Annotated in this window: 82 protein-coding genes and 1 pseudogene (2 of these 83 cut by a window edge); 34 read left to right on the top strand and 49 right to left on the bottom strand. The window is 54.5% G+C overall.

The annotated features are described in order from the left end of the window. From FBR45_RS22100 to FBR45_RS22065, 8 genes are all read right to left on the bottom strand, one after another. Positions 1–1322, bottom strand: the 5' end (the start) of a protein-coding gene (locus FBR45_RS22100; protein ID WP_246082343.1) for a SusC/RagA family TonB-linked outer membrane protein. Its footprint begins 1744 nt before the window's first position; 1322 of the gene's 3066 nt are visible here — the first part of the coding sequence; it begins with the start codon at positions 1320–1322; its stop codon lies beyond the left edge, outside the window. 621 nt (positions 1323–1943) lie between these two features. Continuing rightward, positions 1944–4454, bottom strand: coding sequence for a carboxylesterase family protein (locus FBR45_RS22095; protein ID WP_138506385.1), 2511 nt, complete (start codon positions 4452–4454; stop codon positions 1944–1946). 212 nt (positions 4455–4666) lie between these two features. Beyond that, positions 4667–6397 carry a glycosyl hydrolase gene (locus tag FBR45_RS22090; RefSeq protein WP_138506383.1) on the bottom strand — a complete coding sequence of 577 codons (1731 nt, stop codon included), beginning with the start codon at positions 6395–6397 and terminating at the stop codon, positions 4667–4669. 110 nt (positions 6398–6507) lie between these two features. Continuing rightward, positions 6508–7602 carry an IPT/TIG domain-containing protein gene (locus FBR45_RS22085; RefSeq protein WP_138506381.1) on the bottom strand — a complete coding sequence of 365 codons (1095 nt, stop codon included), beginning with the start codon at positions 7600–7602 and terminating at the stop codon, positions 6508–6510. Positions 7603–7675: 73 nt separating this feature from the next. Then, complete coding sequence (locus FBR45_RS22080; protein WP_138506379.1) at positions 7676–9250, bottom strand: RagB/SusD family nutrient uptake outer membrane protein; 1575 nt, start codon at positions 9248–9250, stop codon at positions 7676–7678. Between the two features lie 78 nt (positions 9251–9328). Continuing rightward, positions 9329–12556 carry a SusC/RagA family TonB-linked outer membrane protein gene (locus FBR45_RS22075; protein WP_138506377.1) on the bottom strand — a complete coding sequence of 1076 codons (3228 nt, stop codon included), beginning with the start codon at positions 12554–12556 and terminating at the stop codon, positions 9329–9331. A 93-nt stretch (positions 12557–12649) separates the two neighbouring features. After that, positions 12650–14401 (bottom strand): sensor histidine kinase, encoded by a 1752-nt coding sequence (locus FBR45_RS22070; RefSeq protein ID WP_138506375.1) that lies wholly within the window; start codon positions 14399–14401, stop codon positions 12650–12652. Between the two features lie 72 nt (positions 14402–14473). Continuing rightward, positions 14474–15121, bottom strand: coding sequence for a response regulator transcription factor (locus FBR45_RS22065; protein ID WP_138506373.1), 648 nt, complete (start codon positions 15119–15121; stop codon positions 14474–14476). Positions 15122–15770: 649 nt separating this feature from the next. Here FBR45_RS22065 and FBR45_RS22060 point away from each other — a divergent pair. From FBR45_RS22060 to FBR45_RS22035, 6 genes are all read left to right on the top strand, one after another. Beyond that, the gene (locus FBR45_RS22060; protein WP_138506372.1) at positions 15771–16460 is read left to right on the top strand and encodes a response regulator transcription factor; all 690 of its coding nucleotides are present in this window, start codon (positions 15771–15773) and stop codon (positions 16458–16460) included. A gap of 6 nt (positions 16461–16466) precedes the next feature. After that, positions 16467–17849 carry a sensor histidine kinase gene (locus tag FBR45_RS22055; protein ID WP_138506370.1) on the top strand — a complete coding sequence of 461 codons (1383 nt, stop codon included), beginning with the start codon at positions 16467–16469 and terminating at the stop codon, positions 17847–17849. 84 nt (positions 17850–17933) lie between these two features. After that, positions 17934–18797: a hypothetical protein gene (locus tag FBR45_RS22050; RefSeq protein ID WP_138506367.1), complete on the top strand. Its 864-nt coding sequence runs from the start codon at positions 17934–17936 to the stop codon at positions 18795–18797. Next, positions 18751–19692 carry an HAEPLYID family protein gene (locus FBR45_RS22045; RefSeq protein ID WP_246082342.1) on the top strand — a complete coding sequence of 314 codons (942 nt, stop codon included), beginning with the start codon at positions 18751–18753 and terminating at the stop codon, positions 19690–19692. Before FBR45_RS22050 ends, FBR45_RS22045 begins: the two co-directional genes overlap by 47 nt. 828 nt (positions 19693–20520) lie before the next feature. Beyond that, complete coding sequence (locus tag FBR45_RS22040; RefSeq protein WP_246082341.1) at positions 20521–22359, top strand: sialate O-acetylesterase; 1839 nt, start codon at positions 20521–20523, stop codon at positions 22357–22359. A 22-nt stretch (positions 22360–22381) separates the two neighbouring features. Beyond that, positions 22382–23926, top strand: coding sequence for a glucuronyl esterase domain-containing protein (locus tag FBR45_RS22035; RefSeq protein WP_138506361.1), 1545 nt, complete (start codon positions 22382–22384; stop codon positions 23924–23926). Positions 23927–24127: 201 nt separating this feature from the next. Here the strand turns inward: FBR45_RS22035 and bla are convergent, their stop codons facing one another. Further along, entirely contained in the window at positions 24128–25177 is a 1050-nt protein-coding gene (bla, locus tag FBR45_RS22030) for a class A beta-lactamase (RefSeq protein ID WP_138506359.1), read from the bottom strand. 226 nt (positions 25178–25403) lie between these two features. Here bla and FBR45_RS22025 point away from each other — a divergent pair, with 226 nt between their 5' ends. Both FBR45_RS22025 and FBR45_RS22020 read left to right on the top strand, forming a co-directional pair. Then, positions 25404–28523: a SusC/RagA family TonB-linked outer membrane protein gene (locus FBR45_RS22025; protein ID WP_138506357.1), complete on the top strand. Its 3120-nt coding sequence runs from the start codon at positions 25404–25406 to the stop codon at positions 28521–28523. Positions 28524–28547: 24 nt separating this feature from the next. Then, positions 28548–29969, top strand: coding sequence for a SusD/RagB family nutrient-binding outer membrane lipoprotein (locus FBR45_RS22020; RefSeq protein WP_138506355.1), 1422 nt, complete (start codon positions 28548–28550; stop codon positions 29967–29969). A 51-nt stretch (positions 29970–30020) separates the two neighbouring features. Here the strand turns inward: FBR45_RS22020 and FBR45_RS22015 are convergent, their stop codons facing one another. The 3 genes from FBR45_RS22015 to FBR45_RS22005 all read right to left on the bottom strand — a co-directional run bounded on the left by FBR45_RS22015 (position 30021) and on the right by FBR45_RS22005 (position 31954). Continuing rightward, positions 30021–30512, bottom strand: a complete 492-nt coding sequence (locus tag FBR45_RS22015) for an RES family NAD+ phosphorylase (RefSeq protein ID WP_138506353.1) — start codon at positions 30510–30512, stop codon at positions 30021–30023. Further along, positions 30512–30940, bottom strand: a complete 429-nt coding sequence (gene parS, locus FBR45_RS22010; RefSeq protein WP_138506352.1) for a type II RES/Xre toxin-antitoxin system antitoxin — start codon at positions 30938–30940, stop codon at positions 30512–30514. Before parS ends, FBR45_RS22015 begins: the two co-directional genes overlap by 1 nt. Positions 30941–31072: 132 nt before the next feature. Beyond that, entirely contained in the window at positions 31073–31954 is an 882-nt protein-coding gene (locus tag FBR45_RS22005) for an alpha/beta hydrolase family esterase (RefSeq protein ID WP_138506350.1), read from the bottom strand. A 21-nt stretch (positions 31955–31975) separates the two neighbouring features. Here FBR45_RS22005 and FBR45_RS22000 point away from each other — a divergent pair, with 21 nt between their 5' ends. Beyond that, entirely contained in the window at positions 31976–32155 is a 180-nt protein-coding gene (locus FBR45_RS22000) for a hypothetical protein (RefSeq protein WP_138506348.1), read from the top strand. Between the two features lie 258 nt (positions 32156–32413). On the opposite strand, the gene FBR45_RS21995 is transcribed toward FBR45_RS22000, so the two are convergent. After that, positions 32414–33196, bottom strand: coding sequence for an NUDIX hydrolase (locus FBR45_RS21995; RefSeq protein WP_138506346.1), 783 nt, complete (start codon positions 33194–33196; stop codon positions 32414–32416). A 78-nt stretch (positions 33197–33274) separates the two neighbouring features. After that, positions 33275–34132: a sugar phosphate isomerase/epimerase family protein gene (locus tag FBR45_RS21990; RefSeq protein WP_138506344.1), complete on the bottom strand. Its 858-nt coding sequence runs from the start codon at positions 34130–34132 to the stop codon at positions 33275–33277. Between the two features lie 675 nt (positions 34133–34807). Between FBR45_RS21990 and FBR45_RS21985 the strand changes: the two genes are divergently transcribed. The 3 genes from FBR45_RS21985 to FBR45_RS21975 all read left to right on the top strand — a co-directional run bounded on the left by FBR45_RS21985 (position 34808) and on the right by FBR45_RS21975 (position 40819). Further along, the gene (locus tag FBR45_RS21985) at positions 34808–36451 is read left to right on the top strand and encodes a sensor histidine kinase (protein WP_171044937.1); all 1644 of its coding nucleotides are present in this window, start codon (positions 34808–34810) and stop codon (positions 36449–36451) included. 155 nt (positions 36452–36606) lie between these two features. Next, complete coding sequence (locus FBR45_RS21980; protein ID WP_138506340.1) at positions 36607–37950, top strand: Gfo/Idh/MocA family protein; 1344 nt, start codon at positions 36607–36609, stop codon at positions 37948–37950. Positions 37951–38050: 100 nt separating this feature from the next. Next, the gene (locus tag FBR45_RS21975) at positions 38051–40819 is read left to right on the top strand and encodes an alpha-L-rhamnosidase (RefSeq protein ID WP_246082340.1); all 2769 of its coding nucleotides are present in this window, start codon (positions 38051–38053) and stop codon (positions 40817–40819) included. Positions 40820–40829: 10 nt separating this feature from the next. Here FBR45_RS21975 and FBR45_RS21970 read toward each other — a convergent pair whose 3' ends face one another. Continuing rightward, a complete protein-coding gene (locus FBR45_RS21970; protein WP_138506338.1) occupies positions 40830–42542 on the bottom strand; it encodes a hypothetical protein in 1713 nt (570 codons plus the stop codon). Positions 42543–42586: 44 nt separating this feature from the next. Next, entirely contained in the window at positions 42587–43981 is a 1395-nt protein-coding gene (locus FBR45_RS21965; protein WP_246082339.1) for a proprotein convertase P-domain-containing protein, read from the bottom strand. 491 nt (positions 43982–44472) lie between these two features. On the opposite strand from FBR45_RS21965, the pseudogene FBR45_RS21960 reads away from it, so the two are divergent. Further along, positions 44473–45332: pseudogene (locus FBR45_RS21960) on the top strand (DUF5694 domain-containing protein). 673 nt (positions 45333–46005) lie between these two features. On the opposite strand, the gene FBR45_RS21955 reads toward FBR45_RS21960, so the two are convergent. From FBR45_RS21955 to FBR45_RS21940, 4 genes are all read right to left on the bottom strand, one after another. Further along, positions 46006–47508, bottom strand: a complete 1503-nt coding sequence (locus FBR45_RS21955) for a replication initiation protein (protein ID WP_138506334.1) — start codon at positions 47506–47508, stop codon at positions 46006–46008. A gap of 696 nt (positions 47509–48204) precedes the next feature. Continuing rightward, positions 48205–49194 carry a ParB N-terminal domain-containing protein gene (locus FBR45_RS21950; RefSeq protein ID WP_138506332.1) on the bottom strand — a complete coding sequence of 330 codons (990 nt, stop codon included), beginning with the start codon at positions 49192–49194 and terminating at the stop codon, positions 48205–48207. 12 nt (positions 49195–49206) lie between these two features. After that, the gene (locus tag FBR45_RS21945) at positions 49207–50166 is read right to left on the bottom strand and encodes a ParA family protein (RefSeq protein ID WP_138506330.1); all 960 of its coding nucleotides are present in this window, start codon (positions 50164–50166) and stop codon (positions 49207–49209) included. Between the two features lie 158 nt (positions 50167–50324). After that, a complete protein-coding gene (locus tag FBR45_RS21940) occupies positions 50325–50678 on the bottom strand; it encodes a helix-turn-helix domain-containing protein (protein ID WP_138506328.1) in 354 nt (117 codons plus the stop codon). A gap of 210 nt (positions 50679–50888) precedes the next feature. On the opposite strand from FBR45_RS21940, the gene FBR45_RS21935 reads away from it, so the two are divergent. The 3 genes from FBR45_RS21935 to FBR45_RS21925 all read left to right on the top strand — a co-directional run bounded on the left by FBR45_RS21935 (position 50889) and on the right by FBR45_RS21925 (position 53825). Then, positions 50889–51311: a hypothetical protein gene (locus FBR45_RS21935; RefSeq protein ID WP_138506326.1), complete on the top strand. Its 423-nt coding sequence runs from the start codon at positions 50889–50891 to the stop codon at positions 51309–51311. A 327-nt stretch (positions 51312–51638) separates the two neighbouring features. Then, positions 51639–52529 carry a YitT family protein gene (locus FBR45_RS21930; protein WP_138506324.1) on the top strand — a complete coding sequence of 297 codons (891 nt, stop codon included), beginning with the start codon at positions 51639–51641 and terminating at the stop codon, positions 52527–52529. A gap of 33 nt (positions 52530–52562) precedes the next feature. Continuing rightward, complete coding sequence (locus FBR45_RS21925) at positions 52563–53825, top strand: cation:proton antiporter (protein WP_138506322.1); 1263 nt, start codon at positions 52563–52565, stop codon at positions 53823–53825. A 7-nt stretch (positions 53826–53832) separates the two neighbouring features. On the opposite strand, the gene FBR45_RS21920 is transcribed toward FBR45_RS21925, so the two are convergent. The 5 genes from FBR45_RS21920 to FBR45_RS21900 all read right to left on the bottom strand — a co-directional run bounded on the left by FBR45_RS21920 (position 53833) and on the right by FBR45_RS21900 (position 59535). Beyond that, a complete protein-coding gene (locus FBR45_RS21920; protein ID WP_138506320.1) occupies positions 53833–54645 on the bottom strand; it encodes an alpha/beta fold hydrolase in 813 nt (270 codons plus the stop codon). A gap of 17 nt (positions 54646–54662) precedes the next feature. Continuing rightward, positions 54663–55490 (bottom strand): sugar phosphate isomerase/epimerase family protein, encoded by an 828-nt coding sequence (locus FBR45_RS21915; protein WP_138506318.1) that lies wholly within the window; start codon positions 55488–55490, stop codon positions 54663–54665. Next, entirely contained in the window at positions 55487–56566 is a 1080-nt protein-coding gene (locus FBR45_RS21910) for a Gfo/Idh/MocA family protein (RefSeq protein WP_138506316.1), read from the bottom strand. The genes FBR45_RS21915 and FBR45_RS21910 overlap by 4 nt, the downstream gene beginning before the upstream one ends. Before the next feature lie 284 nt (positions 56567–56850). Next, complete coding sequence (locus FBR45_RS21905; protein WP_394344393.1) at positions 56851–58509, bottom strand: M1 family metallopeptidase; 1659 nt, start codon at positions 58507–58509, stop codon at positions 56851–56853. 117 nt (positions 58510–58626) lie between these two features. After that, complete coding sequence (locus FBR45_RS21900; RefSeq protein WP_138506312.1) at positions 58627–59535, bottom strand: AraC family transcriptional regulator; 909 nt, start codon at positions 59533–59535, stop codon at positions 58627–58629. A gap of 137 nt (positions 59536–59672) precedes the next feature. Here FBR45_RS21900 and FBR45_RS21895 point away from each other — a divergent pair, with 137 nt between their 5' ends. Genes FBR45_RS21895 through FBR45_RS21885 form a run of 3 tightly spaced genes read left to right on the top strand, consistent with a single transcriptional unit; the run spans position 59673 to position 62863 of the window. Next, a complete protein-coding gene (locus tag FBR45_RS21895; RefSeq protein WP_138506310.1) occupies positions 59673–60587 on the top strand; it encodes a dihydrodipicolinate synthase family protein in 915 nt (304 codons plus the stop codon). A gap of 12 nt (positions 60588–60599) precedes the next feature. Continuing rightward, complete coding sequence (locus FBR45_RS21890) at positions 60600–61604, top strand: 4-hydroxyproline epimerase (protein ID WP_138506308.1); 1005 nt, start codon at positions 60600–60602, stop codon at positions 61602–61604. Further along, a complete protein-coding gene (locus FBR45_RS21885; protein WP_138506305.1) occupies positions 61601–62863 on the top strand; it encodes an NAD(P)/FAD-dependent oxidoreductase in 1263 nt (420 codons plus the stop codon). Before FBR45_RS21890 ends, FBR45_RS21885 begins: the two co-directional genes overlap by 4 nt. A 24-nt stretch (positions 62864–62887) precedes the next feature. Here the strand turns inward: FBR45_RS21885 and FBR45_RS21880 are convergent, their stop codons facing one another. Together FBR45_RS21880 and FBR45_RS21875 are read right to left on the bottom strand one after the other, a co-directional pair. Further along, on the bottom strand, positions 62888–64660 hold the full coding sequence (locus FBR45_RS21880) for an ABC transporter ATP-binding protein (protein WP_138506303.1): 1773 nt from the start codon (positions 64658–64660) through the stop codon (positions 62888–62890). A gap of 52 nt (positions 64661–64712) precedes the next feature. Further along, positions 64713–65744, bottom strand: coding sequence for an alkaline phosphatase D family protein (locus FBR45_RS21875; RefSeq protein WP_138506301.1), 1032 nt, complete (start codon positions 65742–65744; stop codon positions 64713–64715). A 191-nt stretch (positions 65745–65935) separates the two neighbouring features. Here FBR45_RS21875 and FBR45_RS21870 point away from each other — a divergent pair, with 191 nt between their 5' ends. After that, positions 65936–67135 (top strand): glycosyltransferase family 87 protein, encoded by a 1200-nt coding sequence (locus FBR45_RS21870; protein WP_138506299.1) that lies wholly within the window; start codon positions 65936–65938, stop codon positions 67133–67135. A 283-nt stretch (positions 67136–67418) separates the two neighbouring features. Beyond that, the gene (locus FBR45_RS21865) at positions 67419–68354 is read left to right on the top strand and encodes a sterol desaturase family protein (protein ID WP_138506298.1); all 936 of its coding nucleotides are present in this window, start codon (positions 67419–67421) and stop codon (positions 68352–68354) included. Between the two features lie 97 nt (positions 68355–68451). Here the strand turns inward: FBR45_RS21865 and FBR45_RS21860 are convergent, their stop codons facing one another. Together FBR45_RS21860 and FBR45_RS21855 are read right to left on the bottom strand one after the other, a co-directional pair. Then, positions 68452–68820 carry a DUF1304 domain-containing protein gene (locus FBR45_RS21860; protein ID WP_138506296.1) on the bottom strand — a complete coding sequence of 123 codons (369 nt, stop codon included), beginning with the start codon at positions 68818–68820 and terminating at the stop codon, positions 68452–68454. Between the two features lie 104 nt (positions 68821–68924). Further along, positions 68925–70100, bottom strand: a complete 1176-nt coding sequence (locus FBR45_RS21855; protein ID WP_138506294.1) for a sensor histidine kinase — start codon at positions 70098–70100, stop codon at positions 68925–68927. Positions 70101–70520: 420 nt separating this feature from the next. On the opposite strand from FBR45_RS21855, the gene FBR45_RS21850 reads away from it, so the two are divergent. The 3 genes from FBR45_RS21850 to FBR45_RS21840 all read left to right on the top strand — a co-directional run bounded on the left by FBR45_RS21850 (position 70521) and on the right by FBR45_RS21840 (position 77407). After that, positions 70521–72263 carry an alpha-amylase family glycosyl hydrolase gene (locus FBR45_RS21850; protein WP_171044936.1) on the top strand — a complete coding sequence of 581 codons (1743 nt, stop codon included), beginning with the start codon at positions 70521–70523 and terminating at the stop codon, positions 72261–72263. 109 nt (positions 72264–72372) lie between these two features. Then, positions 72373–75069 (top strand): TonB-dependent receptor domain-containing protein, encoded by a 2697-nt coding sequence (locus tag FBR45_RS21845; RefSeq protein WP_138506290.1) that lies wholly within the window; start codon positions 72373–72375, stop codon positions 75067–75069. A gap of 121 nt (positions 75070–75190) precedes the next feature. Further along, positions 75191–77407 (top strand): bifunctional alpha,alpha-trehalose-phosphate synthase (UDP-forming)/trehalose-phosphatase, encoded by a 2217-nt coding sequence (locus tag FBR45_RS21840; protein WP_138506289.1) that lies wholly within the window; start codon positions 75191–75193, stop codon positions 77405–77407. A 15-nt stretch (positions 77408–77422) separates the two neighbouring features. Here the strand turns inward: FBR45_RS21840 and FBR45_RS21835 are convergent, their stop codons facing one another. After that, the gene (locus tag FBR45_RS21835; protein WP_138506287.1) at positions 77423–78820 is read right to left on the bottom strand and encodes a DUF389 domain-containing protein; all 1398 of its coding nucleotides are present in this window, start codon (positions 78818–78820) and stop codon (positions 77423–77425) included. Between the two features lie 79 nt (positions 78821–78899). Between FBR45_RS21835 and FBR45_RS21830 the strand changes: the two genes are divergently transcribed. The 4 genes from FBR45_RS21830 (at position 78900) to FBR45_RS21815 (ending at position 84237) form a co-directional block, all read left to right on the top strand. Then, positions 78900–80147, top strand: a complete 1248-nt coding sequence (locus FBR45_RS21830) for a cation:proton antiporter (RefSeq protein ID WP_138506285.1) — start codon at positions 78900–78902, stop codon at positions 80145–80147. 174 nt (positions 80148–80321) lie between these two features. Beyond that, positions 80322–82775, top strand: a complete 2454-nt coding sequence (locus tag FBR45_RS21825; protein WP_138506283.1) for a TonB-dependent receptor — start codon at positions 80322–80324, stop codon at positions 82773–82775. A 63-nt stretch (positions 82776–82838) separates the two neighbouring features. Continuing rightward, positions 82839–84044 carry a PepSY-associated TM helix domain-containing protein gene (locus tag FBR45_RS21820; RefSeq protein WP_246082338.1) on the top strand — a complete coding sequence of 402 codons (1206 nt, stop codon included), beginning with the start codon at positions 82839–82841 and terminating at the stop codon, positions 84042–84044. Next, a complete protein-coding gene (locus FBR45_RS21815; protein WP_138506281.1) occupies positions 84034–84237 on the top strand; it encodes a hypothetical protein in 204 nt (67 codons plus the stop codon). Before FBR45_RS21820 ends, FBR45_RS21815 begins: the two co-directional genes overlap by 11 nt. A 9-nt stretch (positions 84238–84246) precedes the next feature. Here FBR45_RS21815 and FBR45_RS21810 read toward each other — a convergent pair whose 3' ends face one another. The 8 genes from FBR45_RS21810 to FBR45_RS21775 all read right to left on the bottom strand — a co-directional run bounded on the left by FBR45_RS21810 (position 84247) and on the right by FBR45_RS21775 (position 92588). Next, positions 84247–85185: a S1/P1 nuclease gene (locus FBR45_RS21810; protein ID WP_138506279.1), complete on the bottom strand. Its 939-nt coding sequence runs from the start codon at positions 85183–85185 to the stop codon at positions 84247–84249. A gap of 368 nt (positions 85186–85553) precedes the next feature. After that, positions 85554–86591: a hemin-degrading factor gene (locus tag FBR45_RS21805; RefSeq protein ID WP_138506277.1), complete on the bottom strand. Its 1038-nt coding sequence runs from the start codon at positions 86589–86591 to the stop codon at positions 85554–85556. A gap of 12 nt (positions 86592–86603) precedes the next feature. Further along, the gene (locus FBR45_RS21800) at positions 86604–87401 is read right to left on the bottom strand and encodes a heme ABC transporter ATP-binding protein (RefSeq protein WP_138506275.1); all 798 of its coding nucleotides are present in this window, start codon (positions 87399–87401) and stop codon (positions 86604–86606) included. Positions 87402–87403: 2 nt separating this feature from the next. Then, the gene (locus tag FBR45_RS21795) at positions 87404–88507 is read right to left on the bottom strand and encodes a FecCD family ABC transporter permease (protein WP_138506273.1); all 1104 of its coding nucleotides are present in this window, start codon (positions 88505–88507) and stop codon (positions 87404–87406) included. A 3-nt stretch (positions 88508–88510) separates the two neighbouring features. Beyond that, a complete protein-coding gene (locus FBR45_RS21790; RefSeq protein WP_171044935.1) occupies positions 88511–89377 on the bottom strand; it encodes a heme/hemin ABC transporter substrate-binding protein in 867 nt (288 codons plus the stop codon). 13 nt (positions 89378–89390) lie between these two features. Beyond that, a complete protein-coding gene (locus FBR45_RS21785; protein WP_138506271.1) occupies positions 89391–89729 on the bottom strand; it encodes a DUF6686 family protein in 339 nt (112 codons plus the stop codon). A gap of 111 nt (positions 89730–89840) precedes the next feature. After that, positions 89841–90476, bottom strand: a complete 636-nt coding sequence (locus tag FBR45_RS21780) for an HmuY family protein (protein ID WP_138506269.1) — start codon at positions 90474–90476, stop codon at positions 89841–89843. Positions 90477–90491: 15 nt separating this feature from the next. Then, complete coding sequence (locus FBR45_RS21775) at positions 90492–92588, bottom strand: TonB-dependent receptor plug domain-containing protein (RefSeq protein WP_138506267.1); 2097 nt, start codon at positions 92586–92588, stop codon at positions 90492–90494. A gap of 280 nt (positions 92589–92868) precedes the next feature. Between FBR45_RS21775 and FBR45_RS21770 the strand changes: the two genes are divergently transcribed. After that, positions 92869–96291: a HEAT repeat domain-containing protein gene (locus FBR45_RS21770; protein WP_138506265.1), complete on the top strand. Its 3423-nt coding sequence runs from the start codon at positions 92869–92871 to the stop codon at positions 96289–96291. A gap of 9 nt (positions 96292–96300) precedes the next feature. Here FBR45_RS21770 and FBR45_RS21765 read toward each other — a convergent pair whose 3' ends face one another. The 5 genes from FBR45_RS21765 to FBR45_RS21745 form a co-directional block, all read right to left on the bottom strand. Continuing rightward, positions 96301–96735 (bottom strand): response regulator, encoded by a 435-nt coding sequence (locus tag FBR45_RS21765; RefSeq protein WP_138506263.1) that lies wholly within the window; start codon positions 96733–96735, stop codon positions 96301–96303. Between the two features lie 292 nt (positions 96736–97027). Continuing rightward, on the bottom strand, positions 97028–97987 hold the full coding sequence (gene egtD / locus FBR45_RS21760) for an L-histidine N(alpha)-methyltransferase (RefSeq protein WP_138506261.1): 960 nt from the start codon (positions 97985–97987) through the stop codon (positions 97028–97030). Positions 97988–98001: 14 nt separating this feature from the next. After that, the gene (gene egtB, locus FBR45_RS21755) at positions 98002–99165 is read right to left on the bottom strand and encodes an ergothioneine biosynthesis protein EgtB (RefSeq protein WP_138506259.1); all 1164 of its coding nucleotides are present in this window, start codon (positions 99163–99165) and stop codon (positions 98002–98004) included. Between the two features lie 194 nt (positions 99166–99359). Beyond that, the gene (locus FBR45_RS21750; RefSeq protein WP_317128632.1) at positions 99360–99596 is read right to left on the bottom strand and encodes a helix-turn-helix transcriptional regulator; all 237 of its coding nucleotides are present in this window, start codon (positions 99594–99596) and stop codon (positions 99360–99362) included. 171 nt (positions 99597–99767) lie between these two features. After that, positions 99768–100802, bottom strand: coding sequence for a LacI family DNA-binding transcriptional regulator (locus FBR45_RS21745; RefSeq protein ID WP_138506255.1), 1035 nt, complete (start codon positions 100800–100802; stop codon positions 99768–99770). A gap of 371 nt (positions 100803–101173) precedes the next feature. Here FBR45_RS21745 and FBR45_RS21740 point away from each other — a divergent pair, with 371 nt between their 5' ends. From FBR45_RS21740 to FBR45_RS21730, 3 genes are all read left to right on the top strand, one after another. Beyond that, complete coding sequence (locus tag FBR45_RS21740) at positions 101174–101473, top strand: hypothetical protein (protein WP_138506254.1); 300 nt, start codon at positions 101174–101176, stop codon at positions 101471–101473. Positions 101474–101585: 112 nt separating this feature from the next. Further along, complete coding sequence (locus tag FBR45_RS21735) at positions 101586–101897, top strand: hypothetical protein (RefSeq protein ID WP_138506252.1); 312 nt, start codon at positions 101586–101588, stop codon at positions 101895–101897. 68 nt (positions 101898–101965) lie between these two features. Further along, entirely contained in the window at positions 101966–102712 is a 747-nt protein-coding gene (locus tag FBR45_RS21730) for a hypothetical protein (protein WP_138506250.1), read from the top strand. Between the two features lie 267 nt (positions 102713–102979). Here the strand turns inward: FBR45_RS21730 and FBR45_RS21725 are convergent, their stop codons facing one another. Beyond that, a complete protein-coding gene (locus FBR45_RS21725; protein WP_138506248.1) occupies positions 102980–103642 on the bottom strand; it encodes a hypothetical protein in 663 nt (220 codons plus the stop codon). Between the two features lie 284 nt (positions 103643–103926). Between FBR45_RS21725 and FBR45_RS21720 the strand changes: the two genes are divergently transcribed. Further along, positions 103927–105084 carry an ROK family transcriptional regulator gene (locus FBR45_RS21720; RefSeq protein WP_138506246.1) on the top strand — a complete coding sequence of 386 codons (1158 nt, stop codon included), beginning with the start codon at positions 103927–103929 and terminating at the stop codon, positions 105082–105084. Positions 105085–105139: 55 nt separating this feature from the next. On the opposite strand, the gene FBR45_RS21715 is transcribed toward FBR45_RS21720, so the two are convergent. The 5 genes from FBR45_RS21715 to FBR45_RS21695 all read right to left on the bottom strand — a co-directional run bounded on the left by FBR45_RS21715 (position 105140) and on the right by FBR45_RS21695 (position 112268). Beyond that, positions 105140–105439 (bottom strand): ImmA/IrrE family metallo-endopeptidase, encoded by a 300-nt coding sequence (locus FBR45_RS21715; protein ID WP_138506244.1) that lies wholly within the window; start codon positions 105437–105439, stop codon positions 105140–105142. Between the two features lie 12 nt (positions 105440–105451). After that, entirely contained in the window at positions 105452–107053 is a 1602-nt protein-coding gene (locus FBR45_RS21710; protein ID WP_138506242.1) for an FAD-dependent oxidoreductase, read from the bottom strand. Positions 107054–107072: 19 nt separating this feature from the next. Next, complete coding sequence (locus FBR45_RS21705) at positions 107073–109217, bottom strand: hydantoinase/oxoprolinase family protein (RefSeq protein ID WP_138506240.1); 2145 nt, start codon at positions 109215–109217, stop codon at positions 107073–107075. Positions 109218–109284: 67 nt separating this feature from the next. After that, positions 109285–110595: a citrate transporter gene (locus tag FBR45_RS21700; protein WP_138506238.1), complete on the bottom strand. Its 1311-nt coding sequence runs from the start codon at positions 110593–110595 to the stop codon at positions 109285–109287. Positions 110596–110693: 98 nt separating this feature from the next. Beyond that, on the bottom strand, positions 110694–112268 hold the full coding sequence (locus FBR45_RS21695; RefSeq protein ID WP_138506236.1) for a DUF4127 family protein: 1575 nt from the start codon (positions 112266–112268) through the stop codon (positions 110694–110696). A 162-nt stretch (positions 112269–112430) separates the two neighbouring features. On the opposite strand from FBR45_RS21695, the gene FBR45_RS21690 reads away from it, so the two are divergent. Continuing rightward, a protein-coding gene (locus FBR45_RS21690) for a SusC/RagA family TonB-linked outer membrane protein (protein WP_138506234.1) crosses the window boundary here: on the top strand, positions 112431–115343 show its 5' portion. It continues 120 nt past the right edge of the window; 2913 of the gene's 3033 nt are visible here — the first part of the coding sequence; it begins with the start codon at positions 112431–112433; the stop codon falls past the right edge of the window.

Here is a 115343-nt window from a genome sequence, read left to right as displayed (position 1 = left end):
GGGTTCTGCGCATACACATTGCTGTTCCAGAGCGCTTCGTATCCCCGGCTGTCATAACCCGGGTCCAGGCTACGGACGTCTACGTTCGTAGCGATCATCTGTACGGCGTAGTTCGGATTTTTAGGTGTGTCTGACAGATACGTCCGGTTATTGCCTTCTTCCACGTTGTACTGACCCACTCCTTCAAAGACTACTTTCTTGGACAGGTTGGCGTTTGCGCTCAGGTTGAACGACTTCCGGTTGAAGCCGGCATTGGGTACAACGCTTTTTGAATCCAGGTTAGACGCCGAGAAGCGGAAACTGGCCGTTTCGTTGCCACCGGCTACCGCTACCGTGTTGGTGAAGGTGCTACCGGCGTTGTAGAAGTTCTTCACATTGTCCCGCTGGGCCGAGTAAGGACGACTCACACCGTCGAACTGAACCACCGACGAGCCATCCAGTTTCGCGCCCCACGACTGAACACCATAGGCAATGGCTTGATCTTTGGTTGCCGGTTTAACTCCTCTGAAACCAGAACCGTATTCATACTGCCAGTCGGTCAGGTTGAACGGGCGATCCATCGTGTAGGTACCGTTGTATTCAACGCCGATGCCCTTCTGGCCTTTACCCGTCTTGGTCGTAATCAGAATGACGCCGTTCGATGCGCGCGAACCATAGAGAGCGGCCGCGGTACCCCCTTTCAGTACCGAAATGGTCTCGATATCGTCGGGGTTAATACTGTTCAGACCATCACCCGAGTCGTTACCACCCCACATACCGGCCGAGTTTACGTTGGTGTTATCGATAGGTACACCATTGATTACGTACAACGGCTGGTTATTACCACTGAGCGAACCGTTACCGCGGATAATAACCCGGCTCGATCCCGCTGGGCCCGTAGCCGTGCTGGTAGCATTCAGACCGGCTACCCGGCCAGCCAGTGCGTTACCCAGGTTAATTTCACGGGCCTGTGTCAGGTTTGAACCCTGCACCTCCGTAACCGCATACGAGAGTACTTTCTTGTCTTTGGCGATACCCAAAGCCGTGACCACCACCTCGTCAAGGGTTCTGTCGCTCACTGCCAGCGTAACGTTGAGGGTCGTCTGATCGTCTACCGTAATCTCCTGAGCCTGAAAACCCAGCGCCTGAATAACCAATACGTTTCCTTTAGCTGCGGTTATGGTGAACCGGCCTTCGGCGTCAGTTACTGTACCCTTGTTCGTTCCCTTGATCAGAACGTTAGCGCCAGGAATTACATCGTTGGCATTTTCGGACACTTTCCCCTGTATACTAACTTGCTGGGCCTGAGCCAGACAGCAACTGAGCAGGAAGAAGGTCAACAAATACGTAAACCTGTTTCTACATTCTCTCATGTGTTTTTAAGTTATGGTTATAGATTAACTGTACTGGGGTTGATTCAATCACGATGGTGTCCTGAAGGGGTTCGCTAACCGGCTCATCCGATTGCTGATTCGTGGCCAGCGGTTACCACTGACGAAAACGCAGATTATTACTCAAGCATGGCAGGCAAATGCCCAAAACTGCTTACCTCGCTGCGTATGAGATTGGTACAAACTGCATTAACCGAATATTAACTTTTATAAAATTTTGCAAAAAGGTGTTTATATGGCCCAAAATCAGGATATAACACTGCTGTACCACATAATCTTTGCACTGCCTTTACCAAAGACAAATATATCAGTGATTTTTAAAATATTTTTTTAAATAGAGAGATTGATGCTATTATTTTTCACAATATTAGCTAAATTACATAATTAATTAGAAAATTTAAATATTAACAGGTCGTATGTGTCTTATAAAATACTAGTGGCTACTACTTCTAATCTTGACCAACATCGACGCTTTACTGTCGATTAAGCCAAAATTAAGTAAAATTGAGTACATATACCCTACCAAAATAATATACTTACCTACACTAATGGTTAATACTACCAATAAATGTATTACGGTTTCAATTGCCACTCATTAGTAAAAAATCCGGCTGTTTTCAGCCCCGTTCCGCCCTTAAGCAGCATGTCCAGACCGAAAACCATGTAATCCGGGAATCCACTGGCCCCGGCAAAATACTGATTGGCCAATGCTGCTTTCATACCTTTCAGTCCGGTTCCACTAACCACCGCTACCGAGGTTGTGGCTGACCCCCTGATTGGCCAAACAAAGTAGGTGGCCAGATCATCGCCCTGCCACTGCTTATCGCCCACCTGAATCCGGTTTCGCTGCACCTGAATCGGGCTGTCGGCTAGTAACAACGGCCAGGCGGCATTACTGTTGGCATTACCGAACAGGACAACCCCCCGGTTTGCATGAGTAATCAGGGAGAAATCCGTGTCTGGAATAATATCCACGGAGCCGTTGCCTCGGTAATACCAGGTTTCAGCGTCATAGCGGGCTTTTTGCCAGCTCCAGTCGTTCTCCTCTTTTGTTCCGCGGGTGCTGTAGACAAACACCATGTTATGGTTGAAGCCGTCTTTGAAGGTGCCGTACCGGTGTGGGCCCTTGTGTGCCAGACTGGCGGGAGGTACGATGCGCCAGCCGTTGGCCTCTTTGCGGATATGCAGCGTATCGTGGCTGCTGCGGGTCTGGTAGTCGAGAGCAGGCAGACTATCCAGAGCGATTGTCAGGCGGGCGTTGGTACCAAAATCATTCAGCGCCAGTTTCAACAGGGATACATTGGCCGTTGTGCCGGTTATAGCCTGGGTGGTCCGGTTTAGCTGAATGCGACTATATAGCAGCGGCTGACTCTGTTGTTCAATCGACGCCCATCGGAAGGAAGCGGATATACCCGGATTAGCCGTGGTGAAATCAATAGTGCTGACCAGTGAATCAGCCAGACGCAGATGCCACCGGAAATAGTCGAATAGCGGTGGCCAGTCAACGCTATGATCACCAAACCAGTGACTTCCGCCCGGGTACTCGTAGTAGCTTATATCTGGCTGGGTGGTGCCCAGCAATTTGCGCATCTGTCGCGCATACGATACGGGAACGGTGCGGTCAGCATCGCCGTGAAAGATATACACCCCCAGGGGTTTATAATTGGTAGTCAGCTTTAGAACATCGCTCTGGTTGCCCGCCCGCAAGAGCGTTCGCTCGAGTGGGTTCTGGCTCGTGTCGGGAATAACTCCATCGGCAGAACCGTATTCTTTCAGGGTCGGGTAGCCCGCGCAGGGAGCAATGGCGGCCCACTTATCGGGATAGGTAGCGCCCAAAAACCAGGTGCCGTGGCCCCCCATCGAATGCCCGGTCAGGTAGATACGGGCGGGGTCCGGCTTAAACTGCCTCCGGGCCAGGTCCAGGACTTCAAGGGCATCGAGCCGACCCCAGTCCTCCCAGTTAAACCCCCTCGGTCGGCGATTGGTAGCTGCCACCAGCGTTCCCCACTCTTTGGATTTGTAGGCGCGTGCCTGTCCCGACGCTTCAACGCCGGCGCCATGAACCGACAAAAACAGAGCGGCAGCCCCGGTCCCGGAAGCGGGGGGCGTTACCGAATAATACTGAAGACTGCCATCGATCGCGCTGATAAAGGTTTTGCTGTACGTAGCCCCCGGCCCCACAGCCTCTACCGCTATCAAAGCCTGATCGAGCCGTTTTCCCGACTGGCGCAGCAGCAGCCCGCAGCTATGTGACCCGGCCGTTCTGATCGTGCTGCCATCAAAACCAAAGGCAACTTTCCGACTCGACAGGGCCGGAATGGCAGGCACCTCGACAGTTACCTCCCGGCCACCCAGCTGGCTGGTCAGTTGCAGGCCCCTCAGCTGGGTATTTGTTGTGTTGATCACGACCACAGCCCCCTGTAGTAAAACATTGGGTTCGCCCAGCCGGATGCTGGGCAGTGTTGGATCGTCCGTGCGGAGCAGTACTGCGTTGTCAGGAAAAAACAGAGAAGCACTTACGCCCACCCCGCGCACATACAGCTCGTTGAGGCCTTTTCTAAGTTTTACGGGTATGTGCAGGTAGCCCATGCTATAGGCATCGCCCATGTGTAGCTCTCCATTGACGTAGACATTGCTGTTCCCCTTGATGTTCAGGATAGCGACCTGCTCCTTTCTGGCTTCGTACGTGAGATAGGTGTACCCCCCACCACTGCCCAGCCCGCCCCGCAGACTGCCTTCCGTCACGCCCGGACCGGCTGGCGCTCCGCCGTTTACGCGAAACGCACTGGATGGACGAAGCCGGTTCAGACTATCGGCAGTTACGGTTTGCCAGCGGATGTCCTGACCCTGTTCGTTTTTCCCAAACAGGGAGCCTTCTTTGGGTTGCCGAAGAGTGCCGGTATAAAGCTGATAGGCGAGCGGGTCGGTGTAGACAGCTTCGCGGCCGTAGCGGCTCCCTGTCAGAGCTACCAGCCCGTTCTTGAACTGGTAGGTCTTTGCCGGGTCGGGCGCCGGACTAACTTGGGCCAGGGAACAGTTGATCAGAAGCAGAAAACCAAGGAAAGGAAAGTACAGGTTACGCATAAGCAGGGGATGTTTTTTTGGGAGCTAGCCAGCTGGGCCGGCACCCACCCCTCCCTCGATCAGGTGCCTGTATGGTGAGTTGCCCGCCCAAATCTATTCTGCAATTTGAACATCCTGCTAACGCTAACCCCTGCCAGATAGCGATTGACCCAAAAATTAGTAGTGCCTATAGAATAAATACAATATTTACGACACATTCCACCGCCCGGTTCCTAGTAGTTGACGATCCGGAACGTGCTGACGCCCCGCGGGCTGCTAACCTGCAGAAAATAAACACCCGCCCTCAGGGTGGTTGGCAGCTTTTGCCGGATCACCCGGGTGGTCGATTCTACAGTCCGCTCCAGCACGCGCGAACCGCTCAGGTCCGTCAACAGTAACGTCAGGGGCATCTGGTCGGGGTTAGTAAGTTCAAGCTGGATCTGGTCGCTCTGGATTGGGTTTCCGAGTAGGGTCAGCTGAAACGGAGACGACGGGTCTACGCTGGTCACCAACGCGGATGATGCCAGCCGCCAGTTGGGTAACTCATCGCGTGTGATGATATCGACATCGGTAAAGACCGCCTGTAGGGTCGAAATGGGTTGCCTCTTAATGTAATCTGTCCCCGTCCAGACCGAAAACCAGGACCACCACGTGCCGAACCCACGGATGGTGCTGGCGTTGGGCACATGGCCGGTTTCTGACAGCGCAATCAGCTTTTTGCCATTGAGCTGATCCAGGGCGCTCTTCCAGTTACCGCTCAGGTTGGCCGACGCATCGGCATATACGTCCAATCCGACCACGTCGACAAATGAATCGCCCGGGTACCAGTCCACCTCGAACGTATCGGTTGCGGTGTAAACCCAGATCAGGTTATGCAGATTATGGTAATTAGTCAGCCGGTCGTAGGTTAGCCGCCAGAGTTCCCGAAACGGACCCGCTCCTTTGGCGCCCCACCAGAACCAGCCACCCGACGCTTCGTGCAGCGGTCTCCAGAGCACCGGTATGTCGGCAGCCTGAAACTTTTTTAGCTGGTCGGCAATCGCATCGATGTCGTGTAGCAGGAGCTTGTAGCGATCACTGCTTTTATCAGCAAGAGCCGCCGACAAATCAAACGTGGTGGCTTCGGTATAAAAACCACGCCACCAAAGCTTGTCGGGAGCCTGATTGATCAGATCGGTTGGGGCGTTCCAGTGCCACATCAGGCTAATGATCCCTCTCCCCTCTTCCTTCCTGGCCCAATCGATTATAGCCTCGCTGGCGCGGAGGGGTCTGGCTCCGTTGGCAACCCGGCTGGGCGAGTAGTCGATCAGATCGAAAGCTCCGATGGCCGGTTCTTTGCCGGTTTTTTCGAGAATGTACTCCACATCATCCTGTTGACCCGAAATCACCCTGCGCCCGTATTGATCGACCAGGTACGAAAAAAGTCCGCGCGTTGACGCCGTCGCCTGGGCGTCGGTCAGTGTTTTAGGAGGTTGAACGGGTATAGGGGGAACGGTTGGCGTGACCAGCAGGTAATCGATATCGTAATACCCCCACCCGGTGGATAGGGTTAATCTGTTTGCACCCTCCCGGAGCATGAAACTGCCCAGACTGGCTGTGCTGAACGAAACCCGTTGCCTGAGTGTTGCCGATCCTTTTTCGGTATTAAGTTGAAAGTCAATCCCTTTATCCCCAAAGGGGGATGCATATCCAATTCGTAGCTCGTAGAGGCCCGCCTGGGCGTTGATCGTCAACACGAGATTGTCGGTAGGCTGGTCAAACCCGGTCACATATCCGGTACCGGAAAATCCCGCCGTGGTAGTGGCGATGGTAACGCCCGTCAGCACGCCGGTTTCGGCTTCGATCCGAACCGGGCCAGCCGCGCCCCAGGCCAGTCCAGACCACATAAAAACGGCCAAAAACGCCGGGAAAAGGACGTGTTTGGTAAGCAGTCCCCAAAAAGGGCTGATCGGCTCCGGATGCATGAAAAGAAAAGGTACAGGTTGAGGATTAGAAAAGGTAAGGGCAGGTATTGGGCATTGTTCGGTATAAATCGGGCGATCCGCCCTAGTGACGAACCGCCCGTTCTGTTTGTTTATTTCACCAGCATGATATCATCGAAATAGAAGGTCTCATCCTGCTTGTCGGGGCCTTTGATACGGAAACCTACCTGCTTCAGCGTTTTGCCGGGCAGCCAGAAATCCATGTCCGACAGTTTGAGCTTGAAGTAGTTCCAGACGCCGGCTTTCACATCAATCCGGTTGGCTTCGTTCGTATCGCCGAAGCCCCCTTTACTCGCATCGGTGGTTACGTAGAGTGAATAGTCGGCCGAAGCGCCTTTAATCCAACCCGTTATGTAGGTATAGTTTGCCGAATAATTGATGGCCGACGACGACCAGTTGGCGAAGGCGATCAAGTGCCAGTTCCCTTTCTGGTAGGTTTTAGACGCCGATGCGGTCCCCGACATAAACTCCTTGGTCGAGATTACCCCGGCATCGCCCCAGGAGCCATCCTGAAAGCCAGTCCCGTACGAATCCACGAAAATCTGGTACGCCTTATCGACATTTACGAACTCCTGTTTGGTCCGGATGCGCCCCGTTGCGTTGGTAATGCTCAGCGTACCCCGGGTCAGGCTCGACGCGGGCATCTGTACAACCAGTTTTTTCTTTTCTTTCGATACGATCGTGGCAGCATCCGAGATTCCTTTCACCGAATCAGCTACCGCCACCGCCGTTACATCGTCCAGGTTATTACCGTTGATTGTGATGACGGTGCCCTTGGTGAAGTTGTAGTTCGACACATCCGTAACCGACGGAAAGGCCAGCACTTTGAACGGAACCGATACGCTCTGACCCGCGCTGTTGGTGAACGTAATGTTCTGCATACCCCCCGAAGCCTCGGTAGGCACCCGGAAAATGAGCGACTCGGCCGTGTTCAGCGTGGTCTGGAAACCCGCCGGCACGTTTTGTTTCTCGAACACCACCGACCGGATGTCGCCGAGGCCGGTACCGATGAGCGTCACTACCGAACCGCTGGCGGCTGAGTCGGGCATGATCCTGGTAGCGACGGGGGTACCGGGGCTGATCTGCGGACGGCCGTCGGTATCTTTTTCGCAGGCAGTGAGCGAGGCCCCGGCCAACACGGTCAGGATCGACAGTCCGGCCAGGTAATTTATACGATATGCTTTCATTGATTTTCCTGTTTAGTTGAACCCGGCCATTCATTCAGTTTATACGAATGACCAGCCAGGTTCGTCAGATGACTCATTTATAATACGGTACGGGGTCTTTTCCCAGCTCGGGATCCTGCACGATTTCACCCGCGGGTATCGGCAGAAACATCTTGTCTGCGGTGAAATTACTGACGTAGGTCGGGTTGGTGGTTGTTCCCCGGTTTTGCTTCTCGATGATGGCCTTTGCCTTCGCAAAGCCCTGCCGCTGAATATCGTACCAGTAGTCGCCTTCGAAGGCAAACTCGACCCGGCGCTCATGCATGATGTCATCCAGGGTGATCGACGTGCGAGGAGCCAGACCAGCCCGGCTTCTTACCCGGTTGATAGCCTCCAGCGCTTTGGCATCCGAGGTCGACGCATTGCTGCCCAGAATCGCTTCAGCGTAGATCAGCAGAATATCGGCGTAGCGCAGCAGCACTACGTTGTTACCCGAGTTCTGACCCAGCACCGGCTCACCGCCAAAGCTCTTACCCGGCCCGGCAAAGTATTTGGTGATGTTAGACCGGGTTGGGCTCAGACTACCGCCATCTTCGGTGGGCTGGAGGGTGTCATATTTGAACCCGTTGGCCATGAAAGCGTTGTACTTGGGGGCATTGGCCCGCTGGGGTTTCCAGCTCGGGTTCGTCCAGCCGTGCTCCATGATGGACCAGCGCCGGCGGAGGTCGCCAAATTCATACTCCTTCAGGATATCCAGCGAAGGCACGTACATCTCCCAGGCATCAGCTTCGGAAGTGCGCAGAGCACCAGCGCCCCGGTCGGGGTTTTTGATATTCCCCGTTCCCCAGGGGTCCTGAGCGAACTGGTGCTGGATGGAGAAGAGCGATTCGCTGTTGTTGTTCATGCTCATCTTGGTGAACATGCCGGTGTAATCGCTCACCAGGGTGTACTTGCCGAAGTTGATCACTTCTTCCGCCTTTGCTTTCGCGTTGGCGTAGTCTTTATTGTAGAGGTACAGCTTCGCCATCATGCCTTTGGCCACGTACTTGGTCAACCGGCCCGGTACGTCTGACTCGGGCAAACCCGCTTCAGCCGCCTGTAACTCTTCGAGCGCGAACCGCAGTACATCCTTCTGCAGATAACGCGGAATGTTGAAGTTACCCGACAGGGCTGTGGCGCCCGGATCTGTAATGATGGGAGCCGCTCCCCAGGTTCTGGCAATGTAGAAATACAGGGTTCCCCGGATGAAGTGGCATTCGGCAATGGCCGGATCGAGGTAGCTAGCGTCGCCACCGGCCGCTTTTTTCTCTTCGAACGTTTTAATCATTACGTTCGAGTAACCAATGATCTTATAAAACGCCCCCCAGGCCGCACCGATCCGCTCCGATGCCGACGATACCGAAAAGTTTAAGTACTCGGTGTCGGTATAAGTGAACATATTGCCCGACATCACATCACCAATGGCATCCTGAGCCCGGCTTTCGTAATTGCGCCAGGGCAGGCCACTGTAGAGCGTACTCGTAGCCGCCCGTACCTCCTCGGCATTGTTATAATAGTTACCCGTTGTCGTTCCTGACAACGACGGGCGTTCGATGAAATCCTCTTTGCAGGCCGACAGCAACAGCGCCGGAACCAACAGGGTATATATGGATTTGCGATTGAGTTTCATGACTTTTCTATTGAGTGATTGAGTGCCTGAGCGATTGAGTGGTTCAGAACGAGACCCGATAGCCCATACGCTCAATAGTTAGAATTGCAGGTTGGCGCCGACGGTGAAGGTGCGGGGGTTCGGGTAATGGCCCGTGTCGACGTTCATCAGTTTGATGCTGTTGTTGAAGGCGCCAATCTCCGGATCGTAACCCGAGTAGTTGGTAAACGTCTTCAGGTTCTGGATCGACCCGTATACGCGCAGGTTCTGGATTTTAACCCGGTTCAGCAGCGTTTTCGGCAGGCGGTATCCCAGGGTAATATTCTGAATGCGGGCATACGAAGCATCTTCAACATACCGATCCGACATGGCCGTGTTGTTCTTGTTCGTTGTCGTAAACCGGGGCAGGGCACCATCCGTATTCGACTCCGTATAGCGGTCCACAACCGTGCGCATCTGGTTGGTATACGCATTGCTCAGCCCTTCCAGCTGCCAGCGCAGGAAGTTGAACGCTTTAGCGCCCTGACTTCCCTGCAGGAACAGCGAGAAGTCGAAATCACCGTAGTTCAGCGAATTAGTCAGACCCCAGCTGAACTTGGGCAGTGGGCTACCGATAAAGGTGTAATCCTGCGCGTCGATCTTCTTGTCGCCGTTGATGTCTTTGTATCGGATGTCACCAAGCCAGGTTTCGGTTTCGTTCACCTTATAGCCAAACTGGGGCAGGCTCTGATCCAGGTCGGCCTGGGTGCGGTACAAACCATCCGTTACTAGTCCCCAGAACGAACCCACCGGCCGACCGGGCGTGGTGTGGGTAATCAGGTAGTTGTTGTAATATACCTTACCATCGAGGGCCGAAGCCGCACTGGCTGCGCGGTCGTAGCTGTTGGTGAACTGCGTCAGTACCGCATTGGTCCGCCAGGTGAAGTTGCCCCGCTTGATATTGGTGGTCGTGATGCCGACGTCGATACCGGTGTTAGTCATCTGACCGGCGTTTCCCAGCGGTGCTTTCAGATCATCCCACTGGTCGCCCACGCCAATCAGGTTCGGGCCGGTGAGGAAGATGATCATGTCTGACGTTACTTTCTTATATACATCGATCGTAGCGTCGATCCGGCCGTTGAAGAAGCCCAGGTCAACCCCAGCGTTGGTCGTTCTGACCGACTCCCACTTCAGGTTCGGGTTTGGTATTCCGTTAATCATGTTCGATGAACCAAACCCAACCGGGCCCGAGAAGAACTGAACGGCACCCACGTAGGCCGGGTTAGGCGCACCACCCGGGAAGTTCTGGTTACCGACCATCCCGTAGCCCACGCGCAGCTTGGTATAGCTCAGCACGTTGGCAATGGCCCCTTTCATGAATTTCTCGTTCGAGACCGTCCAGCCGGCCGATACACCGGGGAAGTAGCCCCAGCGGTTGTTAGGACCAAAGTTCGACGATCCGTCGGCCCGGAAACTGGCTGCCAGCGAGTACTTGTCGTCGTAGGTGTAGTTAGCCCGCGCAAAGTACGACTCCATGGCCCACTGACCTTTACCGCCATTCAGACCCCAGGTCGTCTGGTCGGCGCTGCCGGTGCTCAGGTCAAAAATATTAGCCTGCAGGTCGACCTTCGTACCCGAGATGCTCTGGTAATACGAGTTTTGCGCCTGATGACCCAGCGTGGCCTGGATGCCGTGCTTCTTCACGTACTTATTGTACGACAGGTAGTTGGTCAGCGACCAGTAGTAACTGTCTGAACGCGAGTCGATCAGTTTACTACGGAACGAGGTGCTACCTACGTTACCCGCTTTCTGGAAAGCGACGTTGTTGTCCTGACCCAGCGAATACGACAGCTCATTACGGAACGATATATCCTTCAGCAGCTGAAATTCAGCGTACAGACTTCCGAAGATATTATTGGTCGTTTTGGTGTTGCCTCGGTATTGGCTGTTGCCGACCAGGTTAGAGCCGTAATACTGCACACCGCCCACCGTTTGCCCACCACCCCATGTTCCGTCGAGGTTTTTTACCGGCGTCAGCGGGCTGGTCGACGCGCCCCACCAGATGGTCCCTTCGGCCGCATCGGCCAGGGAAACGTTCTGGATACTGCGGGATACGTTGGCGCTCAGACCCACTTTAACCCAGGTTTTTAGCTGGCTGTCGAGGCTAAACCGGGAGGCATAGCGTTTGAAGTCCGAGCCCAGCAGAATACCCTTGTTGTCGAAGTAGTTCAGCGACAGGTAGTAGGTCGTTTTGTCGCGGCCACCCGAAAAGCTCAGCTGGTGGTTGTTAATGGTTCCGCGCTGGAACATCGCTTCCTGCCAGTCGGTACCGGGTCCGAGAATATCGGGGTTTTTGAACTCATCAGCCACCGGATTGCCGATGATGGGGAGTACCTCGTTCTGGTAGCGGGCAAAATCGCGCAGGTCCATCAGGTCGAGACGCCGGGCTACTTCAGACACGCCCGTATACATCTCATAATTGATCTTGCCTTCGCCCTGTTTCCCTTTTTTGGTGGTGACCAGAATTACCCCGTTAGCCGCCTGTGACCCGTAAATAGCCTGCGCCGATGCGTCTTTAAGGACATCGATGGATTCAATATCGTTGGGGTTCAGCATGGCCATGACGCTGTTACCCGTCTGGCCATCGCCCCCTCCCAAACCGGCATAGCCTGAGCTGGACGAGGTATTGCCGCCAATGAACGGAACCCCGTCGATGACGAATAGCGGGTCGTTGCTGTTAATGGAAGTTACCCCCCGAACTTTAACGGATACGCCCCCACCCGGCTGACCACCGTTGCTGGTTACCGTAACCCCGGCGGCTTTACCCTGCAGGAGCTGGTCGACCCCGGCCGCCGGAATATCTTTCAGCTCGGCCGCTTTCACCGTTGTGATCGAGGAGGTTACGTCCGACCGTTTGGCGGTACCGTAACCGATGACCACCACCTCGTCGAGGGACTGATCGCCGGTTTGCAGGGTGATATTGAGCGTGGTGCGGGTACCTACCTCTACCTCCTGAGTCTTCATGCCGATGAACGAAATCACCAGCACCTTGCTACCCGCAGGCATGTTGAGCGAAAAGGCCCCATTGATGTCCGTCGTGGTCCCGATCTGGGTGCCTTTTACGGAGACGGTGGCGCCTGGCAAACCGTTCCCTTTTTCGTCGGAGACGGTGCCTTTTATCAGCGCTTTAGCATCGGAAGGGACTCCGGTACTCGGTTTAGCAGCGCCTGATGTAGCCATCGCTACCCGATTGCTGCCGGGAGCCGGGCTTGCAACGGTTCGTTGCTGAGCACTGACCGGTAGCCAGCTACTCAACAGGACGAAGCCAGAAAGCACATGTTTAATCATAGGAGAAAGAATCAATTGTTACAGTAAGACAATAGAAGTAATAGAGAATTGAGGGTATAGTCGCTGGCTTAGCGGTTCATCAGGCTGGTTAGATCAGATGTCGACGGGTGTGCCTGGCCTGACCAGTTTATGCATGGGTAGTGAGATCATGACCGACGTACCCCGATCAGGTTCGCTCTGCCACATGACCTGCCCACCGAGGTAGTCTATGCGGGAGCGAATGTTGGCTATCCCGTTTCCTGTCGACGTGGCTTCCGGAAAATGGCCGCCCTGCCCGTCGTCATCGACGCTGATCAGCAGGGTTTCGTCGTTGGCCATAATTTGCACCGTAATCGACTGAGCCTGTGCGTGTTTGAGGGCGTTATTGAGCAACTCCTGAAGCACCCGGAAAAGCATCACCGAGGCCTCGTCGCCCAGGGGTGGTAAGTCGCCGTAATGCTCAATGAATAACTTTGTTTCGTTGACCAGATTCAGTTTCTGAATCAGATCTTCGACGGCGGGTACCAGCCCAAACGTCGACAGGGCATAAGGTCTCAAATCGTTGGATATCAGCCGGGTTTCGGTACAGGCTTCGTCCAGAAACTGGTTGAGCGGGTCTTTTACCGAGCAGGGCAGCTGTTCCTGATGGGCTTCGACAAACAGTTTGATCCGCGACAGCTGAATGCCGAGTCCATCGTGCAGGTCGCGGGCAATCCGGCTCCGCTCACTTTCCTGCCCTTCGATCATAGCCTGCAACGACTTTAGCTCAAGCTGACGGATTTGCTGCTGGGCAATAACCGCCTGTTGATGCGCAATCAGCTTTTGCTGCCGCCGAAGAAACACCAGCGCCACCACACCCAGTACGCTGATAATCAAGACGGCTATCAGCCCCGAGTTGAGCATCTGCTGGTGGCGGCTTTTTTCTTCAGCCAGCTGTTTCTCAACAGCCAGGGTTTTGATCTGGCTATCCAGCTCCTGCAGCCGAATGCTTTTAGTTTGTTCGGACTGGTAAAACTGGTCGGCAAAATCGAGCGACAGCAGGGTTTCGTCATAGGCCCGTTTATGATCGCCCATGCTGGCATAACTGTAGGCCGAGTGTTTGGCCAGTTCACGCAGCATGCCTACGTTGTTTTCGACCCTGGCCAGCGCCTGCGATTGGCGGTACTCGTCCAGGGCCGCCTGAGGGTGGTTCCGAAACTGCTCCACGATGCCCAGGTAAAAGTGGTTCAGCGCAATGAGCCAGTTTACCCGCACCTGCTTGGAGAGTGCCAGGCTTCGGCTGGCAAAAAAGTAAGCCGAGTCGGGCTGCTTGACGCGCGAATAGGTATTAGCCAGCAGGTTCTGCGCAAACGCCTGAAAATAAAGTTCTTTGTGCTCAGCACTGATGCGCTCTACGGCCCTTAGTTCAGTGAGCAGCGTGGTCGGCACGGGATTCCGTTTCTGATCGATATTGGCCAGATCAAGGCGACATTCAATGATTTTTGGCACATTTTTAACCCGCACAAAAAACTGCAACGCCTTTCTGAGGTACTGCTCGGCAGACTTTTGCATGAAGAAATCGTGGGTGTAATAATCGCCGATGACAATGTGCTCGTTGTAATAGCCGGCTGAATCGCCTGCCAGACTGTAGTACTTCATCCCATTGAAGTAGGCTTCCATGGTGTACTTGTTGTAGCCATACTGCTGGTGGTACAGCCAGCCCAGCTCCTGGTACGCTTTTGCCGCGCCCCGGTAGTTCTTCTCGACCAGCATCTGACGAATCGCTTTCCGGGAGCTGTCGATGGCCGGCACTTCGGCCCGCGCTTCGGCTCGTTGAAGCAGTCCGCCCAACCCCAGCAGGAAGAAAAGTAATGCGTACAGATTCATGGGTACAGGGGAACAACAGAAGCGTATCTGGCAGCGACGAACCAGGCTACAGCGATGCTGGCGATTAGTTGCCTAGTCGATGCAATGCATCTCCATGGCGGTTTTGATCAATAAGGCCGTATTCGGTACGCCGAACTTCATAAGTAAGCTACTGCGGTGGAATTCAACGGCTTTGGCACTGACAAAGAGCTGAGCTGCCATTTGTTGCGTGGTGAGTCCCTGCGCAATCAGAGCCAGCACCTCCGACTCGCGGGGGGTGAGGTTGGGTTTCAGTCCAGCCCCTGCCGACGATTTCCGGGATCTTGGCTCATCGTTCAGCAGAATCTGCATAATTGATTCGTTGAAATACTGCTTTTCATCGTGAACCGTACGAATTGCCTGCAACAGCTCGGTTTTAGTCGTATTCTTTAACAGGTATCCTTTTGCCCCTTTTTTGACCACCCGTTTAATCAGACTGGCGTCGTCGTGCATGGTCAGCGCAATTACTTTCGTTTGGGGGTGAATGCGGGTAATCTGCTCACAAAGGCCTAATCCATCGTCGATATGCGGGAACGAAATATCCAGCAGAATCACATCAATCGGCGAACTTCTCAATGACTCCACCACGGACGAGACATTGTAACAGCGCTGGGTTACTTCTATTTCGGATGAGCCTGATATCAGCGATTCGATCCCCTCTACAAAAACATTATGATCATCCGCGATCAGTACTCGTATCATTTATTCGTATTGTTTCCTGGCTGAGTAATAAACCAGATGTCTTTGCTGGTATAGCTTACCAATTTGTTGTATGTGTCTACGCTGAGTGTTTACATCCGGTACCGTAAGAGCTTTCTGGTACCGGTTAAATGCGGCTGTTACCGGCCCACATAAATAGAACTTTGTTTAGCAAAATTAGGATTAAAGTATCGGTCTATGTAATAGGGGAAACCCAATTTTGCAAAAATATAGGGAAAACCCTACCACTTAAGTATTATTCTGAATCAAGACAGTTTTGATGATAAGTAGTCGCTGTTCTCCAATAAGCTGGCTTCAGGCATTTGGTATAATTCAGCGAGTACACGGTTTAAGCGAGTATCCCGGCATAGGCATGGACTGGCCCGCGTGCGAAAAGTAGTCGAGAATCACTACGGCTATGCAGCCAGCCGGGCCAGGGTTTTACCCCACCATCTACCTGCCTGAATAAACCGTTGCTTGTGCCGATCGGTTGCTTTGGTTAGCCACGGCTCAGGCAAGGCCTGATCAAACAAATCTCCCACCTCTCCGTTTGCTGAGTAAGTACCTTTCTGCCAGACCTGTCTGTTTTAATCGTGTAAAAACACGATACCAATACTTTCTGGCGTATTTACTCAACGGAGAAGTCACCAATATGCCCTCACGAACGATACTGATCGTCGAAGACGATCGACGCATTGCCCAGAACGTCAGCCGCAGCCTGCGCGAAGAAGGCTATCTGACCGAAGTGGCCTATGAAGGATACGTGGGGCGGCAGCTGGCCATCGAAAACCCAATCGACCTGTTACTGCTGGATATTAACCTGCCCGGCCTCAACGGGTACGAAGTCTGCCGGTCGGTACGGGCGGTTAAACCCGAACTGCCCATTATTATGCTCACCGCTCTCGGCGAAATTGAGGATAAGGTAGAAGGGCTCGACCTGGGGGCTGATGATTACGTAGTAAAACCCTTCGACCTGCGCGAGCTGAGTGCGCGGGTAGGCGTCTGGATGCGTCGGACCAGCCAGCGGCATACCAGTCGTGAAGAAATTTTGCAGGTGGCCGACCTCGTCGTGAATTTATCGGCCAAGACCGTCTGCCGACAGAACACCCAGATCGACCTGACCGCCCGTGAGTTCATGCTCCTCGAATACCTGCTTCGTAACCAGGGACGGGTAGTCTCCAAAATGGATTTGAGCGAACAGGTCTGGGGACTTAACTTCGACCCCGGCACTAACGTCGTTGAGGTGTACATCAATTACTTACGCCGAAAAATCGACCGCGATTTCACGCCGAAGCTCATCCACACCCGGCCCGGACTTGGGTATGTCCTGCGCGAAGACTGACCGCTTATGACGATACGAAACCGGATTGCCTTCCAGTTTTCTTTCATTGTGGCGGGTATCCTGATCTGCTACTCCCTGATCATTTATGTTCGGTCTGACAACTACCGGCAAACGGAGTTTTTCGATCGGCTCGAGCAGCGGGCCCGGACGGTTGTTCGGTTCCTGACCCAGGTGGAGGAACTGGATCGTAATCTGTTGCGCATCATTGACCGCAAAACCCTGATTACACTGTATGACCAGAAAGTAATGGTCTTCGATTCAGGCAATCAGCTCCTTTACAGCAGCATTGATGTAGATTCTGTAACGATACCAGTATCTGTGCTGGAGCAGATCCGGCAGGAAAAGATCGTCCGTACCTGGATGGGCGAGCAGCAGCTTTTTGGCCTATACGCCCCGGAGGGTCCGCAGCCGCTGACCGTTGTTGCTACTGCCTACGATCGGTCGGGCCAGGCTGAGTTGCGAAATCTTCGTAGAACCATTGTCTGGAGTCTGCTGGGCGGCATCGGGCTGACCGTTGGCCTCGGGGTGCTGTTTGCGGGCCAGTCGCTCCGGCCTATCAGCCGCATCAACAAACAGGTTTCGACCATCAACGCCCGGAGTCTCCAGCAACGTCTCGACGAAGGAAACCGGCAGGATGAAGTTGCCCAGCTGGCTATCAACTTCAACCAGGTGCTGGGGCGGCTCCAGCAGGCCTTCGAGCAGCAACGCACGTTTATCTCCCACGCTTCCCATGAGTTGCGAACCCCCTTGGCGGCCCTGAAATCAGAGCTTCAGCTCAGTCTGCGCCACCCGCTTCCGGCCGATCAATACCAGCATATCCTTCGCAATCTGACCGACGATACCGATCGGATCATTGACCTGACCAACAGCCTGCTCGTGCTGGCCCGGACGCTCGAAACACCCAAATTACAGGTGCAGCATATCGTTCTGCTGGACGATGTGATCTTCATGGCGCGCGACGAACTGCTCAACGCCCACCCCCACTACCGTATCGATGTTCGGTTCTCGGACCTGGTGGCTTCCGGCGAACACCCAGAGGTTCGGGGCGATGAGTTGCTGCTGCGCCGTATGCTGCTCAATCTGTTCGATAACGCCTGCAAATACAGCGCTGATCAACGGGCGCTGGTCTACATCGCGCAGGATTCGAACACGTGCCGGGTCAGTGTAACGGACGAGGGTATCGGGATTGCCGCCGATCAGCTGCCGCAGATTTTTGATCCGTTCTACCGCGCCGATAATGCCCGTTCGCATGATGGATACGGGCTGGGACTTTCAATCTGCAAACGAATTGTGGAACTCCATAATGGCCACATTGACGTTACCAGCCAGCCCGAGAAAGGAAGCACGTTTATCGTCGTTTTACCAACCAGCCCGACGGCCACATTCTAATATTTTTATAAGCTTGCTGTAAGTCCCACCTAATAGTGCCAATCTACCTTTGGCCATTGACGACAACATACTCAATGTTTGAACATGGAAAAGGTACTCGGCTCGATGCATATCGAAATCGGAACCCTGTGCTGGCTGGCTGCCTTAGGAATCTGCACTATTCTTTACAGTTTCGCCGAAGAGCAAAGTAACCAGATACACCAGGCAGAACGGCAACATGAAGCCGACCAAACGGGTCAGTACGCCTGGATTCATCGATTATCCGTCCTGTCGAACGGGGTTGGCCTGCTTAGTTTAGTGGCTCTTGCTTACCTCCATCCGCTTCGGTTTCTGGTGGTGCTGCCGGTGCTGCTCATCCTGTACAAGTCCAGAATTACCCATCGGATTGGGGCCTTCTCGTTCAACGTGCTGCAACAGATCCGGCGGTGGTCGTTCCCCATACAGCGTAAGCCCATTCGACTCGGCTTACTGGGGGCGGGTAGTTTCGGTCTGGAGTATGCGCTGGAAGAAGAATACCTCGCCAACTACCTGGTCTTCAGCAACGAACCGACCAACTCTGTTATCTCGCTGATCGTTAGCCGAGCCGGGCAGGCCGGTTCCTGGGAGGTACTGAACGGGTTCGTTATGCTGGGTATTATGCTGACCGGCAGCGCATTCTGGCAGGCTCACGCCCGGATCAACTATGAAAATCAATCAGGGGCTTCATTAGCCGATTCATCCTACTCCTGGCGGACTGACTCCCTGCTGCTTAGCTATCTATTTCTGTTGGTATCCTTACTTGGGTTAACGGCGGTCATCTCCTTTTCGGCAATATCTAATTATACTTTCTGGCTTGGTTATCTTGGTGTCATACTGGCTCAGCGCACAAAAACCGGCCGGCGACTGGGGCAACGGATCGTCTATGCGGTGGAATCTTTTCTCGTCCCTGCCAATCGTGTCGTTGAGTAAGCTATCGCGACGCTGCCTCCCGATTCTGCTATTCTTCTCTTGTTCCGCCTTCTTCAGGTGTTACGGTCAAAGTCCGGACAGCACCCAGCAGGTCAATCGCCAGCTCGACAGTTTGTATATCCACGAAGTTGAGGATCAGCGAACGCCTGATAAAGTCTTACATGCCGAGCCTCTTTTTATCGATCTGATCCGGGACCTCGGTGCCCGAAAAGGGGAACGGGAATGGAACGTGGGGCTGGGCCTGACGGATAATTTTCGGTACGACACTTACACTGCCCTGGTCGAATACGAATGGGCACCGGTAAACCGGCTTGGGTTAGAAGTCGAACTCCCCTTTTCGTTCTATACCCGCAATGAACCCAACGGCGAAAAGCCCGCCAATCAGCTGGAAAGCCTCAAGACAGCCGTTCAGTGGTCATTTTACGTGTCGGAACGCCTACAGACTACCCTGGCCGTCGGCTATATCAACGAACTCCACCTGCGCGCATTTGGCCGGACCAACCGGGGGCCTGTCGTACGGAGTAACACCTCGAATCCTTTTTTCGTAGCCGCCAAACGCTGGGGCAACCGATTTCATACCCTTGTTTACGCGGGCCCGTTACTTGAGCGGTCGGTTGAGCAGTCACAGTGGGAAACGCACTGGCAAATCAACACCAACCTGCATTACATGATACCGGGCAGTCGCAACTTCATCGGGCTTGAATTGAACAAAGAGCTGGCCCACCATCGGTTCCAGCTGGTAGCCCGTCCACAGCTGCGGGTCAGTGTGACGGACAAGCTGCTGATCGGGATCGTAACCGGTATACCCATCGACAAACAAAGCCAGCGACTCAGCACCTTCATGCGACTTATCTACGAACCGAGCCATCGTAGCAAAGCAGCTATCAAAGGTTGATCAGGCAACCTGCCTAACCGAGCCATGGGGTCTGATGCTACCGTGTCGTTTTCAGCGCTAACTACCCTGCGAGCATCCTGGCAGTCCAGGCCGCTACCGGAGAAAAACGGTGTGGACAGATCCCTGGAGAGGGAGGTAAAACGTGCAGCCATTTGGGCCACTTGAAGCCTGAAAATGTTCCCTAACAACCTCTTCAGAAAGACTGTTTAGAACCTGTAACTCCCCTACAGGGTTGAGGATTTTGGGGTATACGCCACTACCCAAGACAACTATCATTTGTCTCATTAGTCGGACAAGCTATCTGGCAATCGGTTGCATAGTTTTTTGACTTTTGAATTATCCTTCTCCAATTGTTGACGGCGTAAACCGACTTTTTATCCCTTGAACAAAGCAGACAATTACTGTCTCGCCCGGACAGTTGGTTTTGCAAAATGGATTGGATCAGCTGATTTCCGATGTAAGTTTTATTTCTGGCCATGATTTACGAAAGCAGTTAGAACTGGATAACACAGTGCCTTTTAGCTGTAACCGATTGCAAACTATGGGAAGTTATTCAGTATTAGTATCCTTGCCAACGGGGTCCGTACACGATAATCCATCAATGCCATCTTTCCTGAGAAAACTCATTCAGGACGGAATTGCCTTGATAAACCTGAAGGTTGTGTTCATCTGATGTTGGTCGAAACGTATTCATTCATGAATTTGTACATCTGTCGCCGAAGTACTTTACCTTCCGTCGGCATCTTGATTGCTCTTCCATGCCTATTACTGGCTTTACATTCAGCGGCCCGCGCTCAGGTGCGACTACCTAAGCTGATTAGTAACGGAATGGTTTTGCAACGCGATGTGCCGCTGAGAATATGGGGCTGGGCGAAATCAGGGGAGCGAATCTCAGTTCGTTTCAGGAACAAAACCGTCAGAACCGTAACCGACGCTGCCGGTAAATGGCAGCTCAATCTGCCGCCAACGCCCGCGGGCGGACCGTTCGTGATGGAAATAGAAGGCAGTACAAAAATTTCCCTATCGGACATTCTGATTGGGGACGTATGGTTTTGCAGCGGGCAAAGCAATATGGTTCACCAGATGAACATCCATGACGTCACCTACGCCAGGGACATTCGGGAAGCCAACTATCCGCAGATTCGTCAGTTCTGGGTGCCTACTCTTACCAGTTTGCAGGCACCCCAGTCCGACCTGCCGGAAGGGCAATGGAAAGCGGCCGTGGGTGCAGATGTGCGGCCCTTTTCGGCAGTCGCTTACTTCTTCGCCAGAAAACTGTACAACAGGTATAAAATCCCGATTGGTATTATCAACGCCAGTGTAGGCGGTACCCCCATCGAAGCCTGGATCAGCGAAAGTGGACTGGCCGATTTTAGCGCGCTGCAAACCATTGTTCAGAAAAATAAAGACACGACCTACCTCAACAGCCTGACGCGCCGACAACCGGCCAGCACGACCCGACCAGCCCCTCCGGTTGATTTGGGAACGACGGGGTCGGCAAAGTGGTACGACCTGGCCTACTCTCCCAAAGGATGGCGACCCATCAACGTGCCGGGTTATTGGGAAGATCAGGGCATCAAGGATCTAAACGGCGTGGTCTGGTACCGCCGGGAGATCGACGTTCCCGCTTCTATGTCAGGCAAACCCGCCACTGTGTTTCTGGGCCGGATCGTTGATGCCGATGAACTCTACATAAACGGCAAACAGGTCGGACGAACTACCTATCAATACCCGCAACGCAGGTACAGCGTACCTGCTGATGTACTCAAGGCGGGCAAAAACGTTTTTGTAGTTCGGGTCACCAACACGGGTGGGAAGGGCGGATTTGTGCCCGACAAACCCTATTGCCTCTTTGCCGGGGCAGATACCGTTGATCTTAAAGGCACCTGGCACTATAAAGTTGGTACCGCCTATCGCCCCTATGCTGGAGGGGGGTTCGGCGGAGGCATCAACGCCCAAAATCAGCCGACGGCCCTCTTTAATGCCATGGTAGCGCCCGACATTCAATATGCCATAAAGGGATTCTGCTGGTATCAGGGCGAGAGCAATGCCGGCCGGCCCCAGGAGTATCAGAAACTGCTGCCAGCTTTGATCAGCGACTGGCGAAACCAGTGGAAACAGGGGCAGTTGCCGTTCCTGTACGTTCAGCTGCCAGGCTATATGGAGTACAATTACCTGCCGGCTGAAAGTGGCTGGGCCACCCTCCGGGAAACTCAGCTCAACGCCCTGTCGGTCCCAAACACCGCTATGGCAGTGGCTATCGACCTGGGCGAATGGAACGACATTCACCCCGATAACAAGAAAGACGTGGGTGAGCGACTGGCCCTGGCGGCTTTGAAAACGGCCTATAATGAGAACATCGTTGCCTCAGGGCCCTTATTTCAATCCGCATCGGTTGACGGAAGTAAGATTACCATCAGCTTCACCAGCACGGGCAGCGGCCTGATAACCAACGACGGGGAAGAGCTGGGTGAGTTTGCCGTGGCGGGCAGTGATCGGAAATTTGTTTGGGCCAGGGCAAAAATTGAGGGTGACAAAGTCGTTGTGTGGAGTGATGAGGTGACAGCGCCCCTTTACGTGCGCTACGCCTGGGCCGACAACCCAGTACAGCCCAACCTGTACAATAAAGAGGGATTACCGGCGTCGCCATTCCGGACGGATAAATAAAAATCCTATATCCATTACTCACATGCGAACCTACCTGACCCTTGGCCTGCTCGCCAGCCTCTCTTGCGGGGCCGCGGCTCAGCAAGCAGTGATTGACAGTAGTAAATACCCGCCCCTCAAAACCTGGACGGCCCAGCAGGATCAGGCCAACATGATGCAGCAGCTGGGCATAAAAAAATTAAGGCCCGGACCCAGCGCCAACGAGGCCGATCCGAATCACGCAAACTACGACGAAGCCAAAGCCGACCCCTGTCCGCAGCTTCCTGATCTGCTCACCACCAGAAATGGCAGGAAAGTAACCACCCCCGACCAGTGGTGGAAAACCCGCCGACCCGAACTCATAGACGATTTTGAACGGGAAGTATACGGTCGGGTGCCTGCTAACCCGCCCAAAGTAACCTGGATCACAAAAATTACCGACAACGAATTTGTTGGCCGTACGCCCGTAGTCGCTAAACAGCTAATCGGGCGGGTCGATAACCGCGACTACCCGCTGATCGACGTGAACATCAACATGGTACTGGTGCTGCCGGCCAATGTAAAGGGACCGGTTCCGGTGATGATGATGCTGGGGTTCCCGACTTTACCTGCTCCCGCTCAACCCTCACCGGCCGACCTCGAAAAGCTCAATACCGCTTTCAAGGAGATGATGATCAGAAGCAATCCGGAGATGAAAGCCATTTTTGACCGGTATCCGGCCTATAATCCCATTACCCGATTACCCGGACCCAACTTTTTTGCTCCACCGCCGAATGGCGATTCGCCCCCGACCGAGCAGTTGCTGGCCGCCGGCTGGGGCTACTGTACAATCGAACCGAATAGTATACAGGCCGACAACGGGTCGGGCCTGACCCGGGGCATCATAGGTCTCGTTAACAAAGGTCAACCCCGCAAACCCGACGACTGGGGCGCTTTACGAGCCTGGGCCTGGGGGGCCTCCCGAGCGCTCGACTACCTGGAAACAGAACCTATGGTCAACGCGAAACAGGTGGGAATTGAGGGCGTTTCGCGCTACGGGAAAGCGGCCCTGGTGGCCATGGCTTTTGATCAGCGGTTTGGTATGGGCCTTATCGGGTCTTCGGGCAAGGGCGGGGCCACACTGCACCGCCGGGTGTTTGGCGAAGCGGTTGAAAGCCTGACAAACAGTGGCAGCTATCACTGGATGGCGGGAAACTACCTGAAGTACGCAGCCGATGAATCTACGTTTGGCCGCAAAACGGGCTGCGACCTACCAGTCGATTCGCACCAGCTCCTGGCCTTGTGTGCACCTCGTCCCACGTTTGTCAGTTACGGGATACCCGAAAAAGGCGACGCCAAATGGCTCGATCAGACGGGGAGTTACAAAGCCACCGTAGCGGCTGGTTCCGTTTACCGACTGCTCGGAGCCCGGGATCTGGGCGTTAGTAATGACTACACTACTGAACAAATGCCGCCGGTACTGACCGGGCTCATGGATGGCGAACTGGCCTGGCGTCAGCACAACGGGGGCCATACCGATGCGCCTAATTTTCAACATGTCATACCCTGGGCCAGTAAACGGTTCAACTACACCCGTACCGCCAAATAGCAGGCTCCAGCCATCGGGAGGGTACTGACGTGGATCATAGATAACGCACGTTATTACTAGCCGGTCCAGTCTCTATAGTGCCCATTTAATGCGCCCCCACTCCGCTGCATTTCGTGCCGAGTGGGGGCGCATTGTTGTTAAAACCAGCAAAGACGTCCGGGATGTCGGCCCATGGCTAGCCGGTTCTATCTAAAGTCCGTGTCAGCGTGAGGTTTCTCTTGCAGACAGTGGCTGGAACAGGAAGTAATCGTAGACGGCCCGGGCCATATGGGCAATGGTCTGCTCCCGCTCGGCGGTGGGTTGGGTCGATGGCCCAATGAATACGGCGATGGCAATGTGGCCCGCATCGTCGGGCAGGGTTATGTAGCCTACATCGTCGGTGGCGGTGGCGCCGAGCGAGCCGGTCTTGTGCGCCAGCACGGTATTGGGCGGTAAAAAGCCCCGGAGCCGGGCCTCGCCACTCCGGCAGCGTTCCATAACACCCAGCAATACATCACGGCTTTCGGGCTTAAGGGCTTTTCCCTGGTAGATTTTTGCCAGCAGGTCGACCATGGCAGCGGGCGTTGAGGTGTCTCGCGGATCGGTACCGAACGCTTCGACGGCTTTCTTGCGCGCTTCCGGCGCCCTTGCTTTTTCCAGGTTTTCGTAGAATCCGGTCGTCCACTGGTCGGCAGGAGGCAGGGTAACACCCTGCAAATCGGCCAGTAACTCAATAATCGACCGGTCGACCGACATTCCCTGCACGTTCAGCGATTTCAGGCAGTTTCGTACCGCTTCCGGCCCACCCGCCAGGCGGAGCAGGATATCCGTCGCCGAATTGTCGCTGATGACCATCATCAACTCCAGCAGGTTCTGCACCGATAGTTGTACACCGGGTTTGTTGAAGAGCGCCGTCAGGGTGCCACTTCCCGGATGCAAGTCCGACGGTTTGAGATCGACCATCGTCATCAGCGACAGCTCGCCCCGCTCGATTCGCTGCAACAGCTGTACCGCAATAGCGACTTTAACCGTACTGGCCATCGGGAATTTTAGCTGTGGGTTATAGCTGATCTGCTGCCCCGACTCCAGATGGATTGCCTGAACGCCGACCTGTCCCCCACCGAGTCTGGCAATGCGTTCCAGTTCCCGCTCCATTCGCTGGACAATGACCGGCTGCCCTTTCGGGCTTGTTGTTGGTACCTGAGCCCAAGCCGTTGGGTTGGTGACCAGCAGGAGCCCAAGTAGCCAGGGGGCAACTAATTTTTTTTTCATAAGATTCAGGTTGTTCAAGAATTAATAGGAAAAACAGAGCATTCGTAAGCAGCTAATTGATAGACGTATAGATGCCCTTAAGGCTATTTCGGGCTAGTATGTGGCATCATTCGAAGAAAGCAGAATATTCTTTGCCGTTCTGCAATATTTGCAAAACTTTTATTAATCTCTAAATTTGCTAGACTTACTTCCTATACATTTTTCATATAATTAACTGATTCTCAACATGAAAGAACTATTACGATGCTGGCTTGGCCTGGTTCTGTTTCTCACCACATTGGCGACTCAGGCGCAGTCGGTAGACGTGAGCGGCCGTGTTACCGCCAATGCCGACAACTCACCCCTCCCCGGGGTAAACGTGTCGGTAAAAGGAACGACTACCGGTACTCAGACCGATGCCGACGGGCAATTCCGACTGCGTGTCACTGCGCCTGCGGCCACACTGGTTTTCAGCTATATCGGCTACATCAATCAGGAAATTTCCGTTGGGAACCGCACCAGTATCAATGTTAGCCTCAAACAGGACGACCGGCAGCTGAACGAGGTCGTTGTGACGGCCCTGGGTATCAGCCGCGCGAAAAAGGATCTTGGCTATGCCACTCAGGGTGTCGACGCCACCGAGATCGTTCAGAACCGACAAACCAACGTCGTGAACGCCCTGCAGGGCAAAGTAGCCGGCGTAACGATTTCCAGCACGGGTGGTGCGCCGGGTCAGGGAGCCCGCATCCTGATTCGGGGCATCAACTCGCTCGACGTTAGTCGCGACAACCAGCCTCTGTTTGTAGTGGACGGTATCCTGCTCGACAACAGCACATCGACCATTGGGTCCGGAGCCGAGCTTCGCGGCCTCTCGAACCGGGCTGCAGACATCAACCCCGACGACATTGAAACAATCAATATCCTGAAAGGTGGTGCTGCCACCGCCCTCTACGGTCTTCGGGGCGCAAACGGGGTGGTGGTCATTACCACTAAGTCAGGAAAAGCCGGCACCCTGCGGACCAACTTTACCAGCACGTTTGGCGTCGAAAACGTGAACAAATATCCCGAGGTGCAGGACAGATATACCATCGGGTATTCGGGCGTCTACAACCCGCAGGATTTTTTCCCGTCCTGGGGTCCAACGGTAGAAGACGCCATAAAAATTGACCCGACGCATCCACAGCGCCTGTACAATCCTTTCAAAGATGCCTACCAGACCGGCAGGCAGTATCAGAACAACCTGTCGTTTACGGGCGGTACCGATAAAATTACGTTTCTGTCGTCGGTCAACCATCTGCGCCACGAAGGGGTGATTCCCTTCACCAACTTCAACAAGCTGTCGGTTCGGCTGAACACCAACGTGAAACTGAGCGACAAATTCAGTGTCAACTCGACGCTCAACTTCATCAACTCGGGGGGCGACCGCTACAATGCTGACCGTTTCAACGAGAGCCTGAGCTACTGGTCGCCCCGCTACGATGTGCGGGATTTCCGGAAACCGGATGGCACCCAGAACACCTACGGTAACGGCAATCCGATTTACGGGGCATACTCCAATAAACTTCGCGATAACGTGAACCGGCTGGTAGGTGGGTTAAACTTCGTTTATAACCCGCTCAAGTGGCTATCGCTAAACTACCGGGCCGGGCTCGATACCTATTCGGACGGACGGGTCCGTACGGCACCGGGTCCAACTGGCCTGGCAGGCGAGCGGGTGTTTGAGGACAACGTGCTGGGGTTTGTTTACCAGTACAATACCAGCTTCCGGGCCATAACGTCGACGTTTACGGCCAGTACAAACACCAAAATCGGACAAAACCTGAACACCACGTTCCGGCTCGGCCATGACCTCTACGACCGGCGTATCCGGAGTTTTGGAGCAGAAGGCAATGAGCTGACGGTCTATGATTACTTCGACCTGCGCAACGCCAAAACGATCACGGCGGTACAAAGCGGAGAAGATTACCGGCTGATGGGCATTTTTGGAGAGCTTACCCTCGATTACAAGGATTTCCTGTTCCTGACCCTGACCGGCCGTAACGACATCACCTCTTCCCTGCAGGCACCCAATAACTCGTTTTTTTATCCGTCGGCCAGTCTGGCTTATATCTTCTCCCAGCAGTTTAAACTACCTGAAGTCATCAGTATGGGTAAGCTGCGGGCCTCGTACGCACAGATCGGGAAAGACGCAGCCCCCTACTCGACTATTACGGGTTATGCGTCCTACGCCCAACTCCCGTCGGGCTCGACCGGCTTTACCCGGGGTTCGTTGCTGGGCGATCCGAACCTGCGTCCCGAGTTTACCGATACATTCGAGGCCGGTCTGGAAATGGGTTTTCTCGACAACCGACTGGGTCTTGACCTGACTTACTACAACTCCCTCAGTCGCGATCAGATTATATCGGTCGACGTGTCGTCGGCAACGGGCTACGTCCGGGCGGCCATCAACTCCGGGTCTATGCGTAACCGGGGTATCGAGCTGATTCTGCGCGCCACCCCCGTCCGGACCAGTAAGCTGACCTGGGATGTAAATCTGAACTTCTCGGCCAACCGGAACAAAATTCTGAGTCTGCGCGATGGTCTGACGGAGATTAACTACGCCAGCCAGTTTGGCTACTCCAGCTCGACCGTAACGATGCGTCTCGTGCCGGGCTATGCCTATGGTAACCTCTACGGCCGGAGCTACCAGCGGTATTACCCCAACACCGGCGAAGCCAATGCATCACCCGAACTGGACCGCAGCCGCCCCATCGTTATCGGCGCCAATGGCTTTCCCGTTATCAATACAACTCAGAAAATACTGGGTAACTCACAACCAAAATGGATCGGTGGCCTGAATAACACCCTGCGCTACGGCAACTTCACCCTGACGGCCCTCGTCGACGCCCGCGTTGGGCAGGATCGGTACAATCAGCTGGGTAACTTCTTCTCCGCGTTCGGTATTGCCGAATATACCGAAGACCGCAACACCACCAAAGTCTTTGACGGTGTGCTGGCCAACGGCACCCCCAACACAAAAGCCGTCTATCTGGGCCAGGGCGTTGGACCGGACGGAGTTGACTACGGAAACGGCTTCTACCGGAACGTGCACCGGGGCGTTTCGGAGAACTTCATCGAAGACGCGTCCTGGGTTCGGCTCCGCTCGGCTGGGCTGACTTACGCCCTGCCTTCGTCGCTGTTCAGCCATTCGGTGATCAAGAACGTGTCGGTTAGCGTAACGGGCAATAACCTCGCCCTCTGGACCAAGTTCACCGGCTACGACCCCGAAACCAGCTCGACCAACAGCGGCAGTAATATCGATGGGTTCACTGGCTTCACCTATCCCGCCGTTCGGAGTTTTCTCTTCACGCTCAATGCAGGTTTTTAACCGACTTTTTTTCCCAAGCGCATCATGAAATTAGCTAATCGATATACCTTCCTGGCCCTGACTACGCTCCTCCTGGTCGGAGCAACCAGCTGTCAGGACTATTTTGAACAGAACACGAACCCGAACCTGATTGCTAATCCGCCCCTGAGTTCGCTGCTGTCGACAACAACCCAGAAAACGGCTTACAGCTCGCAGCGGGTAGCCAACACCACTTCTTATTTCGTCCAGTACCTGGCTGGTCCGGGCGCGGGTGGATCGACGGATACATATCAGATAACCGACTATACCGGTACCTGGGATTATGTGTACTTCGCGATGGCCGATCTGTACGATCTGAAACGACGGGCGCAGGAGCAGGCGGCATCGGAATACGTTGGGGTTGCCGATGTGATGCTGGCCTACCACCTCAACCTGATTGGTGACACATTCGGGGCCGCACCCTTCTCCGACGCGTTCGACGGGACAACCCTCACCCCTGCCTACGATTCGGAAGAGACCCTGTACACAACGGCCTTGTCGCTGCTGAACGAGAGCCTCACCGAGCTGGCCAAAACGGACTCACGGCTGAAGCTACAGGCGGCCAACGACCTGATTCACAAAGGCAGTACGGCCGCCTGGATCAAGACTGCCAACGCCCTGAAGGCACGTATGCTCAACAAAATCTCGAAAAAGGGTTCGTACAGCCCGGCTGCCGTGCTCGATGCGGTGTCGAAATCCTACGGGTCCAATGCCGATGATGCGCAGATGAGTGCGTTTTTGCTACGGAATCCCTGGGCACAGGTGGCCCGTAACAATGCCTCGCTGGTACTGGACGGCTGGCTGTCTACCCAGCTGATCAATCAACTGAACGGGACAACCTATGGCCTGGTCGATCCACGCATTGAGAAGATCACCGATCGAACCGTGAACAACACCTACGTTGGTACGCGCAACGGACAGGGAAACGTTGGCGGCAACAATACGGTGAAGGATGAAGTGTATATATCGCTGAATTCGCCCCTAACGGGTGATGCCTCTCCCCTGCTTATTGTTACCTATGCTGAAATGAAGTTTGTTGAGGCCGAAGCGGCTTTCCGGGCTAGTGACCGGGCGCGCGCCTATACGGCCTATCTGGCTGGTATCCGGGCCAATATGGATAAACTGGGCGTGGCCACGGCGGCTCGTGACACCTATCTGGCCAATCCGGCCGTTAGCGTTGGTGCCGATAAGCTGACCCTCGACCTGATTTTCAAGGAAAAGTACGTCGTGACCTATCTCAATCCCGAAGCCTGGAACGATGCCCGTCGGTATGATTATCAGTACAAAGGGTTTACGTTGCCGCTCAATGCCGCGCTGCCTACCTTTATCCGCCGGGTTGCCTACCCCAACGGGGAAACATCGAAAAACGGCGCGAACGTACCGGCCGAAGTGCCGCTTTCGACACCGCTTTGGTGGGACAAACCTTAACCTCTCTATACCAGACAGGCGGCTTCCGGAAGCCGCCTGTTTAGTTATCGACTAATCGACTGACGCGGTCGGCAGTCGGGGGTCGACGGGATAGGGTTGAATCGTCAGTACCGAACAGGACGGTCGTAGCGAATGCAGCGGATCGATCAGGACGTTTCGGGAGGGCGATAGCGGCACCACTGCCGATGGGATTGCCAGGCATAACGACCCATGGTGGCGGAACTGCGCATCCGCATAGCTGGCCAGCCCGGGCGGAGTCACAAACGGGTCATCCCAACCGACCGGCAGTTCACGGGCCGACAGGTACACAATGGACGCATCCGGTACCGAAATTTCGCACAGAATCAGCGGGGGCAGATCAGCCAGGGGTGTCCCGTCGAGATGCACCATATACTCCAGAAAGCAAAGCTCCGGTGTCGTAGCCGTGTAGACCATGGGGCGACCTTTGGCGTTCCAGCGACCTCCGTGCAGCTGGGCACCAATCCCGTCCAGAATCGTATCGCGGTGGCTGTCGGTCTGGATTCGATACAGGGTGATAGCCATTAGCTGAATACCCCGTACTTAATACGCCCCAGCAGATCCTCTACCAGCTGAACGCCGGTCGGACTATCCATCAGATCGAGTGGTGACCGGTCAGCCAGCGCCCGCAGCGGCCGGCGGAGCCAGCGGGTAAACTTGCCCTGGTCCTGAAAAACAGCCGTGCCGTGACCTGCCAGCCGACTGAGTAACAGCAATCGCTCAGAGGTGGCCGCATCGAGTCGACCCGCTTTGGCCTGCCGATGAAAGGTAGCGACCGACTGGTTCAGCAGCCGGGCCATTTCCTTATCAGCAACCCCCAGCAAGCCCGCAACACGCCCCGCTTCTGAACCAGCCAATCCCTGCCGGGAGCGGTCTATGAGCTGAAGGGCCGTTAGCGGAACTACGTTGTGGTCGGGTCGTGCAGAAGGCGTTATCGTTGCCTGGGTAGCCATAATAGCTGGTATTTTCGTTCGGGAAATTAGTCAACTGCTCTCTAAACAGAATCAATTGATTGCAATATAACCCGCTTTTGATTCTAATAGTTGCTAACCCACTATCGCACCGACAGCGTTTATCGCCAGTATCTATCGAATCTGGCGCATGAAGAACCGCAGCGCTTCTGCGTGCACATCCAGATCGTTGGGATAGTCGTGTTTTCCGCCGATTACCCGGAGCAGAACAAGTTCGGGTTTGCCGGGCTCGCGGTAGGTGTATCGTTCAATAGTCCTGCCATCATTCGGGTCCACATCCGGCAGGTTTTCCCGGCGTGGCTGCCCACGATAGCGGGCCAGATCGGCCCAATACGCCAGAGTTCGCGCAGTAGAGCGAACCTCTCCCATGTTCATGGTCGGGCCCAGGTTGACAAGGCCTCCGTTGTACGGGTTTACGTCATCGTCGGTTCCGTTGATGATCATGACAGGCACCGGCTTTCCGGTCGGGACACAGTCCATATTGGTAGTATCGGGCAGGTTAGCGATGATCGCCGTAATAGCCCGGAACCGATCAGGCATGGTAAGCGCCAGTTTATAGGCCATATGGCCACCACCCGAGGTGCCCACCGCAAAAACCTGGTTGGTATTCGCGCCGAATTGCTTATTGAAATACGCAATCATGGCCTCAAAAAAAGCCTGCTCGTTAATGTTCTCTTTGTTAGCCGCAGCCGGAGACGCTTTTCGACACTCGTTCCAGTAACGTTTGTAGCCGTTGGGGTAAACGACAAGAGTGTTCTCAGTCCGGGCCTGCTGCTCCATCCGGGCAGCCGCTTTCATCATACCCAGCCCACTCCCGTTCGAGCCGTGCAGCACAAAGACCAGGCTGGGTTTGCGTAATGCAGGGGATGGCGTATTGTAATGGAACGACCGGTAGTGCCCTTCTACCAACACGGAGTCGGTTAAAACCTGAGCGTTCAGCGAGCTTACTAAAAGCAGGGTGAGCACTGACAGGAGTACACATGCATTATATTTCATAAGTTGAGTAAGGTAATTTGTATGGATTGTTCTACTGCACTGACTGAGCAGAAACGTCGCCAGGCGGGTCAGCCTGAAAGCCGGAAGCCAGCCACCCTCGAGTACCAGCGCTCGGTCTGGCAGGTAGGTGACTGGCCCTGTAAAGTAAAAAAGAAACGGCAGGAGATGTACTACTTAGTTTTTGCCCCGAACGTCGGTTGACGCAAACATATTCATCAGCTGGCTTTTAAGATGGTTGTTACCGACTTTGGCCAGTTCAGCGCCAATTTCGCCAGCCTGTTCGGTATCGAAGTAGATGGTAATTTTGTCGGCCCAGGCATAAAAACAGAAAAAAATAGACTTACTTTTTTCATGATCAGCCGCGTTTAAACGTAAATCAGGAAAGAGGTAAAAAGAATGGTTTTGATGGCTGCTAGTGACTTATAAACCAGCCCGCTGCCTGTAGATCCGCCGTCGGGTTTACATCACCAGTACAATTCCTTCTTCCAGCGCCTTCTGGTAATTGGTCCGGTTGAATTCGTATAGGTTGGGCGACCGGTGCGGACCGATCGACCGCTGCTCGTCGAGTTTGTTCAGCAATCCGAGCGCAAACAACTTTCGCGGAAAGTTGCGCCGATCGAGGGTTTTGCCGAGCAGAGTTTCGTAAAGCACATGTATTTCGGGTAGCGTAAACTGATTAGGGAGTAAACTGGCCCCGATCGGCTGGTGGTAAAGCTGAAGCCGTATCGTCTCCAGCGCCTTGTCAACCATATCGTTGTGGTCGTACAGCAGAGCGGGCAGGGCGGCAATATCCCACCAGCTGTAGTCCTCAACGATCAGGTCTGTTTGTACGCTTACCTGCTCGTAATCGACAAGGGCGTAATAGCCGATAGAAATCTGTCGCCCCAGGAGCCAATTGTCTTCCCGAATGGTGATCCAGTCGCCTACCAGCTGCTGCAGATCTTCGGCCCGCTGCTCCCGATGTCGGTAAGGGCTATCGCCAAAGGTATGAAATTGCTGTAGAAACAGGTTTGTTATACCGGTTCGCTCGGCCAGTATCCGGTTGGCCGCATCGCTAAACCGTTCGTCCTTCCTGATAAAGCCGCCCGGCAAGCCCCACCCATCTGAGCCGTGCAGCTTAACCAGCAAGATTTTCAGCTGCTGATCGTGATACCCCAGAATAGCACAGTCGATTGTCAGATGGGGCAAATGCCGCTGCCCGCCGTAGAGGACAAAATCAATTATGTCGTCAGTCGTCTTCATCTGCTAATAGTAGGGCCTCGGGTCATGAACAGAACCTCCTAACCTGCCGCAGCCATCTGCGGCAGGTATCGCTCGGCATCAGACGCGTAGTTTTTGCACGTTCTGGTAACTGATGGCGATTGCTTCCAGCGGGGAACCCTTCACAACTGCATCCTGCTCCACGAAGTAATGTTGAATACCGGCTGTTTTATGGGCATCCAGGATACGCTGAAAATCGACTGAGCCGGTACCCACTTCGGCAAATTCGCGTTTCTCGGTTTTAGCAATGTCTTTCAGGTGCACGAGCGGGAACCGGCCGGGATTCTTTCTAAAGAGCTCAACAGGATCCTGGCCGGCCCGGATAGCCCAGTACAGATCCAGCTCCATTTTTACCAGTTTCGGATCGGTACCGGACAGCATCACCTGATAAGGCACCTGCCCATCCAGCGTCTCAAATTCGAAGTCATGGTTATGATAACCGAACTGAATACCTGCCTTCTGACAAACCTCGCCGGCGGTGTTCAGGGTGTCGCAAAGCGTCTTGTAATCGTCGATCGTTTTACGGTCCTGCGGGAACAGAAACGCGCACATCATATATTTCTGCCCGATCCCGGCGGCATGTTCCACGGCAACATTCCAGTCTTTTTTCAGGTTATTAGGCATGTAATGACCGCTGGGCGACGTCAGATTAAGGCTGGTAAGCAGCGTCTTGAACTCAGCGGGCGTTTTGCCGAAAAATTTTCCGCCAGCGTACCCAAACGTTTCTACTTCCCGGTACCCAATGTCGGCAACTTTTTTCAGCGTTCCCTCCACATCCTTGCCTAACTCATTGCGCAGGGTATAGAGTTGAAGACCAATTTTTTTGATCGGTTTGGCAAAAACGTCTACCTGACTCAGATAAGGCAAGGTCAGGGCCAGGGCACTGGTTCTGAGAAAATCTTTGCGGGATATAATCATTGTATGCTTTGATTAAACTGGTCTGACCAGCTGTTGATTATGGGTTATTCCTGAGTTTTGACCTGAAGGTGGCTAACGGCCCGGAGGGACTTTTGTGGGGAAGATATGTGCTGACTTTAGTCGGCTTGTGGGTCGTCCCTTTTCCCTCTCAATACCAGACTTTTGAAACACACACATTTCCTATTGCGTCAATATGACAACACAAATGAAACGAAGATTTGTAAATACGTCAAATTAACGCATTGCTTTTTTTAAATTTTTTCTTGAAATGAGTACGAAATTTGACTAAAAATAAATGAAGCAGGTGCAGCCAGAGATTATTCAGGAAATTTCAGGGAACTACGATTACACGGTTGTGATCTTTGCATATAGTATATAGACTCTATCTAAAACGCTATAACTTTGTAGACAAGGGGGCTTACCCACTACCCGCTTCAAACCTATCTTCACTCCCGTTTTTAGGGGTAAGTGATCCTTTGGTCTCTGCTACCCGTACAGCCTATCATTTTGGACAATGTATTTATTCCCGCTGATTACCCCTTCCTGGCCGGTGGCGGTGAGATGGGTCAGCGAATCAGAAACTTTTCGTGGGCGACAACTCCCTTAGGTGATCCCAGTAACTGGTCACCAAGTCTGCGTACGCTTGTTCAGATGGTACTTGCCACTAGATCGCCCATGCTTATTATGTGGGGACCGGAGCTGATAACGATCTACAATGACGGATTCCGATCTGGGTTTAGCAGCCTGAATAACCATCCGGCAGCATTAGGACAGCCAGCCACCGTAAGCTGGGCCGACATCTGGCCCTACGCAGGGCCCGTAATCCAAACCTGTATGGCCGGTGGCCGGGCTGAATGGATCGACGGTCAGAAACTTCCAATTCCGGGCAATAACCCCCTGGGGGCCACCTACGCAACATTTTGCTTTAGCCCCCTGGCCGATGAGGGGACAATTAACGGCGTACTGGTCACTTGTTTGGAGGCTACTCAGACACTCGAATTTCGCCACGCCTATCTACTCCGATTGAGTGATCTACTGCGCCCGCTCATTGATCCGCAGGTTATTCAGGCTACGGCGGCTCAGCTGCTGGGCAAAACCCTGGGGGCAAATCGGGTACACTATGGTGAAATAAGTCAGGATGGACGTTCGGTAATGGTGACCTCGAACTACGTTCGGGGGGTCATCGAACTGACCGGAGAGTTCGTCATGGCTGACTTCGGCCCGGCGGTTGTTGCGCGCTTAGAGGCTGGCCAGACTATTGTCATGAACGACCTTACCGCCGATCCTGCGCTATCTGTCGCCGAACGGGCGATGAACGAACAGGTTGGTATCAGGGCTCAGGTTGGTGTGCCTTTGCGAAAAGCAGGCCAATTGATTGGCATATTATCCGTTCACGATTCCTTGCCCAGAAGCTGGACCCCGGCTGAAGTTCAACTCATCGAAGAAACCGCCGAGCGAACCTGGGAAGCCGTAGAACGCTCGCGGAGCGAAACTGCATTACGACAACGGGAAGAAAAATACCGCCATTTGTCAGTAGAGCTGGAAAATAGAGTGCTGGCCCGCACGCAGGAGCTGTTACTGGCCAATCGGGATTTACAACGTTCAAACGACAATTTGCAGCAGTTTGCCTATGTAGCCAGCCACGACCTCCAGGAACCCCTCCGCAAGATCAGGCAATTCAGCAGCCTGCTCAAACAGCGCTATGCCGATACTCTGGACCGGGAAGGACAGGATTATCTTCAGCGTATGAGTTCAGCCAGCGAGCGCATGTCTACATTGATCAAAGATTTGCTGGCGTATTCGCGAATAGCCACCCGTCAGCAATCGTTCGGGCTGGTTTCCCTGACTGATATTGTGGCCGGTGTGCTGGAGACCCTATCGTGGCAACTAGAAGAACGACAGGTTCAACTGAGCGTGGATGAATTGCCGCAGGTAAAAGGAGATGTATCCCAACTATCTCAGTTGTTTCAAAACCTGATCTCAAACGCGATTAAGTTTACCCCGCTTAGCCGGCAACCCCGGATTCAGATCCGCTACCGGCCTTGTCCGGCAGATGAATTACCGACAGCGTTGAAGCCAGCCAAACACACCGATTACTACCATCAGATCAGCTTGATTGATCAGGGTATTGGCTTTGACGAGAGGTACCTCGACCGCATTTTTCAGGTATTTCAGCGGCTGCATGGTAACCGCGAATTTGAAGGAACAGGCGTTGGCCTAGCCATATGCCAGCGAGTGGTAGAAAATCACGGCGGTGCCCTCACGGCCAAAAGCAAGCCAGACGAAGGGGCAACCTTCATCGTTTATCTCCCCGCCTGATCAGGCAATTAGTAGGGTAATGGCGTGTTTCCCCTGACAAAAACAATTAGAAATCAGCAATTACGGCTTATAGTAATGTTTTCGGGTAGAGTCATGTTGGCCTGTGCGTAACCATAGCAGGCTGACCCTTAACAGGAACCTTAATTGCTAATCGAGTGGATACATCAAGACGAGAGTTTATCAAAAAAACAGCGCTGGGAACCGTTGGCCTGTCGGTGGGAGGACTGGCCCCGGGTATGTCGGCCAAGAGTTATGCAAAAATCATCGGTGCCAATGAGCGCATTAACGTGGCTATCATCGGGCTCGGTCGGCGGTTAAGTGCCTACTACGAGCCGATCTCGCTGAAAAGCAGCAATGTTGAGCTTGTCTATCTCTGCGATGTTATGAAGAAACAGCGCGAGTCGGGTGCCCAAAAGTTTTCGAAGCATATCTCGTATGCGCCCAAGCTGGAGAACGACATCCGCAAAGTCATAGCCGACAAGCAGGTCGACGCCCTGTTCAACGCGACTCCGGACCACTGGCATGCCCCCGGCACCTGGATGGCCGTTCAGGGCGGGAAACATGTGTACGTAGAAAAGCCCTGTAGCCATAACCCCCGCGAGGGCGAAATCCTGATCGAATGCCAGAAAAAATACGGCAAGATCATCCAGATGGGTAACCAGCAACGGTCGGCGCTCGAATCGATCGATATTATCAACCAGATACACAACGGCGTCATTGGAACCCCCTTCAAAGCCGTTGCATTTTACGCGGCCACCCGGGGTGAGGTGCCGGTGGCGAAGAAGGCGCCCGTTCCTGATGGACTCGACTGGGAACTGTTTCAGGGCCCTGCCCCCCGGACCCCCTACACCCACGACACCTGGGATTATAACTGGCACTGGTATGGCTGGCAATACGGGACGGCCGAAAGTGGCAATAACGCTACCCACGAACTGGACGTAGCCCGCTGGGCTCTCCAGGTTGAATACCCGGAACACGTTGCGGTAGAAGCTGCCAAACGGGCTTTTCCAACCGATGGGTGGGTCATGTACGATACCATGGATGCCACGTTCCGCTTTCCCGGCAACAAAATCATCAAATGGGATGGCAAAAGCCGCAACGGCCATAAAACCTACGGCAGTGACCGTGGTACGGTTATCTACGGCAGCAACGGCAGCGTCTACGTCGACCGCGACGGCTACACCCTGTTTAACCGGGAAGGAAAAGCGGTTAAGACCAGTAAGTCGGGCGGTTCGGAAGCGGGTACTGCGCTGGGTGGTGGTGGCGATATGACAACCCGCCATGTGGTCAATTTCTTCGAAGCGATCCGGGGTAAGGCCAAACAGGCATCCCCCATCGACGAAGGAGCCAAAAGCACGCTCTTGTGCCATCTGGCCAACATCGCGTACCGGACCAATAAGTCGCTAGAGGTAGACACCACCAACGGACACGTTCGGGATCGGGAGGCTATGAAGCTGTGGAGCCGCGAGTATGAAAATGGCTGGGAGCCCCGTATCTAACAAGTACTGCTATTAACCGGAGCGTATCCGTTAGCCCGTTGTAGGTCGGTTTTGTGACCCCTACAACGGGCTTTTTACTCAATCACCACCCGAATCTGTTATGACTGACTGCCTGCCTGCCCTACTTACTTCGTTTTTAGTTTGCACGGTTAGCGCAACCGGGCGTGCCGCCAAAAGCCTGGCCTCGTTACTAATTCATACCCTGATTGGCGGCTGGGCCAGTCTGTTCTTCATGACTTCAGGAAGCGCACAAACCCCGGGTACACCCATTGATCTGAAAACGGAACATCTGGTCAATCCGCTTGGTATCGATGCCACAACACCCCGATTCTCGTGGCGACTACAGGATACAAGACGGGGAGCCCGACAAACAGCCTGGCAGATAGCGGTAAGCACCGATTCGCTGGAACCTGGCCGGGGAGCGGGCAACAGCTGGCAACCCGCCCGGCAGGCATCCGACCAGACGCTGGTAACCTATTCCGGAAAACCCCTTCGTCCGTTTACCACTTATTTCTGGCGAGTCACGGCCTGGGATCAGGATGGCAAACCACATGCGTCGGCAACGGCCCGATTTGAAACCGGCCTTATGCATCCGAAAAACTGGCAGGGTTCCTGGATCAGCGACGGGGCCGACGAGACCATAAAACCAGCCCCTTACTTCCGGAAGGTTTTTCAGACGGGCAAGGCGGTCCGGAGCGCCCGGGCTTACATTGCGGCAGGCGGGTTGTACGAGCTGTATTTGAACGGACAAAGGATAGGCAACCACCGGCTCGACCCCATGTACACCCGCTTTGACCGCCGGGTTCTGTATGTTACGTACGACGTAACGAAACAGCTTAGGGCTGGTGCCAATGCGCTGGGCGTTTTGCTGGGGAATGGCTGGTATAATCACCAGTCAACGGCCGTGTGGAATTTTCACAAAGCCCCCTGGCGTAACCGACCCACCTTCTGCCTCGATCTGCGGATCACCTACGACGATGGCAGCGTTGAGACGATATCCTCCGGTACAGACTGGAAAACAAGCCTTAGTCCAATCCGCTTCAACAGCATCTACACGGCCGAACATTACGACGCACGCCTGGAGCAGCCCGGCTGGAATCAGATCAATTTTGACGATACGAACTGGAAGGCCGCTACAATCAGGTCGGCCCCATCCGCCAACATCGTGGCGCAGGTCATGCACCCGATCCGAAACGTTGAAGCGATTCCGGCCCGCAGCCTGACCAAACTAAACGATACGACCTACGTCTTCGACCTGGGCCGCAACATAGCCGGGGTCAGCCAGATTCGTGTGCAGGGGCCGGCAGGCACAACCCTCCGGCTGAAACATGCCGAACGACTAACGAAAGACGGACGGGCCGACCAGTCGAATATCGACATGCATTACCGACCTACCGATCAGAGCGACCCGTTCCAGACCGATTTGATCACGCTCAGCGGGCGGGGTGAGGAAACATTCATGCCCCACTTCAACTACAAAGGCTTTCAGTACGTTGAAGTTACCAGTACGCAACCCGTAACGCTTACCCAGCAGAGTCTGACGGGGTATTTTATGCATAGCGACGTGCCTGCTACGGGTCAGGTGAACTCGGCCAACCCAACGCTGAACAAAATCTGGCAGGCAACCAACAACTCGTACCTGTCGAACCTGTTTGGCTACCCGACCGACTGCCCACAACGGGAAAAAAACGGCTGGACCGGCGATGCCCACATTGCCGTTGAGACCGGGTTATACAACTACGATGGCATCACCATCTATGAAAAATGGCTGGCCGATCACCGCGACGAACAGCAGCCGAACGGCGTACTGCCTTCGATTATACCCACCGGCGGCTGGGGATACGACTGGGGGAACGGCCCCGACTGGACCAGCACCATTGCGCTGATTCCCTGGAACGTGTACCTTTTTTACGGCGACAAAAAAATCCTGATCGACAACTATGACGGCATTAAACGGTACGTTGACCACCTCGAATCCATTAGCCCCAACAACCTGACCAGCTGGGGCCTGGGCGACTGGGTACCCGTAAAATCGAAAGCCCCCGTTGAGCTGACCTCGTCGATATATTACTACACGGATACCCGCATCCTGGCCAACATAGCCAGAATCCTCAACCGAACCGATGATTACATTCACTATTCATCCCTGGCGGCCCGCATCCGACAGGCAATTAACACCAAATACCTGAACCAGACAGCAGCCCGATACGGGACAGGGCTGCAAACCGAACTCAGCGCCCCGCTCCACTGGGGCCTGGTACCCGATGGCCTGTCGGGGGCCGTAGCTTTCCAACTCGCTCAGCGGGTCAAAGCTGACCAGGCGCATATCGATGTTGGCCTGCTTGGCACCAAAACCATCTTGAATGCGCTCAGCGACAACGGTCATGCCGATCTGGCCTACCGGGTCGCTGCGCAGGAAACCTTTCCGTCCTGGGGCTGGTGGATAGCCAATGGAGCCACTACCCTATACGAGAACTGGCCCATCGATGCCAAAAGCGATATCTCCCTGAATCATATCATGTTCGGTGAAGTCGGAGCCTGGATGTTCAAAGCTTTGGGTGGTATCAAACCGGACCCCAGCGCGCCCGGTTTCAAGCACATTCTTCTGAAACCCAATTTTGTAAAAAACCTGGATCATTTTGAGGCCACTCATCAGGGCCCGCACGGAATAATCCGGTCTGCCTGGCGCCGATCGGATTCGGGAATTACTTACCAGGTCACCATACCCCCCAATTCAACGGCTACGTTTTTCCTGACGGACGGGCAGGCGTATGCAGACGGGCGACCGTTAAGCCCAACTACAAACCCAGGTGGGCCGGGTCGTCAGTATACGCTTGTGGCAGGCAGCTATCAGTTCGAGATCCGGTAAGTCTGGAGTGTTACTGGCGGGTAAGGGAAACTTTGGGGCAAAGCACCGACTCGCAGGGCGAACAGGATGCAACGGCCACGGTAGTGCGCAGCTGTCGGCAGGTTGTATTGGTCGCATCGCGAATGGTAATTGGATAGGTTGTTGCGTTGTTGGCGCTGAGCTGCCGGCCTGCGCCAACGGTTACGGCCTGTTCATAGGCCGTACCACCCGGGTTGAGCACGGTTCCGCCCGACCCGTCGCTGCTGGCGTTCAGCACCAGTTCGTAGCGACCGGTCCCATTTATGGCCGTAGCCTGTACCGTCAGCAGGAAGTAATCATCAGCGCTTGTGGCATCAGTTCCGTTTGCCTGGCATCCGCTTTGGCTAAATGTCTGAACGCTGAGGCTGCATGAGCACGAAGCCGGGGCCGTGTAGGTAACCGAGGCCGGAGTACAAGCCGAACTACTGGAAGTTACCGTAACCGTATGACTGGCCGCATTGGCCGTGAGACCGGTCAGGGTATAACTCTGCGGGCTGCTGCCACTGGTTGAAACGGTAGTAGAGCGAACCCCGTCGGTAACTGTCAGCGCACCGGAAGCCGCATTGGTAAAACTTACGCTCCCGGTAAGCGTGTACTGATTCGTTGCGGGTACACACGCGCCCGGCGTTGCGGTAACGGCCAGCGTTGGACAGGTCGAGCAGGCCGATGGTGAGCAGTCGACGACTATAGCGGCCTGATCATTCGGGTAGTTGGCACTGTAAGTATCGAAGCGGTTGCCCGAGGTGTTCCGATCGCAGAACCGCATATTCGTGCCGATATAGCGGCCGTCATTGGCGGCCCGGCTTACCCCCCCGTTGACCACGATCCGCCCGTTGGTTCCCGTCACGATTTTGGTAATGGACAGGTCGTATCCCGTGGCAATATCGAGCAGTCCGTTCAGTACAATCGGCCCGTCGATGTTCACCGTACCTTTCACCGTAATGCAGTTGTTACTGATAAACTGTTTGGCGCCCTTGTCGCCCGTTCTGAACTCACAACCGAGCGTTCCGTTCTGCGCCGGTACACAGGTCGTTTGCAGCAGTCCGTTGTTCGTAAATCCGCCGTGGTTGTAGAAGGTGCGATAAACCGTTATCACCCCCGTGCTCTGGTTGGTAAATGAATTGGCTTCTGAGTCTTCAAGACTGGAAAATACCATCGTACCTGCGTTTGTATACGTGGTCGAGTTACCCGCTACGAAGTTGGGCGGTGCGGTGGCGGTCAGGGTTGCCCCGGCTCCATTCGCGAACGTAAACGAGCCTCCGGTTGTTGTGACGGCCGAGTTCGCCGTGAACGTGACCTGCCCGGCGTTGTTGATGAGCAGGCCGGCGTTGATATTGGTTATGTTCGTCGACAGAGAGGCCCCGGCACTCACCGCAATGGTCGAATTTCCGTTCAGATTCAGCCCGCCGTTGAGCACCAATGTACCGTTTACCGTGATGGATACACTGTTGGCAGCCAATGCGTTGGTTTGGGTCCAGGTAACGCCCGGCGCTACGCAGATTCGGATACCTGTCTTGTTCTGATCAATCGAAATATTACCTACGTTGGCCAGTATGCAAAGGGTTTCACCCGAATTTAAACTGCTGAAATCCGTCCCGCTCCCTACACCAGTGTAGGACCGGGTGCAGGTTGTACACTGGGCCAGGGCGAGTTGTTTGCCCAGCAGCGTTAGGAACAGAATAAGCAGGTATAATCTTGTTTTCATGCGTCAAGTAATTAATCATATTGCTAGCTGGCGGTAATGACCAGTTATTGTTGTCTGCTGATCCGGACAGGCACGGTAAACCGGTTGTTAGCGCGGGATTTTTCCCGGTACTGCCCCTCCGGGTCAACGAAGATCTCGAGCCAGTACGTACCTGATTTCAGGCCTTTGGGTAGTTGTATGTACTGGCCTTCGTACATCATGCCATACGTGTCATATCCGCCAACGCTAATGCCCTGCCGTGAGGCCTGACAACTGGCGTACGAACCCAGCCCATAGTTTGCCAGGTTTTCGGGACCGTAGGTTACGCCCCGGTCCTGACACAAGGTATCGGACGACCGACAGATACCCGAATCGAACAGGCAGTAGCTGACCTTTCGGCCGGTGGCCACGACTTTCTCGGCTCCTCGCCCAGTCCGGGTTTTATACCGATGAACAAGCCGAAACTCGACCCAGTCGTCGGCATGGTAATGGTTATGCCCTGGTTTTTCGTCGAAATAATTGGTGCCGGCGGGGTAGTCATGCCAGCTGAGGCTGTCAGCCTGCCGGCTGTATACCCGCTGATACAGGCGTTGCCGGGCCAGGGTACCATCTGCACAGCGGCTACCCGAATCCACGCGCTGCTGCTGGCAGTACCATTCCCCATTGCCAACCGTTTCCATGGGCCCATCGCCGATATTCGCAATAGAGGCCGCAAAGCGTAACTGCCCGGGATAGGTCGGGTCGTTCCAGGCGTATTCCTTAATCTGCGACCGGGTAAACGAGCCAATAATTACTAGATCGGGAAGCAGCTGGCAGTCGTTGCGATCGGTTGAACACCGGCAACCGGCCGGATTCTGGAACGAACAGGGGGTTTTCTCCTCATTGGGCATCGGGTTCGCACCGAATTCCAGCGTCACGTAATTCAGCACGCCCCCCTCCCCTTTCCGCAGATCGGTAATCAGCAAATACCAGGTCCCGTTCGGGTTCTGTCCGTCGTTTAAAAAGCGAAACCGGCCATCCGGACTATACTCACCGGCAAACGGGGCACTAGCCTGGTGGATGTACCCCGAAAACCCATTCGACCGAAAACAAGTATTGGCAAAGTCGGCCCCCTGGTCTCCCCCATTCCGGTTACTCAGCCATATGCTTTGCCCATTGGGCGCAACCAGTTCTATTTTTAAATCAGACGTACGACTGTGCTGAATATTGAAACAGACTTTCATCAGCCCGTAATCACTGTCTATGCGCGTAGGTAAGTGATCGACCCGTATGGGTATAGAATCAGCCCGAACGCTGGTGCCAAAGTCGGTCAGCGTACGGCCGGGACTGATGAACTGTTGAGCCAGGCACTGCCCGACCGCCACCAGCATCAGCGTAAGCAGACTTACCCACCAGGGAAACGTCTCTACCCGGCAATTCCGGTAGTAGTGACTATAGTCTTTCGGTATAGATTTGATCATTTCTCCCGTAAAACTAGGCTGGCAGGCATGACTGGTCAATCGTTACTTCTACAAGATGTGGGAGACAGTCGATCAAAAGACAAGAATCATGCCGTAGCAACCTATTCTTCAATTGATTATATCGATGACTCGTTTAAGTATATTTTTTAATTTCAATGTATCTAAACTGCCAATTTATGAAACTTTTTAATTAATAAATTAACTTTACAATGGCCAATCAGCTGAATGATAGTTCAGCCAGCCGGCCAACAGCCCTGATACTCTACTTTTACCCAGCTGCCCTGCCCCGATTTACCTGTTTGTCTTAAAACATGACTTCTGGTCTCTTTCACCAGCAAATACCCCTCCCGTCGTCCATAACTGGACACTCCTGTCCAGTTATGGACGACGGGTCTGACCGGTCATTCGTTTAGCCCACTGACAATCAACAGTCATCGTTTGTGGCATAACAGTTGTCAATACACGTTTAACTAATCGATTCAACACACTTCATGAACGTCCGTTTCTATTTACTTTCGTACCTGATCATCTTCACCCTTACGGCTGGTCTGGCCCAGCAAAAGTCATCTAAAACACAGATTATACTGCTTGGTAGCGCCCACTTTGGGCAGGAGGGTTTTTACAAGGATGCCCCCATGGCCGACCTCTTTCAGGAAAACCGCCAGCGGGAAGTGAACCAGGTAAATACCCAATTAGCCCGGTTCAAACCCGACCTGATTCTGATCGAACGAGAGCCGGGTGAACAGGCCCAGGTCGATAGTCTGTATGGTCTGTATAAGTCGAACCGATTGTCGTTCCGGGACCTGTCCCACGGTCGGGCCGAACAATACCAGATCGCGTATGCGCTCGCCAAACAACTAAATCTACCTACCGTATTCGGCGTTGATTATTACATCGGCACATCGAATCGTATTCTCAATCAGGGGCAGCACATTGATTATTACCTGAACGAACTCAACGCTTTCAGCAATTTGGGCAACAGCGTTATCGGTGCCTTTCGGGCAGGAACGATGCGTTTATCTGATTTCCTGATCAAGCTTAACTCGCCCGAGGTATTGCAGGAAACGTACCGCGTCATGTACATAACACCGGCTAAAGTCAGGCAGGGCAAACTAAACACGAATGATCCTTTGCTCGATAGCACCCGTATTTCATCTGACTATGTAGGGGCCGATTTTATCACCTATTTCTACAACCGCGAACTGCGCATCTATTCAAATATCGGCAACTGGCCGAAAAAAAGCAGCGGATTCTGGTTGTAATGGGACAGCGCCATGCTGCCGTTCTAACCAAACTGTTCGAAAACGATCCTGATTACGAAATCATACCCGTTGAGAAATACCTGCGGTAAGCTGGTAGTGATAGGCTTACATAATCAGCCTGGGGGTCATAAGGGACAAAATGTCCTTTATGACCCCAGGCATTTATCTTATCTGCTGGACGTATTTAGTCGTACCAATGCACTTACATCTATAGACCGGTCATTTTGATTCTAAACAGCTGCGCATGGCATACAACTCGCGTTATCATTCGTGTTAGGCTGGCTGCTATATATCCAAACAGCTACCTATCCGGCTCATTTTATCTGCTGGTTACTTTCCCGAATAGACCGTTTCTAGGTTATCGATGCTGTTGCGCTACCCACCAGATGTATATTGGTTTTGAGCACTCTTTATCATCAAACAATAGACTATATAATCTCAATTATTAGCTCAAAAGTAGATGCTTTAGTGTTGTTTTTTGGACTTTTTATATTTTAAAGCTTTACGCGGTACCAATAGACTTACAATAGATTTGAAGTAAAATAGACTCTTGTCTTTCCGAAGTTTTCTGTGGTTGACTGTAGGGAAGCTCGATGTAACTGAAGGGGTTTCTTTGCCGCCACACGCCCTCAACGATCATTCAAAACAAAACTAAATATCTATTAATCAGCAGATAATGTATAAAATTCTACTCTGCCCAACAAGTTTCTGCGCATAAAGGACAAAATGTCCTTTATGCGCAGAAACTTGTTGGGCGTGCCATTATTTGACAAAATAGGGTATGCCATTTTCGTTGAAACCAATCTGAACTCCAAACTCCCGCTCGGCAATTTTCTGGAAGGTTAGTCGTCGGTCGTAGGCGGTATGATTATTTACCCAATAGCTCCCGATTTCGCTTTTGGCCAGGTCGGTGGGCTGACCTCCGGGTTCGAAGTAAACAGGGTTATTGGCCTGAGTCGTCAGGAGTTGATCGAGCAGTGGCGTACGGGCATCTTCGGTCATTTTATCAAAGGCCTGCAAAAAATAGGTATGCTCCCGGCGCTCGAAATCAGTAATGATTAACTGCATCCGTTCCTGCTCTGCCTGCTCCTGTTGCTTCTGCTGCAAACGAGCTCGCTCGCTTTGTCGTTTGCCTTCTTTCTTCAACCGAAATCCCTTGTAACGGGCAAACGTTTCGGGGGTGAAAAAGGCCACACTTTTGGCTTTGGCTTTTGTATCGATCAGACCCGTGAACGCGTCCAGCACCGTATCCCGGCCATGCTCGGTTACATACCCATCGATCAGTAATTTACTGGTGAGCGCATCGGGGCGGTCCTCAATCCAGATTTCCTTGAAGAGTTCGTACAGTTCCGCAAACTCGGCTACTGTCAGTTCAGGAGAAGTAGCCGCCACAGGCTCCGCTGCCGACTCTGGCTGGGGCTCGTACTCGGTTGTGAGTTCAGGTCCGGTTTCGGGCGGACCTTCCGGAACGGGTAGAATTTTGGTTTTATCCTTTGGCTTGATAAAGAAAATCAGCCCGGTAACTCTGGGCTTTTGACCCTGTAAGTTTTCACCAACTTTCTGATACGACAGCCTGATATCGGTTTTTTCGTTAATCTCCTCCAGCGCCGGCATCAGTACGTATTTCTCGAAAGCGGCAAACCGCTGGTACCCGCTGGTGTTATACCCAAAGCGTTCTTTGAACCGTACCAAATCGCTCTCATACCGACCGTAATTGAGCCACGATTTGAAGAACGGATACAGCTTAATTGCCTGCGCATTCTGGAGCTTGTGGACGTTCTGTTTTAGAAAGCTGTAATTGCCTTTCTCTTTAACATCGAGGATGATTTTAACCAGCTTTTCGTGAACCTGTACCTGGATGGTGCTGCTCTTGTGATCGTGTGTCGAGAAGGCTACGATAGGGCTGCGGTGTTCTCCTTTCTCATCCTTCCATTTCAGGATGGTTGTCTGCAAGGTTTCTACCGACGTGATCAGGTGCTGGTAGTTTTTGGACTTAGCCGCACCAATATCCTTCAGAAAATCTTTGATGACGATCTCGATCGTGATGTTCTGGTTATTGGCAACGCCAACCAGGTGCTCGGGTTTGAGCCTGGATACAATTTCGTAAAAGACCTTGGGGGTATATATTTCCGTTATTGTCTTCTGCTCTGATTTTGAAATAGCCCGGACGAATTTTGGACTCGCGAGCGGGTTATTCATAATTATGTACTCCGGGTTCTGCTGAAGAGCCTCTATGTCTTTTCGGGTATCGGGCTTATCACTCATATCGGTTCTGGTGAATCGCAAGGTGAGGCAATATAAAGTTAATATGTAAGTTTTACCCAGTTTCTTACATATTATTATCCTGCCGACAAACCGCACAGAATAAGGTTCTGCTGCCGATTAGGCAATCGAATTACCGTACCAACCAGCTTACACAATTCCGAACAGTCTTTATTTTAAATAAAAAAGTATTACATAATGGACTTATACGTTTTTAAACAGAGACGCGTCATTGAAACGCAGGGCCGACAGTTGGGAAAATGCACAAACTAGTCTTATACATGGCCTAAAGCACCCACTTTATACCCGTACCAAATGACTTACATATCTGTACCAAACGACTTACATCCGGTACCAAATGACTTACATATCCGTACCAAACGACTTACATTCTCGTACCAAATGACTTACATCCGGTACCAAACGACTTACATTCTCGTACCAAATGACTTACATTCTCGTACCAAATGACTTACATAAATAGCTTATAAAATTCTGATAGTCAGCGGATTAGAGGGGACCTAAAAATATATTAAAAATAAGAAAAATAGTATCTAAAAAAATAATAGAAAACACACTCTAAAAAAAACACCCACCTAGTCTTATGGCAGGTGGGTGTTTTTTTTTCTTTTTCAAACTAAGGGCTTTCCTTTTACCACTCTCTCTTTTTTCCCTTAACCCCCTGTTGCGGCCGCCCCCTTATGGGTTTTTCGCTCTCTCTCCTGAATAGTTTTCAACAAGCGTCTTTTTCAGCATCGAGGCACAGTCAATAATCTGATCGCAGATATCCACTTCATCAGCACCAGTAGTGGTTAGTGAAGCTAGCAACGAGTGTAACCGTTTGCGTAGTGCAGCCGGTTTGGCTGGTTTGCTCATCAGACGACCGATAGATGCCGAAGCTGGCTTGTTAGCCGTAACGGGTTGATCAGACCCGGTCAATAAACTGTCGATGGAAGTGAGACTACCAGCTGGGATATCACTTTTGGCCAGCTGTTGTATTACCGATTTGCTTACCGAGACACTACCGGCCAAAATAGACGCCTTCAGGGCAGGGGCCAGTTTATCCATACCCGCGGCAAACTCGGCGTCGCGTTTAATTGTCTTTTCGTTAACGTTGTACTGTTTGGCTATCTTCTGGGCGGTCGATTCGGCTTTTGCCTCTGGATTCGAAACCGTGTCGATGGAGTCGGCTGAAGCATATGGGACATTTTGTCCTTTATGATTGTCCCGTTTGTATTTGCCCCGTGACCCGCGTTCATCTAGGTAGCGTAAGCCGCGAAAATAGGCGGTCTGTTCCGGGGTCAGGTTTCGGCGTCCGAGTTGATTTTCGATCATGAAGCTCCTGACCTCCTCCATGCCCGAGAAGGAAACTAGATTAACCCGAAAATCGATGCCGAAACGCTGGCAGATGCCATATCGATTGTGGCCGTCTACCAGCACATAAACTGGGTTTGTATCGTCCGAACCGGCCAGGCTGCCCTCGGTTGTTTCCCATACCAGCAGCGCTTCCCGGCAGCCGTCTTTCCGGATGTTGTTTTCCAGCTGGGCCTGTTCGTCGGGAAGGAGAGGAGGGATGAAGGCCTGTAGCTCGGGTAATACCCGGATGTTGCGACGGATATCTTCGTGCCGGAGCAGGCTCTGATCTTTTATGATTTTCTTCGTGCTCAGCGATTCCATGTATTTTTTCATACCGGGTGCAGTTTAGGCGGTAAGCAGTTGAGGAGCTGGCTGAGTGAATTCGTGGGCCAATTTTAAATAGTCCTGAGCGCCGTGTGATTCTTTAGCATAGGTGAACACATCCCGTTGTGCTACCTGCGACTCTTTCAGCGAGACATTCAGCCGGATTTCGGTTTTGAATATCCGAAAGTTGCTCAGGTTGGAATGGACGTACTCAATCATATCGCGGTGCAGCTTGAGTCGTCGGTCAACCATGGTCAGTACGATACCTTCTACCGTCAGTTCGTGGTTGATGCGGTCGCGGACCTGGGTAATTCGGTCAATCAGGCTGTTTATGCCTTTCAGTGCCGACACCTCGGGCTGGAGCGTAACCAGGCACGACTGCGACGCAACCAGGGCCGAGTTGGTGAAAATGTTGAGCGCCGGTGGACAGTCGATGAGAATGTAGTCGTACTCCGATCGGAGGGGAGAGATTGCATTCCGCAGTTGATTGACGCCCCCGACTACCTGTACCAGTTCCAGATCGGCATAGGCCAGCTCCAGATCGCTCGGCGACAGATCGTACCGTTCGCCGATGTTGAGAATGGGCAAGGGTTCGTTGTCGAGTAGCGCGTGTTTGACCTGCTTCTCGGGTTCGTCGACTCCCAGCGCCTGAGACAGGTTACCCTGCGAGTCCATGTCGATCAGCAACACGCGGTAGTTCATCCGCGACAGGGCCCTGCCCAGGTTCAGCGTAGTCGTTGTTTTGCCAACGCCCCCTTTGTGGTTGACAACCGAAATGACTCTGGCTTTGGGCTGGTTCTGATACCCGTATCGAATCAGGACCGGGAACAGGGCACCGAGGTGTTTTACGTTCAGAACCCGATCGCCAGCCACAGCTTTCAGCAACGTGCTGGCCGGCAATCCGGCTTCTTTTTCTAATACAGAAGCTGACAGAGCCGGGTTTCTGCGCAGAAACTGAACAGCCTGTTCGTGAGTGATCATGTCGAGTGATAGAGTTTAGAATTGTCTTATAATTAGGGCAAAAGTATATCTTATGTCTTATTTTTAAGACACTACAAACTATTTTTCGCTGAATTTGCTTAAAAAGTGAGGGAGAGGGACGCGTTCTGTTCGTTTTTTGGCCCTAAGATAAAAATGTACTAGTTAATAGGTGGGAAATCGGAGTCCACTTCGGTACGGCTGTGGTCAACAGCAGGTTGCTCGCTTGGAGTGTCAACGGCCTGCTGAATTGTTAAACCGCGAACATAGGTCATATAACAAAGCGACATTACCTTTTCGGGGGGAAGCCCGAAATAGGTAGCGAAGTTATGCATGTGTTCCAGCGAGATGCCGTTCAGGTGCTGCTGCTTCAGCTTGTACCAGTTGGAACGGCCAACACCAAACGCTTCGATCACTCTGCTTTGCTTGATACCCATGACATCGATAAACTCGAAAAGATCACGGTAGAGTGGGGGAGCGACTGTGTCAAACTTTTTGCCAACAGGAGTGGCCATAGGAGCGATGATAAAGGTAAACAACGAATGAACGCTGAAATATAGGCCTAATTTATAAAAATTGGCTGATCGAAGGCGGTAAGGGTCGAAACGTTAGTGAATGTTCGGGCAGGAAACCACCTGGTCGGATCGGGACAAGTGAAACAGACCAAGAATAAAGAGCAGTAGTCGGTTGTACGATAATTAGTTGCGGGTTTACCAACTAATTTAATGGCTCTTCCTGAAAAAAATACTTTCTTTACCCGAAGCATGGGAAAAAGCGGACTAGACATACGGCAATCAGTAAAGTGGATAGGTGGCCTCCTGGCAGCCTGGCTGTTACTGCTGTTGCCTGTTCGGGCTGCTGACTTACCGGCTGTCAGCGAACAGGCCTTTTTAACTACCGCTTCGTCCGAAAACTGGGATGCTGATTCCGATTATTCATCCTCGGCTTACCATGACCACCGGATTGCGGTTGTAAGCCCAAGAGCCGGCTTTTCCTTCCTGCCATCCGTCGTTTTCCTGCCCAGCCTGCTCTCGGCTTTCTGCCGTACCCTCTGTATTGAGCTGCTCGGTCAGTCAGGTGATTCGTATTTCTGGTTTGGCTTCCTCAGACCAATTTTTGAACACCAGATTGCGATTAACGCGCCCTGATCGCCGGGGGCTTCTTCATTACCGGCTGTTCAGGTAGAAATCACCGCAAACGGGATCGACTACCTGGCCCACGTGCATCAATCCGTAGACCTGAAAACGTTCGGTTCGTCAGGCCCATCAGTGGCCTGGCTGACCTGACACCTTGGGCAGAATACCCCACCGCCGATTAGGTGGGATAGGAGCGTGCACGCCCCCGTTTCTCGTCATAGGGAGGCTCGCCAGTTCCCCACACGCTTCGTGTATGCTGTTTTCTGATGGGTTAAGCCCGGTTAGTGCGCTCATTAACAGATCCGTACCAATTGATCCATACTAAATGCTTTAGTTCATATGATTTCTCAAACTGCTTCCATAGATTCTTCACAATCTCATGTTCAACGGCTGAAAGACCTGGCCCTGCTGTGCGCCGGTGTGCTTTGTGCCGGTATGGGCCTGAAGGGATTTCTGTTACCAAACGATTTCATCGATGGCGGGGCCATGGGAATATCGCTGCTCCTCGAAATAACGACGGGTGTGGAGCTGGCGTTGCTGGTGATCCTGGTTAACCTGCCGTTTATCTGGATGGGCTATCGGCAGATTTCGACCGGGTTTGCTGTACGAACCGTTATCGCCATTGGCCTGCTGGCTCTTTGCCTGGTGTTGGTTCCGTATCCTGTCGTGACAACGGATAAGCTACTGATATCAGTTTTTGGCGGTTTTTTTCTCGGGGCCGGCATCGGATTGGCCATACGGGGTGGGGGGGTGCTGGATGGCACGGAGGTTCTCGCCATCTGGATAAGTCGCCGGTCGTCGCTGACCGTTGGTGACGTTATCATGGTCATCAACGTGCTGGTATTCGGAGCCGCGGCCATGCTGCTGACCGTAGAAACGGCGCTTTACGCCATGCTGACCTACCTGGCCGCATCCAAAACCGTCGACTTTCTGATTCACGGTATCGAGGAATACACGGCCGTGATCATCATATCGGACTATCATGAGGTGATCCGTGAAATGGTGACCCAGGAGCTGGGGCGGGGCATTACCGTTTTCAAGGGCGAAAAAGGCTACGGCAAGCGGGGACTTCAACAAAATGACACGAATATTCTTTATGTAATAGTAACCCGCCTGGAGTTGACCCGCCTGAAGGACAGAATAGAGCGTATTGATGAAAATGCGTTCATTGTCAATCATGGAGTAGACGATACCAAAGGCGGAATGGTTAAGGGGCGGCCCCTGCACTAGTGGCTGCATCGACACATTTTCTCCAAACGAATAATGCTTTCGTACAACTATGATTTATGGCTGGTTATCCTGGCTATCGCCATACTGGCGGTAGCCTGGTTACCATCCCTATTAAAAGATTATCCGCTGTCGTACCCAATTTTGTTTGTGGTGGCGGGCTGGCTGCTCTACAAGCTTCCGTTGCCGCTGCCCGATCCGTCGCCCATGCTGCATCCTGAACTGACAACCCGGCTAACGGAGCTCTGTGTCATTGTAGCGCTGACGGGTACGGGCCTGAAAATAGACCGGCGGTTCAGCTGGCGCGGCTGGCGTTTACCAATCCGGCTGGTCTGGCTTACAATGGTGGTAACAATTATCGTATTCGCCTGGATTGCGGCCGACTGGGCCGGGTGGCCACTGGCTTCGGCGATTCTGCTGGCGGGTGGACTGGCTCCCACGGATCCGGTGCTGGCCGGCGATATTCAGGTGGGTGACCCGAACGAAGGGAAAGAAGATTCGGTGCGGTTTGCGTTGACGGCTGAAGCCGGCTTGAATGACGGCATGGCGTTCCCATTTGTTTTTCTGGCCATTGCGGTTGCCAAGGCGGGTTCAGTATCATCGGCAATGATTACCGAGTGGGCACTGTACGACATTGGGCTTCGGGTTAGCGTAGGGGTGTTGGGCGGGTGGCTTTCGGGCCGGCTGCTGTCTTACCTGATCTTCGGATTACCCCAGCGGATCAGCATCAAAACAACGGCCTACGGCTTCGTAGCTCTGGCCGTCACGCTGATCAGCTATGGCGTTACAGAATTGGTGCATGGATACGGATTCCTGGCCGTTTTTGTAGCGGCCATCACCATCCGGAGCCACGAACGAACCCATGAGTACCACACCTACATGCACGCCTTCTCCGATCAGATTGAACGACTTTTGATTGCGGTATTGCTGTTGCTATTCGGGGGAACCATAGCCGGAGGGTTGCTGGATTCGTTGACCTGGCGGGATGCGGGGCTGGGAGCGGGGCTCGTGCTGATTATCCGTCCGCTCGGTGGGTGGCTGACCCTGGGTAACACCGGGGCCACCGGCCTGAAACGCTGGATCATCGCCAGTTTCGGGATACGAGGTATCGGGTCTTTGTTTTATATCGCATTCGCGCTCCAGCAGGTATCCTTCGGCCAGCCAGAGCGGATATGGGCGCTGACTGGATGGACAATCCTGCTTTCAGTCTTTCTACATGGCATTCTGTCTACCCCGGCTATGAACCGATTGGACCGGCGTAACGCAGGCCCGGTCGTAGTGACCGATCGGGCCGAATGATCTGGTTTTAGTTACCCCTATTTCCGACGGTCAGAAACTCGAACATGCACCGGTTCACATCGGCGGTATGCTGGTCAGGCTCTGTGTACCGGGAGGCAACCTCCCGAAACGAGGCATTCGGTAGTGCGTTCGCCCAGCTCGTAGCCATAGCCATGGGATGAAGTGGGTCATCCGTTGAGCCCATGACCAGGGTGGGCAGGGCGAGCCTCATCACCTCCGCCCAATCCTGTATAGGCGCGCTATTGACGATTTCTACCAGCGTGCGGGCAGTCAGTGGTGGGTCAGGCCGGTTTAATTGCCCCATTATTGAGGCTGCACAGGCTGGGTTTTCGGTCTGAAGCGTAAGAAATAACTCATCCTGAAGGAGCCACGTTTGGGTAGCGAGGGTATCATGATCAGATTCCAGCCGTTTCCCGAGTCGATACAGGATACTCAACGATGAAGGCAGGGGCTGATCTACCCAGGCGGGCCGGAGCAGCACCAGGTTCCGGATTTGGTCCGGGCGATTCAACGCGTATCGAATGGCGATGCCTGCCCCCATCGATATGCCGCCCAACACGATAGGGCCTGTTATCTGACCTTCCTGAGTCAGAAGATCCAGCCAATCGGCCACTGCCTGAGCAAACGAATCGAAGGAACAGGGGGCAGTTGGTAACCAGCTGGCGTCGCCATGACCCGGCAGATCAGGAACGAGAAGTTGATATCCGGGAATCGGTTCCAGTAGCGATATCCATTGGTGTCGGTTACCGCCCAGACCATGTAGCAGTACCAGCGGCTGCCCCTGGCCAAGGGTGGTGTATGGAAGTAGGGGATAGGTCATTTTGTCTGTAACAAGTGCTACTTCTGGTGCAGGAGCTGCCGGATAAAGGCAATGCTGGTACTCACTTCGGCCGAGGATAAGCCATGCAGGATCAGATTGCCCCGGTAGTTGATGGCCCGTAACCCCTGAATAAAGTCATTGTACGGGAGCCGACCTGTACCGGCCGCCACAACCTGCCCCGACGCGTCGCGATCTTTGGCATGGACTGACTGGATGGCGTCGCCCAGCTGATCGAGACCACGGGTAATCCGCTGACGAACAACAGAGAGAGGTTCGTGCTCAAAAAGATTAGCCGGGTCAAAAATGATACGCAGCCGGGGTGAACGGACTTCTTTCAATAACTGGGCGGCTTTTTCGACGGTATTGATCACGTTGGCGGTCTCTGGCTCAATACCCAGATAAAGATTATGCTGTTCGGCCAGCTCCAGCGCCTTATCCAGTGATTCGCGCAGATCGTACCAGGCGTCCGGCCGATCATTATCGGGATGGGCTGTCCACATATCGATTTTGTGCCGCGTTCCGGTACAAAGTGTAAGCAGATTGGTACCAAGCCATGCGCACTGGGCGGCAATGACTCCCAACTGACGCAAGCCGTTTACCCGCACCGACCGATCAGGGTGGATCATGTTAAACGTGCCCGAAACGGCTTCGAGCGTCACGGACGACTGAGCCAGCGCCTGCTGGATGAAAAGGCGGGTAGACGCATCGACAGCATCGGGCATGGACGGCAGTCCGGCGCAGGAAAAATTAAACTGAATGCGGCTCAGTCCCTGGTCCTCGATGGCCCGCAGCACATCGGGGAGGGGTCCGGCAAACGTTTTGGCGAAGATGCCCACCTCCATCATAGTTCTCCTTCCTGTAGGTTGTCCAGATAAACCAGCTGGCCCGTAGCAACTGACTGCTGAACGGCCAGCATGGCGCGAACGTTATCCAGCCCCTCGGCCACGGTGGTGCCTTGCTGCGGCAATTCATTCAGAATGGTATCGGCCATTCCTTCGAGTTGTAAACGGTAAAAATGAGCATCAGCGCCCAGAACTTGATGATACATGGCATCGCGCTCGGAGAAACAGCTGACATCACTGCCTCTGAAATACCAGGGATTATAGGTTTTTGCCTGAACGCTGCCCCACTGACCGGCCGCCGAAAAGCCTTCATGCCAGTCGCCCCGGTAACCGATGGTCAGGTCCAGATGCCCCACGGCACCGTTTGTAAATTCGGTTTGCAGCATCCAGTGATAGGCGCCGAACTTTTGCACCAGCCGCGCCCGGACCGACCCGATCGGCCCCGCCAGAAACCGCGCGGTATCGAGCAGGTGGCTGCCATGAGCCAGCAGATAGTAGCGTGCTTTGTCGGCTTTTTCGTCGTGGCCTGGTTTTAACGCTCTGGCCGATAGAACGGGCATGGGCTGCACGTTGTCGGTAACCGTGTATCGATGGGTGTTATCACTGTACCAGCCGTTGTAGGACATGAGCTCGCCAACTTCGTCCCGGATGAACCGTCGGGCGTGGGCAATACCCGGATCGAAGCGTTTCATATGCCCCACCTGCACGTGTACCTGCTGCTGCCTGGTCAGTTCCTGAAGCCTTAGACAGTCGGTCAGCGAGGTTCCCATCGGTTTTTCTACCAGCACGTGTTTACCGGCTTCGACCGCCCGCAGGGCCATCGGCAAATGAAAGGCATCGGCCGTCGCAATCAGAATCGCTTCAACGGCCGGGTCGGCCAGCATAGCGTCATAGTCTCGGTAAGCCCGGCGGGGTTGCCAGATGGTGGCCATCCGATCAAGCAGGTCGTCGGCCGCGTCGCAGAGCGCGTAGAGTTCGGCATTGCGAGCTTTTTGGCAAGCTTCGAAATGGGCAAACTGAGCAATTGGCCCACACCCAAGTAGGCCCACCCTAAGTAATCGTTCTTCCTTTCTGACCATACAAACTAGCCGGGTTAAGAAACAGCAGCCGCAAATAAGCAGGAACGCGCCATCCCGGCAACTGTCCAACGGATGAACCCATGGACAAACAACAATGAAATTGTTAGCACGAGCTGATCGCCAACCTGCACCGGGCCGATGTTTACATGTTTTACCCTGTCGGTCAGAGACGGGCGCCCTCCGACCTGTCGGTTCTGTAATTCATCGAGGTCCTGGCCCATGTCGATATGGTCATGGAGTGGAGAGCCAGGGCCTCGCGAACTAATCGCCCATATCGTTCTCGGCTAATTAGCCTGAGCGCTGGGGGTGGTTTCGGTTACGAGTTGGGTAAGCACGTAAAAATTTGGGTCGGCCGAAAGGGTTTTCTCCCTAACCGGCATCCGTTGCCAGCGGGTAGTTGGCCGCAGGAGCTGGGTCGGTCCCGACTCGCCGAGGCATACGTTTACCGGCATGTCGAAACCCTCAACGCAGTTTGTCCAGCGATACTCCAGCATGTTGCCAGCGAACCGGTAGGCAAGGGTCGGTATCCGGGTATCGCGCAGGTACTGGTCAAATACACGCTGCAGTTTCAGTCCGGTTAGCCGGCTCAGCTCGGCTTCGACCTGCCTGCCCTCCACGGTTTTGTGGTAAAACGTTTTGTTGAGTCCGCGCAACGCCCGGCGCCATTTGGCATCGTCGTTTACCAGTTGCCGGATCGTGTGGAGCATGTTGCCCCCTTTGTAATACATATCCCCCGAACCGGCATGGTTTACCCCGTAGATGCCGACGATGGGCCGGTCATTGCGAATCAGTTTCCGACAGCCAATAACGTAGGTAGCCCCCGCGTCTTTGCCGTGGTAATATTCGACGTACAGGTTCTCGGCGTAGTTGGTAAAGCTCTCGTGTACCCACATGTCAGCCACGTCTTTGTAGGTGATGTTGTTGGCGAACCATTCATGACCTGATTCGTGGATGATAATAAAATCCCAGAGCAGCCCCCAGCCCGTTCCTGACAGATCCCGGCCGCGGTACCCGTTTTTGAAGCCGTTTCCGTAGGTTACTGAACTCTGATGCTCCATGCCCAGATAAGGGGCTTCAACCAGTTTATAGCCATCTTCGTAGAACGGATACGGACCGAACCAGTGCTCGAAAGCACGCAGCATGGGCTTCACCTGTTTGAACTGTTGCCGGGCTGAGTCGGCGGTTTCGGCCAGCGCGTAATAATCGATGGTCAGTGGGCCTTTTTCGCCCCGGAGTGTATCAGACCAGTGTACGTAGTTGCCGACGTTCAGGTTTACCCCGTAATTGTTGATCGGGTTAACGACGGCCCAGGTAAACGTGCGGGTTCCGTCACTATTCTTCACCACACGACGCAGCCGCCCGTTCGATACGTCGGTCAGCTGCTCAGGAACCGTTACCGATATCTGCATGGAATCGGGCTCGTCGTACATATGGTCTTTACAGGGCCACCAGGCGCTGGCCCCCAGTCCCTGGCAGGCCGTAGCGATGAACAGCTGCCCTTTTTTATCCCGGGAATAAACCATGCCGCCGTCCCAGGGTGGTTTGCGGGCCACGCGTGGTTTGCCGCCGTAAAAGACCGTGATCGATTCGGTTCGGCCAGTGCGCTGGGGTTTTTTCAGCTGAATAAAATAGGCATCACCGTCGCGCCGAAACGGGAGAGACTGGCCGTCCTGTTCTACCTTTTCAATCTGTACGGGTCGCTGCAAATCAATCTGCATAACCTGTCCGGGTTTCAGAACCCGGTACCGAACCGTATTGCTACCGCTCAAGGTGCTGTCTTCAGGGTGTAACCGCACCTGAAGATGATAATAGGCCAGGTCCCACCAGGCCCGTTCGGGGGTGATGGTGCCCCGAAGGGTGTCGTCGTGAGTAAACGAATAATGCTGGGCGTAGCCGGGTCCAGGCCCGAGCGCCAGAAAAATCAGCAGGAAACAGAGTCCCAGGAAGCAGGGACGGAGCAGGCGGATGCGGGAGCTGGAAACCACAGTGTCAGGTATGTTCACGGGCCAAGGAGAGTCCGGAGAAATGAGCGGCTTATTAAGCATTTACCGGGTCTGATACTATCTAAACCCGATTTTTTGGTCTGTATTGCCCGGGAGAGGAGTCTGATCGACAGCGCGAAGATAATGACCCGGGGTCAAACCTGTAATGGCTTTGAACTGGCGGTTGAAATTAGACAGATTACCGTAGCCGCAGGCCAGCGCGATCTGGCTTATGCTGTCGGGCGTTTCCTGCAACATGCGACAGGCGTGTTTGATCCGCACTTCGTTCAGCAGGCGCGAAAATGTTTTTCGGGTATGAAGGCGGAAAAACCGGCAGAAGGCACCGGGGGTAAGACTGGCTTCTGCCGCCACATCCTCGAGGGTAATGGGCTGGGCATACCGATTCATGATAAAAGAGAAAACATTATCGAGCCGCTGGTGATCGTCGGGTCGGCGTGGTTTTTCATAGGCTGTGGCCGACAGCATTTCCCGGTTCGGATGGGCGGCCAGCTGGTCAAGTACCGAAAATAAACAGGTCAGCTGCTCGAACGGACGAAGCCGGTGTAACTCCTCAAGCTGGCTGGTCAGGGCGTTCGGCTGGGTGGCCCGAATACGAACCCCGTAGATCGAATCCCGCAGCAGGTGGGTCAGGTGTTCCAGTTCGGGCAAACCAAATAGCGGTCCGTCGGTCGGATTGTACCGCAGAAACACGGAATACGACAACGCCCGCTGCGTCGACCCGGCTTCAAAATAGGAAGGATCGTTTCTAAACACGTGTGGGAGGTTAGCCCCGAGCAGCAGCACATCGAAAGGCTGAAACCGGTCAATTCGATCGCCCGCAACCAGCGTACCTACTCCCTCGCGAATCAGGGTGAGCTGATACTCCGGGTGAAAGTGAAGGCGGTTGTACAGGTGCGGCCCGTCATCGACCTGCACCCGAAACGAACGGGAGTCGACCGTTGGAACCCGGAACAGTAAAGGTTTCATGATACAGTAAAGCATATATGAACTGTATAAATACTTAAAATGAGTGAAAAATGTATTAGTATTGGCTAATACGCCATAGCCGTCAGAAACGGATCTGCCGGACATTTGTCTGTACCTTTTTCAACCGGATAGCTCCTATGGCACAACCCGTTCAATGGGAGGGCGTATATCCCGCCCTGCTCACTCCGTTTACAGCCGACGATCAGCTCGACCTGCCGCTGTTTGAAACCAACCTGCATGCCCAGCTTGAGGCTGGTGTTCATGGCCTGATACTGGGTGGATCGCTTGGCGAGGCCAGTACGCTTACCCGGCCGGAAAAGATAACCCTGCTGCAAACGGCGCAGTCGGTTAGTAACGGCCGCGTTCCGGTGCTGATGAATATTGCCGAGCAGGCCACGCGCGAAGCGGTAGCCTGCGCCCGGGAAGCCGAAGCCCATGGCGCCGATGGGCTGATGGTATTACCCCCCATGCGGTACTATGCCGACCCGCGCGAGACCGTGACGTTCTTCAAGACCGTGGCGGAAGCAACTTCGCTGCCGATCATGATCTATAATAATCCCTATGATTACAAGATTATGACTACCGTGGCCATGTTCAGGGAACTGGCTGAGTTACCGAACATACAGGCCGTTAAAGAATCGACCCGAGATCTGACAAATATTACCCGGATGCGCAATGCGTTCGGCGATCGATTCAGGATTCTGGGCGGGGTGGATACGCTGGCTTTCGAAGCCCTCGTACTGGGTGCCGACGGCTGGGTGGCGGGACTGGTCGATGCGTTTCCGGCGGAGACGGTAGCCATTTATGAGTTGACAAAAGCTGGTCAGCTTGACGAAGCCCGCGACATTTACCGGTGGTTCATGCCCCTGCTTGAGCTGGACATTCATCCTAAGCTGGTTCAGTATATCAAACTGGCGGCTACCGCTACCGGTATCGGGTCTGAACACGTTCGCGCCCCCCGACTCACCCTCGACCCGACCGAGCGGGAACAAATCTGGTCGTTGATTCAAACCCAGCTTGCCTGCCGGCCCGAGCTAACGGCTGCTCGATAATAACTAGTTCATATGCCAGACTTTCATTTTTTCTGCATCGACGCGCATACCTGTGGTAATCCGGTGCGGGTGGTTACGGGGGGTAGCATTCCTGCGTTGATCGGTGAGTCGATGAGCGAGAAGCGGCAGCATTTTCTGCGCGAGTACGACTGGATTCGCAAAGCGCTGATGTTTGAGCCACGCGGACATGATATGATGTCGGGAAGTATTCTCTACCCGCCAACCACCCCGGCTCATGATGCCGGGGTGCTGTTTATCGAAACATCGGGCTGTTTACCCATGTGTGGGCATGGCACCATCGGAACCGTTACAGTAGCCATCGAGCAGGGACTCATCATGCCTAAAACGCCGGGGGTTCTGTTGCTGGAAGTGCCGGCGGGTTTGGTTCGCGCCGAATACAAGCAGGAAGGCGGCCGGGTAACGTCAGTAAAGATTACCAACGTGAAGTCGTATCTGGCCGCCGAAAAACTGACGGTCGAGTGTCCCGATCTGGGAGAGCTGACGGTCGATGTGGCCTACGGCGGAAATTTTTATGCCATCGTCGATCCGCAACCGTCGTTCCCCGGGCTGGAGCATTACAAGGCGGAACAGCTCATTGCCTGGGCCCGCGTCATGCGTCAGCGGCTGAATGAGCGGTACACCTTCGTTCATCCCGAAAATCCGACAATTAACGGACTAAGCCACATCCTCTGGACGGGCGCGCCGTTGCAGCCGACCTCCACTGCCCGAAATGCTGTTTTCTACGGCGATAAAGCCATCGACCGATCGCCCTGCGGCACCGGCACTTCGGCCCGACTGGCTCAATGGTACGCCCAGGGTCGGCTGAAACCAGGCGAGACCTTTGTGCACGAGAGTATCATCGGCTCCATATTCAACGGGCGGATCGAAGCCGAAACCGAGTTGGGCGGTAAACCCGCCATTGTGCCTAGTATTGAAGGGTGGGCGGTTATTCATGGTTATAACCATATTATCGTAAACGAGGCTGATCCTTACCGGTTTGGCTTCCAGGTTTTATGATCCAGAACAAAGGTCTCCATGTCGGAATCATTGGTGGCGGCATAGCGGGCCTGTGCTCGGCCTATTACCTTCGTCAGGCTGGTTACCGGGTAACGATCTTCGACCAGAACCGGATTACGGATGGGTGTTCGTTCGGGAATGCCGGTATGATTGTACCCAGTCATATTATTCCACTGGCGCAGCCGGGTATGATTGCCAAAGGGCTTCGCTGGATGCTTCGGTCGACCAGTCCGTTTTACGTAAAGCCCCGGCTCAACGCCGACCTGGTGCGCTGGGGCTGGCTGTTTTACCGACATGCCACGGACGCACACGTGGCGCAGGCCATACCCGCGCTGCGCGACATCAGCCTGCTCAGCAAGCAACTGTACCAGGAACTGGCTGCTACGGACGAACTAAGTTTTGGCTGGCAGGAGCGGGGGCTTTTTATGCTCTACAAAACCGTTTCTGCCGAACATGAGATGGGCGAGGAGGCTCGGGTAGCCAACCGGTCAGGTATTGAAGCCCAGGTATTGACCGGCGCGCAGGTGCAGGCCCTTGAACCGCAGGTCCGGGTCGAGGTTCGGGGGGCGGTGTATTACCCCGGCGATGCGCACCTCAACCCGGCAGAACTGATTAGCTCGCTGATCAGCTGGCTACGGATTCATGAGGTTCAGTTTGTGGAAGAAGCGCCCGTTACGGGTTTCAAAACCGAGAACCGCCGGCTGAGTAGTGTCCGCACCAATCGGGGTGAGTATCCGGTCGATGAGGTGGTCGTGGCGGGCGGAGCCTGGTCGCCGGAGTTGGCCCGCCAGCTTGGGTTTTTTCTCCCTCTACAGGGCGGAAAGGGGTATAGTTTCATGGTACCCAACCTGGCCAGTAACGTGCAGATTCCGGCCATCATGCTCGAGGCAAGGGCCACAGCCACACCCATGGGGAACAGCCTGCGGTTTGCGGGTACGCTGGAAGTTGCCGGCACTGACCAGACCATTAACATGAACCGGGTACGGGGTATTTACGAATCGATCGGCCAGTATTACCCGGACATTCCGGTGCAGATGCCAACCGTCGACCGTGTCTGGAAGGGACTACGGCCCTGCTCGCCGGACGGTTTGCCGTATATTGGTCGTACAGGTCGTTTTGACAACGTAACCCTGGCCACCGGTCATGGCATGATGGGGCTGAGTCTCGGGCCCGCTACCGGAAAGCTCGTTGCCGAGACTATTGCCGGAACTAGTACCGGGGTTAAGCTCGATCCCTTCCGCCCCGACCGGTTTGCGTGACCCGACCTGGGGGTAGGAGCGGGGTTAGTCGGGTTCTACCGGGGCCGGGTCAATGACCTTCCGCTCGCCGATCTGCTGACGCCACATGGCATAGTACAGGCCCTTGCGCTCGACCAGGTCGGCATGGCTCCCGGTTTCTACGATCTTACCTTTTTCGAGTACGAAAATCGTGTTGGCGTGCAGGATGGTGGAGAGCCGGTGGGCAATCAGAATCGTGATCTGTTCATTCAGCGCCGATACCGCCCGAACCGTAGCCGTAATTTCATCTTCGGTAAGCGAGTCGAGCGCCGATGTGGCCTCGTCGAAAATCAACAGCCGTGGGTTTCGAACCAGCGCCCGCGCAATGGACAAGCGTTGTTTTTCGCCCCCCGACATTTTCAGTCCCCCTTCGCCAATGGGTGTATCGATGCCTTTTGCGGAGCGGGCCAGGAGGTTATTACAGGCGGCTTTGTCGAGGGCTTCGAGCATCTCGGCTTCCGTAGCGTCGGGTTTGACGAAGAGCAGGTTCTCCCGAATGGTACCCGAAAACAGGTGCGTATCCTGCGTGACGAAACCAATCTGCCGGCGCATCGGGTTGAACCGAAGGTCTTTCGTTGAGATGTCGTTGAAATAGATTTCACCACCTACGGGTCTGTACAGGCCCACCAGCAGTTTAACCATCGTTGATTTACCCGAGCCAGAAGGGCCGACGAAGGCAATGGTATCGCCCAGCGCGGCATCGAACGATACGCCGTCAATAGCGTTCTGGCTGGCTCCTTTATGCCGGAACACCACGTCAGTGAACCGCAACCGCTCGATCGGCCCCACCTCGATCGGTGATTCGGGATTGCGCTCGATCGGTTTGTCCATCAGCGATGCAAAACTGTTCAGCCCGGCTTCGGCCTCGCGGTAGGCCAGGATGATATTGCCCAGTTCCTGCAGTGGAGTGAAGATGGCGACCGAGATGAACTGCATTGAAATCAGCTCTCCGGTGCTCAGAATGTCCCGAAAAATCAACCACAGCAGGGTGAACAATACCGATTGTTTCAGGATGCTGAGTGTACTGCTTTGCCAGAACGACAGCATCCGAACCCGCCGGACTTTAAACATCTCCAGCTCAAAAATTTTACGGGTCTGGCCCGTCAACCGCCGTATCTCCGAAAAGGTAAGACCCAGACTTTTGACCAGCTCGATGTTCCGGAGCGACTCGGTAATGACACCCGACAGGAGCGCTGTTTCGCGGTTGATGGAGCGCTGGGTTGTTTTGATCTGTCGGCTGAGCAGGCCCGTGAGCCCGCCCAGCAACAACACCCCGATCAGAAACACCGGAACCAGCGCCCAGTGTTTCGTGACGGCGTACCAGATCAAAAAGCCCATACCCACTACCGACGCAAAGAGTACGTTGATAAACGAGTTAATGAATTTCTCGGTGTCAGTACGAACCTTTTGCAGAATGGCCAGTGTAGCCCCGCTGCTCTGGTCGCCAAACTCCTGATACGATAGCCGAAGGGTTTGTTTCAGTCCGTCGTTGAAGATATCAGTTCCAAATTTCTGCACCACCAGCCGCGTGACGTACTCCTGCAGGGCTTTCATGACGTTGGCCAGAATGGCTACCCCAACGGCCAGTCCCAGCAGCTGTACAACCCCGCGTATTTTCTCCGACTCGTTTTTCTGCCCCGGATTCGTGGCATACTCGTCGATCAGTTTACCGAAGATGATTGGGTCAATCAGGGCCAGCGCCTGAGCGACGCCCGCCAGGCCCAGCGCCAGAACGGCCAGCCAGCGGTATGGATACAGATATTTCCAGAGAATCGGCACGCCTGTTGGGGTTAACGTAATGACTGATGCAACGCCGACCCCTTCAGACACTTCAGAAGGTAACCGTCTGGGTAAGGTGAGTGGCCTGGTCATCGCCGTTGATCCGGACGGTAGCCGTCAGCGGCTTAGCCCCCCAGTTGATGGTGATCAAACCGTAGTTCAGTTTGGCAACCATCTCACCCACGCGGTGGCGGTTTGGTTCTTCATGCGGTTTCGACACGTGGGTCAGACCACTGCTGGTAATGTCGAAGAGGTCGTAGCCGAGGCCGGGAACCTGCACGCGCGACACTTCGGCAATATGCCGGTCACCACTAAGCAACAGCGCGCCCTTCGGCTTTGTTTTGGCCAGCAGGTCCAGAAAGCGCTGGCGGGCAACGGGAAAATTGCCCCATTTTTCGTACGGGTGTTCTTCGGGCAGAAACTGAATTCCGCAGCCAATCAGGTGAACATCGGCATCGGAGTTCGTGAGCTGCTTCTCCAGCCATGCCCACTGTGCCTCGCCCAGCAGATCGCCCGAGGGGTCCGGTACGTTCAGTTTGCCTTCTTTCCTGAGCGGGTCGCGGAAGTAGCGGCCGTCGAGCAGGATGACCTTTACCCGTTTTCCCACGGGACCATAGACGTGGGCTGAGTAGGCCCCTTCCTGCCTGCGAAGCGGATCGCTGGCCTGTACATCCAGAAAGTCGAGCATCAGCTGCTGGCTCTCTTTCCGACGCGGGTACTCTTTGCCACCGTCGTTCACCCCGTAATCATGATCGTCCCATACGCCAATGATCGAGGCCGACTGACGGAGCTGCTGGTAGACGGGGTTAGCTTTCTGACGATTATACTTCGCTTTCAGAGTATCCATGTTTTCGGTATCCCCGTACACGTTGTCACCCAGCCATATCCATACATTCGGCTTTTGGGCTACGATGTCATCCCATAGGGGCTGCGGGCGTTTCTGGTCACTACACGACCCGAATGCGATCGTCGAAACAGGCGTCTGGTCGGCCCGGTTACTGGTTTCTGATTTAGGCGTGCGGCATCCGATAACGGCTGCGCAGCCCAGAAACCCAATGGCAAGTTGTTTGGTAAATGGTAGCATCGTTGACTGGTTAAGCGCACAAAACTAGGTAGTCAATGGCGTAATAGGACTGACTTCAAGATTTGTTAATACTGGCAGGCTGAGCGAAATGGGGGGCGGAAAAATAGCCTCGATGGCATCACCCGTGAAAATCTATTCACTATACAGGGTTAACTGTTGTAGTTTTGGCGCCAGTCTCTCGTACAGCCTGCATGAATCGCTCACGTTTTCAAAAAGTCATCCTGTTTTTCGGCAGAGAACCGGTACTGCTCACCGTATATGGCCTGATCACCCTGCTGGCCAGCATTCAGCAGTATTTGTTGACGCCCGTTTCCGTTGCCGGTAGTGAACAGGTATATACGCATTACAACAACTATATCATTTTCAGGAATTCGTTCTTCCACCTGCTCGGCAATCAAAACCTGTACACCTACTACCTGGCCGAACAGTGGGATCTGTATAAGTACTCACCTACGTTCGCGCTGCTCATGGCCCCGCTGGCGTGGCTGCCTAACTGGCTGGGCCTCTTTTTCTGGAATGCGCTCAACACGCTGGTCCTTTTTTTTGGTATCAAACATCTGCCCCGACTGGCCCGGGAAACAACCGTCAAACTGAGGTGGTTTGTTCTGATCGAGTTGCTGACCTCCATTCAAAATTCGCAAAGCAACGGGTTGATTCTGGGTATGCTGATCTGGAGTTTTATTTTTCTGGAGCGGGGGCAGCTGATCTGGGCCACCCTGTTGATGCTGGGCAGTGTTTTTATAAAAATCTTTGGGGTCGTAGCGTTTATGCTGTTCCTGCTGTACCCCCGCAAACCGGCAGCCGTGGCGTATACCCTGGTCTGGACCCTGATTTTACTACTGCTACCCCTGGTGGTCATAACGGGCCCGCAACTGCTAAACCAGTATCAGAACTGGTGGGTCATGTTACAGGCCGACCATTCAAGCTCACTGGGTTATTCGGTCATGGGCTGGTTATCTACCTGGTTTTCAGCAGAACCTCCCAAACTACTCGTCGTTGGGCTGGGAGCGGTATTACTCCTTGCTCCGCTGGCCCGCTTGTCGCTCTATGCCGACTACGGATACCGGCTGCTGCTGCTGGCTTCGGTGCTGATCTGGGTGGTTATCTTCAACCACAAGGCCGAGTCGCCGACCTTTATTATTGCCATGGGGGGCGTGGCCATCTGGTACTTCACCCGCTCAGCCACCGCTCTGGACCGGGTACTCGTTTTACTGGCTTTTGTCTTTACGTCACTCTCGCCGACCGATGTTTTTCCGGCCGGCCTGCGCCAGTCATTTGTTGAGCCTTATGTCTTCAAAGGTGTGTTCTGCATGGCCATCTGGGCGCGGCTGACGTATAAACTCCTGACTTATGACAAGAAGCCAACTCGCCCGGAATTGATACCGGTTTGAGCAATACGAGCTAAAAAGGGTTGAATTTTGAGCTAGATCGCCTACTTTAGTCTGGTGAATCGTTGTCAAGCTAATCAGATTCTAAGCAGCGGCTAAGTAGTTTCTAAGCAAATTTCGATTCTTTTGGGCCAAACTTGACGGCCTGAACGAGTCATTCCTGTTTCAGAAAAAGACGGCCTGGAGCTGCAAAGAGTCTGATCCTGCAGAACGCCTTTTGGTCGTGACGTAGACAAGGACAGCCAGTTGACTACGTATTTTATCAGCAACCTGTTAGTACTCCGCTATGAATACTTCTTTTTTCGGTGCTCCCCCCATTTCATTAGACCAGCTTGGTCCCGTCGAGCAGTCGGCACCCAACCTTATTCTGTGGGCTGTCCCTTTTATGATTTTGTTTACCGCGATCGAGATGATAGCGGCCTACGTGGAAGAAAAGCCGTTTTATGAACGCAAAGAAACGGTTGGCTCGGTGCTGGTAGGGCTGGGGGCGCTGGCCGTAGGGGCTGCCACCAAACTCGCGCTGCTGTATGCCATCGTCTGGATCTATAATGCCCTTCCCTGGCGCATGGAGCTATCCTGGTGGACGCTGCTTCCCTGTTACGTGATTTTTGACTTCTTCAGCTACTGGGCGCATCGTATCTCGCATGAGCAGCGGTTCTGGTGGGCAACCCACGTGGTACACCACTCCGGTGAGCACTATAACCTGAGCGTCTCGTTCCGGCTAAGTTGGGTACAGCATCTGAAAATTATATTCTTCCTGCCGGTGGCGCTGATCGGATTTCACCCGGTTATTTTCTTCACCACCAACCAGATTGCTGTTCTGTTTCAGTTCTGGGTGCATACGGAGTACATTGGAAAACTGCCCCGCTGGGTCGAGTATGTTTTCGCGACGCCCTCGAACCACCGGGTTCACCACGGTTCGCAACCTAAGTACATTGACAAGAACTACGGTGCTACCTTTATTTTCTGGGATCGGTTGTTCGGTACGTACCAACCCGAAGAAGAGCGGCCGATTTATGGCATCACGACCAACATTGAACAAAAAGGCAACCCGTTTCATATCAACTTTCACGAGTTTGCCGACATGGCCCGCGATGTAAAGAATGCCCGTGGTCTGCGCCAGAAGCTGTTCTACGTGTTTGGTAGCCCTATCAAAATTGCCGAGACCAAGCAGGCTGGTGAGGCCAAGCCCGAACCCGCAGAGGTACCGTCGGTTGCCTGAAAGGCCATACTCGATACTATACGATAACCCAGTCTGAGCCTTTGACGTCATAGGCCCAGACTGGGTTATTTCGTGACCTGGTGGCTATCTTGAATGGTTATCCCCGGCTGAGGAGCGTACATGCCAGCGCGATCAGGGCCGGTACCGCCTGAATAAAGAAAATAGAACGTTGGGCGGTTAAGGACCCAAACACGCCGGCCACAATCACGCATCCCAGAAAAAAGCAGGCGACATATACCTGCCAGATCGGGTCCTGAATCAGCAACGACCAAACCAGACCAGCCGCCAAAAAACCGTTGTACAATCCCTGATTGGCCGCCAGTGATTTTGTCGGCTCGAACAGTTCGGGCGGGAATGACCGGAAAGTTTTTCGACCCCGGGTTGTCCAGGCAAACATTTCCAGCCAGAGAATGTACAGGTGTTCAACGGCAACCAGTCCAACGAAAATCTGAGCGGCTACTTTCATGGCACGATGGGTTTAGATGCATACACAAAGCTACGGCTAAGCGGATCGGGATCGACCTGGGCTTTACCGATGAACAAGGGTACGAATTTTGTCTGCTAAACGAGCTAGATCGGTAAATAAATGCTAAAGACCGCGCCACGGCCCGGATTACCTGTCGCCTTTATAAATCCGTCGTGGTTCAAAACCACTTTCTTCGCGATGGCCAGCCCTATGCCGGTTCCGGGGTAATCGGTTCGGCTATGGAGCCGTTGAAAGGCGCCGAAAATTTGATCTGCGTAGGCCTGATCAAAGCCGATGCCGTTGTCCTGAACCTCGATCAGATTATAGGTTGGCCGGGCAGTGATGGGCCTAAACTCGACGGGGAGCTCGTGGGCCTGAACCGTTCGGCTGTGTATGATGATGTGGGGCGACTCGCCGGGGCGGGTAAATTTGATGGCGTTGGTCAGCAGGTTCTGGAAGAGCTGGCTGATCTGGCTTGCGTCGCAAACGACTTCGGCCATGGGGGTAACCTCGATACGGGCGTTTGTCTCGCTGATGACAACTTCGAGGTCGGTCAGCACAGTCTCAACAATGTCGTTCAAATTATTTTTACGGAAGGTGTCAGGCTGTCGGGTCAATCGAGAATAGTCGAGCAGGTCATTGATCAGCGCCGACATGCGGACCGACGCGTTTTTCATTCGATTGAGCAGGTCGGTTCCGTGGTTCCCGAGTTGCGTGGCATAGATCTCGATCATCATGTCGCCGAACTGCTGAATTTTTCGGAGTGGCTCTTGTAGATCGTGACTCGCTACGTACGAGAATTCGAGCAGCTCCTGGTTCGAGCGCATCAACTCCTGATTAAGCGTGACCAGCTCACTGGTCTGATGCTTCAGCACAAGCTGCATCTGTTTGATGGACGTAACATCAGATGTAATAAGCACCAGCCTGTTTTCATACCGGCTCACCGCCAGATCGAACCAGCCGTCAATCCCGTTCCAGGTATAGGCTAGCTCTGACCGTTGGTATGGCTGGCCGGTATGCAGCACCCTCAGGTATTCGTCAAACAATGCCCTTGCGTTGGGAAAAAGCTGGAGGTAGGAAACCGGCCGGGGCAAATCGGGCGGTAAGGCCCCCCCATACATTTCCCGTAGCCGGTTGTTGACATACACGAAGTTAAGATCGATTACCTGACCCTGCTCGTCAGTTACCGGTTCAAAAATGGCAACCCCTAGCTGAGTTGAATCAAGGATATGGCGGAGAAACGTAGGTTCATTGATCAAAGCGGAAGGCAAACCAGACATAGGCAATAGAATTTGAATAATCTACTAAAGTAGAAGGGTAAGGTTTAGGTTCCGTCCGATAGTTTACTGAATGGTAACCTGCCGAATAAGGGAATGGCCAGCGCGGTAATCTAATGTTTTTCTAAGATTAGGTTAAGTCCATTCTAAGTAGTTGCCCCGTAGTTTGTTGGTTATCACCGGTTGATCAACGAATAAGCCCATGTCCTTACTTCTCCGACTGCTGAAACCGCTGGCCATTCTTACGGTTTTTGCCTCTCTCTTTTCCGTTGTGCAGCTATGCAGAGCTGTCAACATGCTGCGCAAACGCATACAATTTGGTGGATTTCTGGTTTATACAAGCAGAAAGGACGGATAACTGGGGGCCGGAGGCCGGGTTTTTGGTCAATCTGTCGACCGTTGTCAAGTTCTCAATTCACGTTAATGAAAAGCATTATGGGCCAGGTAGAGATAAACAGACGAACACTCGGGGTTACATTCGATGCCGAGCAGAAAGCGAAGATACATCTATGGGCTCCGTATGCCGGTCAGGTGGCCGTCACCATCAATCGCGACAGCCTGACGCTGCCGCTCACCCGCTCTGAATCGGGCTACTGGTCGACTGAAACAGACCAGCTTAAGCCTGGCGATCGGTATTCGTTTGTCCTTGAAAACGAAGAAGAGTACGCTGACCCGGCCTCGCTGGTTCAACCGGATGGGATTTACGGCCCCTCCCAGGCGTTCGATACCAGCGCCTTTTACTGGGAGGATACCTGCTGGGTTAATCCCCCTTTCGACGAGTATATCATTTACGAACTGGATGTATATACGTTCTCGGCCGAGGGTACTTTTATGGGCATTGCCGACAAGCTCGGGTACCTGAAGGCGCTGGGGGTAAACGCCATCGTAGTACGACCCGTCACGCCTTTTCCCGATGCACAGAAGGGGCATCACCCGGATATTTTCATGTATGCGGTGCAGGCTTCCTACGGCGGGCCGGGCCAGCTGCAGAAACTGGTCAACGCCTGCCATTACGAAGGCATCGCCGTAACCGTCGACCTGTCTTACAACCACGTCGACCAGCAAAAGCAGTATCTGGAAGACGTAGCCGCGCGTTGCACCGGATCGGATGATCGCAGTCGTCGCCAAACGGGTAACAACGGTCGGGCCTGGCGGCAGGCACGCCGGCAATACATCGTTGAAAATGCGTTGATGTGGCTGCGTGATTTTCACGTAGATGCCCTTCGGTTAAACGATCTTCAGGTATTGCTCGATGCGGAAGCCATTCTGAGCGACATCCGGCAGCAGGCCGATGCGCTGACCGGCTTAACAGGCCGTCATTATTACCTGCTGGTCGAAGATAGTCCCGAACAGGAAGCCGAACCGATGGCTGGGGGGCGCCCCGTCAAAGCAGACCAGGCGTATCGGAATTACTACGAAACCGACGGGCATACGAAGAAAGCCTACCGCGAAGACTTTATCTACGACAGGCAGTTCTCCTCGGTGCTCCGCGAACTGTTTGGCCGGGAGGCCGAGACAATCGTTAGTGAGCCCAGCGTGATGTTTACCCGCCCTCACGAAGCCGGACACGCACTCTCGGCAACCGAGGAGGGGGGTGACCAGCCAAGCTTCGAGTCCATGAAGCTCATGGCTGGCTCCATCCTGGTGAGTCCTTACGTGCCTTCCCTGTTCATGGGCGACGAATGGGGCGGGGCTAATCCCTTCGCCGTTCTGACGCCTGCCGAGGGCGGTACGGAGCCCTCTGCTGACACCGATCCTAACCCCGCCGGTTCAGACGCCCAGGCCGGTGAGACGAACAAGACGCTGTATGCTTACTATCAGGCGTTGACCCGCCTTCGTCGACAGCAACCGGCTCTGTATCATCTGAATCGGAAACAAACCTCGGTCAATCAACAGCCCGAGCAGGAAACGATGGTGGTTCACCGCTGGTACGAACGGAACGATGTTCTTTGCCTGATGAATTTCTCGGAAGAGAAACGGGACATTGCCATCCCTGCCCTCAACACCTACTGGCATAAGCTGATCGACTCGGCCGATCCGGCCTGGCTCGGACCCGAAGCCGGGCCCGAATGGTTGTCGGACGGTGATACAATTACCCTGCAACCCGAGTCGATTTTAATTTATAAAGGCTGCGACCAGCCCGACCCGCAGGCCTGCGCCGATTAACTCGTCAGCGTCTGGCCCGTACTGATTGGTAATTAGGGGCGCTGCGTTCAAACACAGCGTCTGGGAAAAGGTTAACTAGGTACGACCTTTTCTACTCAACATCTTCTGAATGAATCATTTATTTATTAGCTGCTCTGTCGTCTGTTTTTGTCTGGTAGCATCGCTTACCCGGGCGCAGCAGCCGTCGCCCGCTTCGCTTAGGCAGGCGCTGGGTATGGCACCCGATACGCTGCAGCCCGTAACCCCAACTCGCCCCGATACAACCCAGCTCAACTCGGCCGATCGTCCCGACACGGTACGGCAGTCGATACCCGGTAACGCTGGTACAAGCCTGCCCGCTACCCGGGATAGTAGCCAGACGTCACCGGTACCGACTCAGCCAGGTCAATCGGCTGGTGAGGCTACGGCCGCAATAGGAACCTTACGGGGCCGTTTGGTAACCGTGCAGGGCGGGAAAAACCAACCTATCGAATTTGCCAGTGTAGGCGTGTTCCGCACCCGCGACTCCAGTTCGGTAACGGGAGGACTGACGGATGAGAACGGGTATTTCAGTATCGCCAACCTGAGCCCCGACGTTTATTACATTCTCATTCAGAGCCTGGGGTATGCCCCCAAGCGGATTCCCCGAATTACGGTAACGGCCGCCAATGCCACCGTTAACCTGGGGAACGTCATTATCACCGAAACATCGCAGCAGCTGGAAGAGGTCGTTGTTCAGGGGCAGCGGCAGGCCTACGAATACTCACTCGACCGGAAGATTGTGAATGTCGACCAGCTGCCCATTGCGCAGGGCGGCTCGGCGGTCGATATTTTGCAGAACGTACCGTCGGTTACGCTGGATGTGGATGGGGTGCTGAGTCTACGGGGGAGCAGTAACGTTATTGTGCTGGTAGACGGGAAACCATCGGGACTAACGGGTTTGGACCGGCAAGCCATTCTGGAACAGATTCCGGCCAGTAACATCGAGCGCATCGAAATTATCACCAACCCCTCGTCTCGTTTCGACGCCGATGGGGCCGCGGGGATCATTAATATCGTGCTGAAGAAAGAGCGGGCGGCTGGCTTCAACGGCACCGTTCAGCTAAACGTAGGTACGCGCGATAAGTACAATGCGTCGATCAATCTGAACGCCCGCTTCAAAAAGCTGAACCTGTTTGGTAGCTACAATTTCCGGGAAGACCGGCGGTTTCAGTACCGGATCTCGGACCGGCAGAACCTGTTTACCGATTCGACATCGTTCCTGGCGCAGCGCAACGATGCGGTCAGACGCCGGGTCAATAACAACCTGCGTCTGGGCTTCGACTATACGCTCTCAGAACGGGACAATATTACGGTGTCGGCACTTTACCGACCGGGGTACAGCTACGACAGCGAGGCAGAAACCTTCGATACGCAGGACGAAAACCGGCTTTCGCTCGGGCAAACCTATCGTACCAACGAAGAACGCGAACCCGAACGGGGGCTTGACTACACACTCGGTTACCGCCGGACTTTCCCGAAAAAAGGGCGCGAGCTGTCGTTCGATGCTACCCTGTCGACCAACAAAGGGACCGAATTTCAACGGTTCACGAATACGACAACCCTGCCCGAAACGCTGCTCACCCCCAATTTCCTGATCGGCGATCAGCGGGCCACCAACGACCGTGACAACCGGGTTGGGGTATTGCAGCTCGACTATGTAGAACCACTGAAAGGCAAAAAGCGGCTGGAGGGAGGGCTTAAATACACCACCCGCCAGCTGGGTGCCAACTACGTGTTCGAAAACCTGGAGGGTCAGGATTGGGTGCTGAACCCCGGTATCAGCAATAATTTCATCTACGACGAACAAACCAGTGCTGCCTACGTAAATCTGGGAAATGAACTGAAAAAATTCAGCTACCAGGTTGGGCTACGGACCGAATACACTAGTATCAGTACCGACCAGCGGACTACCAGCCAGCGCAACACCACCGACTATATCTATCTGTTCCCGAGCGCCTTTGTCAATTACAACCTGAGCCAGGCCCAAAAGCTTCAGATCAACTACACCCGGCGAATCAACCGGCCGTCGGTCCGGGTGCTGAACCCGTTCATCGATCTCTCGGACCCACTCAACATTCGGTTCGGAAATCCCTTGCTGAATCCTGAACTGATCAACTCCTTCGAGCTGAGCCACCTCTGGAATGGGAAAAGTACCTCGCTGACGTCGTCGCTGTTTTTCCGACAGACCAATAACGAGATTACAAACTACCGCATCCTACGCGAAGATGGTATAACGGAACAGACGTCGCTAAACCTCAACCGGTCCCAGAATTACGGGCTGGAGGTGGTTCTTAACCAGGACATTACTCGTTGGTGGAAAGCCAGTGGAAACTTCTCGTTTTTTCAACGATCGATCCTGGCCAGCGCCGACGTGCCCGACATTCTCTCCCGGACCAACCGGAGCTGGACCGGCCGGGTAACGTTTGATCTGAAACCGACCCGGCAAACCGCCATTCAGCTTGTGTACAACTACCGGTCGCCGTTTCTGGTGGCGCAGGGGACAATCAATAGTTTCACAAACGTAGACCTGGGCGTTAAACAAACGGTTCTGAAGGGGAGGGGTACCTTATCGCTGCGGGTCAGCGATGTGTTCAACACCCTCCAGTTCCAGAGCGACAGTTTCGGACCCAATTTTCTGGCGACGAGCCTCAGCAAACGCGAGAGCCGGATCGGATTTATTGGGTTCAGCTACCGTCTGAGTCGTCAGATCAGCCGGGAGCAGGAGCGGGATAACGATGATCGTCAGCCCGACAATCCGGCCGGCGATCCGGACTTTTCAAATTAGCAGGGCCGATCCGGGGCAGACGCATTAGTTCGTTACTGTCCCGGATTCGAGTCATAATATGTAGTTAATCCGCTTCTAAATCGTGTAAGCGAGATTTGTAAAAAAGCAACGTGCCAACTGAATGAAAGTATCAAAGCCATTGTTTAAACGCCTTCTTATTGTTTCATACCGTCTGCCGTTTACCATAAAGCAGACCAAAGAAGGCCTGGAGCTTGTGCAGAACTCGGGCGGTCTGGTTTCCGCGGTGCTGTCGATGGCCGAGCGTATGGGGAACAACCCCGACGGTCAGGCTACCAAAATACACTGGGTGGGTCATGCCGACCCGAAACTGAAATCGATCGATCAGTCGGTCTTCGAAAACGAGACGTTTGTAGCCCATCCGGTCTTCATGGACGAAGCCGTGCATAAGGGGTTTTACGAAGGGTTCAGCAATGACCTGATCTGGCCCCTCTTTCACTATTTTCCGTCCTACGCATCGTTCAGCGAGCCAAATTTTGATCATTATCAGCAGGCCAGCACCCGTTTTCTGGAAGAACTCGACCAGCTGATCGAACCCGGCGATCTGGTCTGGATTCATGATTTCCAGCTTATGCTATTGCCCCGGCAGGTCAGAGAGGCCCGGCCGGATGCAACTATCGGGTACTTTTTCCATATACCCTTCCCGACCTACGAAATTGTTAAACTGCTGCCCCGCACCTGGCGGCAGGCGCTTATCGACGGGCTGCTGGGGGCTGATGTGATTGGGTTCCATACCGCCGATTATGTACAGCACTTTATCCAGAGCGTATCGGAGGTGCTGAACCTGCCCATTATCGGGAACCGGATCGTGTTGCCTGACCGGACGGTGGTGGTGAACGATTTTCCGATCAGTGTCGATTTCAACAAGTTCAACAGTTCAGGGCAGGAGCCGGCTGTCATCGACACCCGTCATTTTTACCACTCCGAGCTGCGGCAGAACAAAATAATTTTCTCCGTCGATCGACTCGATTATACCAAAGGGATTACCTCCCGGCTATTGGGGTACGAGCGATTTTTGAACCAGAACCCCGACTGGCACGACAAAGTAACGTTCGTGATGACGGTGGTGCCCTCGCGCGACAAGATCGAGCAGTATCAGGAAATCAAGCGGGAGATCGAAGAAACCGTCGGGCGGATCAACGGGCTATTCGGCAGTATTGGCTGGCGGCCTATTGTGTACTCCTACGCATCGATGACGTTTACCGAACTGATGGCCCTCTATACCCTCTGCGAGGTGGCGCTGATAACCCCCATCCGGGATGGGATGAACCTGGTCTGCAAGGAGTTTGTGGCCAGTCGGCAAGACAACCGGGGGGTGTTGATCCTGAGTGAACTGGCTGGTGCCGCCCAGGAGCTGAAAGATGCCCTGATCATCAACCCGACCGATACGCAGGAGGTAGCCGATGCCATCAAACAGGGGCTACACATGGCTCCTGAGGAGCAGGAGCGCCGGATGCAGCGCATGCGTCATCACTTACAGAATTACAATGTTTTTCGCTGGAGTCACGATTTTCTTATGGCCTTTGACGAAGTTCCGGGCAGTCAGCCAGGTCTGGAAACAGACCTGGTACTGAGCCCTTTCCTGACGGCGTTTGCCGAAGCACAACAGCGACTGTTGTTGTTCGATTTTGATGGTACCCTGGCTCCGATTGTCGATGATCCGGCTAGTGCACGTCCTTCCGACTCCCTGCGCGAGTCGCTCTCCCGACTGGCCGAGGCCACCGACCTGGTTGTGATCAGTGGCCGCAACCGGGCGTTTCTGGAAAAAACCTTCGACTCGATACCCGTCCATCTGGTAGCCGAGCATGGCGCATTCCTCAAAAAGCCCGGACAGCCCTGGGAGCGACTCGATTTGTCGGCCGGCGATTGGGTGGAGCCGATCCGGATGGTTATGAACCAGTTTGTCGACCGGTTTCCCGGCTCGTTCATTGAGGAGAAAGAAACGGCCATAGCCTGGCATTACCGGCTCGTTGAGGCCGATGATGTAGACACCCAGAGTGTAGAACTGGCCACTCAGCTCCGCGATGTCAGCACCTCCACGCCACTGGCCGTCATTCAGGGCAATAAGGTTGTTGAAGTGAAGCCCTCCCTGCACAGCAAAGGAACGGTCGCTCTGTCGATCTTCGAGCAGATTCCCTACGACTTTATCGTCAGCATTGGCGATGACACCACCGACGAAGACATGTTTCGGCAATTACCTAACTGGGCCTACACCCTAAAAGTCGGCTCTGGTGCATCCTACGCGCGCTATCGGCTGGCCCGCCAGCAGGATGTTGAAACCCTGCTCAAACGCATGAGCGACGTGCTGGTTACGGCCTGACAAGCGGGCGGCTGCTCACTCGACCAGTAGTTTGACCCGCTTGCTCTTGGTACGACTCTGGAGCCAACGCTGAATCCGGTTTCGCTCCGCTGCCGAATGACGCCGGCTAAACCGGGCGTAAACCAGTAAAACGGTGTCCGGTTTACTGCTGTTGCTGTTGACGACCAGCGACCGGGCCGCGGTGAACGTACGAACGTCTGGCATGAGTGTCTTTAGCTCGTTACGAAGGTCTTCAACCGGCAGCAGCCCCGTCGACTCACTCAGTTCGATGCGCTGACGTAGCGAATCGATGACCTGATCCTTGCGGGCAATGGAAGCCTGGCTGTACTTGATGACCTGGTCAGTTACGGTATTGGTAATGGCATCGACATCAACTTCGGCATCTTTAAAGCTCCCCTGACGAACAACCAGGTTTACGTTGCCCAGGCCATAGCCGGGCAATTTAGCGCGTAAGAGGTTGATCGAGTCTTTGGGTAGGGGCTCGCCTACCATGGTCAGCTCGAGCAGGCTCTGCTGCCGGTTGTAGCGGGCGGTGTAGTTGATGACCTGCCGAAACTGAAAATTACACTCGTTGGTAACGAACCGCTGGGCGACCTGCTCAAAGATCGTTTTGCGAACAATCTGGTAACCCAGGTAACTGCTGGGAACTACCACCACCAAAACGGCCAGCCAGATTGTTGTTCGTACCCGGCGTTCAATTTCTGGAGAAGCATACGCTTTCTGGTGATAGCCGAGAAAACGAACGATCAGTAACGTGGCCAGGCTGATACAGACGCTGTTGATCAGGAACAGGTAGAAAGCTCCGGCAAAATAATACAGGTTACCGTTGGCCAGCCCGTAGCCAGCCGTGCAAATAGGCGGCATCAGGGCCGTGGCGATGGCCACTCCGGGAATAACGTTTGTTACTTTTTCCCGGCGCGACCCGGCCACGATGCCGGCCAGTCCACCGAAGAAGGCAATGAACACATCCCATACTGTTGGCGACGTGCGGGCCAGCAGTTCGGACTGGGCCACGTGGAGGGGACTGACAAAAAAATAGGCGGTTGAAGTGAGCAAACTGATAAAAACGGCGATGCTGAGATTCTTCAGCGCCCGGCCGATCATGTCGAGATCGTTGATGCCGACGCCGAGGCCTATACCCATAATGGGTCCCATCAGCGGGGATATGAGCATAGCCCCGATGATGACAGCCGTTGAATTGACATCCAGACCAATCGACGCGATAAAAATGGCAAAGATGAGTGTCCAGAGATTGATGCCTTTGAACTCGATTCCCCGGTTGATGGACTGGATCACATCGGCTTCGTTGTCCTTGTCGTCGTCGAGGCTGAATCGTTCGCGCAGTACCGTACCAGTCCGGGTAAACAGATCCGGTCGTTTCGTTGACCGCTGGTTAAGAGGGTTTGTCGTCATTGCACAGGAAAAGACACGCCTGCATGTCTCAATTTAATGAAGTAATGTACTCGATTTAATTCAAAAATAGTTTTCGCCTATGGACTTATATACACTCATTACCCTGTTGATTGTTACGGCCGCGCTGTTTGCGTATCTGAATACGCGCTTTTTAAAACTGCCCGATGCGATCGGTATTATGGTGGTTTCGGTCAGTTTTTCTCTCTTTTTCATTGCTGTACATTCGGTTAGGCCGGAGCTGTTTACGCTGGCGCGCGAAACGGTAGCCAGCATTGATTTCAACTGGGTGCTGTTCGATGTGATGCTTAGTTTTCTGCTCTTCGCGGGCGCTTTTCATACCAATGTGGCTCTGTTACGGGTCGAGCGTCGATCGGTTATTCTATTTGCGTTTGTCGGGGTGTTGTTGAGTACGGCGCTGGTCGGCACGGGATTATACTACCTGGCTGCCTGGCTGGGCTTCGGACTGAGCTATCCGCTTTGTCTGCTGTTTGGTGCCCTGATTTCGCCCACCGACCCGATTGCCGTATTGGGGATTCTGGCCCGTTTCCGACTACCCGACAGCGTGAAGCTGAATATTGTGGGCGAATCTCTTTTTAACGACGGCGTGGGCGTAGTTGTGTTCGCGTCGATCTACCGGATCGTACTGGGCGGATCGGGCAGCAGCGTTAGCCCTGGCGAAATTGGATTACTTTTTTTGGAGGAAGCGGGCGGTGGGCTGCTCTATGGCCTGGCACTCGGGTACGGTATGTACCGGCTACTGCGATCCATCAACCACTACCAGACGGAGGTAATGCTGACGGTGGCCGGGGTAATGGGGGGAAGCTTACTGGCGCAGCAGCTGCACGTGTCCGGCCCGCTGGCGATGGTGGTGGCTGGCCTTTTTGTGGGCGACCGGGCCCGGCACTACGCCATGAGTGATCAGACCGAAGAGTATGTCGATAAGTTCTGGGAGCTGATTGATATCATCCTGAATGCGCTGTTGTTTGTGCTAATTGGCGTGGAGCTGTTGATTATCGACTTCGATTCTTCGTACTGGCTCATCTCTATCCTCTCAATCGTGCTGGTTCTTGTTTGTCGGTACATAGCCATCTGGCTGCCCTATCGACTGGCGCGTCCCTGGCTTACCCTCGACAACAAAGCGCCGATCATGATGACCTGGGGAGGTCTGCGGGGCGGAATTTCGGTAGCCCTGGCGCTTTCGATCAGCAATGAGGTGCCCGATAAAAACCTGATCGTGGCCATTACCTATGTAGTCGTGCTGTTTTCGGTGATTGGGCAGGGCCTCACCTTGGAGCGTCTGATCCAGCGTTTGTACCGGGGTATCTGAACTGGGCACCATGGGTAGACTCCCAGTCAGAAGGGATTTTGTCCTGCCTGACTGGCAGTCTACACAATGAGTTTACAGGTCGATTTTGTAGGAGATTTATTTAGAATAATTAAAAATTATTTTTAATTCTCGCATTTGCCTACTTTTTTTGTGCGCTAATTAAAGCGCACCACCATGAGATCAGTTTATTTTTTCCTGTGTATACTCATTACCATTTCCTCAGCTAACGTGCTGGCTCAGATGGGCTCGGCTGTTCGGGGGAATGTCACTACCGCCGATGGTAACCCAGCCGAAGGCATCACCGTTACACTAGGTTCAACGGGTCTGGGCGCCCTAACCAATAGCCAGGGCGATTTTGTCATCAACCGGGTCAAAGCCGGTACATATTCCATTCGCGTATCGTCGGTCGGATTGAAAACCGCCGAGCAAACCATTACCGTTACGGCCGGAGAAACCACAACCGTGTCGTTCGTGCTGGCTGAAAATGCAGCTCAACTGCAGGAAGTCATCATCAGCGCGGGCCAGATAAACCGATTTTCGCGCACCTCGAGTGATTATGTGTCGAAGATGCCGCTGAAAAACCTGGAAAATCCGCAGGTCTATACCTCGGTCGGGAAGGAGTTGCTGGCCGAACAACTGGTTTTCTCGGTCGATGATGCCATCCGGAACGCGCCGGGTGTACAGCGGATGTGGGAAGCAACCGGCCGCTCGGGCGATGGGGGTAGTTTTTACAACAGCCGCAGCTTCATTCTGCAGAGCTCGCTGAGAAATGGCGTGGCCGGCTACGTATCGAGCGGTATCGATGCGGTCAATCTGGAAAAGCTGGAAGTCATCAAAGGCCCTTCGGCTACCCTGTTCGGGAGTGCGCTGACGTCGTATGGCGGGCTGATGAACCGGGTAACCAAGAAGCCCTACGAAACGGTTGGCGGTGAGGTCACCCTGGCTGGCGGTAGCTACAATTTTAACCGGGTAAGCCTGGATGTAAACACGCCCCTCAACGCGTCGCGTTCGTTGCTGCTGCGCGTCAACACTGCCTACAACTACGAAGGCACCTTCCAGACCCAGGGCTACAACCGCAGTTTTGCGCTGGCGCCGAGTCTGATGTTCAGACCGAACGAGCGGTTATCGATTTTGCTCGACGCCGAGATCACCCGGGTGCAGAGTGTCGGCAAACAAATGATATTCTTCTACTTTCCGGCCGACCAGCTGGGTGCCACCCGCGCCGATCAGCTGAACCTGGACTACCGCAACTCCTACATGGGTGACGGTCTGTCGTTGAATTCGAGAAGTACCAACTTGTTCGGGCAGATCAACTACCGCCTGTCGCCTACCTTCACCACCTCTACAAACATTACCTCGAGCCAGAGTTTCTCCGACGGCAAGGGCGCTTACTTTTACCTGGTACCGGACAACGTAGTAACGGGTAACCCGGCCGATGCGGGCAAGGCCAATTATCTGACCCGGGCCGATCAGTCGACAGACAATAGCCGGAACGATGTGTTCGAGGTGCAGCAGAACCTGAACGGTGATTTTCGAATCGGTTCACTACGCAATCGGGTGGTTGTAGGTCTCGACTTCCTGCGCATCAACTCGAACCAGCGTTTCTTCGGCAGCACGTTCGATGCAGTGCCACTCAACGTGCCGGGCTTCGACTATAGCCGTTTTAGCGGGAGCCGTATGGACTCGATCTACGCCAGCGGTCCTCCCCAGTTCACGTACCCTATTATCAACAAGCGCAACATTTACAGCGCCTACGCATCGGATGTGCTGAACCTGACCGATCAGCTCAGCGTGCTGGCCGCCCTACGGGTCGATCATTACGACAACAAAGGCGGTTCGGAAGGGGGAGCCGTAGCCGCTTTTCAGCAAACCGCTCTTTCGCCGAAATTCGGTCTGGTTTATCAGCCCGTGAAAGATGTGGTTGCCCTTTTCGCCAACTACCAGAATAGTTTCAACAACCGGGGTGTCTACAACGCGTTTGATCTGCAGGCTCCGGACAGCACCAGCCAGCGTCAGGCTAAGCTGGAGCGGGCTAACCAGGTAGAGGCCGGGGTTAAACTGGACGCTTTCGGAGGTAAACTCAGCACGACCATCAGTTATTACTCGATTCGCGTAAACGACATCCTGCGTACCGATCCGAACCCGCTGGCTGCCGCCCGCTTTGCCCAGATTCAGGACGGGGTTCAAACCAGCAAGGGCGTAGAGATGGAAGTGATTGCAAACCCGGCCCGGGGTCTCAACGTAGTGGCTGGCTTCAGCTACAACGACGCCAAACTCGTACGGGCCGATGCCGACGTAAACGGCCGCCGACCTTCAACCGCTTCATCGCCTTATCTGGCCAATTTATGGGTCAGCTACCGGCTGCCCGACAATCTCATCAAGGGGCTTGGCGTGGGCGTAGGTGGTAACTACGCCAGCGATAATAAAATTCTCAATAGTATCAGTCAGGGCGTATTTATCCTGCCTGCTTATACGATCCTGAACGCATCGGTCTTCTATACCTACCGAAAATTCCGCGTGTCGGGTAAGGTCGACAACTTCACCAACCAGCGCTATTGGGTCGGCTACACAACCGCTAACCCGCAGAAGCTGAGGAATTTTGCGGGTAGTGTAAGCTATACATTCTAAACAACTACCGTCAGCCCGGAAAGTCTGGGCTGACGGTCTGTTTCTAACCGGTTACGATTAGCCATGATGAGCACCACAAAACAGATTAAAGCCTGGTTTCTGATTCATAAATGGACCAGCCTCATCTGCACGGCGTTTTTGCTGATGCTTTGTTTGACGGGCTTACCCCTGATATTTCATGAAGAGATCGAGCATATGGAGGGTAAAGCGCCTTTGGCACCGGTCCTGCCTGCCGGTACTCCCCAGGTGCCGCTGGAGAAACTGGCCGAAAAGGCCCGTCAACATTACCCGAACAAGGTAATCCGCTACACCTACTGGGACGAACACGAACCGAACACGACTACTTTCACCCTGTCTGACTCGATCACGTCGCCTGCCGATGATTACACCCTGCTTATTCTGGACAGCCGGACCGCTCAGGTTCTCGAAGAACCGGCCGTTAAGGAAGGCTTTATGTACATCATGCTTCAGCTGCATGTCGACATGTTTCTGGGCCTGGGTGGTAAGCTATTTCTGGGGCTGATGGGTCTGCTGTTTTTCGTGGCCATCCTATCGGGTCTGATGCTTTACAGCCCCATCATGCGCCGGTTCAACTTCGGTATGATCCGGACCGAAAAATCAACCCGGCTCAAGTGGCTCGACATGCATAATATGCTGGGTGTGGTCACCGTCATCTGGGCCTCGGTGGTTGGCCTGACGGGGGTGGTCAATACCCTGGCCGAAGTGGTACTGGGTTTCTGGCAACAGGGCCAGCTGGCCGAGATGGTAGCGCCCTACAAAAACGAAGCACCATTAACGGGCCAGCTCAGTCCGCTCGATAAGGCGATGAAAGTAGCGCTCCGTACCGCTCCCGACATGAGTCCGTCCTTTATCGCCTATCCGGGTACGCCTTATTCCAGCCAGCACCATTATGCGGTATTCATGAAGGGAAATACGCCCCTGACCGAGCGACTGGTGAAACCGGTACTCATTGACGCCAAAACCGGTGCCCTGACCGACGTTCGTACTATGCCCTGGTACGTCAACGCCTTCTTTCTGTCGCAGCCGCTTCATTTCGGAGACTATGGTGGGTTGCCGCTCAAAATTATCTGGGCGGTCTTTGATCTGATCATGATCGTCATCCTGATCAGCGGCCTGTATCTCTGGTTTGCCCGGTACAAAGCTACCCAGGCCCAGCTCGCCAGAACCCTGTCGAAACGCGACAGTGCGGTAGATGAGCAGGAAATTTTATCCCTCAACCTGGAAAAAACGTCGGCCCATGAAGCGTGAATTCTGGCACATCTGGACCATACCCCTGGTACTGAACGTCCTGGGCCTGATTGGCCTGATTGCGGCCCTGGTCGGTAACGACGGCTGGGACATCCTGTCGTGGATTAGCCTGGGCATCCCACTGGTCGTTACGGCCTGGTATGTGACAAAGCCCCGCCCGTCCCGGCCGCGCCCGGCCGGCCGACGGACCTAGCTCGCCTTGTCAGTGGCGCGTCACGTCGGCCTGTAATGTGCCCGCCAGCCGGTGACCGGCCCAGGCAACCTGCTGTTCGGCAACCGGTTTTACGGTGGCTACGTAGTCGGGAGGGAGAACGGCCCCTTCGGTCCCGGTGCCCGGAACGAGTGCCCCCTGTCGGTACGCCAGCGATCGGGCCAGGTCAAAACTTTGGGTCGACCAGGCCTGAATGGCCGGTTTTCGCCCCCGTATCCGTTTGCGGTTCGGGTGGTTCTTCAGCAGTTCGATGGCCAGCTGGTCAGCCGCCCGAAACTGATCTTTCCCCAGCAGCATACCGTCCCAGAACGAGTGGAGGTTTAGGGTCGGATTGCTCATGCTCACCTTGATTTTGAACAGATTGCCGCCCCGGTCGCCTTCCGGAAACTGCGGGCTGATCAGGGCTGCCGTGTGGAGCGGCATATGGACATCCCCCGCCAGGTGAAACAACCAGCAAAGAGCAATCGATTTCGCGCTGTCGGGCGCGTCGCTTTGCAGGATCTGCTGGTTCAGGGCAAACGCCTGCACAATATTTTCGCCCGTGGCCAGCGACGAATCGGTGCGGGCAATACCCAGCGACGGATTGTAGATATAATTGATAAAATGCCAGGTGGCGTGGTCGTTTGGATTATTTTGACCCCGTATGTCGTCGGGCCAGCGCGCGGCCAGCATGAACAAATACCTGTCTTTTTCTTCAGGGGAAAGGGTGGTGTCGGCGAGCATCGGTGCCCAGCGCGTTTTCACGTCGGGGTGCTGCCGAAGTAAGCTTAGTACGTGGGCCAGCGTTTTTGGCGATTTCTGCTTTAGGTCGCGGTAGGCAATGGCGCCGATCGCCATGTGGGTCGGCTTGTTCCAGCCGTAGGCCTGAATGGTAATCGATACAAAAACCAGCCATAGCCAGTTTTTTTTCACGGTTAGTTTGTTGGTCATGAGGATAACTGAATCGGGTTGCAAAGGTAAAACCCTTACCACCAGCCTACCAAACTACAGGTGATGAACAGATGTGGCGCCAACGCCTACCTGTTTGTAGTCAGCTGGTTAAAGTCGGATACAGCGCAGAAATAAATGCGGATGCGCGAAACGTAGCCGGATGTCCAATGGGGTGGTATCGTCAAAAAACGACTCAACCCCAGTTCTCGCCGGGGTTGAGTCGTTTTTACGGGGTGTTTGTACTCATGCACAATAACGTCAGCAATTTGTGTTAGCAGGAATGCCGCGTTGAGTGATACAGATGCGGAGTCTTGCTAACATCCAGATGCCGAGGGCAAAAGAAGGCCTTCGAAAGAACGAGCTGGGTTTCAGGAAACTGTCGTTGCCGCCATATCGTCGACCAGCGTGCGCCAGCTGGTCAGTTCGGGCTTACCGGGTTTTCGTTCACCAAAGATGAGCGCCACGTTCTGCCCGTCTTTGTCAAAAAGCTCCAGGCCCGTCACAATGCCGTCCGTAGTTGGTTTACGGGTCAGCCAGACCTGATCGACGCGGGGTTCATTCAGGTGCAGATTAAACGTGGGGTCTAGTACATTGAACCAGGGACCCATGGTTACGAGCTTATGAACAGGCCCGGTATGAATCTGAATGCAGCCGGGGTTTGATACGAAAACCATGATGGATACCTGCCGGTCAGCTGCCTCGGCGAATACCCGTTTTAACACCTCCATCGACAGCAACTGAGCATGACCTTCGGGGGCCAGCCGTAATCCCTGCTGACGCCCCACCCCGTACTGACGAAGCAGGCTGAAGAATTCGTGCGTATCCTTCATGTGGAGCCAGCCGTGCCGAAATCCGCTCACGTCGATGTCCGTGTCGTCCTTGTCTATCTCTTTGGGAGCCGGGGGTAACAGGGTCAGTTCGGCCGATTGCTGGCTATCCTGAAAGCGGGTTACCAACTGGTTGTAGGCGGCCTCGTCGGAGCGATCGGTGAGATAGATTTTATGCACGGCCTGTCCCTGTGGGTCGAAGAACTGCAAACTTTTTCGGCCGTTTTCCTGCACTGCAAATCCCCACTGCCAGCGGTTCATAAAAAGCCGCAGGTCTATATCGGGACCTAGTACCAAACCTACGTGGTTCGAGAATGATACGTTCTCATATACGCCCTTGCGTTCATGCACCAGCACATCGTTGCGGGTAAGCGCCATCACGTAGCCTAGCGAGGTAACCTGTTTGAGCAGCTCACGAAAATCGCCGGTGAGTCGGGTAACGGTTTCTCCAAGGCCTGTAACGAGCAATTCGGCTTCACTGACCCCGAGTTGTTGAGCCGCATCACGAATTCGGCTTTGGGGCTGCTGCTGGCGTAAATCGGTCCAGCGTGCTTTGAGAGATAGGAGGTCGGTTGTCATAAATGATACAGATTATTGTGTAAAAGCGGATGAAAAGGTGGGTACAGGAACAATCAGTGGGCAGTGATGACAGGGGTTCTCGAGCCGTTTAACCGGAAGGCCGAATACATGCTCCACCAGGGAAGCCGTCAGCACGTCGTTGGGCGTACCGTAGGCTTCCAGTTGGCCGGCCCGCAGCATCAGTATCTGATCGGCGTACTGGGCGGCCATGTTCAGATCGTGTAAAACAGCTAGTACGGCAAAACCCTGCTGCGCCATTTGCCGGGCAACGTCCAGTAGCTGATGCTGATGGAGCAGGTCGAGGCCGGTGGTTGGTTCGTCGAGCAGAAGTAAGCCGTTTGGTACGGCCCAGACCTGAGCCAATACCCGGGCCAGCTGAACCCGCTGCTGCTCCCCACCCGACAGGGTCGATACGATCCGGTTGCTGAACGCCTGCATGCCTACCGTTTCCAGTGCCGCTTCGGCAATCGAATAATCGGCGGGGGAGGGGTGAGTTCCGTAATGAGGGTAACGCCCCATCAGTACCAGCTCGTGGACCCGCACCGGAAACGCCAGGGTGTTTTGTTGATGCAGCATGCCCCGGCACAGGGCCAGCTGCTTACTGCTGTATGCGCTCAGCGGGGTAGCGTGTAGCGCGATGGTTCCTGCGGTGGGTTTCTGCTCACCGGCGCATAGCTTGAGCAGGGTTGACTTCCCGGCGCCGTTTGGTCCGACAATGGCCAGCAGTTCGCCCGCCCGGGCCTCGAATGACAGCTGAGTCAATAGCGTTCGCTGGTTTGTTCGGAAGGTTAGATTCTCGACGGTCAGCATGGTCAGGAGCGGGTTCGTTCGTTGATTAGCATCCAGAGAAAGACGGGCGTTCCGAGTAAGGCGGTCAGGATACCGATGGGTAGTTCAGCCGGGGCCACAATGGTTCGGGCGAGGGCATCAGCACCGGTCAGCACGATAGCCCCGCCCAGCGCTGAACCGATCAGAACCCGCCGGTGATCGGCTCCGGCTACCAGCCGGATCAGGTGGGGAATGACCAGGCCGACAAACCCGATGATGCCCGCCACGGCCACCGAAGTACCCACCGCGAGGGTGCTCAGTACGATTACCTGGCGCTTCAGGCCCGTCAGGTTTACCCCCAGCATGGCCGCCTGACTTTCGCCCAGCGACAACAGATTGAGCGACTTGGCCAGCCGCGGCAGACCAACCAGCACCACCCCCGTAAAGGGCAGCAGCGCCAGTACGGTGGTCCAGCTGGCCCCGCCCAGACTACCGAGCGACCAGAACGTGATGGTCCGTAACTGGTCATCCGTGGCCATGTACGTGAGCAGACCCGTCAGCGCACCTGCCAGCGCGTTGATGGCTATACCGGCCAGCAGCATGGTCGTAACGACCGACTGCCCGGCTACCCGGGCCAGCCGGTAAACGAGTAGGGTAGTACCGCAGGCGCCCAGAAAAGCAACGAGCGATAGGGCATAATACCCCAGCAGGCCACCCAGTTGCTGAAAAAGGGTAAGTTCCAGGACGATCATGCAAACGGCGGCCAGCGAGGCCCCCGATGAAATACCGATCAGCCCAGGGTCGGCCAGCGGATTGCGGAATAAGCCCTGCATAGCCGCACCAGCTACCGCCAGCCCCGACCCGATCAGCAGACCCAGACAGACCCGCGGCAGGCGAATCGTGGTCAGGATTGCCGTTTTCATTTCGTCAGGTGCCGCAGCCAGTCCAACACAATGACCAGCCATGGTCAGCACCTCGGCAGGGGAAATGAATACCGCACCGACACCGACCGACACCAGGACAGTAGCCAGCAGGCCCGCGACCAGCACCGGCAGGAGCCAGGGTCGGCGCACGGCCGGCAGCGATTCGGTTGGGGTAATCGGTTTACGGGTTATTGGCTGGTCGGTGTATAGCTGCTCGATTGCCATGGGTCAGAGTGTGCCCGAGGGGCTGATTTTACGGGCCAGCTCACTAATCGCTTTTCCCAGCCTGGGGGTAAAGCCCGTGAGTAGGTGACCATCCATGGTCACAAATCGTTTTTGCTTTCCTGCGTTGGTCTGGACCACGCCCGGAATGTCGAGCAAGCCCCGGGGCCCGCCTAAACTTTCGAGCCCACTGTCGAAGAGGAGGATAATGTCTGGGTTGGCAGCTACCAGCGACTCGGTTGTCAGCGGCTTAAACTCGTCGAACTGACGGGTAGCATTCTGGCCACCGGCCAGTTCGATCATTTTCTCGACCGGTGTTCCCCGACCTGCTACCAGCATGGTTCCCGCTCCCCGGGCGTAAATAAACAGAACCTTTGGTCGACCCGGCGCTGCCTGCACCCGGGCCATATCCGACTCCAGCCGCCGGATGACGGCCCGCGCCTTGCTGGGTACCCGACAGATGGCCGCTATATCGTTGATTAGCTTTTTGGTGCCTTCGACTGAAAACTCCTGTCTGAAGGTAATCACCTGCACCCCGGCCCCCCGTAGCTGGTCCAGAACGGCTGGTGTGGTGCCCGCTTTCTCGGTGGTCAGTACGAGTGTCGGTTGCTGAGCCAGCACGCCCTCGGCAGAAACGGTCCGGTTATGACCTACTTTAGGGAGTTTTTGCAGGCTTTCGGGATAGGTACTCGTCACGTCGACGCCCACCAGCCGATCCTGTAGCCCCAGCTCATGCAGAATTTCGCTGACGGTGCCGTCGAGCGAGACGATGCGGGGCGCCTGCGCCGATGTGGCCAGCGGTACCGCCATGATCAATGCGAAAACAAAGCGCGCCAGCCGGCAAAGGATTGTTGGTTGAATGATAGCCGTCATAATCAGAGGATGGTTAGGAGAGTCGCTGACTCAGATCAAGAATGCGTTGTGCTTCCAGAACCGGGGCCGCTTCGGTCAGTAAGGCGCAGAGGTTCGTCAGGTCATCTTCCGAAAAAAGTAGGAAGTAGTTCGGCATGGGCGTTGGCAGGAGCAGCTCCTTCCCGTGGGTCGTACCGAACGGCTGCATGGCCAGCCGGTCAAAGATCATTTCGGCAAAGGCATCGAACTGGTCAAGGGACAGGCAGAAAAGCGAGTTATTGAACGCCACATTGACCACGCGACACTCGTCACACATACCTACATACCCAAACTCGTTCTGCGCAAAACTTCGGAAGTAGTGTCTATGGTTCATAGCGGTAAGCGTCGTTTTGTTGAGCGGTTTGTGCCTAAGCGGGCAGCCAGTACAGATCACGAACCGGGCTGGCTGCCACGCCGAGGACTTTGGGTTGCCGCCGGGGCGGGGTTAGTTAAGTTTCATCGAACCGTTGGGCTGGTACAGGTACCGGAAGGTATAGAACCGCGACCGGTTGGCTGACGTTGGCGCGGCTGGCGCATTCTCGTAATAGCTCAGAATCTCGACCTTGGCGTACTTGTTGTCGCCCGTACGAATCACCAGCACCCGCCCCGGAATTGGCGTAACCAGGTTAGTGGTGGAGTTGTAATTATACCAGCCCGCCCCTGACACCGACGGAATGGCCAAACTCGATGGACTCTGATCCTGCGCGAACGTGGCCGAGGTGGGTATGGTCGTCAGTTCATCGAAGGTGCCTGTATATACATATGCTCCGCCCTGGCCGGACCGGATTGGGCCCCCGTTGACGATGATCGAAGTACCCCGGAAACCGATGTCCCATTTGTTACTGGCCGAGTCGGTGTTGACTACGGTTTTGTTATCTCTGAGGTTAAACAGCGTGTATTTGCCGGTGCTGAGTGGTGGTTGGCCAGTCGTTGAACTGGGGGTGGTAGGATCGGCAGGCAGGTTCGTTACCGTCTGCGCCTGTACTGGCAGCACTGGCGCGGTAGAGGTGTCGTCGTCATTACAGGCCTGGAGCATTGACATAGCGGCTACCAGAAGTAAAACGGGATACGTAGTTTTCATAAGAGTATGAACTGATTAATTGGATTTACTTTTCCTAATGGCCCAGTCCCAGCGCAGGCTGGCGTACCAGAGCTGCCCGGCGAGGGTTGGAATGGATGACGGATCGGTATAGCCCGTCAGGTTATCGACCCCGGCCTGCAGGGTCAGTTTTTTGATTGTTTTAGCGGCTGTCAGGTGCCAGGTCGTATAACCGCGCACATATTCGCTGGCTTCGTCCAGAATCAGGTTGCCATTCCGGTCGGCCAGGCCGTAGCGACTCCGGTAAATGCCCCGCAGCGAGGCCGATACACCGGATTTGGTCAGTTCATAAAAGAGTTTTACGTTAGCCATGTGCCGTGACCGGTTCAGCAGCCCTCCGTAGTCTGACCGGTTGACGCGTTCGGTAAGCAGGGTTTCCGGATTCCGGCGGAACACGTCCCCGTTTCGGATGCTCGACACCACGGCCTTGTCTTTGGCTTCGAGGAGCTGATACCCACTGCTGATCGTCAGCTGGGAGCCCCCCAGTTCGATTCGGTAGCTGCCATCCAGTTCGATGCCCTGGGTGTATACCCGGCTGAGATTCGTATAGCTGAACACATTTTGCCCGTTGGTTTTGCGGGCCACGACCTGGGTTTCGATCAGGTCGCGGATGTCGTTTCTGAATAGATTTGCGCTGATCCGAACGGGGATGTCGTGGGCTTTGCGCAGGTCGAGCACTGCCCCCAGATTTACCGCCACTGAACTCTCTGCCCGGATGGCCCCAAATCGGCCCGGATCGATCAGGACTTCGGCAATCTGACCCTGTTGCTGCAAACGCGCGATACCCGCAGCTACCTCCTGGGTACCAAACACGCTATACCCCGCCACCGCATTGTCGAAGTTGAGATAGAGCTGGCGGAAATCGGGCGCCTTGAACCCGACACCTGCGCTAGCTCGTATAGCCAGGCCTTGGTTCAGCTCATAACGGGCCGACAACTTGGGGCTGAACTGCGAGGCATACTGGCTGTGGGCGTCGAAGCGGCCTCCTGCAATGAGCGTCAGTCGGGTCGACGGCTGCCACTCGAACTGAGCCAAACCGTAGCGGGTACTGAACTGCTGGCGGCCGGGATAGCGGGTGGCTTCAACGCCTTCGCCTATATAGCCGGCTCCCAGCGTCAGGTAATGCCGGTTTCGGACGGTGCGCTCCGTGACAATCTCTACCCGGTCGAAGTTCTGCCGAAAATAGCTGTCGTCATAAGGAGCCTGGGTATCCTGATACGCCAGCTTAGTGGTGGTGTGGTAGCCCGTGTGGTAATACCGGTAGGTCAGCTTCCAGGTATCCGTTAGCTGCTGGGTCAGTACCGGGTTTATGGAGTAGTCGCGTACCCGGCCGGTGCCCGAAACCAGCCGCTGATCAACGGTGGCCAGCGAGTTGTCCTGCTGTTCCGTGAAGAATCGACCTGATATCCCCAGTTTCAGGCGGGGACCGAAGCTCGTGGTGAGCCGCCCGCTGGTGGTGTAATTCAGAAAGGGAGACACGGTGGTGCCCGGCGTTTCGGGGCTGAGATCATACCCACCCGACTGGTACCGATTACCGAACAGGTAAAGACCGGTTTTGCCGGAGCGCAGGGATATATCGGTGGTCAGGTCGCTGGTCTGGTTAGCACCGTACCGACTCGAAAGACTACCCCGCACCCCCTCCGCCGGATTGGCGGTGATGATGTTGACCACACCGGCCAGGGCTTCGGAGCCGTACAGACTGGACGAAGGGCCTTTAACTACTTCGATCTGTCGGATATTACCCACTGTTAGCCGGCTCAACTCGAGCGTACCGGCTGTACGGCCTACCAATGGCTCTCCGTCTACCAGAATCAGGGTATAGTCCGGTCCGAATCCCTGCACCTGCAGCCCCTGCCCGTGATCGTTGACGATAGCCAGGCCCGTTTGCTCCCGTAAAATATCGTTCAGTCGCAAACTCCCTGATTGCCGGATCTGCTGCTGCCCTATCAGGGTAACGGGCATCGGCAGCGAACCGACGTGCCGCTCGGTTCGGGTTGCCGTAACGACAACGGGGTCTAGCTGTTTAGTACGACTCGTGTCAGCTGCCAGATCGGGTGCCTGCTCAATGGCCAGAAGAAGTAGAATCGATAACATGGTGAATAGGTTGGCAGTGAGGTGATTGCACAGGCGATGTTGACCGTAATCCGAATCATTTCTGTACAGGTCCGCTGCAAACGTATTCGTTATTTAAAATTAATCCAAATAAAAACTGAGTTATTTAGAATTATTACAAACAAACCTTGGGGTAGTATATATATAAGTCGATAGTTTTTTGTTTTAAATGAATTAGCTGTCGATTTTGGGATTGAACAGTAAAGAAGTTCGAATGCGAACTTGATACATAGATTGTAAATAGTGCGTAGTTACTTTTTCCATGACGACATTCAGACGAAACCGGATAGGAACGATTGCGGGGTGTGCAGGCATAGCGCTCACTCCATTGCTGGTCTTGGTAGGCTTTAAAGAAGATCCGATCGGGTCGGCCATCAAACGCCTGACCCCTGAACAACTCACCACACAGGCGAAAGCCATCGAAGCCCAGGTTTCGCCCGAACTGGCCAGCGGTCTGACCCTGAAAATATGGGGAGTCGATTCGCTGGTGGCTGACCCGATCGCCATCGACATGGATGACCAGGGCCGGCTGTATTATACCCGTACCAACCGCCAGAAAAACTCCGAATTCGACATTCGGGGGCACCAGGACTGGGAAATCGAATCCAACCGGCTGCAAAGCGTAGCCGATCGGCAGGCGTTTCTGCGCCAGGTGCTGTCACCCGCAAACAGCAAGAAAAACGAGTGGTTGAAAGACCTCAACGGCGACGGCTCGCACGACTGGCGGGATCTGACCATTGAGCGTGAACATGTCTACCGGCTCGAAGACACCTCGGGCGATGGACTGGCTGATCTGTCGAAACGGGTCGTCAGTGATTTCCATGACGAAGTAACCGACGTTGCCGGTGGCGTGATGGCCGATGGTAACGATCTGTACGTAGCCGTAGCGCCGGACCTGTGGCGCATGAAAGACAAAAACGGCGACGGCATCATCGACGAGAAAAAATCTATTTCGCACGGGTACGGAGTACACGTCGGCTTCAGCGGCCACGGGATGTCGAGCATTAAGATGGGTCCCGATGGGCGTATTTACTGGCAGATTGGCGATATCGGTTTCAACGGAAAAGGGCCTGACGGCAAGAAGTGGGAGCACCCGAACAGTGGCGTTATTGTCCGGTCGAATCCGGATGGGAGCGACTTCGAGGTATTTGCCTACGGTGTTCGCAACACCCACGAATTTGTTTTCGATCAATATGGTAACCTGATCAGCGAAGACAACGACGGCGATCACCCCGGCGAACGCGAACGGCTTGTCTATATCGTCAACGGCTCCGATACCGGCTGGCGCAGCAACTGGCAGTACGGTAAATACCGCGACCCGAACAACAACACCTACAAAGTCTGGATGGATGAGGGGATGTACAAACCCCGCTTCGACGGTCAGGCCGCTTATTTTACGCCGACCATCGCCAACTTTGTCAGCGGACCGACCGGTATGCTGTTCAACCCGGGTACGGCGTTGAGTCCGGCCTATAAGAATAAGTTTTTCATTGGCGAGTTTGTGGGTAGCCCGGCCCGGTCGGGTATTCATATGTTTAGCCTGAAGCCCAAAGGAGCTTCTTTTGAGCTGGGTGAACACAAAAAAATACTGGGTAATGTGCTGGCTACCGGCATCGACTTCGGTCCCGACGGAGCCATGTACGTAGCCGACTGGATTAACGGCTGGGACTCCAAAGACTACGGTCGGATCTGGAAACTCGACGATAAAGACGGAGCTGGCTCGGCTGAACGGCTGCTGACCAAAAAGCTGCTGGCCGAGAACTTCGCCCGCGTTTCCGAAACCCAACTGGGCGATTACCTGAAAAACCCCGACATGCGCGTGCGCCAGAAAGCTCAGTTCGAGCTGGTGAAGCGGGGCGCTAAAGGCGCTCCGGTGCTCAGCGCGGCCATCCGGCAAACTGCCGATCAACTAGCCCGCATTCACGGCATCTGGGGTATCAGCCAGCTGGCCCGGCAGGATAAGAAATACGCCCAGCAGCTGGTGCCCCTGCTGACAGACAAAGACCCTGAAATCAAGGCACAGGCTGCCAAATGGCTGGGCGATGGTCGCCACACCGAAGCCGCCCCCTCGGTGTTGCCGCTGTTGAGCGATCCGAGCGAACGGGTGCAGTTCTTTGCGGCCGAAGCCCTCGGTCGGATGGCCTATGAACCCGCTATTCAGCCGATCATTGCCATGCTGGCGGCCAACAACGACAAAGACGCGTACCTGCGTCATGCAGGGAGTCTGGCGCTGGCCCGAATTGGGAAGGCAGAGCCGGTTGTAGCGCTGGCCAAGCACCCGTCGCGGGGAGTGCGGATTGCGGCTGTAGTGGCCCTTCGGCGGTTGAGTCATCCCGGCATTGCCAATTTTCTGGCCGACGATGATGAGTTTATCGTTACCGAAGCCGCGCGGGGTATCAACGACGATTTGTCTATTCCGGGCGCCTTGCCTGCCCTGGGTAATCTGTTGACCACGACCCGTTTCACGAATGAGCCGCTGCTTCGGCGGGCCATCAGTGCCAACCTGCGGGTAGGAACGCCAGCAGCCATGCAGCAGCTGATCAGCTTTGCCGGCCGGGAGGGGGGCCCCGTTGCGATGCGGGCCGATGCCCTCGACGCACTCAGTACCTGGTCGAAGCCGTCGGTGCTGGACCGCGTTGACGGGCGGTATCGGGGTCCGGCCGTACGGGACGCCAATCTGGTAAAAACTAAATCGGCAGCCACCTACACCCAGTTACTAACCCATTCGGATCAGAGTTTACGACTCAGCGCGGTGCGGGGCATTCAGAAGCTGGGTCTGTCGCAGGCATCGGATAACCTGCTGGACCGGCTAAAAACCGATGCATCGGCCACGATTCGGGTCGAAGCGCTGCGGGCGCTGGCGGGGCTGAATAGTCCTAAAATTGGTAATGCCATCGAAATCGGTCTGGCCGACAAAGACAAACAGGTTCGGGTAGCCGCGCTGGATCTGGTTGGCAAAACCACCATGGCAAAAGACCGCATCACCACGCTGTTGACCGACGTAATCAACAATCAACCCGTCGAAGAAAAGCAGGCGGCTCTGTTGACGTTGGGCAAGCTGCCCGTTGCCAACACACAGCTTGTGTTCAATCAACTGCTGACAAAACTGGAGGGCGGGACACTCTCGCCCGAAATCAGCCTGGAACTGGAAGAAGCCATTGCCAGCACCCGATCACCGGTACTGGCCAGCCGCTACAAAACCATCACCGGCGGTTTGTCGGCGGATGCGGTTATGGCGTCGTACAAGGGCAGTTTGCTGGGGGGGGAGCCCGATAAAGGACGCCGGATCTTCATGCGGCACCAGACGGCACAGTGCATCCGGTGCCATGCCTACGATGACCTGGGAGGTAATGCCGGTCCGCGCCTGAACGGGGTTGCCCGGCGGCTAACCCGCGAACAACTGCTCGAAGCCGTAATCAATCCCAGCGCGCGGCTGGCTCCCGGTTTCGGCACGACCACACTCGCGCTGAAAGACGGCAAAACGATCAGCGGTATCATTCAGGGCGAAACGGCTACCGAACTGACCATTAAAGCCGGTGATCAGCCCGATGCCGTGATCAGAAAGAACCAGATAGCTACCCGTACCGATTCGCCGTCGAGTATGCCGGATATGAAGTACTTGCTCACCAAACGCGAGATTCGGGATGTGGTCAGTTTCCTGGCTACGTTACAGGACGACAAGTAGGAGAGCGGGTTAGTCTTCCTCAGTAAACCGATTGGGGTGCAGGCAGTTAGACCAGTAATCCACGATAGCCTGTAACTGGGAGCGCATGGCCTGCTGACTCTGCTGCTTTTCAAAAAATCCCTGTATGGTTAGCTCATAGGCTTCTTCGACCAGGTGTTTGTAAACAGGATGGGTAAAGAAAATGAACGGAATCGCACGTTTGCGTAAGGCTGAATCCTCTTCGATCTGCTGGCGCAGCTCGATTCCGCTCATTTCCTGCAGGCTGACTTCTGAGATGATCAAAAAGGGCCGGTCTTTGGTTGTTTTCAGGTAGTCGAGCGCGAGTTGGGCACTGCTGAAAAAAATGACCGGGCTCAGCGGGGCGATTTCGTTGAGAATAGGGGTTAAAAGCACTTCGTCATCTGTATCGTCGTCAATACAAATGATAGGACCGTTTACTTCCATACGTTTTCAATTCTTCGTTGTGCATACAGAACCCAATGAGTTCAGAATTGATAGGGAAATGGCCAATTATCTACTAAATGGCCATTTCCCTAGGCGTGCGTACTGACTCTGACTGCGTCGCGTTGCCCGGAAACACACCGGGTCTGGCTCTGAAGCAGCCCTATCCGGAATTTAGTAACGAATGCTGGCCCAGCCTTGTCATCCGTATTTGCCCGTTGGGAGGACAAGACAGGGCTAGCCCTGGTGTTAATTCGGTGTAGTATGCAGAAAGTCAGTGTATTGTGGTAATGATTCAGGGTTTTCTCCAAAGCACATCCGTAAACTGCTGTTGGCTATCCATGTATGTCTGTATCGGCTCGAAACCCGCTTCATTACCCAGTTTGGCAATCTGCGTGTGGGTGTACTTCTGCGAAATTTCCATGTAGATCGGTTCGTCTTTCCCGAACCGGAAAAGGGTGCCGTCGTCCAGGAGGATGTCGTGCTGGCAGGTGCTGACCAGATAGCTCTTACAGGCTCCGGTTACGGGGTCATACACGGGAAAATGAACAAAGTTTGCCGGGTCGAACGTACCCCCTAACTCGTCATTGATCCGGTTCAGCAGGTTCAGGTTAAACGCGCGGGTCAGTCCGGCTTTGTCGTTATAGGCATTTAGTATGGTCTGAGGGTCCTTCCGCAGATCGAATCCCATCAGAACGTAATCGCCCGGTTTCAGGTAGTTGTTCAGTTCCTTACAAAACGCGATCGCTTCGGTCGGCAGGAGGTTGCCGATGGTTCCTCCCAGAAACAATACCAGCTTTGGGGTTGGCCCGTTGTGTTGCAGTTGGGCCAGCATCGGGAAGTATTCACCGGCGAGGCCATCGACCTCCAGGCCCGGGAGCTGTACCGGTAATGTTTGCGTAAGTTGCTCAACCATGCTGGCCGAAATATCGATTGGCACATAGCGGTTGCTGAACGTCAGGTCTATAGCGGCCCGCAGCAGGTGCGTGGTCTTGGAGGCATCGCCCGCTCCCAGTTCAACGATATCGAACGTTGGGTGCGGAGTGGTGCAGGCCCGTAAAATATCCCTGCTTTTGTCCCGCAAAATTTCTTCTTCGGCCCGGGTCAGGTAGTACTCCGGGCAACGCATGATCTGCTGAAACAAGGCATCGCCCCTGGAATCATAAAAGTATTTCGACAGCAGGAATTTTGGGCTGGCGGATAAGCCGCGGATGACATCCCGACGAAAGGCGCTGTCAACTTGAGTAAGTTGCATACCGGTAGAATCTGTCATATGGATCTGGCCAGGCGAATACCCGTGAACTGCCAGCGTAAAGGAGGGTGAAAAAAATTGCGGTAGGTGGGGCGGCTGTGACCGGGGGTTGTTGCTTCCGAGGCCCCCCGAAGCACCATCTGACTGACCATGAACTTGCCGTTATATTCGCCAATAGCCCCCTCCGCTTTCGTAAAGCCAGGATAAGGCAGGTAAGCGCTTTCGGTCCATTCCCAGCGCGGGCCCCACGGAAATAGGTGTTGAGCCACTTCCCATTCGGCCTCGGTGGGCAGGCGCAACCCGCGCCACTGCGCATACGCCCAGGCTTCGTAATAGCTGACGTGACAGACGGGCTGATGGGGCGGCAGCGGCACCAGCCCCTTCGGACTGTAGTGGAACCAGCTGCCATCGATCTGGTGCCAGTAAAGGGGGGCCTGGCTTTGCTGGCTTTTGATCCATTCCCAGCCTTCTGCATGCCAGAACCGAAAGTCTGAATAGCCGCCTGCTTCGATGAACGCCAGATAATCGGCATTGCTGACCAGCTGAGACTGAATCTGATAGGCGGCCAGATACACCTTGTGCCGGTTTAGTTCGTTGTCGAAGCAGAACTCATCGCCGTGGGACCCAATCTCGTAAACACCCGCAGGCAGGGAGATCCAGTCGGGCTGCTGGCAGTCTGGGACGTCCGGTTTTGGGTACGAGGTGCTGTAGCCCGGCATGAGCGGGTTATGACCCAGAATGTATTTGATGTCGGTAATCAATAGCTCCTGGTGCTGTTCTTCGTGGTTGATGCCTAGTTCGATAGTGGCCCGCAGTGAGTCGGACAAAAGCGCTGTCTCAGCCAGAAATGCCTGCATGGCTTTGTCGACATGTGCCCGGTACGCCATCACGTCAGCCACTGACGGACGGCTCAGGTTGCCCCGATCGGTTCGGACTACCCGCGCCCCCACCGACTCGTAATAGCTGTTAAATACGTACGGATAGCTGGGGTCAAATACTTGGTAGCCAGCGGATGATGGTATGAGGATGAATGTTTCAAAGAACCAGGTCGTATGTCCCAGATGCCATTTGGGCGGACTCACATCAACTACGGGTTGTACAACATAATCTTCGGGTTCCAGGCCCTGACAAATGGCTTCGCTTCGGGCCCTCAACTGGCTGTATCGTTCGGACAGGTGCATGCGGGAGTAATCAACGTTTTATGCATAACCAGCTTTATCCGCCGGTGGTGCAAAAAAATCGCATTTCCCCGATTGTGGAACGACGCTACAGCTCACCATCACTGACTGGTCAAGCCAGCAGCACCGGGTTGTTGGCTGGTAATTCAGACGACTGGACTCGGTTTTCCTGTGGGTTAAATGTACCTGATTCAGGTTTATGAAGACCGGAATGCTCTGGGGGTGGTGGCGGTCATTTTTTTGAAGAAGTTATTGAAGTGGGTGGGGTAGTCGAAGCCCAGCGCGTACGCAATCTCCGAGATACTCCAATCTGTAAACTGCAGCAGGGCTTTTGCTTCGCTGATGACACGGTCGGCAATATGAGCCGTTGTGGGTCGTCCCTTATGTTCCCTGACCGAGCGGTTCAAATGGTTCACATGAATCGATAGGTGCAGCGCGTAATCGTGGGCCTTTAAATTTGATACAAAGCTACCGGGCCCCAGTTACGTAAAAGGACGAAAAACAAACAGAAACTTACGAAATTCAAATAACGACGCAGGAACAGCTTGGCGGAGTCTGATCCGAACGGGCTGCGTCCTGTGCAGGTCTCGGCAGAGCTATTCTGTTTAGTCAGGTAGCAGGATGGAGACCGGCTGGGTGGAGGCCTGCCCAATCAGCTGACCATCCAGGTTGACCTGGGTGATCTGGCCCGGCACGGCCAGTGTGTTGAGAAGAACCGAAACGGCCAGCTGGCCTAGTTCCTGAACGGGTTGACGAATGTACGTGAGGGGCGTGTCGAAAAGTCCGTAGGTATCCGTTTCGTCGAAACAGACCACCGCCAGCTCGTTGGGTACGGCTACTGATAACGATTTAATGGCTTTCAGACCCGCCATAGCGATCAGGTTTGATGCGAACAGGACAGCTTCTACCGGCTGGGGGCCAGTCGTGAATGCTTGCAGGGTTCTGGCTACCTCGGCTGGCAGGTTCGATGGGCCAATCGGTTTGAGCCAGCTGCGCCGGGTGGTGAGGTTGTTATCCTGGAGAGCAGCCAGATACCCTCTCGTTCGCTCGGTAATATGATAGAGGTCCGTGTCGAGGGTGATCATGCCAACCCGACGATATCCCGCTTTAGCCAGGTGATCGACGGCCGTGTACATGGCCTGAAAGTTATTCAGGGCCACATAGCTGGTTCGGATGTCAGGAAAGTACCGATCAACCAGAACCAGTGGGATTCCTTTTTTCTGCAGATCGATTACCTGCGACTCTACCCCGGCGGGAGGAGCCAGGATCAGGCCGTCGACCTGGCGATTAAGCAGGGTCGTTATCAGTTTTTGGCACTTATCCGGGTTTTCGTCCGAGCTGGCGAATATGACCGTGTAATTGTGTTTATCGGCCTCGTCCTCGATGTATCGGGCCAGCGTGGCAAAAAAGGGGTTCGCTATATCGGCAACGATAAGCCCCAGCGTACGCGTCCGGCTGGTTTTAAGGCTCTTGGCAATCTGATTGGGCTGATAATTTAAGTCTTTGGCAACCTGTCGTATTCGTTTGGCGACCTCCTTGCTGATGCGGTTTTCCTTTTTGTTGTTGAGTACGTACGACACCAGGGCTGTAGACACGCCTACAACCTGGGCAATGTCTTTAAGAGAAGTCTTCTTTTGCATGCCACTAACGAAACAAAATGCAATAAAATAGTTTAATCGTTTAAACTAAAAAAGGGACATATAAAGTTTACAGACTTTGAAACTTCAATGAAAAATTCTAAATCAATCGTTTTTGTTGTATTATTCTAATAAATATATCGTATTATATAATGAAATTTAGGATTGTTGTATTATTTAGGTTTAAACGATTAAACTTTCGACTGAATGATGCCGTTACTTTGACGAACGCTTGACAAAAAAACAGTTGCGAGTGGCCCACCCAAAACCGGGTGGGATCGACCAAGTTCAACAGGGACTACAGCCGATGTCGCTTCGCTGCCTCCAGCCTGATGGGGGAGAGGCCTGCGACCCGACCGACAACTTTACAGATTATGAAATTTTCACAAACACATAGGCCCAGTGCTCGTCCGACGAAGCTGGCCCACCCGTTTCAACAAACGCTACTGACCTTTATTCACAAACAGGTGCAGGTTTTTGAAGCGCTCGCCCGTAGTGGCAACCCATTCGGCAGCAACTGGCTGCCCGCCGATCAGCAACCGGGCCAACCTCAGCCATCCGTTTTCGGGTCGGCGGTCAGCCCTCGAACGGTTTCCTCCCGGAGCGGTTCTAAGGCGACCCAAACCAAAGGAATCGGACTTGATCGGTTTCGCGCCCAGCAGGAAAACGCCTAGTCCGTTTTCTACCAGCACATAACTATGCTTTTCGCCCCAAACAGGCTGTAACTGGTATTCCAGTTTGTCCGTCCGTTGTGGTCGTACTCATTCATTTTTGAACAACCAAGTCATGAAACGTTTTTCAGTACTTTACCTGCTCAATGAGCAGTATCATCATGTTGGCTGCAACACACAGACCGAGGCTCTATCGGTATTGCATAAACTGGCCGCTGACAACAAACGGAAGCCGGTTGGTATCTATGATTCCAAGACGGAGTTATTCGATTGGGAACCATCCCGCCAGCAGAACTACGAACAGGCCAGCATCGGTGAACAGGGCGACCAGGGAAACCGGATCATTACCATTGCCCAGTCGCTCCGCCGTCGGGATGCGGGCTGGTTGCCGGTTGGCGATCTGCACCGGCCAAGTCTGTTTGCCTAGAGTTGACCAACCAGCCGAGAAGACTCGTTTGGTCTTATCGGATTTATCCACCTAAAACTGCCCCAGCTATGTTGACACGTATAGATCAGTTGCTGACTGCAGACAGAACAGGCGCCAACCTGCCGGGGTATAGTCCCGCAGCCCACGGTGCTGATCAATGGACTGAGACCGTAGGCGTCACCGACCAGTCGATGCGGGTTGCCGCGTTTACCTGGCTGGCCTATCCCCTTGTGCTGGCTGAGCCCACGGCTGACATAGGTTCCGGGGGGTTGTACCACTCCTACCTGCGCTCATTTGTTGTTCACTTCGATGCCGCCACTCATAAGGTGGTTTCGGAAACGGAGCAGAGTGCCTGGGTTGATCAACTCCTGAACCAGTTTGCCGAAACGGTAGATACAGATTCGCTTCACCGCTTATGTGCCGAAGGCGTTTCTGTTTTACCCGCGTTTCTGCTGCCTGTGCTGACGCAAGAGTTGAATCAGGGGCATACTATGGCTGGGCTGGCATTCTGGCTGGCCGCGTATGGGCACTATTTACATACGGTCTCGACAGCTGTACAGTCCGGAGTTAGCCCCTATCGTCTGCAGCTAAACGAGGAGGATGTACTGCGCGCAACCAGTTCGGATGTAACGGCCCTGTTCGATATTCAGCCTCTGGAATCGGCCCGGCTTCGTTTGTTTCCGGCGTTGGTTGCCCAATACAAAACCTACCGTACGCAGATTGCTTTGCATGGGTTGGTTTTTCCGCTCAAACAAACGCTGTGTGCGTTCTGGGAGGAACAGCCCAATGAGGTTACGGTTCTGACGTCGGCTTAGTTGTACCGACCCCGTTGGGGATGGTCAGCTGAGGGCGCCGGTAAACAAGCCATGGGGGCCAAGAGAGAACCTTTTAAATCGGGTTAAACAGGTTGCCCGCCATAAACGGAAAGCGCCTGAATCGAACCCGTCGATTCAGGCGCAAAAAACGGGTTAGCCTCACATCGGGGTTCACGTATCCGCAGATTCAACCGCTTATTCGAGCAATAGGAGGGGCAATCGCCTAACGAGTATCGAACGCTTTAGTACCAATAAGAAAAAGGCCTCTTATTTCGTCATATCCACGCTGGTACTGAAAGCCAGCCACGCTTCGGCCCGGTCGCGGTATTGGTTGACCGAGGACGGGAATTTCGTGAACGTAATCGGGTTTTTAACCTGAACGTACTGAACGGGTGCTACAATCGTAGCTCCGGCGCCGGTGGTGTAGTTTAGCTGCAGGGTAAAACTGATACGGGTAGGGCGGACGCCCGGTTTGGGTAAGGCTTGAGCGATGTCGACGCGCCTGACGAGTTTTACCTCGCCCGGCGAAATCGGGCTGGTAACGGTAGACGTTCCTACTTCGTAAAAACCAACGTTCAGGCCCGGAATGGGAGAAGGCTTGGGCGGGAAACTGGCGGTGTTGATCCGACGAATATCCAGCGATACATTGTAGATAAAAGACTCGCCACTGGATGACTTTATGACCTGTACTGCCTTGCTCCTTGGCAGCTTGACGCTGGTGTTCGCGGGCGTGATGGTTCCAACCACTTCGTTGTTTTTCCCGAGCAAGTACATCTCCTGAATCTTGAATTCGCAGGGGTAGAGTCGGGGTTGCCCGTTCGACATGGTGCATGGAACCGGGGCCTGCGGAGCGGCTCGCCAGCGAGTATTCGTAGGAACATGCAGATGGAGTGATGCGACCAGACAGGACAAAAGGATTGTGGTTTTCATAAGAGGGCGATTAACGAGGGTTGGGGACTGATTGGGAGCGTCAACATTAAGCGGACTGGTGAATATAAACCGTATGAACGCTTGAGTAACTAATCCTTTGAGTCACCGGTCGAAAGCATTCCGTAGACCTATACCAGCTACTGTTCAGGGATGCGCTCAGTCAGATAGCGGGCATCTGTTCAGAACGTTACCTGGGCTGATCGGCCGCGTAATTTGATGGCAGAACTCTATATTTGTCAGGGCATCCGAAACCACGTTCGGAGAGTTCTGTAGAGGCACATTGAATGAGAAGCTTTCTTGAGGGTTTGGGTTTCGGCAATAACCATAGTCTGCAGACCCGAAAAATCATCCAGTATCTGTTGCGTGAAAAAGGGAAAACGGTGCTTGAAATCCGTGACTTCTGCGGGCTGAGTTTACCCACCACCATCAAGTTCGTCAATGACCTGGTAGACAAGAACATCCTGATCGAGTCGGGAAAGAAAGAGTCGTCAGGTGGTCGTCGGCCAACCGTGTACAATCTGAACCCGGACCAGGGCTATATCGTGGGGATTGAGTTGCTGCTCAAGTCGTTTCGGATGAGCATTATCAACCTCCATCACGAAGTCATCTACGATTATGAGACCGATAATTTCGATATCAGCCAGCGCGACGAATCGTTCGAGTTTGTAGCCCGTACGGTGCCGACTCTCATCCGGAATAAAGGCATCGCCGAAGACAAGATTCTGGGGGTGGGTATCGGGATCACCGGGCGGGTCAACCACGCCAAAGGCATCAGTTATTCATTCCTGAACTTCGACGAACCCCTGACCGACCGGCTGGAAAAACTCTGGCCATACCCGGTTTATATCGATAACGATACCCATTTCATGACCATGGGCGAGCAGGTGTTCGGGCTGGCCCGCGACAAACAAAACGTGGTTTATGTAAACCTGAGCCGGGGGCTGGCCGTCGGCTTGATCTCGAACGGGCACATCCATAACGGGCATTCCTATTTTGCCGGGGAATTTGGGCACGTCACTTTTTTCGACAACGATAAGTTGTGTATTTGTGGCAAGAAAGGCTGCCTCTCGACGGTCGTGTCGGGGGCGGCTCTGGAAGAAACGTATGCCGAAAAAACGGGCCGGTATCTGCCGTATCGAGATTTAATGGCCCTCTCCAAACAAGGCGACCGACTCGTCAACGAGCTGCTGTCAGACCTGGGCGAACAACTCGGCAAAGCCCTGTCTATGCTGATACAGGTATTTAACCCCGAACTGCTCATTCTGGGCGGCCGGTTTGTCGATGTAGGTGAGTACCTGACCTATCAGGTCATCCGCGGCTTAAGTCTGCATAGCCTACCCCAGCTCCTGGCCGACTGCGAGTTTATGGTTTCCCCGCTGGGCGAAAAAGCAGAGATGCTGGGTGCGTATGCGCTGGTCATCGAAAAGGTTTTCGAGCCGTAGCACCCTGCTGGTCGTACAGAGTTGGTACAGCTACTATTCGCAGGGCGACACTAACTTACCCAGCCAGCAAGGTCCTGGCGAATGAATCAGCTAGTTTTTCTTCTTCCTGACGGGGCAGCAGGATGCCCGCTTCATGAATAAAATAATGAGCTAACTCGTGCGCCAGTACCTGCGTCGGCTCCAGGGGAGCGGCCAGGTTGATGCAGATAGTTCGGTCCTTTTTGTGGTATTCACCCATAGTAACCGGATGCCATCGTTCGTACCGCACGACAACGCCCGCCCGCTGCGCAATTTCGGTTGCATCGGTGGTGCCATATCGCTGGCTGATCTGATGGGCTAACTCGGCGCCGGTCATGAACGGAAACGTTTACAGAGCATGGCGGTGCGGGTCGCCTTCGGACAGGACCAGGTTTTCGGGCCACTCGATGGGAATGCCCTGTTGGTTCAGCACGGCCTGAAAATCAGCCAGGAGCGCGGGGGTATTCCGTACCTGCCGGGGCGATACCTTTTTTTCCAGACAATAGGCCATCAGGTAACCAACCGACTCACCGATGTTCCACTCGATGGGATGCAGGCGGTAACAGCCGTTGGTAATGTGGGTGGTGCCAATGTTCTTACAGGCGGGTAACAGATTCTCAACCCGTTTAGGCAATAACGAACCCAGCGGGATCTGGAAAGGCAGACTCTCTACGTCGATATAATTATCGCCACCCAGGCTTGGATGTAAGTCGATCCGGTAAAAACCCAGGCCAACCGAATCGGGGAACGGCTCCGCCAGCGTTGAGCCGGGCCGGAGCTGAGCCGACACGTGCTGTTCCCGAATTGTAAACTCGGCTTTGATTCGTCTTGATTCCCGGATATAAGGTCGTTTGGCCAGGCCGTCGGCAGTTCCAACCACGTCGGGGCGGAGTTTCAGTCCCCGGTAGCCCAGTTCGGTTTGCAGGTAGTACAGAAACGAAAGGCTTTGCTCCTTAGCTTCCTGCATGTAGCGGGCGCGCTCGGCTGGACTAGCCTCGCACAGATCACCCCCCAGATAATCGATCTGGGGATAATTGACGAGGGTAATGTCCGACTCGAAAGCCCCTTCCTCAAACAGACTTTTATCCAGTATCCGCCGGTAGGTCCACAGGCCGGCAAAGGCCCGGTTGGGTTCGCGGTTAGGCTGAAAATTGTACTGAACGGGCTGCAGGGTACGGGGGCTGAGGCCGGTGAGGCTCAGTAGCGGACCCGCCCAGGCGGGGGTTAAAGGAGGCACAAACGTTCGCCAATAGTCGTAGCGGGCTGGTTTATCGATGGTCCAGTCTTCGCCTTCGTGATAGCTCATGGCAAAACAGACCGAAAAGGCCTGCACGTTGGCGGGTCTGGCAACAGGCGCGGCACTGGGCTCTTCGGTCTCGGCCTGGCTTTCCGAGCCCGTTACATAGTCCGTTCCGGTTAGGGGCAGCAAATCGCCCAGCTCAGTGGCATCGACAAAAAATCGGGCGTTCACCCGTGCTGTTTCGGACGTCTGGGTATGCTGCAGGGTGACCGACTGGATGGTATCTGCCTCGTAAACAGATTCGGTCGGCTCGTACTCGTACAGGATCGTCAGAAGCTGGTTGTCAATGTACGGCTGTAGCATGGATTGCAGCACCCGCAGAAACACGATAGGTTCAGCACACAGGGGCGACACCCAGCCGTTACCCGGGTTCAGGGTCTGGTTAAGCCGGGCCTCGGGAGTTAGTGGGTAATGGGTTCGGTAATAGTCCCGAACCCGTTCGCGGAACTGTCGGTAGGTCTGGGTGCAGCCAAATTGTTCAATCCAGCCGTGTTCGTCGGGTGGGGTGGCCTGGGTAGTAAACTGGCCGCCAATCCAGTCCGACTCCTCGGTCAGGATGACGGTTAAGCCCGCTTCGCAGGCCGCCAGCGCGCAGGCGCATCCGCCCACACCCCCGCCTACTATGAGAATATCTGTTTCTAAAACTGGCATCCGTTGTCTGGTTCTGCTGCTACTTTCTGGAAGCTATAATCACAATGGGTTCGTCGCCGGGCCGGTTTTCGAGTTCAGTTTGGGCCAGGGCCAGGACCTGCTCCAGCTCGGCCAGGCCCGATAGGTTGATAATGCGGCTACCGGCCAGCAGGTGGATGTCGGGCAGGCTCCGGCCGGCATCGCCGAAATCTGTCAGGTTGGTTATAACCTGGTCCAGTTCTGCGGACACCTGCCGTATGTCTGTTGCATACACGCCTGCCTGGGTTCGCTGTAGCCGGACCACTCCCGTTTTGTCGGTAATACGGACGGACAGCTGACGCTTTTTAAACAAACCAAAAAACGGACTGGATTCCCGCTCCATACCGAATACGTACAAACCGCTGGTCTGACCCAACAGCCTGACTTCCGCTTCGTCGACCTGTAGGGAGCGAGCCGCCGACGCCCGGCAATGGTCAGGCGTAATGGCTTTTGTGTTATCGTCCTTGCGTAGTTCGGTGGTGCCGAAGGCGGTGGCCCGCACCAGATTTCGGCGCGTATCTACTTCAATCTGTACTTCGATGGTTTCGGGCAGGGCCCCCACTTTCATGACGGCCTCGGTTGCTTCGCGCCGGACAGCCAGAATATCCTCGGGCGTTGGATCGACCAGGTTGCGTTCTACGGTATCGCGTACCATGGCTAACGCTACGCCAATGGTTGAAATGACTTCGGCTTTCTTAGCCAGTCGGGCGGGCAGGTTCATCAGCTCGCCCGTGAACAGCACCAGCGATGCGGCCCCGCCCCCGCCCCCGATCAACTCGACGGTGTTTCGATCGAGGTGGTATTCAATGATGAGTTCTTCGAGCTGGCGGGCTACTTTCCGGCACGATATGTCGAGCACCAGCCGGGCGGTTTCCAGCTCGGTTTTGCCTAGTTTATCAGCCAGGGGTTTGAACGCCAGCCGGGCCGCTTCGGTATTGCCTTTAGCAAACGCCGTGTCTGGAATGATGCCAAGCAGGTTGGCCGCGCAGGTGGGCGTCAGGGCAAAACGTTGGCCGTCGGTTGTTTCGATGGCTGTATAGTCGTCGGCATCTTTCTCGGTCGGGCGCAGGTGTACCAGTCGGGCGTCGATAAAGCGTTCGGGCGTCTGAAAGCACGCGTACGACAAACCGGCGATATGGGCCGACCGGGTTCCCACATCCACAAGTTTGCCGTCCGACTCCCGAATCATGCTGCCGCCGGCAATGGCAAGCGTACGAACGTCGAGGGTGTTGAGGTAGGTGCGATGTCCGCCTACCCGGGCGTTCTTGGTCTGGGGCTGACCATCTCGAATGACCGAAATATCGGCACTGGTACCGCCCACTTCAATAAAAATACCGTCCGATACCCGCTCGTGCATGAGGGCACCGGCAATACCCGCAGCCGGTCCCGACAGCATGGTCATGATGGGTCGGCGATGCACTTCATCGACGCTCATAACCCCACCGTCTGACCGCATGATCATCAGCGGGGCTGTGATGCCGGCTTTCTTTACACACTCGTCGGTCATGGTGGCGGTGTGAATCATTTTAGGCAGAATCGCCCCGTTTATCACGGCCGTGCGAGTGCGGGTACGCAGGCCATAGAGGGTAGACACATCGTGGCCGCTGGTGGCCAGCAATCCGGCTTTCCGGGCCCGTTCGCTGACGAAGATTTCGTTCTCGTCCTGGTCTACCCCGAACGCTTCGGATGCGACGATTACCTCGATCCCTTTCTGCCGAAACGTTTCAACCTGTCGGTCAACATAGTCGCCGGTCAGTTCCCGGCCCTGGCAGAAAACGTGTTCGGTCTGGAGCCAGCGGCTGGGGGCCAGTTCAATGGCCGGTACGTTCGTATCCGACTTTGCCTTGAAGGCTTCCCAGCCATTACCAATGCCGATGATGCCGACCTTGGCAACGTCGCCTTCGAGCAGGGCATTGGTGGCCTGGGTCGTTGAATGGGCAATAAACACAACGTCTTCGGGATCAACGGCCAGTTCGGCCAGCGCGCGGGCGATGGCGTTAATGATCCCCAGCGCCACCCCCTCGGTAGCGTGGTGGGTGGTTGGAACCTTCAACTGGGATATGACCTCGCGCGTGGCGTGGTCGACAACCACAACGTCGGTGAACGTTCCGCCAACATCAATGCCTACCCGTACTTGTCGTTTCATGGAAGCTAGTCGTCTCGTTGGTCATCAGGCTCAGCCAGTTCCGGCTACAGCCTCGGTCAGTGTTGGTTTAGAAAAAGAGCACAGCGGCTACGATCAGCCCCAGCAAGCAAACGGCCATGGCCGGTAGCAGGGTTTCCTTGGTTAGCCCTTCGACCGGAACCCCGACGAAATTGGCGATCCATACGTTGTGGGTGTTGGTTGGGTCGCAGATGTTCTGTACCTGAACCACACAGATAATGGCCGCCAGCAACGCCAGCGCGGGAAGAATGCCGGTGCCGAACATAATCGTGAACAAGCCAATGCCGATTCCGAAAATATTGAGTGGCCCCCGGTATAGCGACAGGGGCGACAGCAGTCCGAAGAAAGCGACGTAAAAGAGGGCCGACTGAAACGGGAGTGACACAATCAGGGGTTCAAGGGCCGTTTTGATCGGGCCCAGGTTCAGCGCGTTGAGCAACATACCGATGCCCATCATCAGAATAGCCGCCGGAGCCCCATCTTCAATCCCTTTGATGGCCGAGGCTGTCAGCGTCTGGATGGCCGTGCTCAGATTTGTCGTGACGACCCCGTAGAGCGAGCCGATCAGGAAAGCCGCGATAAAGTCGAGTTTAATGCCGAAAGCGTTGAAGCCAATGAACAGAACGAGGGGCACGACGGGGGTCAGCAGTGCGATGGGCCGGACGGTTTTGCGTTTCAGCGGACTGGTCGTTTTGGACTGGGTCACCCGATCAGCCGCCACCGCCGAGAGCAGCAATACCTCCCCCGATCGTTTGGCGGCAATCAGGGCGTAGGCAATCACGAAAACAACCATCAGCCCCAGCATGATAAAGGCAAATTGTAGCACCTCCGGCGGCATCGGCTGATTGTCCTGCAATTGCAACAGTTGCCGATACAGGGTAAACAGGATGGGGTTAAATATAAAGCCGGTGGCAAAAGCGAGCAGAAACAGTACCCCCGCCAGCTTGCGTGGAATACCCAGACTCATCATGATCGGCAACACCAGCGACCCTACCGTAATGATGGCTCCCAACCCCTGCAGGGTCGTAAACAGGATGGCCGTCACCAGCATGAGCCCGAAAGCCACCACCAGTGGGCGTTCGCCCCCGAACTCAGCGGCTCGTTTAATGATTTCCTCCGCAATGCCGGTCTGGATCAGGACTCGACCCATCATGGCTCCGGCAAAAACCGCCACGTAGACAGGCGCCAGCTTCACCGTACCGCCCGCCACAATCTGGTTCAGGATATCGGTGGCGCCGAGCCGGGCGAGCACGGCAATGAGTACGGCCATAGCAGGCAGCGCGATCAGCGCCGGCATCTTCCGTAAAAACATCAGGGTGGCAAATACCAGGAATATGATCAGTAAACCAATGGCTATCATAGGCGTGAGTCAGGGTAGTCGATGAGTACAGAATGGCGGTGGTCGGCTGGCCAAACAGAAACGCTGCCTGCTTTACTTCCGTCATCGAACAGATTGTATTAGTTGTTCAGCTTCAGATCGAAATCAATTTCGGCTTCAAAGGTGCGGTCCCAGGGAAGATCAAAGCGCAGGTTGGTGATCGTACAGCGCCGAGCACTGTCTTTCGGGAAAAAACCGGCAGCGGTCCGGGTGGCTATCGGCTGTAGTTCGGTCATGCAATAGGCTTCAATGGTTTTGGTCTGTTCAGGCGTTAGTCGGTTGGGGTTCCATTGACTGGCCCGGCATCGTTTGTTGGCCTCGGGCCGAACCAGGGAATGGTAGGTGTAATCGTCGAGGAGCCGGTTGAGCATAAACCAGACCTGGGCCTGATTCATTCGGGGTACAGCGGCAGGTTTCGCTTGGGCCACCACCCGCGATACACCCGCCAGGATACCATGGGGCAGGGCGGTGCCGACGGTGTTACCGGCGGTATTCCAGCAGGCATAGCCGTAGGTTCGGGCAAATACGGATGCATCTTTCAGGGCTTCCGTAAAAGGAATATCTCCTCCCTGTACGTCGCCTTTTGGGTCAACGTCGGCAATAATGATTCCCTTGTCTGGGCTACGAATAATCTGATCGGCAAACTGGCGGGCGCTACCAGCTTCAAAGCGGGATGCGAACACATAGTACAAGAGATCAGCCTCGCCAGGGTCGCTCACTTCGCGGGCGCCAACGGCTTTCAGATGAAAACTGACCGTTTGCCGAAGGGGCCGGTCTTCAAACGGCATCACCGTGTTAGCGGCCGTTTCGGACGAATAGATGGCTTTGATGCGGGGATGATAACCGTATCGGTCGGTCATGGCCCGCGCCAGCAGCAGCATAGATACCTCGTCGGCCCCGGGTTGAATAGCGACCTGCTCGGTTAGGTTTGCCTGTTTCACCGTATTGGTCAGATTTTCCCGATCGCGGATGTGAACCCCCCGGGGTTTCGCGTCGTCCTGCGACACGATCAGGTAATCGAATACCTTTTCCCGGGCCAGCCCGATGGCGAACTGATTGACCTGCAGGTTACGCAGCCGGGCCTGCTTGTAATCGGCCAGGGCAGCTTGCGGAATGGCTTGTTCGAGCTGGCGGGTCTGGTCCAGCAGCATGGTATCGGGCGACACTTCGGCCCACCTGGCCAGTTTTTCGCGGTACCCCTCGTTTTTGCCGTCGGCAGTGGGCGCCAGCCGCATGATTACGCTGGAACCGTAGATTTTGAGCCCGGGCGCTTTACGGCGTAGCTCGCGTACGATCTGAACCCGGTCGAGGGCTTTCTGCGCCGACACTCCGTGAATCCGCGACCCTACCAGACCCCCGTAGGCCAGCATATCGACCGAAATAATGGCCGCATCGAAGCGGGTCAGCGACTGCGCCCGTAACCAGCGGACTATTTCGTCGGACTGGCCGACGTCCGTAAACCGGCCCAGCAGGTGGCGGGGGGGCGAAACGACCTCCACATCGCCAATCTTACCCATTTGTATCGGAAACTGCAGGCAGGGCGGTCGTTCGTCGAGGGGAATCAGCAAAATACGGGTCGTCGCCTGGCTCCGACTCTGGGAGAAAGCCCCCCAGGTTAGCAACAGGAGTACGCACAAGAGAAACCAGCTACGCATGAGAATTGAGCACTTTTCAGGTAAAGGACGAAACAAAAGTCTGAATAAATCCGGTACATCCAAATAAACTTATATAAAAAATTAATAAAAGTTTTAGTAATTTATTTAAAAAGAATATGTTTGCATCAAATCGAGTCAATAGTCCTTTACCTAATACTCCCAATGAAACGAATTCTACCACTCATCCTGCTGACGATCGGATGGGCCACGGCCATGGCTCAGTCGATCACGATTAAAGGTAAAATCAACGACGGCGAGACTAACGAAGCCGTAGTGGGTGCTAACGTGGCCGTTAAGGGCACCACCAAAGGAACCTCCACCGATGCATCGGGCAACTTCTCGCTGGTTGTCGATAAGGGGGTTACCCTGATTGTTTCCAGTATTGGGTACGACAACGCCGAAGTTGTGGCTGGTAGCGAAGAGCTGACCATCCGGCTCAGGCCCAACGACCGCACCTTATCCGAGGTAGTGGTGGTGGGTTACGGTGTGCAGAAGAAGGCCAACCTGACCGGGGCCGTCACCCAGCTGAAGTCGGCCGATCTGCTGAAACGGCAGGTAGGCACCACCAGCAACCTGCTGCAGGGCCTGGCCCCCGGGGTATCCGTGTTTCAGGGATCCGGTAAACCCGGTGCCGACTCGCCCGCCATCCGGATTCGGGGTATCGGGTCCATCTTCTCCAGTCAGGCTCCGCTTATTCTGATCGACGGGATTGTATCGAGTCTGGATAATGTAGATGCCAATGCCATTGAGAGTATAACCGTGCTGAAAGATGCTGCATCTACGGCCATATACGGATCGCGGGCTGCCAACGGGGTTGTTCTTGTCAGAACCAAACGGGGTGGTACCGGTGGAGTGAAGGTCGGATACAATGTGTTTGTCACCAAGCAGGAAGCCACCAACATTCCTGAAAAGGTCAGCGCTGTTGAACACATGGAGCTTAGCAACGTGGCCCAGCGCAACCAGACTGGTAATCCTAACGCGTTCGTGTTTTCGCAGGCGTTGATCGACAAATACAAAAATACCGCCCCCGACAACCTCGAAGTGTTCGACAATGACTGGGTCAAGCTGCTGTTTACCAATAGCGGTCTGATGCAAAACCACAACATTACTGTCGAAGCGGGCAGTGAAAAAGCCAGCCTGTTTGCCTCCGTCTCGTACCTGAACCAGCAGGGGTTAATTCCGAATAACAGCTTCAACCGGTTCGACCTGCGGCTTAACCCCGACATTCGGTTCAATGACAAATTCCGGGTTACGTCTGTCCTGTTTTACAACCAGTCGACCCGCACCGAACCCGCTGGCGGAACCCCCGAGTTTATCATCCGTCAGGCCATTGGTTTACCCGCCACGGGACCGGCCAAATTTGGCGACGGTATGTACGGCGACGCGGGCCAGTCGAACCGCCGGAACCCGCTGGGCCAGGCAGAATCCAGCGGACTCCTACAGGTAACTACGCCAAGTTTTATGGGTAAGGCGTCGTTTATATACACACCCATCAAAGCCCTGGAAATTGAAGCCAGCGCGGCCCGGGAACAATGGTATCCAAATACCAAGCGGTTTCAGCGAAACTACAACGTGTATGCTCCCAACATAGCCAATAAGTCCTATGACCTGGTGGCTCCTTATCCCGGTACCAACGCGCTGTCAGAAAGCTACTCGACCAACTACCGGACCACATTGCTTGCGCAGGCTACCTATACCTACCGCGACACCAAAAACGAGGCTAAGTTTCTGGTTGGCGCACAAACCGAAGAAGGAATCACCCGTACTCTGAGCGGCTCCCGGTCGGACTTCATTAACGAAGAGCTGCCGTATCTGTCGCTGGGTGGCGCCAACCGCGATAACTCGGGTGGGGCCAATGAGTACGCGCTGGCTGGTTTTTACGGCCGTGTCAACTACGCCTTTCAGGACAAATACCTGCTCGAAGTGAACGGGCGGTACGATGGGTCGTCGCGCTTCTCGCAGGCCCTCGACCGGCAGTGGGGCTTCTTCCCATCGGCATCGGCGGGCTGGGTGTTCAGCAATGAGAAGTTCTTCTCGGGCCTTAGCTCGGTGATCTCGTTTGCCAAAATTCGGGCATCGTACGGAACACTGGGGAACCAGGGCGTACCCGAATTGTACCCCTTTGCCGGTACCTATAACTCGGGCAACGACTATTACTTTAACAACGCCATCAACCAGGGGCTGGCACTCACCGATGCTGTCAACGCCGGTACGACCTGGGAAAAATCAACCCAGTTCGACCTAGGTGTCGATTTTCAGCTGCTCAAGGGCTTGACTATTACGGCTGACTACTACGTCCGCAAGATTTCGGACATCCTGATGCGCCGGCCTATTCCGGGCTATGTGGGCCTGAATCCGGCGTTGCTGAACCTGGGCAAAATGGAGAACCGGGGCTGGGAGGTGTCGGCTACATACCGCAACCGCATCGGCGGATTACGCTACGACGTAACGGGGGTATTGTCGGATGTCAGAAACAAGGTAACCGAACTGCCCGGCGTTCCGTACATCGACGAAGGGCTGCTCCGGTCGGCCGAAGGGTATGCGCTGCGGTCGTATTTTGGGTACCAGGCCATTGGCTACTTTCAGTCGAGAGAAGATATTGCCAGCAGTCCGACGCATTTTTTTAACCCGGCGCCCGGCGACATCAAGTACGCTGACCTGAATGGCGACGGTAAGGTCAATAATGACGACCGTACGTTTATCGGCAATAACTTCCCCCGGTACGAATACAGCATCAACGCCAACCTGGCCTACGGGTTGTTTGATCTGAATCTGTTCGGGCAGGGCGTTGCCAGAAAGGAGAACTACATCTCCGGCACCGGAGCCTGGCCTTTTTTTGCGGGGGACTTCATCCCGTCGCTGCTGTCGTTTCACAAAGATTACTGGACCCCCGAAAATCCCAATGCTGCCTTCCCGCGGCTGCTGCCGGCCATCGGCGTCAACGGAACGAACTCGTCGTTTTGGGTAAAAAACTCGGCCTATTTCCGGCTGAAAAACGTAAACCTCGGTGTTCGCGTACCGGATAACCTGATCCGCAAGCTGGGCGTAGGTTCGGCCCGGTTCTACGTGAGTGCG

Source organism: Spirosoma lacussanchae (assembly GCF_005870035.1).
In the GTDB taxonomy this organism is placed as follows: domain Bacteria; phylum Bacteroidota; class Bacteroidia; order Cytophagales; family Spirosomataceae; genus Spirosoma; species Spirosoma lacussanchae.
This window is presented reverse-complemented; position numbering and strand designations above follow the sequence as displayed.

What these genes read in the sequence shown, in the direction of transcription:
- FBR45_RS21985 (WP_171044937.1), top strand. Translation starts at nt 34,808, where the DNA reads ATGCTTATTATGTGGGGACCGGAGCTGATAACGATCTACAATGACGGA.
- FBR45_RS21965 (WP_246082339.1), bottom strand. Translation starts at nt 43,981, where the DNA reads ATGATCAAATCTATACCGAAAGACTATAGTCACTACTACCGGAATTGC.
- FBR45_RS21810 (WP_138506279.1), bottom strand. Translation starts at nt 85,185, where the DNA reads ATGACCAACAAACTAACCGTGAAAAAAAACTGGCTATGGCTGGTTTTT.
- FBR45_RS21745 (WP_138506255.1), bottom strand. Translation starts at nt 100,802, where the DNA reads ATGCAAAAGAAGACTTCTCTTAAAGACATTGCCCAGGTTGTAGGCGTG.
- FBR45_RS21970 (WP_138506338.1), bottom strand. Translation starts at nt 42,542, where the DNA reads ATGAAAACAAGATTATACCTGCTTATTCTGTTCCTAACGCTGCTGGGC.
- FBR45_RS22090 (WP_138506383.1), bottom strand. Translation starts at nt 6,397, where the DNA reads ATGCATCCGGAGCCGATCAGCCCTTTTTGGGGACTGCTTACCAAACAC.
- FBR45_RS21990 (WP_138506344.1), bottom strand. Translation starts at nt 34,132, where the DNA reads ATGATTATATCCCGCAAAGATTTTCTCAGAACCAGTGCCCTGGCCCTG.
- FBR45_RS21695 (WP_138506236.1), bottom strand. Translation starts at nt 112,268, where the DNA reads ATGCGTAGCTGGTTTCTCTTGTGCGTACTCCTGTTGCTAACCTGGGGG.
- FBR45_RS22060 (WP_138506372.1), top strand. Translation starts at nt 15,771, where the DNA reads ATGCCCTCACGAACGATACTGATCGTCGAAGACGATCGACGCATTGCC.
- FBR45_RS21730 (WP_138506250.1), top strand. Translation starts at nt 101,966, where the DNA reads ATGTTGACACGTATAGATCAGTTGCTGACTGCAGACAGAACAGGCGCC.
- bla (WP_138506359.1), bottom strand. Translation starts at nt 25,177, where the DNA reads ATGAAAAAAAAATTAGTTGCCCCCTGGCTACTTGGGCTCCTGCTGGTC.
- FBR45_RS22065 (WP_138506373.1), bottom strand. Translation starts at nt 15,121, where the DNA reads ATGATACGAGTACTGATCGCGGATGATCATAATGTTTTTGTAGAGGGG.
- FBR45_RS21725 (WP_138506248.1), bottom strand. Translation starts at nt 103,642, where the DNA reads ATGAAAACCACAATCCTTTTGTCCTGTCTGGTCGCATCACTCCATCTG.
- FBR45_RS21850 (WP_171044936.1), top strand. Translation starts at nt 70,521, where the DNA reads ATGAAAAGCATTATGGGCCAGGTAGAGATAAACAGACGAACACTCGGG.
- FBR45_RS21890 (WP_138506308.1), top strand. Translation starts at nt 60,600, where the DNA reads ATGCCAGACTTTCATTTTTTCTGCATCGACGCGCATACCTGTGGTAAT.
- FBR45_RS22070 (WP_138506375.1), bottom strand. Translation starts at nt 14,401, where the DNA reads ATGAATCTGTACGCATTACTTTTCTTCCTGCTGGGGTTGGGCGGACTG.
- FBR45_RS22055 (WP_138506370.1), top strand. Translation starts at nt 16,467, where the DNA reads ATGACGATACGAAACCGGATTGCCTTCCAGTTTTCTTTCATTGTGGCG.
- FBR45_RS21865 (WP_138506298.1), top strand. Translation starts at nt 67,419, where the DNA reads ATGAATACTTCTTTTTTCGGTGCTCCCCCCATTTCATTAGACCAGCTT.
- FBR45_RS22035 (WP_138506361.1), top strand. Translation starts at nt 22,382, where the DNA reads ATGCGAACCTACCTGACCCTTGGCCTGCTCGCCAGCCTCTCTTGCGGG.
- FBR45_RS22015 (WP_138506353.1), bottom strand. Translation starts at nt 30,512, where the DNA reads ATGGCTATCACCCTGTATCGAATCCAGACCGACAGCCACCGCGATACG.
- FBR45_RS21820 (WP_246082338.1), top strand. Translation starts at nt 82,839, where the DNA reads ATGATGAGCACCACAAAACAGATTAAAGCCTGGTTTCTGATTCATAAA.
- FBR45_RS22000 (WP_138506348.1), top strand. Translation starts at nt 31,976, where the DNA reads ATGGATTGTTCTACTGCACTGACTGAGCAGAAACGTCGCCAGGCGGGT.
- FBR45_RS21770 (WP_138506265.1), top strand. Translation starts at nt 92,869, where the DNA reads ATGACGACATTCAGACGAAACCGGATAGGAACGATTGCGGGGTGTGCA.
- FBR45_RS21775 (WP_138506267.1), bottom strand. Translation starts at nt 92,588, where the DNA reads ATGTTATCGATTCTACTTCTTCTGGCCATTGAGCAGGCACCCGATCTG.
- FBR45_RS21950 (WP_138506332.1), bottom strand. Translation starts at nt 49,194, where the DNA reads ATGAAAAAATACATGGAATCGCTGAGCACGAAGAAAATCATAAAAGAT.
- FBR45_RS21840 (WP_138506289.1), top strand. Translation starts at nt 75,191, where the DNA reads ATGAAAGTATCAAAGCCATTGTTTAAACGCCTTCTTATTGTTTCATAC.
- FBR45_RS21935 (WP_138506326.1), top strand. Translation starts at nt 50,889, where the DNA reads ATGGCTCTTCCTGAAAAAAATACTTTCTTTACCCGAAGCATGGGAAAA.
- FBR45_RS21835 (WP_138506287.1), bottom strand. Translation starts at nt 78,820, where the DNA reads ATGACGACAAACCCTCTTAACCAGCGGTCAACGAAACGACCGGATCTG.
- FBR45_RS21920 (WP_138506320.1), bottom strand. Translation starts at nt 54,645, where the DNA reads ATGACCTATCCCCTACTTCCATACACCACCCTTGGCCAGGGGCAGCCG.
- FBR45_RS21780 (WP_138506269.1), bottom strand. Translation starts at nt 90,476, where the DNA reads ATGAAAACTACGTATCCCGTTTTACTTCTGGTAGCCGCTATGTCAATG.
- FBR45_RS21815 (WP_138506281.1), top strand. Translation starts at nt 84,034, where the DNA reads ATGAAGCGTGAATTCTGGCACATCTGGACCATACCCCTGGTACTGAAC.
- FBR45_RS21900 (WP_138506312.1), bottom strand. Translation starts at nt 59,535, where the DNA reads ATGAAACCTTTACTGTTCCGGGTTCCAACGGTCGACTCCCGTTCGTTT.
- FBR45_RS22080 (WP_138506379.1), bottom strand. Translation starts at nt 9,250, where the DNA reads ATGAAACTCAATCGCAAATCCATATATACCCTGTTGGTTCCGGCGCTG.
- FBR45_RS22095 (WP_138506385.1), bottom strand. Translation starts at nt 4,454, where the DNA reads ATGCGTAACCTGTACTTTCCTTTCCTTGGTTTTCTGCTTCTGATCAAC.
- FBR45_RS22045 (WP_246082342.1), top strand. Translation starts at nt 18,751, where the DNA reads ATGCGGTGGAATCTTTTCTCGTCCCTGCCAATCGTGTCGTTGAGTAAG.
- egtB (WP_138506259.1), bottom strand. Translation starts at nt 99,165, where the DNA reads ATGCACCTGTCCGAACGATACAGCCAGTTGAGGGCCCGAAGCGAAGCC.
- FBR45_RS21875 (WP_138506301.1), bottom strand. Translation starts at nt 65,744, where the DNA reads ATGCTACCATTTACCAAACAACTTGCCATTGGGTTTCTGGGCTGCGCA.
- FBR45_RS21830 (WP_138506285.1), top strand. Translation starts at nt 78,900, where the DNA reads ATGGACTTATATACACTCATTACCCTGTTGATTGTTACGGCCGCGCTG.
- FBR45_RS21870 (WP_138506299.1), top strand. Translation starts at nt 65,936, where the DNA reads ATGAATCGCTCACGTTTTCAAAAAGTCATCCTGTTTTTCGGCAGAGAA.
- FBR45_RS22040 (WP_246082341.1), top strand. Translation starts at nt 20,521, where the DNA reads ATGGTTTTGCAACGCGATGTGCCGCTGAGAATATGGGGCTGGGCGAAA.
- FBR45_RS21925 (WP_138506322.1), top strand. Translation starts at nt 52,563, where the DNA reads ATGCTTTCGTACAACTATGATTTATGGCTGGTTATCCTGGCTATCGCC.
- FBR45_RS21705 (WP_138506240.1), bottom strand. Translation starts at nt 109,217, where the DNA reads ATGAAACGACAAGTACGGGTAGGCATTGATGTTGGCGGAACGTTCACC.
- FBR45_RS22025 (WP_138506357.1), top strand. Translation starts at nt 25,404, where the DNA reads ATGAAAGAACTATTACGATGCTGGCTTGGCCTGGTTCTGTTTCTCACC.
- FBR45_RS21715 (WP_138506244.1), bottom strand. Translation starts at nt 105,439, where the DNA reads ATGACCGGCGCCGAGTTAGCCCATCAGATCAGCCAGCGATATGGCACC.
- FBR45_RS21700 (WP_138506238.1), bottom strand. Translation starts at nt 110,595, where the DNA reads ATGATAGCCATTGGTTTACTGATCATATTCCTGGTATTTGCCACCCTG.
- FBR45_RS21765 (WP_138506263.1), bottom strand. Translation starts at nt 96,735, where the DNA reads ATGGAAGTAAACGGTCCTATCATTTGTATTGACGACGATACAGATGAC.
- FBR45_RS21995 (WP_138506346.1), bottom strand. Translation starts at nt 33,196, where the DNA reads ATGAAGACGACTGACGACATAATTGATTTTGTCCTCTACGGCGGGCAG.
- parS (WP_138506352.1), bottom strand. Translation starts at nt 30,940, where the DNA reads ATGGCTACCCAGGCAACGATAACGCCTTCTGCACGACCCGACCACAAC.
- FBR45_RS22050 (WP_138506367.1), top strand. Translation starts at nt 17,934, where the DNA reads ATGGAAAAGGTACTCGGCTCGATGCATATCGAAATCGGAACCCTGTGC.
- FBR45_RS22005 (WP_138506350.1), bottom strand. Translation starts at nt 31,954, where the DNA reads ATGAAATATAATGCATGTGTACTCCTGTCAGTGCTCACCCTGCTTTTA.
- FBR45_RS22020 (WP_138506355.1), top strand. Translation starts at nt 28,548, where the DNA reads ATGAAATTAGCTAATCGATATACCTTCCTGGCCCTGACTACGCTCCTC.
- FBR45_RS21800 (WP_138506275.1), bottom strand. Translation starts at nt 87,401, where the DNA reads ATGCTGACCGTCGAGAATCTAACCTTCCGAACAAACCAGCGAACGCTA.
- FBR45_RS21930 (WP_138506324.1), top strand. Translation starts at nt 51,639, where the DNA reads ATGATTTCTCAAACTGCTTCCATAGATTCTTCACAATCTCATGTTCAA.
- FBR45_RS22075 (WP_138506377.1), bottom strand. Translation starts at nt 12,556, where the DNA reads ATGATTAAACATGTGCTTTCTGGCTTCGTCCTGTTGAGTAGCTGGCTA.
- FBR45_RS21785 (WP_138506271.1), bottom strand. Translation starts at nt 89,729, where the DNA reads ATGAACCATAGACACTACTTCCGAAGTTTTGCGCAGAACGAGTTTGGG.
- FBR45_RS21915 (WP_138506318.1), bottom strand. Translation starts at nt 55,490, where the DNA reads ATGATGGAGGTGGGCATCTTCGCCAAAACGTTTGCCGGACCCCTCCCC.
- FBR45_RS21720 (WP_138506246.1), top strand. Translation starts at nt 103,927, where the DNA reads ATGAGAAGCTTTCTTGAGGGTTTGGGTTTCGGCAATAACCATAGTCTG.
- FBR45_RS21855 (WP_138506294.1), bottom strand. Translation starts at nt 70,100, where the DNA reads ATGTCTGGTTTGCCTTCCGCTTTGATCAATGAACCTACGTTTCTCCGC.
- FBR45_RS21740 (WP_138506254.1), top strand. Translation starts at nt 101,174, where the DNA reads ATGAAATTTTCACAAACACATAGGCCCAGTGCTCGTCCGACGAAGCTG.
- FBR45_RS21910 (WP_138506316.1), bottom strand. Translation starts at nt 56,566, where the DNA reads ATGGTCAGAAAGGAAGAACGATTACTTAGGGTGGGCCTACTTGGGTGT.
- FBR45_RS21790 (WP_171044935.1), bottom strand. Translation starts at nt 89,377, where the DNA reads ATGACGGCTATCATTCAACCAACAATCCTTTGCCGGCTGGCGCGCTTT.
- FBR45_RS21845 (WP_138506290.1), top strand. Translation starts at nt 72,373, where the DNA reads ATGAATCATTTATTTATTAGCTGCTCTGTCGTCTGTTTTTGTCTGGTA.
- FBR45_RS21945 (WP_138506330.1), bottom strand. Translation starts at nt 50,166, where the DNA reads ATGATCACTCACGAACAGGCTGTTCAGTTTCTGCGCAGAAACCCGGCT.
- FBR45_RS22085 (WP_138506381.1), bottom strand. Translation starts at nt 7,602, where the DNA reads ATGAAAGCATATCGTATAAATTACCTGGCCGGACTGTCGATCCTGACC.
- FBR45_RS21975 (WP_246082340.1), top strand. Translation starts at nt 38,051, where the DNA reads ATGACTGACTGCCTGCCTGCCCTACTTACTTCGTTTTTAGTTTGCACG.
- FBR45_RS21735 (WP_138506252.1), top strand. Translation starts at nt 101,586, where the DNA reads ATGAAACGTTTTTCAGTACTTTACCTGCTCAATGAGCAGTATCATCAT.
- FBR45_RS21860 (WP_138506296.1), bottom strand. Translation starts at nt 68,820, where the DNA reads ATGAAAGTAGCCGCTCAGATTTTCGTTGGACTGGTTGCCGTTGAACAC.
- FBR45_RS21895 (WP_138506310.1), top strand. Translation starts at nt 59,673, where the DNA reads ATGGCACAACCCGTTCAATGGGAGGGCGTATATCCCGCCCTGCTCACT.
- FBR45_RS21795 (WP_138506273.1), bottom strand. Translation starts at nt 88,507, where the DNA reads ATGGCAATCGAGCAGCTATACACCGACCAGCCAATAACCCGTAAACCG.
- FBR45_RS21940 (WP_138506328.1), bottom strand. Translation starts at nt 50,678, where the DNA reads ATGGCCACTCCTGTTGGCAAAAAGTTTGACACAGTCGCTCCCCCACTC.
- egtD (WP_138506261.1), bottom strand. Translation starts at nt 97,987, where the DNA reads ATGCAACTTACTCAAGTTGACAGCGCCTTTCGTCGGGATGTCATCCGC.
- FBR45_RS21825 (WP_138506283.1), top strand. Translation starts at nt 80,322, where the DNA reads ATGAGATCAGTTTATTTTTTCCTGTGTATACTCATTACCATTTCCTCA.
- FBR45_RS21955 (WP_138506334.1), bottom strand. Translation starts at nt 47,508, where the DNA reads ATGAGTGATAAGCCCGATACCCGAAAAGACATAGAGGCTCTTCAGCAG.
- FBR45_RS21885 (WP_138506305.1), top strand. Translation starts at nt 61,601, where the DNA reads ATGATCCAGAACAAAGGTCTCCATGTCGGAATCATTGGTGGCGGCATA.
- FBR45_RS21805 (WP_138506277.1), bottom strand. Translation starts at nt 86,591, where the DNA reads ATGACAACCGACCTCCTATCTCTCAAAGCACGCTGGACCGATTTACGC.
- FBR45_RS21710 (WP_138506242.1), bottom strand. Translation starts at nt 107,053, where the DNA reads ATGCCAGTTTTAGAAACAGATATTCTCATAGTAGGCGGGGGTGTGGGC.